Raw genomic sequence first — 106,892 nt, 5'->3', positions numbered from 1 at the left:
CCTCTCCCGCCGCCCCCTGCAGCTCCTCTGCCGCCTGCTGCTGGCGCTGTGGGTGTTTGCCTGCGCGGCGGGCGCTCTCGAGGGCTGCCTGGCCGAGCAACCGTTGGCGGCGGGCCCGGCCGTCCTGAGCGCCGACCCGTCGGACGCGCCCGCTTCGGCGCCGGCCTCGCACCACGCCGCCTGCCAGTCCTGGTGCGCCAACCTGGGCAGCGCGACCAGCGCCTCCCAGCCGGCGCCGGCCGCTCCCTTGGCGACCCCCGTGCTGCTGCTGTGGCTGCTGCTGCCCATGATCCTCCCGCCCCTCTGCCGCCACGGCCGGGCCTCCCGGCCGCGCCAGGCGGCGTGGCCGGCCACCTCACCCCCTTCCTTCCTGCTCCGGTTGTTCCAGCGTTTCAACCAGTAGCGTCCGCGCCCTCCGGATGACCGGAGCGCGCGCCGTGTCGCCGTCGGCGGCAAGCTCATGCCGCGACGAGGCGTGGCGCCGCCCGGCCTGTTGCCACCCTCACCAGCCAAGGAGTCTGCCATGGCCCTGTTCCCCCCTTGGAAAACCGGCCTCGCCCTGGCCCTCACCATGGCGTTCAGCTACATCGTGTGCGCCCTCCTCTACCGGCAGTGGCCCGCGCAGGGCATCGACTTCCTCAACGCCCTGTTCCACGGCCTCGATTTTCACAAGCTGGCCAGCCCGGCCCCGTTCACGCTCGCCGTCTTCCTCTACCCGCTGGTCGTGCTGACGGTATGGGGCTTCGTGGTCGGCACGGTGTTCGCGTGGCTGCACACGCGGCTGCACGGCTGCCGCTAGCGGCGCAATGAAAGGAGAATGACGATGGCACGCGTCAGCGACCCGGTCTGCGGCATGCAGATCGACCCGGCCACGGCCCAGTCCAGCCAGGAGTACCGCGGGCAACGCTACTGGTTCTGCTCGGCGCACTGCCAGCAGCAGTTCGCCGCCGCGCCGGAGCGCTACGCCCCCGTTAGCGCCACCGGTGGCGCCAGCACGCCCCCGCCCGCGGCCGCGGCGATGCCGCCGGCCGCAGCAAGCGGTGCCAGCGGCCGTGCCAAGGACCCGATCTGCGGCATGCTGGTGGACAAGGCCAGCGCGCTCAGCACCCAGCGCGGCGGCCGTACCTATTACTTCTGCAGCGACAGCTGCCTGCGCACCTTCGAGTCGCCCGAGCACGAACTGAAGGCGATGAAGACGCGGGTCACCATCGCGCTGACCGGCGTGCTGGCGCTCGCGATGCTGCGCGCCGGCGCCTTCCTGGCGCTCGCCGCCGGCGCCACGCTGCTGTCATGGGCGCCGATTCCGGCCCTGCCCTGGCTGACCTGGGGCATGTGGCTGTTCCTGCTGGTCACGCCGGTGCAGTTCATCGGCGGCTGGAGCTTCTACAAGGGCGCCTGGAACGCCATCCGCACCCGCAACATCAACATGGATTTCCTGATCGCGCTGGGCACCTCGGTGGCCTACTTCTACAGCGTGGCGGTGCTGTTCTTCCCGGCCATCCTGCCGGTCAAGGTGGCCGAGCGCGACGTCTATTTCGAAGTGTCGGCGGTGATCATCGCCTTCGTGCTGCTCGGGCGCTACATGGAGGAGATCATCAAGAAGAAGTCGTCGGCGGCGGTGCGCCATCTGCTCGACCTCAAACCGGCCACGGCGCACGTGCGGCGCGACGGCGTGGAAACCGACATCCCGGCCGAGAGCATCATGGTGGGCGAAACGGTGCTGGTGAAGCCCGGCGAGAAGGTGCCGACCGACGGCGAGGTGATCGAAGGGCAGTCCAATCTGGACGAGTCGATGCTCACCGGCGAATCGATGCCGGTGGCGAAGCGCCCCGGCGCACCGGTGATCGGCGGCACCCTGAACGGCGCCGGCGTGTTCGCCTTCCGCGCCACCCGCATCGGCGCCGACACCGCGCTGGCGCAGATCATCCGCATGGTGGAAGAGGCCCAGGCCAGCACCGCGCAGATCCAGCGCCTGGCCGACACCGTCACCGGCTATTTCGTGCCGGCGGTGGTCGGCGTCGCCGTGCTCGCCTTCCTGGGCTGGTGGCTGGCCGGCCACTTCCCGCAAGGGCTGCTGGCCTTCATCGCGGTGCTGATCATTTCCTGCCCGTGCGCGCTGGGCATCGCCACGCCGGCGGCGCTGATGGTTGGCGTCGGCAAGGGGGCGGACGGCGGCATCCTGATCCGCGGCGGCGAGGTGCTGGAGCGGGCGGAAAAGCTCACCACCATCGTGTTCGACAAGACCGGCACCCTGACGCGCGGCGAGCCGAACGTCACCGATATCGTGCCGTTCGACACTCACGACGCGGCGCAGGTGCTGGCTCTGGCCGCCGCGGTGGAAACCGGCTCGGAGCACCCGCTGGGGCAGGCCATGGTGAGGGCGGCACGGCAGCGCGGCCTGTCGCTGGCGCCGGCCGGCGCCATCACCGGCATCGCCGGCCACGGCATCCAGGGCGTGGTGGAGGGGCGCACGGTGCTGCTCGGCAACCGCCGCCTGTTCGCCCGGGAAAACATCGCGATCGACGCGGCGGCAGAGACCCTGGCGCGCCTGGAGGCGGACGGCAAGACCGCCATGCTGGTGGGGGACAACGGCCGCCTGATCGGCGTGATCGCCGTAGCGGACACGCTGAAGCCGGAGGCCGCCCAGGCCGTGGCCGCCCTCGCGGCGCGGCGGATCAAGGTCGTGCTGCTGACCGGCGATAACCGGCGCACCGCCGAGGCGATCGCCCGGCAGATCGGCATCGCGCAGGTGATCGCCGAGGTGCTGCCGGAGGACAAGGCCAAGGTGATCCGCCAGCTGCGCGACGCGGGCGAGGTGGTGGCGATGGTGGGCGACGGCGTCAACGATGCGCCGGCCCTGGCGACCGCCGACATCGGCATCGCCATCGGCTCCGGTTCCGACGTGGCCAAGGAGACCGGCGGCATCATCCTGATCCGGAACGACGTGCGCGACGTGGTGGCGTCCATCCAGCTGTCGCGCGCCACCATGGGCAAGATCAAGCAGAACCTGTTCTGGGCCTTCATCTACAACAGCATCGGGATTCCCATCGCGGCGCTGGGCCTGCTCAACCCCATCCTGGCCGCGGCGGCGATGGCGCTCAGTTCGCTGTCGGTGATCGTCAACTCGGCGCTGCTCAAGCGGGCGCGTATCGGGCTCTGAGCGCAGCAGCGCCATGGCGGTGCAACGGCGGGCGTAGCTGGGCTGCGCCGCGCTCTCGGTCGCGGTGGCGGGCGGCGTGCTCTACGTCCATGGCGTCGCGCCGGCGACGCTGGCCATAGCGCTGGCGCTGTTGCTTTGCCCCGTGCGGGTGGTGTGGCTCATCGTTTGCCGGGTACGGCGCACGACGTTTACCGAGGCGCTGTCCCCCACTGACCCGCCGCCCGGCAGCCGGGCCGGCGACGCCCCAAGCTGGCAAGCCTCGCCTGCCCGACTATCTTTATAGAAACCGGGCCGCCGCCCGGCAGCCCAGCGGACAGCACAGCATGGAACAACGGCCGATCCAGTTCTACTACCAGGGCGACATCGTGCGGGTGCAGCAGCAGCCCCCCACCCGCACCGTCCTGCAATTCCTGCGCGACGAGCGGCACGCCACCGGCAGCAAGGAAGGCTGCGCCGAGGGCGACTGCGGTGCCTGCACCGTGGCGGTGGGCGAGCTGCGCCACGGCAAGCTGGTCTGGCGCAGCGTCAACGCCTGCCTGATGCTGCTGCCGGCGCTCGACGGCAAGGCGCTGCTGACGGTGGAGGACGTGGCCGCGCTGGCGCCGGACGGGCTGCACCCGGTGCAGCGGGCGCTGGTCGAGCAGCACGGCTCGCAATGCGGTTTCTGTACCCCGGGCTTCGTGATGTCGCTGTTCGCACTCGCCAGCCAGCACCCCGGTGCCGGACGCGCCGAGGTGATCGACGCGCTGTCCGGCAACCTGTGCCGCTGCACCGGCTACCGCCCCATCATCGACGCCGGCGTCGCCGCCTGCGCGGCCCCTGCCTGCCTGCCGGACCCGGAGCCGATCGTCGCCGCCTTGCAGGCGCTGGCCACGGCCCCGGCGCTCGATTACCGCGCCGGCGGCGCCCGTTTGCGCAGCCCCCGCACCCTGGCCGAGCTGGCGGAACTGTACGCCGCCGTCCCCGAGGCGCGGCTGCTGGCGGGCGGCACCGATCTCGGGCTGTGGGTCACCAAACAGCTGCACGAGCTGCCCGAGCTGATTGCGCTGGCGCACGTGGACGAGCTGAAAACCATCGAGCACGATCCCGAGTGGCTGCGCATCGGCGCCGCGGTGACGCTGACCGACGCCTTCGCCGCGCTGGTGGCCGAGTACCCGGAGCTGGCCGAGCTGGCGCGGCGCTTCGCCTCGCCGCCGATCCGCAACGCCGCCACCCTGGCCGGCAACGTCGCCAACGGCTCGCCGATCGGCGATTCGATGCCGGCGCTGATCGCGCTGGGGGCACGGCTGCGGCTGCACCGGCTCGGCGCCGAACGCGAGCTGGCGCTGGAAGACTTCTACCTCGGCTACCAGCACAACGCCCTGGCGCCGGGCGAGTTCGTGCGTGCCGTACTGGTACCGCGCCGTAGGCCATCCAACGCCGCCCCGTTCATCCGCGCCTACAAGGCGTCCAAACGCTACGAACAGGACATCGCCACGGTGTTCCTGGCGCTGGCCATCACGCGCGACGACAGCGACGTGGTGCAGGACGCCCGACTGGCCCTGGGCGGCATGGCGGCGGTGCCGGCACGCGCGTCCCAGGCCGAGGCGGCGCTGATCGGGCGGCCGTGGAATGCGGTGGCGGTGGAGACGGCGATGAACGAACTGCAGCACGACTTTTCGCCGCTGTCGGACCTGCGCGGCCGCGCCGACCACCGCCAGCGCCTGGCACGCCGGCTGCTGTGGCGGGCCTGGCTCGACAGCCAGGGGATGACGCCGCTGCAGCTCGACGAGCTGGAGCCGATCGCGCTGCCCGCGCCGGAGGAAACCCTATGAGCACGCCACCACCGCCAGCGCACGACCACGTCGGCCTGCCCTATGCGCACGACAGCGCCCGGCTCCACGTCACCGGCCGTGCCCGCTACACCGACGACCTGCCGGAACTGCCCGGCACGCTGCACGCCGCGCTCGGCTGCGCCGAGGTCGCCCACGGCCGGCTCAGCGCGCTCGATCTCGACACGGTGCGGCAGCTGCCGGGGGTACGCGCCGTGCTCACCGCCGCCGACCTGTGCCACGGCACCAGCTGCGGCCCGATCGAGCCGGACGACCCGATCCTGTGCGCGGGCGAGGTGAGCTTCTTCGGCCAACCTTTGTTCGCCGTCGCCGCCGACAGCGTCGAGATCGCGCGGCGCGCGGTACGGCTGGCGTGGGCCGAATACGAGACGCAGCCGGCGCACCTCGACATCGCCAGCGCGCGCGCCGCCGCCGACTACGTGCTGCCGCCGGTGGAGATGCAACGCGGCGACGCCGCGGCCGCCCTGCAACAGGCGCCGCACCGCCTGCAGGGGCAGCTGAGCGTGGGCGGCCAGGAGCACTTCTACCTCGAAGGGCAAGTCAGCTACGCCGTGCCGCGCGACGACGGCGGCCTGCAGCTCTACTGCTCCACCCAGCACCCGAGCGAGATGCAGCAATTGGTGGCGGAGGCGCTCGGGCTGCCGGCGCACGCGGTGACGGTCGAGTGCCGCCGCATCGGCGGCGGCTTCGGCGGCAAGGAAACGCAGTCGGCGCAGTGGGCCTGCCTAGCGGCGCTGTTGGCGCAGCGCACCGGCCGCCCGGTCAAGCTGCGCCTGGACCGCGACGTCGACATCGCCGTCACCGGCAAGCGCCACGACTTCGCCTACGACTACGACGCCGGCTTCGACGACAGCGGCCGCCTGCACGGCCTCGAGCTGACCCTGGCGGCGCGCTGCGGCCATTCCGCCGACCTGTCCGGCCCGGTCAACGACCGCGCGCTGTTCCACGTCGACAACGCCTACTACCTGGACGCGGTGACGCTGCACAACCTGCGCCTCAGAACACACACGGTGTCGAATACCGCCTTCCGCGGCTTCGGCGGGCCGCAGGGCATGTTCGCCATCGAGAGCGTGCTCGACGACATCGCGCGCACCCTGCAATGCGACCCGCTGGTGGTGCGGCGCGCCAACTTCTACGGCGCGGCGCCGCGCGACACCACGCACTACGGCATGACCGTGGCGGACAACGTGCTGCCGGAGCTGGTGGACCAGCTGGAACGCGACAGCCACTACCCGGAACGCCGCCACGCCATCGCCGCCTTCAATGCCGCCAGCCCCGTGCTCAAGCGCGGCCTGGCGCTGACCCCGGTCAAGTTCGGCATCGCCTTCACCGCCACCCACTACAACCAGGCCGGCGCGCTGGTGCACGTCTACCTCGACGGCAGCGTGCTGGTCAGCCACGGCGGCATCGAGATGGGCCAGGGCCTGCACATCAAGGTGCAGCAGGTGGTGGCCGAGGAACTCGGGCTGCCGCTGGAGCGGGTGCGCATCGGCGCCACCGACACCGCCAAGGTGCCCAACACCTCGGCCAGCGCCGCCTCCTCCAGCGCCGACCTCAACGGCCAGGCCGCGCGCCAGGCCGCCGGGGCGATCCGCACCCGGCTGGCCGCGCTGTTCGCCGTGCTCTACGGCTGCCACGCCGCCACGGTCGAATTCAAAGGGGGACAGGTCTGCTCCGGCGAACACCGGCTCGACTTCACCGAGCTGGTGACGCTGGCCTACCGCCGCCGCCTGCCGTTGTGGGAGGCCGGCTTCTACCGCACGCCCAAGATCCACTACGATGCCGACACGCGCCAGGGCCGGCCGTTCTACTACTTCGCCTACGGCGCGGCGGTGAGCGAGGTGGCGGTGGACACGCTGTCGGGGGCGACGCGGCTGTTAGCGGTGGACATCCTGCACGACGTCGGGCGCTCGCTGAACCCGGCCATCGACCGCGGCCAGATCGAGGGCGGCTTCGTGCAGGGCATGGGCTGGCTCACCAGCGAGGAGCTCTGCTGGCAGCCGGACGGGCGGCTCGCCACGCACGCGCCGTCCACCTACAAGATTCCCACCGCCTACGACGTGCCGGAGCACTTCACGGTCACGCTGTTCGACAACGCCAACATCGAGGAAGGCCTGCACCACTCCAAGGCGGTGGGCGAGCCGCCGCTGATGCTGGCGCTGTCGGTGTTCTTCGCCATCCGCGACGCCCTGGGCTACTGCGCCGCGCCGGGCCAGCGCGTGCCGCTCGCCGCCCCGGCCACGCCGCAGGCGGTGCTTGATGCGCTCGACGCCATCGGCTACCGCCCGGGAGCCTGACATGCCGCCCTGGCTCGCCTCCCTGCCCGCCCTGCTCGCCGACGGCGACGCCGAACTGGTGAGCGTGCTCAAGGTGGCCGGCTCGGCGCCGCGCGAAGCCGGCGCCACGCTGGCGCTGAACCTGACGCAGACAGCCGACACCCTGGGCGGCGGCCATCTGGAGTGGGAAGCCATCGCCCACGCCCGCGCCCGCCTGCTCAGCGCGCCACAAGCGCCGGAGGTCCTGCGCTTTGCCCTCGGTCCGAGCCTGGGTCAGTGCTGCGGCGGCGTGGTGTGGCTGCTGTTCGAACGCGTCGCGGCCGGTGACCGGGCGGCGTGGCAGCGGCGCGCCGAGGCGCTGCGCCAGGGCGCCACGCTGGCACGCGCGCTGGCCGCCGGCGCAGCGGGTTCGGACTGGGTAATGGAAACGGAAGACGACAGCACCACGCGGCTGTCCGGCGGCGCGGACGACGGGCGCTGGCAGCAGCGCTATCGCGCCTGGCGCCGGGAGCTGGCGCTGTTCGGCGCCGGCCATGTCGGCCAGGCGCTGGTGCGGGTGCTGGCGGGCAGCGACCTGCATATCCGCTGGGTCGATCAGCGCGAAGACGCCTTCCTCGCCCCGCTGCCGGACAACGTGGACGGGATCGTCAGCGACGAGCCGACCGACGACGTGGCAAACGCCGCGCCCGGCAGCGCCTACCTGGTGATGACACACCGCCACGACCTCGACCTGGAACTGGCCTGGCACATCCTGCGCCGCGACGACGTGGGCTTCTTCGGCCTGATCGGCTCGCAGAGCAAGCGCGCCCGCTTCGAACACCGCCTCGCCGCGCGCGGCATCGCGCCGGAACGGCTCGCCGCCATGGTCTGCCCGATCGGCCTGCCCGGCATCAGCGCCAAGGACCCGACCTCGATCGCCATCGCGGTGGCGGCGCAGCTGCTGCGCTGGCGCGACAGTACGCAGTCCACCGATTCCGTAGGATGGGTGAAGGCGGCCATGCCGTAACCCATCGTCCCCTTCCGAGGCGGATTGTTGGGCTTCGCTCCGCTCAACCCAACCTCCCCAGAAGGAAACCAGCCGAGCTTGCGCAAGAAATCGTAGCGAGCATCACAGGGCCGGAATCGGGACGAGGGCGATGCAGAGCCGCTATCAAACCCCAGCGTAGCGGTCTTGGCTAGGCGCGCGGCCGCAGACAGTACACCTAGTACGGCAAGGCCGCGCAACAACGCCAAGAGGGGTTTGCTAGCGGCTCTTATTCGCAAGCGCTCAAATCACCGCCGCCAACCTCACCCCCTGATCGATCGCGCGCTTGGCGTCGAGCTCGGCCGCCACGTCGGCGCCGCCGATCAGGTGCACGGTCTTGCCGATGGCCTGGAGCGGCGCCACGAGTTCGCGCAGCGGATCCTGCCCGGCGCACACCACCACGTTGTCGACCGCCAGCAGCTGGGCCTCGCCCTTGATCGTCACGTGCAGCCCGGCGTCGTCGATCCTGTCGTAGCTCACCCCGGACACCATCTGCACCCGCTTCATCTTCAGGCTCTCGCGGTGAATCCAGCCGGTGGTCTTGCCCAGCCCCTCGCCCACCTTGCTGGTCTTGCGTTGCAGCAGGTAGACCTGGCGCGGGCTGGGATGCGGCTGCGGCCCCTGCGGCACGAGGCCGCCGGCCGTCTCGCCTGACATGTCGACGCCCCACTCGCGCATGAACGCCACGGCATCCAGCGAGCTCGACGTGCCCTCGTGGGTGAGGAACTCGGCGGTATCGAAGCCGATGCCGCCGGCGCCGATGATCGCCACGCTTCGGCCAACCGGCTTGCCGTGTTTCAGCACGTCGAGGTAGCTCAGCACCTTCGGGTGCTCGATGCCGGGGATGGCGGGCAGGCGCGGCGCGATGCCGGTGGCGAGGATCACCTCGTCGAAATTCTTGAGGTCGTCCGCCTGCACGCGGGTGTTGAGGCGCAAAGTCACCTCGGTCGTCTCGAGGCGGCGCGCGAAGTAGCGCAGCGTCTCGTGGAACTCCTCCTTGCCCGGAATCTTCTTGGCGACGTTGAACTGGCCGCCGATCTCGCCGGCGGCGTCGAACAGCGTCACGACGTGGCCACGCTCGGCCGCCGTGGTGGCGCAGGCGAGCCCGGCCGGCCCGGCGCCGACCACCGCCAGCCGCTTCGGCGTCGCCGCCGGCGCCAGGTTCAGCTCGGTCTCGCGGCAGGCGCGCGGGTTGACCAGGCAGCTGGTGAGCTTGCCCTGGAAGATGTGGTCGAGACAGGCCTGGTTGCAGCCGATACAGGTGTTGATCTCGTCGCCGCGCCCCGCCGCCGCCTTGTTGACGAACTCCGGGTCGGCCAGGAACGGCCGCGCCATCGACACCATGTCGGCGCAGCCGCTGGCGAGGATGTCTTCCGCCACCTCCGGGGTGTTGATGCGGTTGGTGGTGATCAGCGGAATACCCACCTCGCCCATCAGCTTTTTGGTCACCCAGGCGAAGCCGCCGCGCGGCACCATGGTGGCGATGGTCGGCACGCGCGCCTCGTGCCAGCCGATGCCGGTGTTGATGAGCGTGGCCCCCGCTTTTTCGATCTCCCTGGCGAGCTGCACCACCTCGTCCCAGGTGCTGCCATCCTTGACCAGGTCCAGCATCGACAGGCGGTAAATGATGATGAAGTTGGGGCCGGTGGCGGCGCGCACCGCCTTGACGGTCTCGATGGCGAAGCGGATGCGGTTCTCGAAGCTGCCGCCCCAGCCATCGCGGCGCTGGTTGGTGGCGCGGGCGATGAACTGGTTGATCAGGTAGCCCTCCGAGCCCATCACCTCGACGCCGTCGTAGCCGGCCTGCTGCCCCAGACGGGCGCAGCGTGCGAAGTCGGCGATGGTGCGCCAGATGTCTTCTTCGGAGAGCTCGCGCGGCTTGTAGAAATTGATCGGCGCGATCAGCGGTGAGGCCGACACGCACTGCTCCTGGAAGCTGTAGCGGCCGGAATGCAGGATCTGCAGGCAGATCTTGCCGCCCTCGGCGTGCACCGCCTCGGTCACCAGGCGGTGCTGCGGCACCTCGGTTTCGTGCGCCAGCATCGCCGCCCCTTCGGCCACGCAGCCTTCCGGGTTGGGGCCGACGCCGCCGGTGACGATCAGCCCGACCCCGCCGCGTGCCCGTTCGGCGTAGAACGCGGCCATCTTCTCGAAGCCTTGCGGCGCCTCTTCCAGTCCGGTGTGCATCGAGCCCATCAGCACGCGGTTCTTCAACGTGGTGAAGCCGAGATCGAGCGGGGCCAAGAGCCGCGGGTAAGCCGTCATGGGAAATTCCTCGTGTTGGTGTGGCGGTTTTTTATCGTGTTAGCCTGTGCCACGACAATACTTACTAGTAAGTAAGTTGTCAAACCAGCCCCCGACCGGGCGCGCTGCGCCAAGGGGAAGTGACCGAGAGGGATAGCGCGACGGCGGGGGGCGTCTCAGCGGGCGGGCGGCGACGGGGGCATGGCGCCGGGCCGCGAAGGCGGCAGGTCGCGCAGGTCTTGCAACACCAGCACGGCGCCGATGACGCTGCCGTTGCCGGCACGCACCGGGGCGGCCGAATCGAGCACCGGCACCGCCCGGCCATCGCGGCCGATCAGGACCGCGCCGGGCTGGAGAAACACCGGCTGGCCCTGGCGCAGGCAGGCTTCCACCGGGTCGGCCAGCGGCTGGCCGCTGGCCTGATCGCGCAGCACCAGCACCGTGCTCAGCGGCCACCCCCGCGCCTCGGCCTGGCGCCAGCCGGTCAGCCGCTCCGCCACCGGGTTCATGTAATTGATCACGAGCGTGGTATCGGTGGCGATCACGGCGTCGCCGATGGAGTGCAGCGTGACGCGCCACAGCTCCTTCTCTTCGGCCAGGGCATCGGCCAGCCGGCGCTGCTCGGTGATGTCCCAGTTGGTGCCGGTCATCGCCACCGGCACGCCGTACTCGTCGCAGCGCACCGTCGCCAGGGCGCGGATGTGGCGCACCTGCCCGTCCGGCCACAGCGCGCGAAACTCGGTATCGAGCGGCTTCTTGCCTTGTTGCGCCAGCACCACTTCCTGCAGCGCCCGCTCGCTGTCGTCCGGGTGCAGGCTGTTGTACCAGTACTCCAGCGGCGGATCGCCGTCGCCGGGCTGGCGTCCGTACAGCTCGTACATGCGCTCGTCCCAGATCAGGGTGTTGCTGCCGATGTGCCACTCCCAGATGCCCACCCGCGCCGCCGCCACCGCCAACGCCATGCGCTCGCTCTGGCGCCGGCGCTCGGCCTCGTCGCGCTTCCTGGCGCTGATGTCGGTGTGGGTGCCGATCAGCCGCCGCGGCTGGCCGGCGGCGTCGCGCTCGATCACCACGCCGCGGTCGTGGATCCACAGGGCGTTGTGGCGCTTGTCGAGCAGGCGGTACTCGATGGCGTAACGGCTATCGCGCCCCTGCGCGATGCGCTGCAGCACCACGCGTACCCATTCCTCGTCCTGCGGGTGGATGCGCGACCACCACTCCTCGATATCCTGGCCGATCTCTCCCGGGGCATAGCCCAGCATGCTCTTCCAGGTATCGGAAAAGAACACCGTGCCGCTCACCAGATCCCAGTCCCACACCCCCTGGCCGCTGCCGGACAGCGCGAAGTTCCAGCGCGCCTCGCTCTCGCGCAGCGCTTCCTGGGCCCGCTTCAGCTGGTCGATGTCCTCCACCTGGGCCACGAAGTAAAGCGGCCGCCCATCGCGGTCGCGCACGATAGACACCGCCAGCTGCGCCCACAATTCCCGGCCGTCCTGGCGCAGGTAGCGCTTTTCCATGCGATAGGTGTCGGCGCGCCCCTCCAGCAGCGCGTGGACGTTGGCCAGGTCCAGCTCCAGGTCGTCGGGATGGGTGACGTCCTGGAACGTCAGCGGCAGCAATTCCTCCTCGCGGTAGCCCAACAGCTGGCACAACGCCGGGTTGACCTTGATCCAGTGGCCGCTGGTCGACACCAGCGCCATGCCGATCGCCGCCGCCTGCATGGTGTCGCTGAGTTCCTTGCGGCTGAGCTCGAGCGCCGTCTGCTGACGCTCCAGCGCATCCATCAGCGCCCCCACCATCACCGGCAGCGACACCGTCACCGCCAGCGGCAGGTTGAACCCGGCCGGGCCCCAGCGTTGCAAGCCGGCCAGCACCATCTCCGGGGCATCCAGCGTGGCGGCCACGATCAGCGCCGCCGCGAGCAGGGTCAGGAGGGTCGCGGGGAACAGGCCCAGCAGCATGGCGCTGGCGATCAGCGGAATCTCGGCGAAGATGAACGGGTACGGCAGGTAGCGCACGCCCACGTAGCAGGTCAGCGCCACCAGCAGCGCCAGCGGCAGCACGCGCAGCCATTTCGTCGGAGCCAGCAGTTGGCGCCAGCGCGAGCGGTCGCTCAGCAGCAGCAAGGGCACCAGCACCAGTGCGCCCATGCCGTCGGCGAACCACCAGCTCGGCCAGATGGTGCCAAACGGCACGCCCAGCTCCAGCGCCACCACCAGCGCGCCGGCACTGGCCCCCACCACGGCGGCGCACGGACCAACCGCCAGCAGGCTCAGCGCCGTCAGGCGCAGCGACGACAGGAAGGGTTCGCCACGATGGATGAGCCGCAGCAACAGCGCCCCCAGCGCCACCTCGGCCAGGTTGGCGAGGCCCAGCCCAAACGCCAGCAGCGGCGTGTTGTCGGCCAGCACATTGGCCAGCCCCACCCCGATCAGAAAGGCCAGCGCCAGGGGCAGACGCGCGGCCGCCGGAGCCCGCACCAGCACCGCCATGGCAAAACCGTTGACCAGCCAGATCGCGGCCACGTCGCCCGGCCCGCGCAGCAGCCAGATGCCGAGCCAGGCCAGGCCCAGGCTGGCCAGCCCCATCGCCAGCGCACACAGCCCCATGCCCCGGCGCGGCAGCGGCACAAAGGTGGAAACGGAGGGTGGCGACAGCGTAGACAAGTCGACTCTCCCGGCGCACGCGAACCCGCACGGCCGGGAGCAGGCGGTGCCAGGGTGGGCGTGATGATGAATACCGGCATACCCGGTAGCTATTATGAAGAATAGATGAGGCGAAACGAGAACACCAAGCCGCCCCGCGGGCGCGCTAGCCGGTCCGTCCGGCCACGCCGACACGCTCCATCCAGGCCAGGATGTCGGTGGTCACCGCCTCGCGGTTGGTCTCGTTGAGCATCTCGTGACGCCCGCCGGGGTAGACCCGCAGCGTGATGTCGTCGAGCCCGGCGCGCCGGTAGCGGCGCGCCAGCTGCCGCAGCGCCCAGTGCCCCAGGCTGACCGGGTCGCGGCTGCCGGTCATCAGCAGCACCGGACAACGCGGCAGGTTGCGGCCGCGCTGCTCCCCGGCCTCCAGCGCGATGATGCCGCCGAACAGGTCCTGCCATAGCGCCGGGGTAAAGTGAAAGCCGCACAAGGGATCGGCCAGGTAGCGATCGACCTCGGCCGCATCGCGGCTCAACCAGTCCACTGCGGTACGCGCCGGCAGAAACGACAGGTTGAAACTGCCGAACACCAGCCGGCTCATGAAGGCGCTCGGCTGCAGCCGTCCCCCCAGCCGGCCCGCCAGGCCGGCGATGCGGCGCATCAGCCGCGCCAGCCAGGCCTGGCGGTAGCCAGTAGCCGACAGCACCAGCCCGGCCAAGCCCTGGCCGTGACGCAGCAGGTAGGCGCGCGACACGAAACTGCCCATGCTGTGGCCGAACAGCAGCAGCGGCACCCCGGGGTGCCGCGCCGCGGCGTGGGCGCGCACCGTATCGACGTCGTCCACCACCTTGTTCCAGCCCTGTTCGGCGGCGAACCAGCCACGCCGCCGCGGCCGCTCGCCATGGCCGCGCTGATCGTGCGCGTACACCGCGTAACCGGCTTCGGCCAAGCTGTCGGCAAAGCGCCGGTAACGGGCCGCGTGCTCTCCCATGCCGTGCACGATCAGCACCACCGCACGCGGCGCCGTGGCGGGCAGCCAGCACCAGCCACGGATCGTTTCGCCGTCGGCGGCGTCGAGGGTAAAGGCTTGCATCGTCCGGGCTCCAGAACGGCAAAGGCGCGCCGCCGGCTCAGGCCAGCATGCGCGCCGGGTCGAAATCGGGGTTGGTCAGCGCCGTCAGCACGTGATCGCGCCAGGCGCCGTCGAGAAACAGGTAGTCCTTGGCATGGCCCTCGACGACGAAGCCGAGGCGGCGCAGCACCGCCGCGCTGCGCACATTGTCCGGCTGGTAATTGGCCTGGATGCGGTGCAGCTGCAGCGTCTCGAAAGCACAGGCGATGACCGCCCGCAGCGCCTCGTGCATCAGCCCGCGCCCCTGCTCAGCCTGGTCCAGGTTGTACCCGAGGTGACAGGCCTGGAAGCTGCCGCGCACGATATTGGACAGGGTTACGGTGCCGGCCACCCGCCCCGGCGTGCCTTCGCGCACCAGCAGGAACGCCGCGCCGCGCCCGTCCTGCCAGTCACGGCAGCGCTGGCGCAGGCGCATGGTCCAGTACAGTTCGCTGTAGAACATGTCTCCGCCACGCGGCTCCCAGCGCGCCAGATGCTCGCGGTTGCGGTGCTGGTAGTCGAGCAGCGCCAACGCCCACGAGGGGTCGGCCGGGATCAACAAGAGGCGGGCGGTGGACAGGGTGGGTTGCAGCACGGTCATCGGGTTTCCGTCAGAAAGCGGCACGCCGTCCAGTATGACAGAGGCCCGGCGCCGGCGGCAGCCGCTACCCCATCATGAAAAACCCGCCTGACGGCGGGTTGGTGTGCATGGGGCGTTTGGCGGCGAGAGGGAGACCCGCGGCAGCAGGCCGGCGCGCCCAAGCAGCTTGCGTGCCGCCGGAACACGGGGACCGGAATGGACACGTCGTCCATGAGGATTCCGCATCGCCGGCAGTCCGCCGGCGCTCAGGAGGCGCAGGCGTAGCCGCCTAATGCAGTAGATTCAGCGCGTCAGACGTTCCAGCGCCTCGCGGTACTTGTCCGCGGTCTTCTCGCGCACCTCCAGCGGCACCGCCGGGGCCGGCGCCTGCTTGTTCCAGCCCGAGGCTTCCAGCCAGTCGCGCACGAACTGCTTGTCGAACGACGGCGGGTTGCTGCCGGCGACATAGCTGTCGGCCGGCCAGAAGCGGCTGGAATCCGGCGTCAGCGCCTCGTCCATCAGCGTCAGCGTGCCGTCCTCGTCCAGGCCGAACTCGAACTTGGTGTCGCAGATGATGATGCCGCGGGTGGCGGCGTAGAACGCGGCCGCCTTGTACAGCGTAATCGCGGTGTCGCGCACCTTCTCGGCCAGCTCGGCGCCGATGATTTCGACGCAGCGCTCGTAGCTGATGTTCTCGTCGTGGTCGCCGACGGCGGCCTTGGTCGACGGGGTGAAGATCGGCTCCGGCAGCTGGCTGGCTTCCTTGAGGCCTTCCGGCAGCTTGATGCCGCACACGGTGCCGGACTGCTGGTATTCCTTCCAGCCGGAACCGGCCAGGTAACCGCGCACCACCGCCTCGATCGGCACCGCCTTCAGGCGCTTGGCCACCACGGCGCGGCCTTCCACCTGCGGCAGGTCTTCCGCGCTCACCACGTCCTCCGGCTTGTCGCCGGTGAGGTGGTTGGGCACCAGGTCCTTGAGGCGTTCGAACCAGAAGTTGGAGATGGCGGTGAGGATCTGGCCCTTGCCCGGGATCGGGTCGTCGAGAATCACGTCGAACGCCGACAGGCGATCGGTGGCGATCATCAGCATGCGCTTGTCGTCGATCTGGTACAGGTCGCGCACCTTGCCCGAGTAGATCTTCTTCAGGCTGGTGAGGTTGGTGGTGGTGATGCCGGTCATGTTGCTTCCTTGAAAACAAGCCGGGCGCCCGTGGCGGGGCGCCCGAAATCCGATGATTACAGCGTATCCTTGAGCGCCTCGGCCTGCTCCAGCGCAGCGTCGGCGCTGGCCGACAGCACGGTGTAGTGGCCCATCTTGCGGCCGGCGCGCGCCTGCTGCTTGCCATAGAGGTGCAGGTGGACGTTGGGCGCCTCGGCCAGCACCGCCCAGTTGGGCTCGCCGCCGTCCTCGCGCCAGCTGTCGCCCAGCAGGTTGACCATCACCGCCGGACTCAGCAGGTCGGTGCGGCCCGGCAGCAGATCGCACATGGCGCGCACCTGCTGCTGGAACTGGTCGGTGAGGCAGGCATCCAGCGTGTAGTGGCCGGAGTTGTGCGGGCGCGGCGCGATCTCGTTGACCACCAGCGTGTCGTCGGCGAGCACGAAGAACTCCACCGCCAGCACACCGACGTAGTCGAGCGCTTCGGCCAACTTCTTGGCCATGCCCTGCGCCTGCGCCGCCAGTTCCGGCGCGATGCGCGCCGGAACAATGGAGACATCGAGGATGCCGCCGGCGTGACGGTTTTCCGCCACCGGGAACACCGCCACCTGCGCCGGCGAGGTGCGGGTGACGATGGCCGAGACCTCGAGCTGGAGGTCGAGCATCTTTTCCAGCACGCAGGCCTGGCCGCCCAAGTCGGCGTAGGCGGCACGCGCCTCGTCGGAGGTCTTCACCCGCACCTGGCCCTTGCCGTCGTAGCCCAGCCGCGCGGTCTTGAGGATGCCCGGCAGGTACGGCGTCAGGTCGGTCTGAATGTCCTCGACCGACTCGATCGCCAGGTAGGGTGCGGTCGGCAGGCCGGCCTTGTTGATCCAGCCCTTCTCGACGATGCGGTCCTGCGCGATCGCCACGCAGTCGCCGGACGGCGACACCCGGGTCTTCTGCGCCAGCGTGCGCATGGCGTCGGCGTTGACGTTCTCGAACTCGGTGGTGACGGCGGCGCAGGTCTCAGCCAGCGTCTTCAGCGCATCCGGATCGTTGTACGGCGAGCACAAATGCACGTCGGCGAAGCGCGCCGCCGGGGCGCTGGCGTCCGGGTCGAGCACGGTCACGCGGTAGCCCATGGTCTTGGCCGCCACGGTGAACATGCTGCCCAGCTGGCCGCCGCCGAGAATGCCCAGCATCGCCGGGGGGAGAATCGCCGCCATTATTCGACCTCCGGCAGCGTCATCGCCAGCACGGTGTCTTCCTGCTTCTTGCGGAAGGCCTTCAGCTTCGCGGCCAGTTCCGGCACGGCATTGGCCAGCATCGCCACCGCGAACAGCGCGGCGTTGGCGGCCCCCGCTTCGCCGATGGCGAAGGTGGCCACCGGGATGCCCTTGGGCATCTGCACGATGGACAGCAGCGAATCCTCGCCGCGCAGGTACTTGGACGGAACCGGCACGCCCAGCACCGGGACGTGGGTCTTGGCGGCCAGCATGCCCGGCAGGTGGGCGGCGCCGCCGGCGCCGGCGATGATCGCCTTGAGCCCGCGCGCTTCGGCGCTGGCGGCGTAGTCGAACAGCAGGTCAGGAGTGCGGTGGGCGGAGACGACGCGGGTTTCGAACGCGACGCCAAAGTCCTTGAGAACGCGGGCGGCGTTCTGCATGACGTCCCAGTCGCTGTTGCTACCCATCACGATACCGACTTCGATCATGGCGGAAGAGCCTGTAAGGTATGGAAAAAACGGGATTTTACCCGAATGCCGCGTCAGGCCGGAACCGTTTTCTCGTTTTCGTCAGAAACCCCGGTTTTGAGTGCGGGCGAGAAAAAGGGGCCGCAGCCCCTGAAAATGCGGATTGACTCGCCCTGGCCTCACATCTGCTTGAGTTGCTCCTTGGCCTTCACCGCCGCGGCGCTCTTCGGATAAAGCTTGATCAGGCGGTGCAGGGTCGCCTTGGCCACGTCGACCTGGCCCAGGTCGCGCTGGCAGTTGGCGATGTTGCGCAAGGCGTCGGGGGCCTTGGGATGATTCGGATTGCGCTCGACGAAACGGCGATGGATGTCGATGGCGGCATCGTACTGGCGCTGCGCGGCGTGCGCGACGCCGAGCCAGTACATGGCGTCGACCGCCTCCACTGCGCCTGGGTTCTGGTCGATGAAGCGCTTCAAGGCCTCGGTGGCGCGCGGAAAGTCGCGGTTGCGCAGCAGGGCGATGGCCTTGTCGTAGTCGGAGCTGGCCGGCGTCGCCGCTGGCGCCGATGAGCTCGGCGCGCTGCTGTCGGTAGCGGACGGAGCCGGCGAGGCCGGCGCGCCGCCTTCCAGCTTGGCGAGGCGGGCGTCCAGGTCGGCATAGAGATCGTTCTGGCGCTTCTGCGTGTTCTGCAGGTTGTAGCCCTGCACTTCCAGCTCGCCGCGCAGGCGCGCCTGCTCGGCCTTGAGGCTTTCCAGCTCGCTGATCATCGCCAGCAGCTTGTCGTTGGACAGCTTGGTTTCGACGTCGGTCAGGCGGGTGTTGGCCTGGCGATTGATCTGGTCGAGCTGGCGCCGGGTATCTTCCAGGCGGCTGCGGGTGTCGTCCAGCTCGGTGGTGGTGGCGCAGCCAGCCAGCAGGGTCAGCAACAGCGCACCGAGGGCAAGCCGTTTCATGATCGTGTTCCTTGAAGGCAATCGGGCCGCTCAGGATACGTCATCCGGAACGGCCCGGGGGGAGCAACGTGGCACCCATTCCAGTATGACGGCCAGGCCATCGCCTGTTGCGCGCCGCGGCGACACTCAGGCCGCCAGGGCTCGCCCGCCAGCTGAATATAGGCGGTTACTCGCCGTCGTAGGCGATGTCGGCGCGACGGTTCTGCGCGTAATCGGCCTCGGTGTTGCCGGTCGCCTTCGGTTTTTCCTTGCCGAAGCTGACGGCTTCCAGCTGGTTTTCCTTGACGCCGATAACCTGCATGGCGTTCTTCACGCTCTCGGCGCGACGCTGGCCCAGGCCCAGGTTGTACTCGCGGCTGCCGCGCGCGTCGGTGTTGCCCTGGATCACCACTTTGCGGGCCGGGTGCGACTTCAGGTACTCGGCGTGGTTGGCCACGGTCTGCTGTTCACTCTGCTTGACGGCGGAGGAGTCGAAGTCGAAGTACACGCTGCGCTTGGACAGCGGGCTGTTCGGATCCTTCAGCGGGTCGACAGCCACGGAGCCCTGGCCGGCGGCGCCGGTGTCGGCCGGCAGGGTGGCGCTCTGACCGGCGCCGGCGCTGCCGTTCACGGTCGGGGCGGCAGTTTCCAGAGGCTTGGTGCTGGAGCAGGCGGCCAGCAGGGCGACGGTGGCGGTACCGATCAGCAGGTGTTTCAGGTTCATGCATTGACTCCTAAGGTATTGGTCAAAGTGGGCAAGCGACTGCGCAACAGGCAATCCGCTAACTGATAGCGGACAGGGAAAACCGTTCAGGGTTCCCCCCGTCATCGCGATATCCGGAAAAAATCCTCAGGGACGGTTGAACGGCCCCCACGCCGGGTCCTGCACGTCGCCGTTGATCACGGCGAGGCGCACCTTGCTGCTGCCGTCCGGAGTGGCGGCGTACAGCACGCTCCGGCCCCCCTCGTCGCTGGCGAACAGCACCATGCGGCTGTTCGGGGCGAAGCTCGGCCGCTCGTTGTAGGCGCCGCTCGACAGCACGCGGTTGTCGCCGCTGGCGAGGTCCTGCACCACGACGCGGAACTGGCCGCCCTGGCGGCGGATGTAGCTCAGGGTGCGGCCGTCCGGCGACACCTTGGGCGAAACGTTGTAGCTGCCGTCCCAGCTCAGGCGGCGCGCGCTGCCGCCGGCCACCGGCTGCACGTAGATCTGCGGGCCGCCGGCGCGGTCGGAGACGAAGTAGAGCTGGCTGCCGTCCGGGCTCCATGCCGGCTCGGTATCGATGGCGTTGCTGTGCGTGACGCGGCGCGCGCCGCCGCCGTTGGCGTCGATCACGTAAATCTGCGAGGTGCCGCTGGTGGTGAGCACCACGGCGAGCTGGTGCCCGTCCGGACTCCACGCCGGCGCGGAGTTGCTGCCCTTGAAGTTGGCGACGATGCGGCGCTGGCCGGTGACGAGGTTCTGCACCCACACCACCGGTTTCTTGGCCTCGAACGAGACGTAGGCGATCTTGCCGCCGTCCGGGCTCCACGCCGGCGAGATGATCGGTTCCCTGGAGCGCAGGATGGTCTGGGCGCCGCGGCCGTCCATGTCGGCCACCTGCAGCAGGTAGTCGCGGCCGGACTTGAGCACGTAGCTGATGCGAGTGTTGAAGATGCCCTTCTGCCCGGTGATCGCCTCGTAGATCATGTCGGCGATGGTGTGCGCCACTTCGCGCGAGCGCTCCGGCGTCACGGTGAATTCGCCCGAGGTCAGCTGCTTCTGCTGGGCGGCGTCGAACAGGCGGAAGCTGATCTTCACCTGGCCGCCCGCCGCCTCGACCTTGCCGATGGCGAGCGATTGGGCACCGGCGCCGCGCCACGCCGGGTAGTTGATCTGCGCCGGCTCGAACGCCGGGTTGGCGGCGCTGGCCGGGTCGACCATGCGGAACGCGCCGGTGAGCAAGAGATCGTTGCGGATGATCGGGGTCAGCGCCTCGCGCACCTGCGTGGTTTCGTTCTGGAACGGCAGCACGGCGATGGCGTGGCGGTTGGCGCCGCCGCCGACGATCTCGATGGTCATGTCGGCGCGGGCGGCGCCGGCGGCAGCCAGGCACAGCAGCAACATTGCTCGGATCAGCGTTTTGACGATGGGCATCGGCTTCCTCAGTGGTGCGATGGGGGTCTCAATGGGGGCGGAATTCCAGCTTGAGCTGGCGGAAATCGGTAAAGCTGGCGCCGGCCGGCAGCGACGGGAAGACCTTGGCCTCCCAGATCGCACGCTGCACCGCCTCGTCGTAGGCGGAGTTGCCGCTCGACGCCAGCAGGCGCACCGCGCGTACCTCCAGCGACGGCAGCAGCGTCACCTGCACCACGGCCTTGGGGTTGCCCGACAGCTCGGGCGGAACCTGCACCAGCGGCTTCACCTTGGCCTGGACCTTGCTGGCGTAGCCGTCCAGGTTGAGCGACGTGCCGTTGGCCGAACCGCCGACCACGCCGGTTTTCTGACCGGCCTGGTCGCTGCGCGCGTTGCCCTTCCTGGTGGTGTTGCTGCTGCCAAGATCGGCCAGCAGGTCGTCGGCTTCCGGGTTGTAGCGCGGCGCCGCCTTGCTGCCCTTGCCCGGCGGCAGCGCCGCCGCCTTCTTCTCGGCATGCTTGTCGGGCACGCTGTCGGCCTTGGCGGTTTTCACGGGCGGGGCCTTCTCGACCGGCTTGGCTGCCGGCTGCGGCTTGGCCTGCTTCACCACCTCCGGCTTGGCTTCGCGCTTCGGTTCGGGTTTCGGCTCCGGCTTGGGTGCGGGTTTCGGCTCCGGCTTGGGTTCCGGCTTGGGTTCCGGCTTCTTCACCGGCGGCAGCGGCTTGCGTTTCTCGCCGAGATTGACCTCGGCGCGCGGCGGCTCGACCGGCGCCGGCGCGACCTTGGGGGGAGCCGGCTGCGGGCGGGTCGCAGGTTGCGGCACAGCCACGCTCGGCGCCTGCGGCGGAGGCGGCGGCGCGCTACTCCACAGTTCGACGGCGACCGGGGCGTCTTGCGGCTTGTCGTTCGAACTCAGCCCGCCCAGCACCAGCAGCAACACCACCGTGGCGTGCAGCAGCAGCGACAGGACGACCGGCCACGGTGAATTGCGTTGTTCGGCCACGGCGATCATTTGCCCTGTTTCACCGTCAGCGCCACACGCTTGATGCCGGCCTTGTGCAGGTCGTCGGCGATCTCCACCACCTCGGCGTACTTCAGGTCGCGGTCGGCGGTGATGGCGACCGGGCGCTCGGTGGCGTTGAGTTCGTGCAAGCGCGCGATCAGCTCGTCCTTGCCGGCCAACGGCGTTTCCTTGCCGTCGGCCTTGAGCTGCATCGTTTTGTCGGCCTCGACGATCACCTCCAGCGGCTGCTCGTTGAGCGCGGCGGCGTGCGACACGCTCGGCACGTCGATCACGCCGGGGGTGAACAGCGGCGTGGTGACCATGAAAATCACCAGCAATACCAGCATCACGTCGATGTAAGGCACGACGTTCATCTGGTTCATCTGGCGGCGGGGGCGTCGATTGAGCATGGCAGCGTAGCGAATAACGGCGTCTGGCCGGATGATACCATCGCGGCCGCAGGGGTTTGATGACAGAAACGGTAAAGACCGGCCCGCACGGCGGAAAGTTCAGCCGGGGAGCCGATCGGCATTACAAGCGGGTGGCCAGCGTCAGGCCGTCGCCCACCGGCAGTACCGCGAGCCGGATGCGGGGGTCGTGCTTCAGGCCGGCGTTGAAGGCGTGCATGATGTGCACCCCGGGCGGGTCTTCCGGGCGCGGTGAAACCACGCGGCCGCTGAGGAAGATGTTGTCGATGGCGATCACCCCGCCCGGCCGCACCAGCTTCAGGCACGCCTCGAAGTAGTCCGGGTAGGCCGGCTTGTCGGCGTCGATGAAGGCCAGGTCGAAGCTGCCGGCGCGGCCTTCGGCCAACAGCGCCTCCAGCGTCGCCAGCGCCGGCTGCAGCACCAGCCGGATGCGTTCGGCCACGCCGGCCTTCTGCCAGTACTCGCGGGCGATGGCGGTAAAGGTGTCGCTGACGTCGCAAGCCACCACCTCGCCGTCGTCCGGCATCGCCAGCGCCACCGCCAGCGCGCTGTAGCCGGTGAACACCCCGATCTCCAGGTAGCGCCGCGCGCCGATCAGCTGCGCCAGCCAGGCCATGAACTGGCCCTGCTCCGGGGCGATCTGCATCTTGGCCAGGCGATGGCCGGCGGTGAAGGCGCGCAGCTCGGCCATCACCGGGTGTTCGGTGACGCCGATCTCCATCAGGTAGTCGTGCAGGGGCGTATCGAGTGGTACGGTGCGGCTGGTCATGTCAGGAACGGCATCTAGACGGCAAAACGCCCGTGAACACGGGCGTAGCGGGGAACGACCGGGACAGGCTCACTCCGGCTGGTAGACGTAGGGCTTCTGCGGCACACGCGCCTCTTTCCAGCGGCGCTGGTCGTCGAGATCGACCTTGCGGTCCCACCAGGTCAGGCGCAGCTCACGGCGCTCGCTGTCCACTTGCGGGTTCTTATCGAGAAATTGGGTCATGAAATCGGTGAATTCGGACTGGTACATGCGGGCTTTCCTCGGATCGTTGGCGGGCATTGTACTGCAAAAACCGGCCTGTGGATAAGTGTCTGTTCCATATAGACGGCTACGCCTTCCCATCGTGAGCGCCGACGGCCGGCGGCGGAGAGCGCGGCGCAGCGAAGCGACATCCTCAGGCACCCATGCCGACTCTGTGCGCCGGCGGCACGCAGCCGGCCTGAGCTCGTCAGCCTGCGGGAGCGGGCGCCGGCGCCGCTCGTTGGCAGCGCTAACGCTCCGCCGCCCGTTGCTTGGCGCTGTACATGGTGCGGTCCGCCACCGCGAGCAGCCCCTCGATCGCGTCGCCGTCGTCCGGATAAAACGCGGTGCCGATGCTGACGCCCAGCGTCACCGTGCCGTCATCAATCTCATACGGCTCCTGCAGGGCCAGCTGCAGCCGTTCGAGCACCTGCGCCACGTCGGCATCGGCGTCGACGTCCTCGAGCAGCACCACGAACTCGTCCCCGCCCAGCCGCGCCACGGTGTCCTCGCCGCGTAGCACCTCGTTGAGACGCGCCGCGATCAGCTGCAGCACACGGTCGCCGGCAGCGTGGCCGTAGGTATCGTTGACCGGCTTGAAGCGGTCCATGTCGAGCAGCAGCAGCGCCAGACGCTTGCCGTTGCGCCGTACCCGGCGGATGGCGTGCTGCAACCGGTCCTCGAACAGGTTGCGGTTGGCCAGCCCGGTCAGGGCGTCGTGGTTGGCGAGATGGAACAGCTCCTGCTCCCGCGCGACCCGGTCGACATGGCAGCGCAGCAGGTTGTTGACGCCGAACAACAGCACCGCCAGCAGCACCAGCGCCAATAGCGCCATGACCAGCCACTCGAACAGCCCGATCTGCACCCAGCCCAGCTGCCAGCTGACCTTGAGCATCAGGCTCGGGGTCGAACCTCCGGTGCTGCGGCTCAACTCCAGGCTCGGAAACAGCAGCGTCTCGAATGGCCCCCGCGCCACGCGGCCGGTATCGAGGAAGCGCCCTTGCGGGTCCTGCTGGCCGTAGCGCTGATGCCACAGTTGCACCCGCATCCCGGAGGGGAGATTCAGGGGCCGCGGCAGCAGATCGTCGACGCGCAGCACCAGCGCCACGAACTGGCGATCGGGCAACAGCGCCGGCGCCGGCTGCAGCACGAACTCGTCGGCAGGGCGGATGATCAGGTAGCCCAGCCGGCCGTCGCCCAGCGCGAACGGACGCGACAACGCCGGCAGCTCGCGCCGCTGCGACTGGCGCAGGGCGTCGTAGAGGAAATCGACGCGGCTGACGTCCATGCCCAAGGCCGGCGAAAACGGTGGCGGCAACACGCCAGCCGGCACCATCGATACCACCGGGTAATAGCCGCCGCCCTCCAGCGTGTAGCGCGGCGGCTGGCGTCCCGGGTCGTAGCCGTGGATGGCGACGGGGCGCCCGCGGCGGGCGCTCAACTCGCGCTCGAAGGCGGCACGTTCGTCCTTGTTCACGCGCCGCACGCGCAGCCCCAGCACGATCGCGCGATGGCGCTTGAACTGGCGCAACAGCAGGCTGTGCTCGGTCAACTCCCCGTGATGCTGGCCAAAGGTAGAGAAGCCGGCGTAACTGTCGAGCTGCGCCTCGGTGGCGTTCAGGCGCTGCGCGATGTCCTCGGCGAGCCGTCCGGTGGCGCGCTCCAATTCGCTTTCGGCCTGATGAACGGCACGGCTGGCGAACGCCACCCCGATCAGTGCGCACAGCACCAACCAGAGTAGCAAGGCAGCCGGATACAACCATTTCATCTTCATCGTGTTGCCAACAAGAGAACGGGGCAGAGTCGGAAAACAGGGGAACGGCAGGCGGGAAAACCATAGGGCTCCCCGTGGGAAGCCCTGTTCAGAACGCCGCGGACCGTCCCGCGAGCGCCGACATGCTACCGGACTCCCCGGGCGCCGTCACGGCTTCCAACACGCAAACGGCACCGCTAAAGACAACGACATGACCAGGCAGGCACATTGCCTGCACGTCATGAAAACGCGCCCGGCCGGGTCAGGCGCCGTCGGTACAGCGGCTCACCAGCCCGCGCCACTTTGCCGAGACCACGGTGCCGTTTTCATCCAGATTGGCCTCGGTGTGGCGGCCATCCGGCGTCAACTCGATGCTCAGGCCGCGCTTGCCGGAATACGGATTGACCAGAGTCAGCACGATGCCGCCATCGGCGCGGGTCTGCCGCGTCAGGTAATTGGCGGGGATACCCCATTTCTGCGCCCCGCCCTGGATGCAGTCGGCCGCCGCGGCAAGGCGCGGCGCGGGGGCGGTACTCGGTGCCGGTGGCACGGCGGCGGCCTGGGCGGCGGGCGCCGGGGCCGGACTGGCGGCACGCCTGCCACCCGCCGTCTGGGGCGTGGCGCAGGCGGCAAGCGTCAGCGCCAGCACGACGGCGCAGAGACGGGTCAAGCGGGGTGGATTCATGGCGCACTCCTGTGGAACCGGTTCACGATCTTGCTCCGCGCAAGCGGACAACAGGCAACAGACCGCCACGCGCACCAATCGTTCATCACGGTGCTACCATGCACCCCGTTCTTTCCCACCGCCCCGGACGCTGGAGCACGAGCATGGAAACACGATGGCTGGAGGATTTTCTGGTGCTGGCGGAAACCGCCAGCTTCACCCGTTCGGCACAGGCGCGCCACCTGACCCAGCCGGCGTTCTCGCGCCGCATCCGCGCCCTGGAAGGCTGGATCGGCACCGAGCTGATCGACCGCACCTCGTACCCGACGCGGCTCACGCCGGCCGGCGAGGTGTTCCGCGAACACGCCGCCGCCATGCTCAACCAGATCCACGCCACCCGGGCACTGCTGCAGGGCATGCGCCCGCTGCCGGAAGACACGCTGGAGTTCGCCGTCCCCCACACGCTGTCGTTCTCGTTCTTCCCCAAGTGGCTGAGCCGGGTGGAACAGGGCTTCGGCCAACTGTCGTGCCGGCTGCAGGCGAGCAACGTGCACGACGCGCTGCTGGCCTTCGTCGAAGGCGGCAGCGACCTCCTGATGTGCTACCACCATCCCAAGCAGCCGGTGGAACTGGAAGACGGCCGCTACCTCGGCCTCCGGCTCGGCGTGGAACGGCTGCGCCCCTACGCCCGCGCCGACCGCCAGCGCCAGCCGCGCTTCGCCCTGCCCGGCAGCGCGGCCGCCCCCGTGCCCTTCCTCGGCTACGCCGCCAGCGCCTACTTCCGGCTGATGACCGAGCAGATCCTGGCCGATGCGCCGGAACCCTGCCATCTGCACCTGCGCTATGAGACCGACATGGCCGAGGGGCTGAAGAACATGGTGCTGGAGGGGCACGGCGTGGCGTTCCTGCCACAAAGCGCGGTGGCGCGCGAAGTGCGCTACGGCCAGCTCGCCCCGGCCGCCGACGAGCGCTGGGGGGTGGACATGGAACTGCGCCTCTATCGCAGCAAGAAGCGCAACCGGCCGGTGCTGGAAGCGTTCTGGCAGTACCTCGCCACCGAATACCCGGCGATCTGAGAGCGGGCGCACCAGCCACAACCCAACACCTTGCCCAAACGGCAGCTGTCGGCAGGAATTCGCGTCGCAAGAGTGAAGCGCAGCGCCCCCATCGCCGGCGGGCTCCGACACTGACGGAGCAAGGCAGCACCGCGCTCACAAGGCCATGGTGTCTCCACCCATCCGGCGCACTGCCGCCGCCTCACCGACGAGCCCCGGGCAGGCCACCCCCTGCCCTGCGCCGTTATCCCCCCAGCGCCAGTATCCGGGCCGCCGCCGGCCAGGTTATGCAAAAAAAGCATGACGCGATCGGCATTCGGAATTGGCCAGCCGGCACCGCCCTCGCCTACAGTGCGCCCTGTCCCTTACCACAACACGACAACGACAAAACCCATGACTACTCGTAGCGAACACGACCTGCTCGGCGACCGCGACGTACCCGCCGATGCTTACTGGGGCGTGCATACCCTGCGCGCCATCGAGAACTTCCCGATCACCGGCCAGACCATCGCCGGCTACGCCAACCTGATCGCGGCGCTGGCCGCGATCAAGCAGGCCGCCGCACTGAGCAACCGCGAGCTGGGCCTCTTGGACGCCCCGCGCGCCGACGCCATCGTCGCCGCCTGCGAGGAAATCCGCGCCGGCAAGCTGCACGAGCAGTTCGTGGTGGACGTGATCCAGGGCGGCGCCGGCACCTCGACCAACATGAACGCCAACGAGGTGATCGCCAACCGTGCGCTGGAGCTGATGGGCCACGCCAAGGGCGAGTACCGCCACCTGCACCCCAACGAGCATGTCAACCTGTGCCAGAGCACCAACGACGTCTACCCGACCTCGCTGCGTCTGGCCACCTACTGGGGCGTGCAGCAGCTGCTGGCCGCGATGGCCGAGCTGCGTGAATCGTTCGCCGCCAAGGCCGAGGAGTTCGGCGACGTGCTGAAGATGGGCCGCACCCAGCTGCAGGACGCGGTACCGATGACGCTGGGCCAGGAATTCCAGACCTACGCGGTGATGCTGGGCGAGGACGAGCTGCGCCTGCAGGAAGCCTCGCGCCTGATGCTGGAGATCAACCTCGGCGCCACCGCCATCGGCACCGGCATCTGCGCCCACCCGGAATACGTCCCCCTGGTGTGCCGCCAGCTGTCGGCGCTGACCGGCCTGGAGCTGATCACCTCGCCCAACCTGATCGAAGCCACCCAGGATTGCGGCGCCTTCGTGCAGCTCTCGGGCGTGCTCAAGCGCGTCGCGGTCAAGCTCTCCAAGACCTGCAACGACTTGCGCCTGCTGTCGTCCGGCCCGCGCGCCGGCTTGGGCGAAATCAACCTGCCGGCACGCCAGGCCGGCTCGTCGATCATGCCGGGCAAGGTCAACCCGGTGATCCCGGAAGTGGTGACCCAGGTCGCCTACGAAGTGATCGGCAACGACCTCACCGTGACCATGGCGGCCGAAGCCGGCCAGCTGCAATTGAACGCCTTCGAGCCGGTGATCGCCTATAGCCTGTTCCGCAGCGTGAACCACCTGACCCAGGCCTGCCGCACGCTGTCCGACAACTGCGTCAAGGGCATCACCGCCAACCGCGACTTCCTGCGCAGCCAGGTGGAAAACTCAATCGGCCTGGTCACCGCGCTCAACCCCTACATCGGCTACGCCGCGGCCACCGAAGTGGCGGCCGAAGCGCACGCCAGCGGCGGCGGCGTCTACGACATCGTGCTGAAACGCGGCCTGATGAGCCGCGACCAGCTCGACGCCGTGCTCAATCCGGCCGCGCTGACCCAACCGCGCTGGGTCACGCTGTAACCGACATCTCCTTGGATGGAGTGTGAAGCGACCTGCCTCCATGGCAGAACTTGCAGGGTTGCCCTCCGGGGCAACCCTTTTTTTGTCTGGAGGATGCGAACCACACGGCGACCCGATGAGGCGTGCCGCAAGACCGCGCAGGGGTAGTTACAGCAGCACGCCGCTGGCGTCCGGCTGCGGCGCGGTGGTCAAGGGCTCGTCCAGCAGCATCAGCAGGTTGCTTTCGATGGTGTGGCACAGCGCGTTGAGCGGCAGGTCGTTGGGCAGGGTATCGAACGGGTCCTCGATCTGGTCGCCCAGGGTATCGAGGCCGAAGAAGGTGTAGGACACGATGCCCACCACCAGCGGCGTCATCACCCCGACGCTGTCCACCAGGCCGAACGGCAACAGGTAGCAGTAGAGGTGCACGGTGCGGTGCAGCAGCAGGATGTAGGCGTAGGGAATCGGGGTGTGGCGGATGCGCTCGCAGCCGCCGTAGGCGTGCGACAGCAGCGAGATCTGCTCGTCGATGTTGGCCAGCAGCTGCGGCGACACCCGTCCCGCGCGGCCCAGCGCGGCGTAGGCGGCGCCGATGCGCTCGAGCAGCATGTTGGGGCGGTTGGGCTGCGCCAGCACCGCGGCGCACTCGCCGGCCGGCAGCAGCCGGGCCAGGTCGGCGGACGGATCGCTGCCGCGCAGCTGGTGGCGCAGGACATGGGAGAACGCCGCCAGCCGGTACAGCAGGACTTTCTTCTCTTCCGCCTCGAGATGGTCGACCAGCGTCAGGGTCTGCCGGCCGAGGTTGCGCGTCACCACCAGCACTTCGCCCCACAGCTTGCGCGCTTCCCAGAAGCGGTCGTAGCTGACGCTGTTGCGAAAGCCGAGGAAGATCGCCAGGGTCAGGCCGATCAGCGAAAACGGCGTCGGCGTCAGGGTGATCTTGAGCGGCCCCAGCGTGCCGTGCACCACCGTCACCAGCACCGCGACACCGACGGTGAACAGCACGCGGCGCCACACCACCGGCACCACCGAGCCGCGCATCGAAAATAACAGGGAGAAAGTGGAGGGCGAGGCAGGACGGACGATCATGGCGGGTTCAGCGGGCAAAGCGCCATTCTAGCCCCGGATCGCCTTTTCGTGCACTGCAACATTGGTCGCATTGACCATCCACCGCCGCTCCACAGCTTACCCTCAGGCCATCCACAGAGTTGTCCACAGCCTTGCGGCCGGGGCAGTCAGGTTGGCCGAAGACGCAGGGCAACGCGCTTCGGCCAACGTGGCGCGATGGCCGCTACTGCGCGCTCCAGCCGCCGTCGATCGGCAGCGCCACCCCGGTCAGGTTGTGCGCCCAGTCGCCGCAGAGCATCGCCACCGCCTCGCCGATGTCGCACGGCTGGCTCATGCGTCCGGACGGCTGCTTGTCCAGCACCAGCGCCTTCAGCCCGGCGTCACGGTCGCCGCCGAAGGCGGCCGCGCGCGCCTGGATCTGCGGCTCGATCAGCGCGGTCTCCACCCAGCCCGGGCAGATCGCGTTCACCGTCACCCCGCTCTGCGCGTATTCCAGCGCCGCCACCTTGGTCAGCCCGACCAGCCCGAACTTGCTCGCCACGTACGGCGCCTTGTTGACCGACGCCACCAGCCCGTGCACCGAGGCGATGTTGACCACGCGCCCCCAGCCGCGCCCCGCCATGCCGGGCAGCAGCGCCTGCATCAGCAAGAACGCGGCCGACAGGTTGACGGCGAGGATGGCCTGCCACAGCTCGGCCGGCATCGCCGCCACGCTCGCGGTGTGCTGCATGCCGGCGTTGTTGACCAGCACGTCGACGGGACGCCAGCGCTGCACCGCTTCGGCCAACCCCTGCACCGCGGCGGGGTCGCGCAGGTCGCCGTCGAAGAACGCGGCGGCGGCGGCACCGGCCTGGCGCACCATGCCCAGCGCCTCGTCGCGCTGCTCGGGAGTGGCCAGGCCATGCAGGCCGATGGCCCAGCCGTTGGCGGCGAGACGGCAGGCGACGGCCAGGCCGATGCCGGAAGTGGAACCGGTGATGAAGGCGGTGCGGGTCATGGGACAGTCTCCTCTCGTGGCGATGGCTCAAGCTTAGCCGCTATCGCGCCAGTGGCTAAGCGAAGGCGGCGCCGGCCAAGGCAAGAAAAAACGCGCCCGATGCAGCATCGGGCGCGTTGTTGTTGCGCTCAGGTCGAGCCCGCTGACTCAGCGGTGATCGGCCTTTCAGGCCAGGCGGCCATGGCACTGCTTGTACTTCTGGCCGCTGCCGCACGGGCACGGGTCGTTGCGGCCGATGCGCAGGCCCTGCGCCGCCAGTGCCGCCGGCGCGTACGGGTTGTTCTCGTCGTCCGCCGCGGTCAGTGCCGAACCCGGCTCGGCGTGCTGCAGTTCGACCTCCGGCAGCTCGTGCGGCTCGACTGCGTCCATGTCTTCCTGGCTGCGGATCTGCACCGTCATCAGCACGCTGACCACGCTCTTCTTGATGCGCTCGAGCATGTCGGCAAACAGTTCGAAGGCCTCGCGCTTGTACTCCTGCTTGGGGTTCTTCTGGGCGTAGCCGCGCAGATGGATGCCCTGGCGCAGGTGGTCCATCGACGACAGGTGCTCGCGCCAGTGGTTGTCCAGCATCTGCAGCACCAGCGAGCGCTCGAACTGGCGCATCGCCGGCTCGCCGGCCAGCTCGACCTTGGCCTGGTAGATCGCCTCGGCCTGCTTGATGATGCGTTCGCGGATTTCCGGGATGTCGAGGTTGGGCGCGGCCTTGAGCCAGTCCGCCACCGGGGCCTCGAGCTGGTACTCGCTCTCCAGGGTCTTCTCCAGCCCCGGCAGGTCCCACTGCTCTTCCATCGATTCCGGCGGCAGGTGCAGGTCGACCAGGTCGGACAGCACGCCCTCGCGCATATTGGTGACGATGGCGCTGACGTCTTCCTCGTCGAGGATTTCGTTGCGCTGCTGGTAGATCACCTTGCGCTGGTCGTTGGCGACGTCGTCGTACTCCAGCAACTGCTTGCGGATGTCGAAGTTGCGGCCTTCCACCTTGCGCTGGGCGTTCTCGATGGAACGGCTCACCCAGGGGTGCTCGATGGCTTCGCCCACCGGCATCTTCAGGCGCTCCATGATCGCCGACACGCGGTCGGAGGCGAAGATGCGCAGCAACGGGTCTTCCAGGCTGAGGTAGAAGCGCGAGGAGCCCGGGTCGCCCTGGCGGCCGGAACGGCCGCGCAGCTGGTTGTCGATGCGGCGCGACTCGTGGCGTTCGGTGCCGACGATGTGCAGGCCGCCGGCGCCCAGCACCTGCTCGTGGCGCAGCGACCACTCGCTGCGGATGGCGGCGATGCGCGCGGTCCTGTCCTGTTCGGACAGGCTCTCGTCGTTCTCGACCGCGCGGATTTCCGGCTCCGGATTGCCGCCCAGCACGATGTCGGTACCGCGACCGGCCATGTTGGTGGCGACGGTGATCACGCCGGGACGCCCGGCCTGCACCACGATGTCGGCTTCGCGCGCGTGTTCCTTGGCGTTCAGCACGTTGTGCGGCAGCTTGGCCTGGCTCAGCAGGGCGGCGATCAGCTCCGAGTTCTCGATCGAGGTGGTGCCGACCAGCACCGGCTGGCCGCGCTCGTGGCAGTCCTTGATGTCGGCCAGGATGGCGTCGTACTTCTCCTGCGCGGTGCGGTAGACCTTGTCGTGCGCGTCCTTGCGGATCATCGGCTTGTTGGTCGGAATCACCACGGTTTCCAGGTTGTAGATGCTCTGGAACTCGAACGCCTCGGTATCGGCGGTACCGGTCATGCCGGACAGCTTGCCGTACAGGCGGAAGTAATTCTGGAAGGTGATCGAAGCCAGCGTCTGGTTCTCGCGGTTCACCGTCACGCCTTCCTTGGCTTCGACGGCCTGGTGCAGGCCCTCGGACCAGCGGCGGCCCGGCATCAGGCGGCCGGTGAATTCGTCGACGATGATGATCTCGCCATCCTGCACCACGTAGTGCTGGTCGCGGTGGTACAGGGCGTGGGCGCGCAGCGCGGCCATCAGGTGGTGCATCAGCGTGATGTTGGTGGCCGAGTACAGGCTGTCGCCTTCCTTCAGCAGGCCCATCTGGGTCAGGATCTCTTCGGCACGCTCGTGACCGCGCTCGGACAGCAGCACCGAGTGCGCCTTCTCGTCCACCCAGTAGTCGCCCTCGCCCTCTTCTTCCTGCTGGCGCTCCAGGAGCGGCGGCACCACGTTCATGCGCTGGTACATCTCGACGTTGTCTTCGGCCGGGCCGGAGATGATCAGCGGCGTGCGGGCCTCGTCGATCAGGATCGAGTCGACCTCGTCGACCACGGCGAAGGCCAGCTTCTTCTGCACCTTCTCCTCGGTGCTGAACACCATGTTGTCGCGCAGGTAGTCGAAGCCGAATTCGTTGTTGGTGCCGTAGGTGATGTCGGCGGCGTAGGCTTCCTGCTTCAGGTGGTGCGGCATCTGCGACAGGTTCACGCCCACGGTCAGGCCGAGGAAGTTGTACAGCTTGGCCATGATGCCGGCGTCGCGGCTGGCCAGGTAGTCGTTGACCGTCACCACGTGCACGCCGTTGCCGGTGAGCGCGTTGAGGTAGGACGGCAGCGTGGCGACCAGGGTCTTGCCCTCGCCGGTGCGCATCTCGGCGATCTTGCCGTCGTTGAGCACCATGCCGCCGATCAGCTGCACGTCGAAGTGGCGCATGCCGAGCGCCCGGCGCGAGGCCTCGCGGCACACCGCGAAGGCTTCCGGCAGCAGCGCGTCGAGGCTTTCCCCGCTGGCGAGGCGCTGGCGGAAGTGCGGGGTCTTGCCGGCGAGGTCTTCGTCCGACAGCGCGCGCAGGCCGTCTTCCAGCGCGTTGATACGGGCCACTACCTGGCGGTATTGCTTCAGCAGCCGGTCGTTACGGCTACCGAACACTTTCTTGAGAAGCGTGGAAATCATCGGTTTTCGAATCCAGAGGCCAAGCGGGCCGGAAAAATGGGGAAAAGTGTAGCACAAGCACTGACCACGTAATGGGGGCAAAGTTGTGGCGCGTCAAGGGAACCCCGGAAAAACCGGTCGCACGCGCCGCGAATCGCCCATCATGGCGGCAATCGGCTAGAATTCGCGCCATGAGCAGTCTTTCTTTCCGCGACATCGCCCGCCAGGACAGCCGCCTGTCGCGCCTGGCCAGCGAGGCCAAGGCGCTGATGGCGCTGGACACGGCCTTTCGCCGCCTGTTGCCGGCGCCCCTCTCCGACTACTGCCGCGCGGTGCGCATCCGCGACGGCGAGCTGGTGGTGTACGCCGACAACGGCGTGGTGGCGGCGCGGCTGAAGATGATCGGCCCGGGCCTGCTGCCGGCGCTGACCGACCGCGGCTACCCGGCAAGCAAGATCCGCGTCAAGGTCGACATCCGCTTCAAGCCGCCGGTCAAGCCGCCCAAGGCGCTGGCGATCAGCCCGGCGGCGCTGGAGCGCATCGAGGAAGCCGCCGCCAGCGTCAGCAACCCTCTGGTGAGCGCGGCGCTGTCGCGACTGCTGGCGCACCACCGCCGCGGCTGAGTCCTTCCGCCGCACTCCCGCCGACCAGACCGCCCCCTTGACCTGCGTCAACCGGCGCAGCGCCCGCACATGCCAGAATCATTTTCTTTGTTTGCTTCAGGCTCTCTTCAAGAAAATGAACCATCTCCGTATCGGCCAGCGGCTGGCACTCGGCTTCGGCGGCATGACGCTGCTGGTGGCGCTGCTGCTGGCGGTCCAGCTCACCGGCCTTAGTCGACTGCGCGATCATCTCGACACAGTGGCGCTCGACCACAACCGCACCGTCGAGCTGACCACCCGCCTTACCTACAACCTGCAAAGCCAGCGCACCGTCTACCGCGACGCCGTGATGTTTCCGGATGAGCCCAGCAAGCGTCAGGCCGTCGCCAAGATGGCCACGGCGCGCCGCGACTACGATGCCACGCTGCACGAACTGGAGCAGCACTGGCAGCGCTACACCCCCGGCGCCGCGGAGCGGGCGCTGCTGGAGCAGGTGGCCCGCCAGCGCCGCCAGGCCGAACCGGTGATCGACCGCATGATGCAGCTCGGGCTCGCCAACGACGTGCCCGGCGCCATCGCGGTGATGAACGCGCAGTTGATCCCCGCCGTGCGCCCCTGGCGCGAGGCGCTGGAAGCGCTGATCGCCGCGGAACAGGCCAGGACGCGCGCCGCGCTGGACGACGCCGCGCAGGCCTACGCCCAGGCCAAATGGATCGGCCTTGGCGCCGGCGGCGGCATCATCCTGCTGAGCCTGCTGGCCGGCTGGCTGATCACCCGCGGCATCACGGTGCCGATGCGGCGCATGGTCGGCGCAGTACGCGCCATCGCCGGCGGCGACCTCAGTGTCACGCTGCCGCCCGCAGGACGCGACGAGACCGGCCAGGTGCTGGGCGCCATGCAGCAGATGAGCGGCAACCTCGCCAGCAGCGTGGCGACGGTGCAACACAGCGCTGGCGAACTGGAGCGGCTGGCCGAGACGCTGGCGCAGATGTCGGCGCAGCTCCTGGGCGCGGCACGCGAGCAGTCGCGGGCCTCGTCCGAATCGGCCGGTTCCATCGAGGAGCTGTCGGTCAGCGTGGCTTCGGTGGCCGACGTCAGCGACGCCATGCACCAGGCGGCGGACCATGCGCTGGCGAGCAGCCGCCAGGGCACGGCGCAGCTCGCCACCCTGGTGGACGAGGTGGGGCGGGTGGAAGCGGTGGTGGGCCGCACCGCCGAGCTGGTCGGCGCCTTCCTCGCCAAGAGCCGCGACATCGCCGGCATGACCAGCGAGGTGCGCGACATCGCCGACCAGACCAACCTCTTGGCGCTCAACGCCGCGATCGAGGCGGCGCGCGCCGGCGAGCAGGGGCGCGGCTTCGCCGTGGTGGCCGACGAGGTGCGCAAGCTGGCGGAAAAGTCGGCGGCTTCGGCCAACGAGATCGACCGCGTCACGCTGCTGCTCGACAGCCAGTCGCACACCCTGGAAGCGTCCATCGCCGAAGGCCTGGCGGCGCTGGCGAGCAGCCGCCGCTACGTCGAGAGCGTGGGCGACGGCCTCAAGCGCAACGAGACCGCGGCGCAAGCCTCGCGCGACCAGGCGCAGGGCATCGCCAGCGCGATGCAGCAACAGCACGTCGCCAGCCGCGACATCGCCGGCAGCATGGAGTGCGTGGCCGGTGCCGCCGAGCAGAGCGCGGCGGTGGCGGAAAACCTCGCCGGCGGAGTCACGCAGCTGGTCGAACTGGCGCACCAGCTCGGCCACAGCGTACGGCGCTTCCGCGTCTGATCCCCCCGGCCCCGCCGGGGCGTCAAGGTGGAGGTCCACTGAATCCAACAGCCCCGCAGGCAATGCTTGCGGGGCTGTTTCCTTTACGACGCGGAGGATTATCAGGCCCCTCTCGCATGCCTCGGCCCGGACAGGCGCAGTTCGGACTGGCCATCAGATCGGCAGGGCGGCGCTTTCGCGCCCCTGCGGCACGCGCCACCCCGACACTCGGCCGCGACGGCAGAGTAATACGGAAGTGGTGGACAGCCGGGCGCGCGCTTGAGGTATGCTGTACGGCAAGCGGTTTTAAACATGCGCCACGCATCTTTAAAACCGTTTGCCTATTGGACCCACCATGCTCACCCTCACCCCGCACCCGCTGCGCCGCGTGCTCAACGACGAGGCGCACGCCCGCCCGTACGCCTCGATTCCGTCGCCGGCACGGCTGACCTCGCTGACCCTGTACTACGACTACGACGACGCCAGCCAGCGCGAGGCACTGGCCGAGCTGGCCCAGCTGCTGGCCCTGCCGGCCCCGCTCGGCCACGCCGCGCACTACACCGCGAATGCCGGCGACCTGACGGTACGCTGGTCGCTACACGCCGAGTTCGCGCGCTACACCTTCATCCTCTCCGGCGATTTTTCCGAGCCCTTCGACCGCACCGCGCTCGACCGCCTGCCCTCGAGCTGGCTCGACCGCCTGCCCGGCACGGTGCTGGTGGCACTGCACGCGGTGCTGCTCAAGGGCGGCTCGGCCAGCACTCCGGACGAGATCGCGGCGCGCTGGTTCGGCGGCGGCGAGTTGATCGGCTCGCGCATCGGCGACGGCAACGGCATCGCCTACACCGACCTGCAGCTGCACCCCGACCCGCGCCTGCCGGAGGGTTTCTCGCGCTACGTGGTGCTGGACGAGGAGATGGGACCGAACCAGTCCGGGCGTATGCTGCAGCGCCTGTTCGAGATCGAGACCTACCGCATGCTGGCGCTGTTGGCGCTGCCCATCGCCAAGGAGCAGATGCGCGAACTCGACCGGCTCGACGTCGTGCTGCGCTCGCTGACCGAGCGCATGGGCAAGCCGGACAGCGGCGACGCCCAGCTGCTCACCGAGCTGGAAGACCTCTCCACACGCGCCGAACAGCTGATCTCGGAGAGCCAGTACCGCATTTCCGCCACGCGCGCCTACTACTCGCTGGTGGAGCGCCGCATCGGCGAGCTGCGCGAGAGCCGCCTGCCCGGCATGCAACCGTTCCACGAATTCATGGAACGGCGCATGGCACCGGCGATGAGCACCTGCGACACCGTGGTGAAGCGCCAGGACCGCCTCACCGATCGCCTGCAGCGCAGCACCGCGCTGCTGCGCACCCGCGTCGAGGTGCTGCACGAGGAACAGAACCGCGCCTTGCTGGCCAGCATGGACCGCCGCGCCGCGATGCAGCTGCGCCTGCAGGAGACGGTGGAAGGGCTGTCGGTGGGGGTGCTTACCTATTACATCGTGAGCCTGCTGTCCTACCTGCTCAAGGCCATCAAGGCCGCCGGCGTGCACCTCAACACCGAATTGGCCACCGGCATCGCCATCCCGATCGTGGCGGCGGCGGTGTGGTACGGCGTGCGCAAGGTGCGCGACGGGCTGGGGCACTGAGACGCCGTTGGCGCCACGAAGCCTGTCCTGATGTCAGCGGCGGAGCGGCCCTCGCTACGTCGCCCGCCGTCCACCGAGGTTGGCCGAAGCCTTCGGCCAACCTCTCCCGGCTCCGGCCGCCGTCATCGTGCTGCAACAGCGGCGCTCTACACTCGCCGGCTTCACCACCCTGCCGCGAGACCGTCCGATGCTGTCACCCGCCCTGCCCGTCGCCCGTCCCGACTTCTACCTGGCCCCCGGCGCCGCCACGCCGGAGGTGGATTTCCGCTTCCACAGCGGCCGCCTGCTGCTGCGCGGGGTGAGCTGCCCGGAGGACGCCGCCGCCTTCTACGACCGGCTGTTCCGGCCGCTGACCCCGTACCTGGCCGGCCTCGACCACGGCGAGGTGGCCCTGACGCTGGCGCTGACCCGGCTCGACGCCGACAGCGCCAACCAGCTCCTGACCCTGGCCGACCTGCTCAACAACGCCCAGGCCAAGGGCAGCCGCGTGCACTGCCACGTGTTTCACGACGAGGACGACGCCCGGCTGCAGGCGTTCCACCGCGTGCTGGCACACGAGTTTCCCGGCCTGCTGGCTGCGCCGCTGGCGCAGGTAGCGTAGGCATAAAAAACGGCCGTCGGCCCGGAGGCAGACGGCCCAGTGGTGACGCACACGCCACCCTCGAAAGGGCTCAGGCTCTGGTAATGGCCTGACGCACTTGTTCCAGACTCGCCGGATCGTCCAGCGTGGTGAGATCGCCCGGATCGCGCCCTTCGGCAATGGCCTGGATCGAACGGCGCAGCACCTTGCCGGAGCGGGTCTTGGGCAACTGGTTGACGAAGAACACCCGCGCCGGGTTGGCGATCGCGCCCAGCTCGTGCGCGACGCGGGCGATCACTTCCTTCTCCAGCGCGGCGCGGCGCACCGGGTCGGCCAGCATGCTCGGGTCGCGCACCACGGCGAAGGCCTGCGGCACCTGCCCCTTGAGCGCGTCGGCCACCCCCACCACCGCCACCTCGGCGATGGCGCCGTGGCCGGAAACCGCCTCCTCGATCTCGCGCGTGCCGAGGCGATGGCCGGCGACGTTGATCACGTCGTCGGTGCGGCCGAGGATGGTGATGTAGCCGTCGGCGTCGCGCACCCCCCAGTCGAACGAGGAATACAGCAGCCGATCGGCGAAGCCGCCGAAATAGGTGTTGAGGAAGCGCTCGTCCTGCCCCCACACCGTGCTCAGGCAGCCCGGCGGCAGCGGCGGCACGATGGCGATCACGCCCTTCTCGCCGACCCCGACCTCCTCGCCGCTGGCCTCGTCCACCAGCTTGAGGTTGTAGCCGTACACCGGCAGGCCGGGGCTGCCGACCTTGACCGGCTGCGGCGCCACGCCGTTGCACACGGTGAGCATCGGCCAGCCGGTCTCGGTCTGCCAGTAGTTGTCGATCACCGGTACCTTCAGTTCGCCGGCGATCCAGTTGGCGGTCGGCTCGTCCAGCGGCTCGCCGGCGAGGAACAGCGCCTTGAGGCTGGAGAGGTCGTGGCGGTGCAGGTAGGCCGGGTCCTGCTTCTTCAGCACGCGGATCGCGGTCGGCGCCGAGAACATCACCGAGACGCGGTACTTTTCCACGAGCTGCCACCACACCGCCGGGTCCGGGTTGGTCGGCAGGCCCTCGTACACCAGCGTCGCCATGCCGGCGATGAGCGGGCCGTAGACGATGTAGGAATGCCCCACCACCCAGCCGATGTCCGAGGTGGAGAAGAAAGCCTCGCCGGCCGCGCCGCCGTAGATGTAGTCCATGCTCGCCGCCAGCGCCACGGCGTAGCCGCCGGTGTCGCGCTCGACCCCCTTGGGCTTGCCGGTGGTGCCGGAGGTATAGAGGATGTAGCTGGGATGGCTCGATTCCACCCAGGTCACCTCGGCGCGGTCGTCCAGGTGCCGGGCGCGCAGCGTGGCGTAGTCGAGGTCGCGCCCCGGCTTCATCATCGGCGCTTCGGCCAGGCCGCGGTTGACCAGGATCACCTTGCCCGGCGCCGCCGCCCCGGCCAGCTCCAGCGCCTCGTCCACCAGCGGCTTGTAGGCGATCACCTTGCCGCCGCGCAGCCCGGCATCGGCGGTCACCATCACCTTGGGCTGGGCGTCCTCGATGCGCGCCGCCAGGCTGGCCGAGGCGAAGCCGCCGAACACCACCGAATGCACCGCCCCCAGCCGCACCGTGGCCAGCATGGCGAACACCGCCTCGGCGATCATCGGCATGTAGATCAGCACGCGATCGCCCTTGCCCACCCCCTGCGCCTGCAGGATGGCGGCAAAGCGCGCCACTTCCTGTTGCAGTTCGGCAAAGCTGTAAACCCGTTCCTCTCCGGTCTCGCTCGAGACGTAGATCAAGGCCGCCTGATCGCCCCGCCCGGCCACGTGCCGGTCCACCGCGTTGTGACAGAGGTTGGTCTCGCCGCCGACGAACCAGCGCCGAAACGGCGGCTTGTCGTAGGCCAGCACCTTGTCGTAGGGGCGGTGCCAGTCGATGCGAGCCGCCTCGCGCCCCCAGAAAACCTCGGGCTGATCAATGGACTGGCGATGAAAATCGCGGTATGCGGTCATGCGGTCTCTCCTCCGTGCCGGCGTCTGGCGCGCCGTTGTGCGTAATGACGACAATTCAACCAAGCGGTTGCTCGAATCCCACCTTACCCCACACTCGCAGCAGGGTCAAACGATTCCGCAAGGCGCTGTTTTTCCGCCGCAACAGCCGCCCTCGCCCCTGCCGCACTGGCACGGCCTTGCCGCTTTGCGGTAATCTCGACGCATTCCCATCAAGATTTCGCAGGACCCCGAACATGGACGTCAAGGACTACATGCAGCGCGTCGGTCGCGCCGCCCGCGCCGCCAGCCGCGCCATCGCCCGCGCCGACACCCTCCAGAAAAACCAGGCCTTGCTGGCCATGGCCGACGCCGTCGAGCGCGACAGTGAGCAGCTCATCGCCGCCAACATGCTCGATCTGGAAGCCGCGCGCCAGAACGGCCTGGAAGAAGCCTTCATCGACCGCCTGACGCTGTCGGACAAGACCATCCACGGCATGGCCGAGGGCCTGCGCCAGATCGCCGCGCTGCCCGACCCGGTGGGCGAGATGGACGACTTCACCTACCGTCCGTCCGGCATCCAGCTGGGCAAGATGCGCGTGCCGCTGGGCGTCATCGGCATCATCTACGAGGCCCGTCCCAACGTCACCGCCGACGCCGCCGGGCTATGCCTGAAATCGGGCAACGCCACCATCCTGCGCGGCGGCTCGGAAGCCTTCCACAGCAACCAGGCCATCGCCCGCTGCGTGCACGAAGGGCTGCGCCTGGCCGGCCTGCCGGCCGAGGCGGTGCAGGTGATCGAAACCACCGACCGCGCCGCGGTGGGCGAGCTCATCACCATGCCCGAGTACGTCGACGTGATCGTGCCGCGTGGCGGCAAGGGGCTGATCGCGCGCATCAGCCAGGACGCGCGCGTGCCGGTGATCAAGCACCTGGACGGCAACTGCCACGTCTACGTCGACGACACCGCCAACCCGGACAAGGCCGTGGCCATCGTGGTCAACGCCAAGACCCAGCGCTACGCGCCGTGCAACACCATGGAAACGCTGCTGGTGCACGAGGCGTCCGCCGAATTCATGCTGCCGAAGCTGGCCGCCCCGCTGTGGGAAAAAGGCGTGGAGCTGCGCGGCTGCGAACGCACCCGCATCATCCTCGGCGACCAGGTGGTGCCGGCGACCGAGGACGACTGGTACGCCGAATACTCGGCGCCGATCCTGGCGGTGAAGGTGGTGAAAGACCTCGACGAGGCGATCCAGCACATTAACGACTACGGCAGCCACCACACCGACGCCATCGTCAGCGAGGACTACAGCCGCACCCGCCGCTTCCTGCGCGAAGTGGACTCGGCCAGCGTCATGGTCAACGCCAGCACGCGCTTCGCCGACGGCTTCGAGTACGGCCTGGGCGCCGAGATCGGCATCTCCACCGACAAGATCCACGCGCGCGGCCCGGTCGGCCTGCACGGCCTGACCAGCCAGAAGTGGGTGGTGCTGGGCGACGGCCAGGTGCGCAGCTGAGGCTTGGCTGATACGGCAATGAAAAAAGCGGGCTGCGGCCCGCTTTTTTGTTGGCGACGACAGCGCCATGGTCAGGTCAGGCCGTGCCGTCGGCCGACCACACCACCGGAAACCAGTCCTCGCGCAGGCGCTCGCCGTCTTGCTGGCCGATGCCGGGGAAGGGCGGCGAGGTGCGGCCGGGGCGCGCGGCGTAGCGCACGTCGTCGCCGAGGAAGCGTGCCGAGAAGGCGCGGCGGCGGTTGCCGCCCGGGTTGCCGGCGGCGCCGTGCACGGTGTGGAAGTCGAACAGCACCGCGTCGCCCGGTTCCAGCTCCGGCGCCAGCAGGGTGTAGCTGCCGTCCTCGACGTCGGGCATTTCCATGAAGTCGTCGGCGCCGGCAAAGAAGTTCTCGTTGGTGGCCCAGCGCTTGGGGCGCACCAGTTTGGGCCAGCGGTGCGAGCCCAGCACCACGCGCAGCGTGTTGTCGCGCGTCACCGGGTCGAGCGGAATCCAGTAGCTGGCGGTCTGCAGGCCGCTGACGCAGTAATAGGGGATGTCCTGATGCCAGGGCGTGGGCTTGGCGGTGCCGGGCTCCTTGACCAGGATATGCTCGTGGAAGATCTGCACGCGCTGCGCGCCCATCAGCCGCCCCGCCAGCGCGGCCGCCGGCGAATGGCGGATGAAGCGCGCAAACGGTTCGATGCGCTGCCAGTTGCAGTAATCCTCGAAGAAACGCCCGGTTTCGCCCGGCCGAACGTTCTCGATGGCGTACGGGCCGGGCGCGGCCAGCACCTGCTCGAAACCGTCGCGCAACGGCTCGACCCAGTCGCGGAACGCCCCGCGCAGCACGATCGCGCCGTCGCGCTGGAACGCCTCGATCTGATCCTGTCCTACTGTCGTCGCCGGCATCGGTCTCTCCTCGGGTGGTGGTGGGTAAGACGGCTTCTGGCGACAGTATCGCGGGGCGCTTTTGATAATAAAAATATATATTTCCTATTTTTCATTATTGGATAACATGATCGACTTCTCGTTGCGCCAGCTCAAATACTTCGTCGCCACCGCCGAGCACGGCGGCGTCAGTGCCGCGGCGCGCGCGCGCCACGTGTCGCAGCCCTCGGTATCGCTCGCCATCGCCCAGCTCGAGGCCGCGCTCGGCACCGCGCTGTTCCGCCGCCAGGCCAGCCGCGGCGTCGAGCTGACACCGGCCGGGCTGCGCGTGCTGGGCCAGGCGCGCGACATCCTGGCGCTGGCGGCAGGCCTCGGCAGCGGCGAGGAACCGGGCGAACTGCGCGGCCAGCTGTCGCTGATCTGTTTCCAGGATCTGGGGCCCTATTTCGCCCCGCGCCTGCTGGCGGGGTTTCGCGCACACTACCCGCAGGTCGCGGTGACGCTGCTGGAGGGCGACCTGGCGACGGTGCAGCGCGCGCTGCGCGCCGGCAAGGCCGAGCTGGCGCTGACCTACGAACTCGCCACCGACGCGCAGATGGAATGCCGCACGCTGGCGGAACTGGCGCCCTACGCGCTGCTGCCGGGCGACCATCCGCTGGCGGCGCAGCCCGCCGTGTCGCTGGCCGAGCTGGCCGCGCAGCCGCTGGTGCTGGAGGATATTCCGCACACCCGCGACTACCTGCTGTCGCTGTTCTGGAACCTGGGGCTGACGCCGCGCATCGCGCAGACGGTGCAGAGCTTCGAAATGCAGCGCGGCCTGGTGGCGCACGGCGCCGGCGTGGCGCTGTCGTGCACGCGCCCGGCCGGCGACCTGAGCTACGACGGCACACCCATCGCCTGCCGCCCGCTGCGCGACGATCCGCCGCCGCAGCGCGTGGTGCTGGCGCGCCCGGCGACAGCACACCCCTCCCCGGTGGTCGACGCCTTCCTGCACTGGGCCGTCACCCGGGAATGACGGTCCGCCCGCACGGCCGGCCCGCCGCGCTGACACCGCATGGCCTCCGCTTGATGCTAAAGTGATAGTTCATTGTCATTACGGAGCCTGTCATGCCCACGACGTCGCCTCGCCTCGCCCGCCGCCTGCTGTCCTGCCTCGCGCTCGCCGGCACCAGCCTGCTGCCGCTGGCGCCGGGCCTTGCCCACGCCGCGCCGCCGCCCCAACTGAAGACCCAGGTGCCGGGCTACTACCGCATGGCGCTGGGCGAGTTCCAGGTGACCGCGCTCTACGACGGCTACGTCGACCTCGACCAGAAGCTGCTGAAGAATGCCCGCGCCAGGGACGTGCAGAGCCTGCTGGCGCGCATGTTCATCGACACCACGCGCGGCGTGCAGACCGCGGTCAACGGCTACCTGGTGCACACCGGCACGCGCCTGGTGCTGGTCGATACCGGTTCGGCGCGCTGCTTCGGCCCGACCCTGGGCAACCTGATCAACAACCTGCGCGCCGCCGGCTACGAACCGGCCGACGTCGACGCCGTGCTGCTGACCCACCTGCACCCGGACCATGCCTGCGGCCTGGTCACGGCCGAGGGCAAGACGGCGTTCCCCAACGCCGACGTCTACGTGGCACGGGCCGAGGCGCGCTACTGGCTCGACGAGGCCAGCGCGGCCAAGGCGCCGCCGGACAGCCAGCCCTTGTTCAAGATGGCGCGCGAGTCGGTCGCCCCCTACCTGGCCGCCAACCGGCTCAAGATCTACGGCAAAGGCGAGACGCTGCTGCCGGGCGTCACCACCGTGCCGGCGCCGGGCCACACGCCGGGACACAGCGGCTACCTGTTCAGCTCCAAGGGGCAGAGCCTGCTGCTGTGGGGCGACATCGTGCACAGCTACGCCACGCAGTTCGCCCGCCCCGACATCGCGATCGAGTTCGATGTCGACCGCCAGCAGGCGGTGGCCACGCGCAAGAAGCTGCTCGCCGACGCCGCACGCGACAAGTTGTGGGTGGGTGGCGCCCACCTGCCGTTCCCGGGGCTGGGGCACGTGCGCGCCGAGCGCAGCCGCTACGCCTGGGTGCCGGTCGAGTACGGCCCGCTGCGCAGCGACCGCTGATCACCATGTTGCACCTCCCCGAACCCGGCCCTCATGGACCGGGTTTTTTCATTGCAGCGCGGGTCGTCGCGCGAACAGGGGGCCGTGCCGGGTCCCGCTCCCTCAGGGTTGGCCGAAGTCCCCCATGCTGCCGATAGTACGGAGAGAGGGCCTCTGGTACCCTTGCAGGCAGTCCAAGAATAAAACCCTGACGGCAACCCCATGAGCACCAACGACACCCTGATCTACCTGGCCTCGGCCAGTCCGCGCCGGCGCGAGCTGCTGCAGCAGCTCGGCGTGCGCACCGAACGCATCCACGCCGAAATCGACGAGGCGGTCCTGCCCGGCGAAAACGCCGTGGCCTATACCGAGCGCCTGGCGCGCGACAAGGCCGCCGCCGGCTGGCACCTGGTGGAAAGCTGCGGCCTGCCGTCGCGCCCGCTCTTGGCCGCCGACACCACGGTGGTGCTGGACGGCGATATCTTCGGCAAGCCGGCCGACGCCGCCGACGCGCGCCGCATGCTCGAGGCCTTCTCCGGCCGCAGCCACCAGGTGGTGACCTCGGTGGCGGTGCGCGAGGGCGAGCGCACCCTGCTCAAGACCTCGGTCACCGACGTCGCCTTCCGCCCGCTCACCGCACTCGACATCGCGCGCTACATCGACACCGGCGAGCCGTTCGACAAGGCCGGCGCCTACGGCATCCAGGGCCGCGCCGCGGTGTTCATCGAGCGCATCGAAGGCAGCTACACCGGCGTGGTCGGGCTGCCGGTGTTCGAGACCGCCGCGCTGTTGTCCGAATTCGGCCTGGTCTTCCCCTAAGGAGCGTCGCATGCTGCATCAATCCATTCCGCTGCCACGCGACCTGCCGCGCCCCAACGAGCAGATTCTGGTCAACATCACGCCGCAGGAAACCCGCGTCGCGGTGCTGGAAGACGCCATCGTGCAGGAATTGCACGTGGAGCGCGCCGCCAGCCGCGGCATCGTCGGCAACATCTATCTGGGCCAGGTCAAGCGCGTGCTGCCCGGCATGCAGAGCGCCTTCATCGAGATCGGCCTGGAGCGCGCCGCCTTCCTGCACATCGCCGACGTGCTGGAACAGCGCCAGCATCCTTCCGAGCCGCAGCGCATCGAGAAGATGCTGTTCGAGGGCCAGACCGTGCTGGTCCAGGTGATCAAGGACCCGATCGGCACCAAGGGCGCGCGCCTGTCGACGCAGATCTCGCTGGCCGGGCGCTTCCTGGTGCACCTGCCGCAGGAAGAGCACATCGGCATCTCGCAGAAGATCGAGAACGAGGAGGACCGCCTGAGCCTCAAGGCGCGGCTGGAGAAGCTGCTGCCCGACGGCACGCCCAAGGGCTACATCATCCGCACCAGCGCCGAGACCGCCAGCGACCAGGAACTCGCCGCCGACATCGGCTACCTCGGCAAGCTGTGGACCGACATCCGCCAGCGCTCGCTCACCGAACCGCCGCAGAGCCTGCTCTACGAAGACCTGCCGCTGGCGGTGCGCGTGCTGCGCGACATGGTGAGCGAATCGACCGAGCACGTCATCGTCGACTCCACCGAGAACTACAGCCGCATGGTGGAGTTCGCCGAGCAGTACGTTACCAACGCGGTGGACAAGATCGCACGCTACAGCGGCGAGCGCCCGCTGTTCGAGCTGCACGGCATCGAGGCCGAGATCGACCGCGCCCTGGCGCGCCGCGTCAACCTGAAGTTCGGCGGCTACCTGATCATCGACCAGACCGAGGCGATGACCACCATCGACGTCAACACCGGCGGCTTCGTCGGCAACCGCAATTTCGACGAGACCATCTTCAAGACCAACCTCGAGGCCACCCACGCCATCGCGCGCCAATTGCGCCTGCGCAACCTGGGCGGCATCATCATCGTCGACTTCATCGACATGGATAACGAGGAGCACCGCAGCCAGGTGCTGAACGAGCTGGCCAAGGCGATGGCGCGCGACCGCACCCGGGTGACGCTGAACGGCTTCACCAGCCTGGGGCTGGTCGAGATCACCCGCAAGCGCACGCGCGAGAGCCTGGCGCACGTGCTGTGCGAGCCGTGCCCGACCTGCCAGGGGCGCGGCGAGATCAAGACGGCGCAGACGGTGTGCTACGAAATCCAGCGCGAGATCGTGCGCGAGGCGCGCCAGTTCGACGCCAAGGGCTTCCGCATCCTGGCCGCGCAGCCGGTGATCGACATGTTCCTCGACGAGGAATCGCAGAGCCTGGCGATGCTGGTGGACTTCATCGGCAAGCCGATCTCGCTGTCGGTGGAAACCACCTATCCACAGGAGCAGTTCGACGTGGTGCTGCTGTGATTCCAAATGCGCCTTAGAAACGATAACGTTGTCGGCCGCGTGGCCGCGGACCGCGTGCGAATCTTAAGATTCGCTCAGCGAGCCCTTGCCGTACTAGCTGTACTGTCTGCGGCCCCGCTCACTTGCCTTCGCGTTCTCGTTCCTAATGCTTTTTGGAATGCCGCCGCAAACACTGTAACGAGACAAGCATGAGCGAAAACTACGACGACCCGATCTGGCTTGCCGTCTTCAAGGAGGCCGAAGCCGCCGCGCAGGCCGAGCCTCTGCTGGCGAGCTTCCTGCACATGACGGTGCTGCGCCACGACACGCTGGAAGACGTGCTGGCGTTCCACCTGTCGAGCAAGCTCTCGAGCCCGGTGATGGACGCGCGCGCCTTGATGGAGCTGTTCCGCGAGGCGCTCGCGGCCGACCCCGTCATCGGCCAGAAGATGCGCGCCGACATCGTGGCCTGCTACGACCGCGACCCGGCCTGCGAGGGCTACTCCATCCCGTTGCTGTACTTCAAGGGCTTTCACGCCATCCAGAGCCAGCGCGTGACGCACTGGCTGTGGCAGCAGGGGCGGCAGACGCTGGCGCTGTTCCTGCAGAACCGCATCTCCGAGGTGACCGGCGCCGACATCCATCCGGCGGCGCGCATCGGCCAGGGCGTGATGCTGGACCACGGCACCGGCGTGGTGGTGGGCGAAACCGCGGTGATCGGCGACAACGTCTCGATCCTGCACGGCGTGACGCTGGGCGGCTCCGGCAAGGAGCGCGGCGACCGCCATCCCAAGATCGGCGACGGTGTGCTGATCGGCACCGGCGCGGCGATCCTCGGCAACATCCACGTCGGCGAATGCGCCAAGGTCGGCGCCGGCAGCGTGGTGCTGGACGACGTGCCGCCGCACAGCACCGTGGCCGGGGTGCCGGCCAAGGTGGTGGGCTCGCCCGGACCGGGCACGCCGGGGCTGGACATGGACCAGCGGGTGTAAGCTGCCATGCCACGCGCGGTGCCAGCACCGCCCGAGATTGTTGACAAACCCCTTTTGCGAAGCGGAAGGGGTTTGTCGTGTAAATAAGGAAGGCTGCGGATTCAATAGCTTGTCAGGAGCGGCCCGGTTTTGCCGGGTCCGGTAGAATCTGGACAGGGTACTTTGTCAGCAGCCTGGGGCGGTGCCAGCGCCGCCCGTGCTCCCTTGCTGCAACCTGACTTGATGCCCCATAGGAGCATGAGATGAACGTCCAGCAAGTCGACTACCGCGCCGCCGACGCCGCCGAACGCTTCGCCCGCTCGCTGCACGAGACCGGCTTCGCCGTGCTCAGCCATCACCCGATCTCGGAGACGCTGGTGACGGACCTGTACCGGCGCTGGCTGGCCTTTTTCGACAGCTACGCCAAGCACGCCTACGCCTTCTCGCCCGAAACGCAGGACGGCTGGTTCTCCACCGCGGTGTCCGAGACCGCCAAGGGCCACACCCAGAAGGACCTCAAGGAGTACTACCACGTCTACCCCTGGGGGCGCATTCCGCCCGAGCTGCACGACGACACCCTGCGCTACTACGCCGTGGCCAGCGCGCTCGCGGCCGAACTGCTCGGCTGGGTGGAGCGCCACACCCCGCCCGACATCGCCGCGCATTACAGCCAGCCGCTGTCGACCATGATCGCCAACAGCCGCGGCACGCTGCTGCGCGTGCTGCGCTACCCGCCGCTGAGCGGCGACGAACCGGCCAGCGCCGTGCGCGCCGCCGCGCACGGCGACATCAACCTGTTGACCATCCTGCCCGCCGCCAGCGAGCCGGGGCTGCAGGTGCAGGGGCGCGACGGCCAGTGGCAGGACGTGCCGTGCGACTTCGGCACGCTGGTGATCAACACCGGCGACATGTTGGCCGAAGCCGCGCGCGGCTACTACCCGTCCACGCTGCACCGCGTGGTCAACCCGGTGGGCGAAGCCGCCGCCAGGAGCCGCGTCGCGCTGCCCCTGTTCCTGCACCCGCGCGACGAGGTGGTGCTGTCGGAGCGCTACAGCGCCGGCCGCTATCTGGCCGAACGGCTGCGCGAGCTGGGGGTGAAGGGCTAGGGCGTCACACTGCCCCAAGGCTGGCCGAAGCCCCGCTTCGGCCAACCTTTTGTCTATGCAACGGCCGCCGTGACGAGGCGCTTCGATCCGTCCGTACGGGCGGCGGCGCGCTGGGGTAAAATCGGCGTTTTGACGATTGCTGCCCCGCCATGTCCGATCTGCTCTCCGGCCTCAACCCCGAACAACTCTCCGCCGTCACCTGGCCCGCCAAGAGCGCGCTGGTGCTGGCCGGCGCCGGCAGCGGCAAGACGCGGGTGCTGACCACGCGCATCGCCTGGCTGATCCAGACCGGCCAGGTCAGCCCGGCCGGCATCCTCGCCGTGACCTTCACCAACAAGGCGGCGCGCGAGATGCAGACGCGGCTGGGGGCGATGATCCCGGTCAACGTCAAGACCATGTGGATCGGCACCTTCCACGGCCTGTGCAACCGCTTCCTGCGCGCCCACTACCGCGACGCCGGGCTGCCCAGCACCTTCCAGATCCTCGACTCGGCCGACCAGCAGGCGGCGATCAAGCGCCTGCTGAAGAGCCTCGACGTCTCGGACGAAAAATTCCCGCCGCGCGCGGTGCAGAACTTCATCAACGGCAACAAGGAATCCGGCGCCCGCGCCGACGTGCTGTCGGCGCACGACGCCTACACCAAGAAGCTGATCGAGCTCTACGCCGCCTACGACGCGCAGTGCCAGCGCGAGGGCGTGGTGGACTTCGCCGAGCTGCTGCTGCGCAGCTACGAGGTGCTGTCGCGCAACGCCGCGCTGGCCGAGCACTACAAGAGCCGCTTCCGCTTCATCCTTGTGGACGAGTTCCAGGACACCAACCGCCTGCAGTACGCCTGGCTCAAGCTCTTGGCCGGGCGCGACAACGCGCTGTTCGCGGTGGGCGACGACGACCAGAGCATCTACGCCTTCCGCGGCGCCGAGGTCGGCAACATGCGCTCGCTGCTGGTCGACTTCGGCATCGACGGCCCGGTGCGGCTGGAGCAGAACTACCGCTCGGCCGGCAACATCCTCGCCGCCGCCAACGCGCTGATCGAGAAGAACGACGGCCGGCTCGGCAAGAACCTGTGGACCGAGGCCGGCGAGGGCGAACCGATCCGCCTCTACGACGCCTATTCCGATGGCGACGAGGCCGAGTTCATCTGCGACGAGGTCAAGGCGCTCCAGCGCGACGGCTGGCGCCTCTCCGACATCGCCGTGCTGTACCGTTCCAACGCCCAGAGCCGCGCGCTCGAGCACGCCCTGGTCAACGCCAAGCTGCCGTACCGCGTGTACGGCGGGCTGCGCTTCTTCGAGCGCCAGGAAATCAAGCACGCGCTGGCCTACCTGCGCTTGATCGCCAACCCGGACGACGACAACGCGCTGCTGCGCGTCATCAACATCCCGGCGCGCGGCATCGGCGCGCGCACCGTGGAAGGCCTGCAGGCCGCCAGCCGCGAGCAGGGCATCAGCCTGTGGCAGGCCGCCTGCGCCTCCGGCAGCGGCCGCGCCGCCGCCAGCCTGGGCAAGTTCGTGCTCTTGATCGACCAGCTGCGCGCGCGCACCTCCACGCTGAACCTGGCCGAGACCGTCAGCCTGCTGCTCGACGATTCCGGCCTCAAGGCGATGTACGAGGCCGACAAGAAGGAGAGCGAGGAGCGCCTCGCCAACCTCGACGAACTGATCAACGCCGCCGCCGGCTTCTTCCCGCAGGACCCGGAGCAGGCGGTGGTGGAATTTCTCAGCGCCGCCAGCCTGGAAGCCGGCGAGCACCAGGCTGAGGCCGGCCAGGACGCGCTGCAGCTGATGACGGTACACGCCGCCAAGGGGCTGGAATTCGACGCGGTGTTCGTGTCCGGGCTGGAGGAAGGGCTGTTCCCGCACGAGAACAGCTTCAACGATCCCAAGGGGCTGGAGGAGGAGCGGCGCCTGATGTACGTGGCGGTGACGCGCGCGCGCAAACGGCTCTACCTCAGCTCGGCGCAGAGCCGCATGCTGCACGGCCTGAGCCGCTACCCGATCCGCTCGCGCTTCGTCGACGAGGTGCCGGGCCAGCTGCTGCACGTGCTGTCTGCTACAGTGAAACCGTTACCGGTCTCGCATAACACGCGTGCGCCCTGGCTGGACCAGCCGCCGCCGAGCCGCCCTTCGGCCAACCTCAAGGGCTTCGCCATCGGCCAGTCGGTGACGCACGCCAAGTTCGGGCTGGGGGTGGTGATCGACGCCGAAGGCGGCGGCGACGACGTGCGCCTGCACATCAACTTCGCCGAACACGGCCTGAAATGGCTGGACCTGCGTTACGCCAAGCTCAGCGCGGCCTGACGGCCGCCGTGCACCGTTGCCGGAAGATACCCCGATGAGCGATCTCAAGCCGCAGTCCACCTCGTTTCACAGCATCGCCTCGGCGTACAAGGGCGCGCGTCCGGCCGAGCAGCCCATGGCCGACCCCTACGCCAAGCGGCTGTTCCTGATCATCGACAGCGTGCCGGAAATGCAGCGCGCGCTGGCGATGACGCTGTCGTCGTTCGGCGCCGAGAAGGTCGAGTACGCCAGCAAGGCGGGGGACGCGCTGGCCAAGCTCGCCAAGTACGAGTTCGACGTGGTGCTGTGCGACTACGACCTCGGCAACGGCTATGACGGGCTGTACCTGTTCGAGGAGGTCAAGGAACGCAACCTGATCAAGCAGTCGTGCGTGTTCATGATCGTCACCGGCGAGCGCCGCGCCCAGCGCGTGATCTCGGCCGCCGAACAGGCGCCCGACGACTACCTGCTCAAGCCCTTCACCGGCGAGGTGCTGGCGCAGCGGCTGGAGCGCGCCATGCGCCGGCGCGAGGCGTTCCGCATCGTCGACGAGGCGGTGATGCGCCACGAATACCTCTCCGCCATCGACGCCTGCAGCCGCAAGATCGGCGAGCGGAGCGAATTCGCGCTCGACTTCATGAAGCTGAAGGGCTCGCTGTCGCTCAAGATCGGCGACTACGACACCGCGCGCGCGCTCTACATGGACGTGCTGCGCATCAAGACCGTGCCGTGGGCCAAGCTCGGCCTGGCCAAGGCGCTGACCGGGCAGAAGGCCTACGACGAAGCGCGCCTGCTGTTCGAAGAGGTGCTGCGCGAGAACGACCGGGTGATGGAAGCCTACGACTGGCTCGCCCGGCTGCACCAGACCAACCACGAGCTGGACAAGGCGCAGCAGATGCTGACCAGCGCCACCCGGCTGTCGCCGGTGGTGATCCGGCGCCAGAAACAGCTGGCCGAAGTGGCGCTGAAGAACCACGACCTCGCCACCGCCGAGGCCGCCAGCCGCGAGACGCTGGAAATCGCCAAGTACACCTGGCACCGCCACCCCACCCACTACGCCATGCTGGCGCGCGTCCAGATGGCGCAGGGCGAGCACGGCGCCGCCGCGCGCACCGTCGCCAGCCTGCGCCGCGACTACCGCTACAACGAAGTGGGCGAATGGATGGCGGACGTCTGCGACAGCCAGCTGCAACTGAAGAGCGGCAACCGCCAGCGCGCCGCCCAACTGCTGAGCGAGGCGCAGGAGCGCTTCGCCACACTCGGCGCCGGACTGCCGCCCGAGGCGCAGATGGAGTTCGCCCGCGCCTGCTACGCCCAGGGGCGGCAGGACGCCGGCGACGCCGCGATGCAGGCGCTGGTGCGCAACCACCACGACGACGAGGCGCTGCTGGGACAGATCGGCGACCTGTTCGAGGACGTCGGCCGCCGCGACGCCGGCCACCAGCTCATCGCCAGCAACGTGCAGTCGGTGATCGAACTCAACAACGAGGCGGTGCGCGCCGCCCAGGCCGGCCAGTTCGAGCAGGCCATCGAGCGCTTCGCCAAGGCGCACGAGGACATGCCGGGCAACCTGCAGGTGATGCTCAACCTGGTCAACGCCACGCTGGCCTATGTACACCGCAACGGCTGGCACGAGAGCCACATGCGCCGCGCCCACGAGCTGTTGAAGAAGGCGCGCGAGCTGGCCCCAGCCAACAACAAGTTCCAGAAACTGCTGCAGGCCTGGCGCATCCTGGTGGAGAAGCTCGGCAAGCCGCAGTGGGTGCTGTGACCCCGGTGCGCGCCGCCCGCTAGCGGCGCGACGCGGTGGCGACGGAAACCCGGCCACCGCCCCACAAGGGACGAATCATGTCCGCTACCGCCCTGCCGGCCGCCCAGGCCGAATGGCTGCGCGCCGAAGGCGTGTGCGAGGTCGAACTGGTGTTCGCCGACCTCACCGGCTTCCCGCGCGGCAAGACCCTCCCCGCCCTCGTCTTCGCCCACGGCCAGGAAGTCCGCATTCCCCGCGCCGTGGCGGTGCAGGCCTGCACCGGCGCCTATCCCGACTACCGCTTCTACGGCGAGCAGGACCCGGACGTCGTGCTGCGCCCGGATCTGGCCACGCTGCGCCGCGCCCCCTGGAGCGACACCCCGCGCGCCGTGGTGATCTGCGACAACGTCGACCACGGCGGCAGCTTGTCGCCACTGGCGCCACGCAGCGCGCTGCAGCGCGTGCTGGCCGACTACGCCGCGCGCGGCCTCAGCCCGGTAGTGGCGCCGGAGCTGGAGTTCTACCTGTTCGCCGCGCACGACGGCGACGCCGCCCCGTTCCAGTCGCCGGCGCTGCGCGGCGGGCGGCGCGAGGCCGGCGGCGATGCCTTCAGCCTGTCGGCGCGCAACGACCTCGCGCCGTTCTTCGACGAGGTCTACCGCGGCTGCGAGCGGCTCGGCATCGCCAGCGACACCTTCCTGCACGAGATGGGACCGAGCCAGTTCGAGATCAACCTGCGCCACGGCGACGCGCTGCGCCTGGCCGACCAGATGTTCTTGTTCAAGTACCTGCTGAAGGAAACCGCGCACCGCCACGGCCTGTCGGCGGTGTGCATGGCCAAGCCGCTGGCGGGTGAGCCGGGCAGCTCGATGCATCTGCACCAGAGCCTGGTCGACAGGCACGGCCATAACCTGTTCGGTCGCGCCGACGGCGGCAACAGCGCGTTGTTGCTGCACTTCATCGCCGGCCTGCAGCGTTACCTGCCGCTGCTGCTGCCGCTGTTCTGCCCCAACCCCAACTCCTACCGCCGTTTCGTCAAGGGCCTGGCGGCGCCGGTCAACCTGGCCTGGGGCGAGGACAACCGCTCGGTCGGGCTGCGCGTGCCGCGCTGCGGCGCGGAGGCGCGCCGGGTCGAGAACCGTCTGCCCGGTGCCGACGCCAACCCCTACCTGGCGCTGGCGGCGAGCCTGGGCGCCGGGCTGGCGGGCATCGCCGAGCACCTGACGCCGGATCCGCCGGTGAGCGGCAACGTGTTCCGGCAGGGCGACACCAGCCTGCCCGCCACGCTGGATGCCGCACTCGCCGCCATGCGCGCCTCGCCCTGCGCGGAGCGGCTGTTCGGCAGCGAGTTCGTGCAGGCCTACCTGGCGGTGAAGGAGCTGGAATTGCTCGACTTCCAGCACCAGATCACGCCGTGGGAGCGGCGCCACCTCGGGCTCTTGGCCTGAAGCGGCGCCCCCCAGCAAAACAGCCCCGGCACGCCGGGGCTGTTTGGTTTTCGCGTAACGGGCTCAACTGCGCGACAGGCGCAGCCTTTCGGCCAGGCGCTCCATCGCCTCGTCGCGGCTGAGCGGCGGCGTGGCGCGCTGCTGCTCGGCCAACACCCAGGTTTCCAGGCGGCTGCGGTCGCCGTGCGCGGCGCGCAGCAGGATGCCGTAGTCGCGCCCGGTCATCTGCGACGGCACGTCGATGGCGCGGGTCTGGGTGTGGCGCGCGTAAGACGGCTCATCGGCCGGCACGCGCCGCGCCGGCGGACGGCGGGAACGGACCACCCAGGCGACCAGGGCCAGCATCACGACCGCCATAATCGACAGAAATTCGGCCATCAGTCGGCGTCTCCTTTCGAACAATCGTTTGCTATTATGCCATAAGCTTAAATCGGGCGCGAATCAGCGCCGCCACGAGGCTCAGCGCACGGGGTGGAGCGGCCGGCGCGCGAAGATGAAGAACTCGCGGTTGCCGTCGCCGCCCTTGATCGGGCTGTCGAACCACTTCAGCACTTCGAAGCCGAGCTGCTCGACCAGCGTGGTGATGGTCTGGCGAACCCCGTCGTACAACCCTTCGTCCTTGACGATGCCGCCGCGGCCGATACCGGAGCGCCCCACTTCGAACTGCGGCTTGACCAGCGACAGCAGGTAGCCGCCGGGGGCTATCAGGGGCAGCGCCGAGGGCAGCACCAGGGTCAGCGAGATGAACGACACGTCGCACACCATCAGCTCGAACGGCACCCCCTGGTTGGCCGCCAACAGCGCGGCGTGGTCCAGCGCGCGGGCGTTGACGCCCTCGAAGAAGGTGACGCGCGGGTCTTCGGCCAACCTGGCGGCGAGCTGGCCGTGCCCCACGTCCACCCCCACCACACGGCTCGCCCCGGACTGCAACAGGCAGTCGGTGAAGCCGCCGGTGGACTGGCCGACGTCGAGCGCGCTCATGCCGCTCACGTCGAGCCCGGCCGTCGCCAGCGCACCCTGCATCTTGAGCCCGCCGCGCGAGACGAAACGGTCGGCCTCGTCCGGCGTCACCAGCAGGCGCGCCGTGGGCGCGAGCTTCAGGCTCGGCTTGGCAACGACGACGCAGCGTCCGTCGTCGTCGACGCTCACCCGCCCGGCCGCGATCAGGTTCTGGGCAGCGGTGCGCGAGGCGGCAAGGCCCTGTTCCACCAAGAGAAGGTCGGCTCGAATCATGATGTGCTTATGAACGCTGAAAAAAAGAGCACAGGGTGGCGTCGCTGCCGCCTGCTGTCAAGCCGCCGGATTCCGACCGATGTTGCTCCCTGCGACGTTGCGCTTCCTTGCGCCCGCTCAAACAAATCGCCTTCCGTTCGCCCGAGCCGAGGGTTGGCTGAGAGACAGCTTGGTGCGATCATCCTTGGCATAAACGACAACAAAGGAGCACCGCCATGGACACTCACCAACTCGAGCCGGCAGAAGTGCGCGTGCTGGGCGCGCTGATCGAAAAGCAGGCGCTCACCCCGGACGCCTACCCGATGACGCTCAACGGACTGTTGACCGCCTGCAACCAGCTGACCAGCCGCGAACCGGTGATGCAGTTGTCCGAGGCCGAATTGAGCCAGGCGCTGGCGAGCCTGATGGAGCAGAAGCTGGTCGGGGAGCGGCTGCCGGCCGGCAGCCGCGTCGCCAAGTACGAGCACCGCCTGCCCTACGCCTGGAACATCGACGGCGCCCGCGTGGCGGCGCTGTGCGTGCTGCTGCTGCGCGGCCCGCAGACCGCGGCCGAGATCCGCAGCAAGGCCGGCCGCATCTACGCCTTCTCCGGCGTCGACGAAGTCGACACCGCGCTGGCGACGCTGGCCGACAAGTACCCGCCGCTGGTGGTCAAGCTGGAGCGCCAGCCAGGCGAGCGCGAGGCGCGCTGGGCGCACCTGTTGAGCGGCGAGCCGGAACTCGTCCCGCCCGGGGCCGCAGCACCGATCGAGGTCGGCTTGACCGGCCGTGTCGCGGCACTGGAAGCCGAAGTGGCGGCGCTGAAAACGCGGCTGTCCGAACTGCTGGATTTGCTCGGCGGTTGAACCCGGGGGAGCGAGCGTGGTCTACTCCCTTCCCCGCAGCAACTTCCCTTTCGGAGAGCACATGAAAAAGACCACCCTCCTCCTTGGCCTCGTGGCCATCAGCGGGCTGGCACAGGCCGGCAACCTGTCGCTCGGCGCCGGCGACGACTTCGTGACGCTGTCGCGCACCCCGAACGGCCTCGGCCTCGGCTTCACCGCCGACTACCTGAACAACAAGCACGGCGACGACAGCGCCAGCGTCGGCCTGGAATTCGCCGTTCCGGCCGGTCCGCTGACCGTCGCCGCCGGCGCCAAGGCGATCTACGTCGACGCCGACGGCTACGGCTCCGCCGCGGCGCTCGGCGGCCGCGCCGCGCTCGACCTCGGTTCCAACTTCAGCCTGTTCGGCCAGGGCTATTTCGCCCCGTCCGGCGCCTCCAGCGGCAGCATCCGCGAGGTCAACGACGTCAACGCCGGCCTGCGCTGGAACCCGGTGCCGCTGTTCACCGTGGAAACCGGCTACCGCTACTTCGACGTCAAGCGCGAAGACTCGCAGCGCAACCGCAAGCTGGCGGATGGTCCTTACGTCGGCGTCGGCCTGCAGTTCTGAGCGCAGACCACCCCGCCAGCATGAAAAACGCCCCGGCAAGCCGGGGCGTTTTGTTGTCCGTCCGTGGTCTCAGAAGCCCAGCGACAGGTTCAGGCCGAATTCCTTGGTGGTGTTGTTGGGCTCGTAGTTCTCGTAGATCAGACCCCCATTCAGGGTATAGATGCTCTCGCTCTTCTTGATGTCCCAGTAACGGAAGAACGGCGTCACCGACAGGGTGCTGCGCGCGCCGAGATTGATCGGGCGGCTGAAGCTCATCGCCAGCTCGAAACCGTGCCCCTTGTTCTGATCGTTCTGCAGCTCTCCGCTCGACAGGTAGCTATGCTGCTTGCCCTGTAGCAGGTAGTTGTAGGCTACGCGCGGCGTCGCCTGCCAGTAGGAGGTGCCGAGGAAGAACGACGACTCGAACGCCAGGGTGGCGTACCAGTACTCCGATACGCGCTTGTAGCCGCCAGGCCCGCCCTGGTCCAGGCGGTCGGTCAGGTTGCGGTAGCCGAGGCCGAGCGACGAGATCACCGGGTGGTCTTCCCACGGCGAGGTGTATTCGTAGGCGCCGTGCAGTTCGTAGACGGAACGATCGAGCCCGTCGATACGCAGCGAACCGTAGCCCGGACCGCCGTTATAGCCGCCGGTATAGTCGGATTCACCCTGGGCGTAGCGGCCCTTGAACTTGACGGCGTGATTGTCGGCGAGAAAGAAGCGGGCCGAGCCGTTGAGGCCGGCCATCCAGGCTTCTTCCTGCATGAATTTGGCGCCGCCGACCTCCTCCTCGTACTTCTCGTGGTAGAGCTCGGTGCCGAGGGTGAATTCCGGTTGCGTGGCGGCGAAGGCACTGCAGGCCGGGGCCAGGGCGAGGACGGCCAACAGGGGGCGAAGCGATGTGGACATGGCGTGATGATGAGGTTGTGTCAAAACCAACGATTATGCCTTTTGGATAACGTTAAATCCATTATGCATACATATTTCCCCGTGATGCACCGCAAAAAACAACACCCCGGCCGCCGCCGGGGTGTTCGGTCTCCTCCGCTGCCGCGCGGTCCGGTGCCGCCCGGGACCTTTCCTCAATCCATCAGCTGGCGGTAGAGGTACACCAGCACGCGCGCCAGTTCGGCCGCGGTCTGCTGCTGGCCGGTGTTGCCGCTGTGGCCGCCGGCGTCGGTCTCGATGAACAGCGCGTCGTGGCCGTGTTCGGCCAACCTGGCCACCATCTTGCGCGCGTGCGCCGGGTGCACGCGGTCGTCCTTGGCGCTGGTGGTGAACAGCGCCAGCGGGTAGCGCGCCTCGGGGCTCACCTGATGGTAGGGCGAGTAGGCGGCGAGCTGCGCGCGCGTTTCCGGATCTTCCGGGTCGCCGTATTCGTCGATCCAGCTGGCGCCGGCCAACAACTCGGTATAGCGCAGCATGTCGAGCAGCGGCACTTCGCACACCACGGCGTGGAACAGCTCGGGACGGCGCACCATGCAGGCGCCGACCAGCAGACCGCCGTTGCTGCCGCCCTCGATGCCGAGCCGGCGCGGGCAGGTGACGCCGCGCGCGATCAGGTCTTCCGCCACCGCGGCGAAGTCGTCGAAGCTAACCGCGCGCTTGACGCCCTGCGCCGCCTGGTGCCAGGCCGGGCCGAACTCGCCGCCGCCGCGGATGTTGGCCACCGCGAACACGCCGCCCTTCTCCAGCCACTGCGGGCCGAAGTTGTCCATGTAGTACGGCATCATCGGCACTTCGAAGCCGCCGTAGCCGTACAGCAGCGTCGGCGCCTGGCCGTCGAACGGCAGGTCGCGCGGGCGCACCACGAAGTAGGGAATGGCGGTGCCGTCGGGCGCGACGGCGTGCCACTGCTCGGCGACGAAGGCGCTGGCGTCGAACGCCGCCGGCTGCTGGCGCAGCACCTCGGGCAGCGCATCGCCGCCGAGGTCGATGCGGTACAGCCCGGCCGGGGTGAGGAAGTCGCTGTAGCTGTAGTAGAGCACGTCGCTCTGCCACGGCTGGTCGGCGAACTCGATCACGCCGTCCTGCGGCAGCGGGTTGGCGCATTGCTGCCACTCGCCGCCGGCGCGGCGCAGCGTGACGAGCCGGCTCTTGACGTTGTCGAGCACGATCACCGCGAGCAGGTTCAGCGTGGCCTCGACCATTTCCACCGACTGGCGCTCGCCCGGCTCGAACAGCGCGGCGATGCGCCCCACTTGCCCGGTCGCCGCGTCGCAGGCCACCGCCAGCAGGCTGCCGGCGACGTACTGCTGACCGTGCACGTTCCAGTCGTCGGCCAGCTTGACGATCAGGTCGCCGTGGCTGTAGGCCTCGATCTCGCTCTTCGGCGGCAAGGGCAAGGCGGTCAGCGCGCGGTCGGCGGCGACATGGTAGTAGGTCTTGCTGTAGAACGAGTCGGAAGCCTCGACGATGTCGAACGGCGTCGCATCCGCGTCGAGGAAGCGCCAGGCGGCCGCCATCATGGCGTCTTCGGGCAGCTTGAGCAGCGGCACGGCGGCGTCCCAGCCCTGGCCGCGCTCGAGCAGCCACACCTCGCGCGGGTAGCCGGCACGGCTCAGCTGCTCGTCTTCCCAGGCCGGACAGACGAACACGCTGTCGAGGTCGCGCCAGGCGATGTGGTTCTTGCCGTAGGGGAAGGCGAAGCCGCCGGCGACGAAGGCCTGCGCCTCGAGATCGTACTCGCGCGTCACGGTGGCGTCGGAACCGCCCGGTGTCAGGCTCAGCAGCACGCGCGCCGGTTGCAGCGTGTAGTGCGACACGCCGTCGAGATACCAGTCGACTTCCTCCGCCGCGGCCAGCGCGTCAAGGTCGAGCACGGTGTGCCAGTCCTGCGCGTTGGCACGGTAGGCGGCCAGCGTGGTGCGGCGGTAGACGCCGCGCGGGTGGGCTTCGTCCTGGTGGAAGTTGTAGAGCCAGCCGGCGTGTTCGGCGAAGAACGGAATCTGGCGCGTGTCGCGCAGGGTGGCGAGGATGTCGGCGGCGAGCGGGACAAAGCGCGGGTCGGCGTCGAGCTGGGCACGGGTGCGTTCGTTCTGCGCCTCCACCCAGCGGGTGACGTCGGGGCTGTCGAGGCTTTCCAGCCAGCGGTGGGGGTCGTGGTCAGGCATGTCGGGTTGGCCGAAGGTTGCAATGGGGCCGAGGGTAGCACCCCGCGCCCTTGCCGCCAAATGCCGCTACCGGGCCAGATGCCCCTTGATCCAGGCGCTGGCCCGCGACACCACCTGGTCCTCGATGCCGTTGTAACCGTGCCAGGCCCAGGGCTGGCATGGGTCGCCACGGTTATTGCCGCCGTCCACCACGATCAGTTCCTTGGCTTGGGCCGCCGTCAGCTTGTCCACCACCGGCTGCAGGTTGTCCAGCCGGCTTTCCTGGCATTCGTCGCGCTGGTGCTGGACCAGCAAGACCGGCTGGGTCACCCGCTGCAAATTGAAATCCGCCAGATTGCCGCGGCCATGGTCGATGCTGGAGGTCAGTACCAAGCCGTCCACCTTGTCCCGTTGCTTGATCGCGACCGAGGCGGCCGAGGTGGTGCCGCGACTGGTGCCGACCAGCCAGACCGGCACGTCGGCCTGCCGGCGCAGGAAGTCGATCACGGCCGCCATATCCTGGGCGTGCGCCGGCGTGCCGCGGAAATCCCCCGCCAGGCCCTCTGCGGCATGATCGGACGGGGCATCCACCACCGCCACCGTGAAGCCCTGCGCCACCCAGCGGGCACGGGTGCGCACCAGGAAGTTGCCGGCGCCGCTGCCGAGCCGGCCATCGTCGGACAGTTTGAGATTGCCATCGCCCCCGCTGAACAGAATCAGGCTGGCCAGCGGCGGCCCTTCCGGCTTGAGCAGCAGGAAACGCTGGGCGACCCCGTCACGGGGCGAAACGCTTTCCAAGGTCTCGGCCGCAGCGGCCAGCGAGACGCTCGCCATCAGGACAAGACCGACAACAACAGGGCGCATGGCACACTCCGGAAAAGGTTCGGGCAGGCGGCAAAGCGGCCTTGCCGGGGATGTATAGCGGCGCTGGCTCCTCGCCAGCGCCTCCCGGCCGGCGAGGAGCGGCGGACCACTCAGCCCACCAGGGCCTGCTGCAGCGCCGCCAGCACGCGCTCGACCTCGGCGCGGCCGACCTGCCAGTGCGTCACGATGCGCATCATGCCCGCCTCGGGCGGATTGGCCTTGATGCCGGCCTCCGTGAGCGCCGCCATCAGGCGCGCCACGTCGACCGAGTCGGCGAGGCGGAACCACACCATGTTGATCTCGACGCTGGCGAGGTCGACCGTCACCCCCGGCAGCGTTGCCAGCCGCTCGGCCAGGTAGCGCGCGTTGGCGTGGTCTTCGGCCAACCTCTGGCTCATCTCGGTCAGTGCGATCAGCCCCGGCGCCGCCAGCACGCCGGCCTGGCGCCAGCCGCCGCCCATCAGCTTGCGGTTCTTGCGCGCACGGGCGATGAACCCGGCGGGACCGGCCAGGATCGAGCCCACCGGCGCCGCCAGCCCCTTGGACAGGCACACCATCACGGTGTCGGCGTGACGCGTGATGTCGCGCACGTCGCATTGGAGATAGGTCGCCGCGTTGAACACGCGCGCGCCGTCCAGGTGCACCGGCACGCCGTGCGCAGCGGCCACTTCGGCCACCGCCTGCATCGCCGCGAGCGGAATCACCCGGCCGTTGCTGTGGGCGTTCTCCAGGCAGATCAGCCCGGTGTGCGGATGGTGGATGTCGTCGCCGATACGGATGCGCTTCGCCACCTCGGCGGCGCTGAGCACCCCGTCCGGGCTGGCGATGGTACGCAACTGCACCCCGGCGATCACCGCCGCGCCGCCGGTCTCGTGCCAGACGATGTGGCAGTCGTCGCCCAGGATCACCTCGTCGCCGCGCCGACAGTGCGTCAACAGCGCCAGCTGGTTGCCGAAGTTGCCGCTGGGCACGAATAGCGCCGCCTCCTTGCCGAGACGCTCGGCGGCCGCGCGTTCCAGTTCCTGCACCGTCGGGTCGTCGCCGTAGACGTCGTCGCCCACCACGGCGTCGAACATCGCCTGGCGCATCGCCGGTGTCGGCTGGGTCACGGTGTCGCTGCGTACATCAATCCACTGCATGGTATCCCCTCTGAGCCGATGCCATGAGACGGCCGCCCCTCGCATCGTGAGGGCGCACAGGAGGGGTGAAGGCACCCTTGCTCCATCGGTGCCGGCACCCATCGCCATCGAGCGACGGGTTGCGCGTTGCGCCCCCATCCTAACAGCGTCGACGGCGCGCCTCCTGCAGGGGCTCGCTCGCTACTGGAATCGGCTCGTGAAATGACCGACGGCGACTCGTGGCCGCCGTCGAAACGAATTCTCAGTCAGGCTCTTGCCTGATTGTGCCAGCATCGCATGCCGGCTGTCAGAACCGGAAGGTTCTCGCTGCTTACAGGGTTGGCTGGTCCTTCTAATGGATACGGTAGGATTGCTTGATGTCGGCCGCCAGACGGTGCGCCTTGTCCAGCGCGGTGCTGTCCAGCGAAATGTCGGCGCCGCAGTCGCAACGCAAGGCGGCGGCCTGGTCCGGAGCCAGGGTATCGAGATGCTGGCGCGTTTCATGGCCACACTGGGTGCAGGCGATGACCACGGTGGGGTTGTAGTGTTTGTCGAGGTCGATGTCGAAACTCGGCTGCTGCTTCATGGGTCTGTCTCCACGTTGGGAACGGAGGGACGAGCCGCCAGCGGAACGTCGGTGCCGTTCTTGACAGGCTCACCTAGAAGGATAGCAGCCGAGCCGGCGAGCGCCAGCCGCAATCCCTACTGCCCGGCTGCGCGCCGCTGCGTCACCGTCTCGCCGCCGATGCCCCAGTTGTCGGTCTCGACCTCGTCGATCACCACCACCGTGGTGGCCGGGTTCTTGCCCAGCACGTCGACCAGCAGCTGGGTGGCGCCGCGGATCAGTTCGGCCTTCTGCTCGGCCGTGGCTCCCTCGCGGGTAATCTTGATGTTGACGTAAGGCATGCAAAGCTCCTTGTGGATAAAAACGACGGGGGACGGACCGCCAGCCAGGCGCCGGCGCTGCTCAGCACCAGTCCGGCCAGCAGCCAGCCCGACAACGGTTCCGCCAGCAGCCACAGCGCCAGCACGCCGGACAAGGCCGGCACCAGCGCCATCATCGCCCCCATGCGCGCCGCGCCGATGTGCTCGACAGCGTACAGGTAGAGCAGCATGGTTACCACCACCGCCAGCGCGCCCTGGTAGAACGCCTGCAGCAGGATGGCCCCGAACGGGGCGATGGCGAGGCCGGACGGCAGCGCCAGCCAGTAGACCGGCATGAAGCACAGCGCCGCCCACAGCGCGCTGCCGATGGTGGCGTCGATCGGGTGGATGGCGTAGCGCCGCACCGTCACGCTGTACCAGGCCCAGCACAGCGCCGAACCGACCAGGAGCAGATCGCCCCAGCCGCTCGCCGCGCCGGCGAAGTTCTCCACCGCCACGCAGCCAACGCCGGCGGCAATCAGGCCGAGCCCGACCAGCTTGGCCCGCTCCGGCAGTTCGCCCTGCAGCCGCCACAGCCACAGCGGCACCAGGAACGGCAGCAGGCCCGGCAACAACACCGCCGCGTGCAGCGCCGACGACAGCCGGAAGCCCCAGTACGCCAGCAGCGCGTAGCCCAGCGCGCCGATCAGCCCGAGACGCAGCAGCCGCCCGTCCAGCAGCCGGGTACGGCGCCACGCCCACAGCGGCAGCAGCAGCACGGCGCCGACGCCGAAGCGAAGCGCCACCATGTCGTACGGCGTCAGCGCGCTCCGCCCGCCCAGCCGCGATACCACGATGAAACCGCTCCAGATCAGCACGGCCAACATGGCAAACAGCATTCCGCGACGCATCTCCCCCTCCTGCACCCTGTTCATGCACGACAAGGTAGCGCGACGGCGGCCATGCGGTAAAATGAATAATTACTTCTTAACCGTTCTCGTATCGAGATGGATCTTTCCGACCTCACCGTGTTCTGCACCGTGGTGGAAGCCGGCGGCGTCACCCGCGCCGCCGAGCGGCTGCACCGCGTGCAGTCCAACATCACCACCCGCATCCGCAAGCTGGAACAGGACCTGGGTGTCGACCTGTTCGAGCGCGAGGGGCGCCAGCTGGTGCTCACCGCCGACGGCGAACGCCTGCTGGGCTACGCCCGCCAGCTGCTCGGCCTGGCCGCCGCCGCGCGCGACGACCTCGCCGGGCAGCGCCTGGCCGGCCGCTTCCGTCTGGGCTCGATGGAAAACACCGCCGCCACCCGGCTGCCGCTGCCGCTGAGCCGCTTCCACCGCGACTACCCCGAGGTCGAGCTGGAACTCTCCACCGGCCCCTCGCTGCCGATGTGCCAGCGCGTGCTGCGCGGCGAGGTGGACGCGGCGCTGGTGGCCGAACCGGCGGGCGGCGAGCTGGACCCCCGGCTCGACAGCCGCCTCATCGGCGTGGAGGAGCTGGTGCTGGTGACGGCGCTCGACCACCCGCCGGTGCGCGACGCCCGCGACGTCGCCCACGACACCCTGCTGGCATTCCAGCCCGGCTGCGGCTACCGTCAGCGCCTGGAAGACTGGTTCGCCAGCGCCGGCCGCCTACCGCAGCGCCAGGTCGAGCTGTCCTCCTACCACGCCATGCTCGGCTGCGCCGCCGCCGGCATGGGCGTGGCGCTGGTGCCGGAAAAACTGCTCGACCAGTACGCCGGCCAGGCCGCGCTGGCACGCCACCGCCTCCCTCCCGGAACAGCACGCGCACCCACGCTGTTGGTGTGGAAACGCAGCCAGCCGCGTGCGGTGATCATGCGCTTCGCCGATTACCTGCTCGAAGACGCCGATGCACCGTCCTGAACTGTCGGAGCAGCGCCAAGAGCCTGATGAGTTCGAGTGCCGTCTGAAGCGTAGGATGGGTGAAGCGCAGTGGAACCCATCGACATCCACCGCTGGGTTTCGGTAGCGGCGACCTTCACCCATCCTACAAACTGTCGGCGCCGCACCACGTCGACCCGGACCATATATGGCCCACCAACTCCACATGCAGTATCCTTCGCCGCTTTGACGCCTTGCCGGAGATGTTGATGAACCCGTCCGATGCCGATCTCGACCGCCGCTTTGGCGGCATCGCCCGCCTCTATGGCGCGGCGGCGCTGGAACGCTTCCGCCACGCCCACGTCTGCGTGATCGGCGTCGGCGGCGTCGGCTCGTGGGCGGTCGAGGCGCTGGCCAGAAGCGCCGTCGGCAAGCTGACCCTGATCGATCTCGACAACGTCGCCGAATCCAACACCAACCGCCAGCTCCCTGCGCTCGACCCGCACTACGGCCGCGCCAAGGTCAGCGTGCTGGCGGAACGGGTGCGCGCCATCAACCCGGCCTGCGAGGTCGTCGAGATCGAGGAGTTCGTCGAGGAAGGCAATCTGGAAGACATGCTGGGACGGGGCTACGACTTCGTCATCGACGCCATCGACAACCTGCGCGTGAAGACCGCCATGGCGGCCTGGTGCGTCAAACGGCGCCAGCCCTTCATCGTCTCCGGCGGCGCCGGCGGCCAGATGGACCCGACGCAGATCCGCGTCGCCGACCTGGGCGAGGTCACCTACGACCCGCTGCTCGCCAAGCTGCGCTACAACCTGCGCCGCCACCACGGCTTCGCGCGCGAGCCGGGCAAGAAGCTGCACGTGCCCTGCGTGTTCTCCACCGAACAGCTGGTCTACCCCGACGCGCCCAGTTGCGACCTCGGCGAGCGCGGCCCGCAGGGGCTGTCGTGCGCCGGCTTCGGCGCCAGCATGGCGGTCACCGCCAGCTTCGGCCTGGCCGCCGCCGCCCACGCCCTGAAGGCGCTGGCGAAGCCGGCGCGGCGCTGACCCCAAAACCGTTTAATCGAAACCGTAGGCGGCGCGGTAGCGCGCCACGATGCGCGCCACCTCGCCACTGCGCTGCAGCGCCTTCAGTGCACGATCGAAGGCGTCGCGCTGCTCCTCGCGCAGGAAGCCGACCGAGCGCGGCGACGGCGGGAAGAGATCGAACTCGGCCAGCTCCGCCGAGGTGTCGAGACGCGTCCCCAGCGCGCGATTATTCTGATGAAACACCAGGCTGTCGCCCACCACCACCTCGACCCGGTGCAGGTAGAGCAGGCGATTCTGGATCTGCTGATCGGCAAGCTCGACGTAGCGCGGATGGCGGGCCATCACCGCGGTGAACTCCGGCCCCAGCAGCAGCCGGGCGTTCTGAAACCCCGCCACGCTGTAGCGCGCCAGGTCGGCGAGGTGCTCCAGCCGGATGCCGGATGACTTGAGCACGATGGCACGGTTACGGTAATACAACACCGGCGCCGAGCGAAAGGCCTCGACCGGGGTATCCGGCGCCAGCGTCAGCATGGCGTCGATGCGGCCGCTTTGCAGCAGCATCAGCCCGCGCGCCTGCGGGTAGACCTCGAACACCGGCTGGAAACCGGCCTGTTGCAAGGCCGCGCGCACGATCTCCACTTCCATCCCGCTCTGCCCGCCCTCTTCCACATACGGCGGCTTGGCCAGACCGACCGCGACGTGCAGCTCGGCCGCGGTCGCGGCCGGCCCGGCAAACAGCCCGCACAGCAGTACCCAAACGTACCAACTCGCTTTCATGCCGACGTTTCCCCGCCACCCCCTGGACACCGCCATCATGCCAGTGTTTGGGAACGCTTCACATTTCAAGCTGCAATACGTGGCGTCCGGCATACAAAAGCCGGGGCGCCCCCTCCGGCATGCCTCAGCGCCGCAGCCCGTGCCGCTCCAGCAACAGGTAGCCGCAGGGAATGATCAACAGCGTCAGGACCGTGGAGAAGAGCAGCCCGCCGATCACCGCCACCGCCAGCGGCCCGTTGGTTTCCGCCCCCGCGGAGAGGCCGAGCGCGGCGGGCAGCATCGCCAGGATCACGGTGAGCGTGGTCATCAGCACCGGGCGCAACCGGATCGGGCAGCTCACGCGCAGGGCCTCGTCCACGGTCAGTCCCTGCACGTGGTACTGGTTGGTGATGTCCACCAGCAGGATGCCGTTCTTGGCCACCAGCCCGATCAGCAGCACCAGCCCGATCACCGAGTAGACGTTGAGGGTCTGCCCTGTCAGCCACAGCGCCAAGAGGCCGCCCACCAGCGCCAGCGGTTCGGCCAACATGATCAGGGCCGGCTGGCGGAAGCTGTTGAACTGGGCGGCGAGGATCAGGTAGAGCATCAGCGACGCCAGCACAAACACCGACACCAGCTCGCCGCCGGTGCGGTCGAGCTCGCGCGCCTCGTCGAGGAACTCGATGCGGTAGCCCGGCGGCAGGAACGTTGCCGCCTCGCGGCGCACCAGTTGCATGGCGTCGGCCAGCGGCAGATCGGGCGAGCTGGCCAGCCCCACCGAGTACATCTGTCCCATGCGGCTGATCTGAGTCGGGCCGAGACGGTGCTGCACCTGCGCCACGCTGGAGAGCGGCACCAGCGTGCCGCTGGCGTTGCGCAGATACACCGCCTCCAGATCCTGCGGCCGGCTCAAGGCGTAGTCCGCGGCCTGCAGCCGCACCTCGTAGCGCTCGCCGTCCCCGTCGGAGAAATTGCCGATCTTGGCGCTGCTGGTGAGCAGGTTGAGCGCATCCAGCAGGTCGGCCGTGGACAGTCCGGCGCGCGCCGCCGCTTCGTGCCGTATCGCCAGCGTCAGCTTCGGCAGGCGGTTTTCGGCGCGGCGGTCGAAGCTGCCGAGCGCCGGGTAGCGCGCCAGGTGGTTGGCGAAATCGTCCGCCAGCCGCCCGACCTCGTCCAGGTTCGGCCCCACCACGTTGAACTTGAACTGGCCGCCGCTGCTCTCCCCGGCACGCGGGTAGGGATAGGCGGTGACCTTGACCCCCGGCACGCTGCGCGCCTTCTTGCGCGCCTCCTTCATCACCGCGTCCTGGCTGTGCCGCCGTTCGGCGCGCGGCTTGAGCCTGACCACCAGGCGCGTATCGTAGGCGTTGCGCCCGCTGAAGCCGCCGACCACCGCCAGCACCGCGTCCACTTCGGGGATCTGGGCCAGTTTTTTCTCGATCAGACGGGTGCGGTCGTCGTTGTACGCCAGGCTCGCGCCGACCGGGACCTTCACCGACATCTGGAAGCGCCCCTCGTCCTCCTTGGGATAGAACTCGACCTTGAGCTGGCTCAGCGAGGTCAGCCCGGCCACCACCAGCAGCATGGCCGCGACGAGCACGCTCCAGGAGTGATGCAGCGCCCACGACAGCATCACCTTGTAGACCCGCTCCAGGCCCTCGAACACCTGCTCGAAACCGCGGAACACCCGGCCGTGGCGCGGCTGGGCCTTGAGAAAGCGCGAACACAGCATCGGCGTCAGCGTCACCGCCACCAGCAGCGACACCAGCACCCCGCACGACACCACCACGGCGAAGGTGTTGAACAGGCGGCCGACGGTGCTCGACAGGAACACCACCGGCAGGAAGATCGCCACCAGCGCCAGGGTGGCGGCCACCACCGCGAACACCACCTCGCGCGCGCCATGGATCGCCGCCGGCACCGGGTCCTCGCCGTTTTCCTCGCGGCGGTGGATCGCCTCCAGCACCACGATGGCGTCGTCCACCACCACCCCGATCAGCAGCAGCAGCGCCAGCAGCGAAATGGCGTTGAAGGTATAGCCGAGGAAATACATCACCGCGACGGCGCCCAGCAGCGACACCGGAATCGCCAGCGCCACGATCAGCGTGGCGCGCCAGTTGCGCAGGAACACCCACACCACCAGCGCCGCCAGCAGCGTGCCTTCCAGCAGGTGCTCCTGCAGCGCGCGCACCATCTCGCGGATGAAATCGGCCGAGTTGCCGGCGATGTCGAGCCGCAGCCCGGGCGGCAGCGTCGGCCGGATCTGGGTGTCGAGCCGCTTCAGCACCGCATCGACGATGGCCACGGTATTGGTGTTGGGGATGCGCACGATGCCGATGGTGACGCAGGGCTGATGGTTGAAACGGCTCAGGGCGCGCACGTCGGCCTCGCCGTCGATCACCCGCGCCACGTCGCCCAGCTTGACCGGCGCCTGGCCGTACCAGCCGATCACCAGTCCCTTGAGCGCCGACACGCTGTGAAATTCCTGGTCGAGGTCGACCAGGTATTCGCGCGGGCCGTCGGTGAGGTAGCCGCCGGCTTCCTGGCGGTGCTCGCGCGCGAAGGCGGTCTGCACCTCCTTGGCGGTGAGCTTGTAGGCGGCCAGTTGCACCGGGTCCAGCTCGACCCGGATCACCCGCTCGCCCCGGCCGCGGATGCCGACCTCGCCGACGCCGTCGATGGTTTCCAGCTGCTTCTTCAGCACGTTGTTGGCGAACAGGTAGAGCTCGCGCTCGGTGCGGTCGCCGGTCAGCGCCAGGAACAGGATCGGCGAGGCGTTGTCGTCGGTCTTGCTGATCACCGGCGATTCCGCCTGTTCAGGCAGGCTGCGCCGCACCTGCTCGATCTTGCTCTGCACCTCGGCGAAGGCGACGTTGATGTCCTTGTCGAGATCAAACAGGATGGTCACCGAGGAACGCCCGGTGTAGGAGGTGGAATCCAGGATGTCGACACCCGGTATGCCGTTGACCGCGGCCTCGATGACTTGGGTCACGCTCTGATCGATCACCTCGGGCGAGGCGCCGGGCAGGCGGGTGCTCACGGTCAGCACCGGCTGCTCGATCGCCGGGTAGCGGTCCACCCCGATGCGCTGGTAGGCCACCACGCCGAACAGCACCACCACCGCCGACAGCACGAAGGCCAGCACATGGCGCCGCACGAACAGTTCGATCAGGCGCACCTGGCTTACCCTCCGCCCGAGGCTGGCGCCTGAGCGTCAGCCGTGCCCGTCGGCTTGACGCGGGCCTTGTCGCTCAGGAATCCGGCGCCGTCCACCGCCACCGTCTCCCCCGCTTTGAGGCCGGAGACGATCTCGACCCAGTCGCCGGCTTGCAGCCCGGTGGCGACCGCCCGTTCGCGCGCCTTCCCCTTCTGCACCACGTACACCACCACCCCCTTGGGCCGCTCGACCAGCGCCGGCAGCGGCACCGCCAGCGCGGTCTTTTCGGCCAACGTCAGCTCGCCGTCGAGGGCATCGCCGACGCGCCACGCGGTGTCGCCCGGCAACGGCGCGTAGGCGACGCGGGCGCGGCTGGCGACGTCGAAGCCGGCGCGCACCTCGCTCAACCTGACCTCGCGCTGGCGCGTGCCATCGCTCAGGCGCAGCGCCTGCCCGGGCTGCAAGCGCTGGCCGGCCTCGCCGCCGACCGCCAGCCGGACGCGGCGCGCGCCGCTGGCGTTGATGCGAAACAAGACCTTGCCGACGCCGACGAAATCGCCGACGTTGACCAGGCGCGCCTCCAGTTGCCCGGAGAGCGGCGCCACGATCACCGCCTTGCCGGCGTCGCGCGCCTTGATCGCGGCGGCCGCCTCGGCCGCGGCCAGCTGCTGCTGCAGCGCGGCCAGCGCCGACGACGACGACTCCATCGCCGAGGGCGAGATGAAGCCGCGCTCGACCAGCATGCTGTCGCGCTTGACCTGCGACATCTGCTGCATCACCAGCGCCTGCAGGCGTTCGACCTCGGCGTTGGCCATGCGCCGGGCATCGACGAGATTGGCGGCATCGAGCCGCGCCAGCGGCTGGCCGGCCGTCACCGCCTGCCCTTCCTCCACCAGCACCGCGGTGACCTGCCCGCTGACCTCGGCCGCCACCTCCGGCGCCACCGCGGCCTCGACTTCGGCATACACGCGCAGCGTCTCGTCCAGCTCGCGCGGCACCACCGTCAGCGTGCTGATGTTGAGCGCCGGTTTGTCGCCGTCGCCCGCCGCCTTGCCCGCCGGCTCGCGGCCGCATGCAGCGGCCAGCAGCAAGGCCAGCGCCATATAAACCCGAACGCGCATCGTGAATGCTCACCCCGCGTGAGTTGCCGGTATTGATAAGCACAGTATGGTTCATTTCGGCTGCACTCGTGACAGGCATAAAAAAACCCGGACACGTCCGGGTTTCAGGCTGCTGGCAAAGTGCTTTGATGCGTTCTTACAGGACCCGGCAAAGCCGGGCCTCTCCACTAAGGTTGTTGATTCCGCAGCCTCCCGATCCATTCCCAATCCCCCCGCCCTTGCCCTGCAAGGGAGCCTCGCTACGCTCGAGAAGGGTTATCAAGAGGGAAAAGAACTTAGATCAGCTTCCAGCCGATGCTCTCGCCGGCACGCAGCGGCACCAGCTCCTGGTCGCCGTAAGGCAGGCTGTCAGGCACGGTCCAGCTCTCCTTCACCAGCGTGATGGTGTCGGCGTTGCGCGGCAGGCCGTAGAACGCCGGGCCGTGGAAGCTGGCGAAACCCTCCAGCTGGTCCAGCGCATCGGCGGCCTCGAACGCCTCGGCGTAGAGCTCGATGGCGGCGTTGGCGGTGTACATGCCGGCGCAGCCGCAGCTGTTCTCCTTGGTGTGGCGGGCGTGCGGCGCGCTGTCGGTGCCGAGGAAGAACTTGGCGCTGCCCGAGGTGGCGGCCTTCACCAGCGCCTGGCGATGCAGTTCGCGCTTCAGTACCGGCAGGCAGTAGTGATGCGGACGGATGCCGCCAACGAAGAGGGCGTTGCGGTTCATCAGCAGGTGATGCGCGGTGATGGTGGCGGCGACGTTGGCCGGCGCGGCGGCGACGTACTCGGCGGCATCCTTGGTGGTGATGTGCTCGAACACCACCTTCAGCTGCGGCAGGCGCGCCAGCAGCGGCTGGAACACGCGCTCGATGAACACCGCCTCGCGGTCGAACACATCCACCGCCGGGTCGGTGACTTCGCCGTGCACCAAGAGCGGCAGGCCGATCTCGGCCATCGCCTCGAGCGCCGGCATGGCCTTGTCGATGCTGGTGACGCCGGCGTCGGAGTTGGTGGTGGCGCCGGCCGGGTACAGCTTGACGCCGTGCACGAAGCCGCTGGCCTTGGCCTTACGCACTTCCTCGGCCGAGGTGTTGTCGGTCAGGTACAGCGTCATCAGCGGCTCGAAGGCGCTGCCGGCGGGACGCGCGGCGAGCACGCGCTCGCGGTAGGCGGCGGCGGCCTCCACCGTGGTCACCGGCGGCTTGAGGTTGGGCATGATGATGGCGCGGCCCATCTGGCGACAGGTATCGGGCAGCACCGCCGCCAGCGCGACGTCGTCGCGTACGTGCAAGTGCCAGTCATCGGGGCGGGTCAGGGTCAGCTTCACGGGCAGATCTTTCTCGGTCGGGTCCGGCCTTCTCTGGCGCCGGACGCGGGGGGGTCAGGGTAGCGACGGGGCGTCAGCGCTCACTTGCGGCGGATCACCATGCGGAACTTGCCTTCCGCCGTGGTTTCCGAAGCCAGCAGCGCGTTGCCGGTCTGGCGACAGAACGCCTCGAAGTCCTTGGGCGCCCCGGGATCGGTGGCGATCACTTCCAGCACCGCGCCGCTGTCCATCTCGGCCAGGGCTTTCTTCGAGCGCAGGATGGGGAGCGGACAATTCAGTCCGGAAAGGTCGATCAGTCTGTCTGGCTGCATAGCGGCTTCTCCGCGCCATTCACGTTACAATAATCCGCTTATTTTACGCCGTGTTGGGCACGGCCCCAAGTCTGGTTCCGCCGGACCCAGCGCTTCGGCACCGCGCCCGCCGCTACGGATTCCCGCCATGTGCCTGATCGCCTTCGCCTACAAGACCCCCGCCCTCGGCCCGCTGGTGCTGCTCGCCAACCGTGACGAATACTACGCGCGCCCGTCGGCGCCGCTCGACTGGTGGGCGCCGGAACATCCGGACACGCTGGGCGGACGCGATCTGCAGGCGGGCGGCAGCTGGCTGGCGCTCGACAAGCGCGGCCGCTTCGCCGCCATCACCAATATCCGCGAGGGCCTGGCGCGCCGCGGCGAGCGCACGCGCGGCGAACTGGTGGCACGCTTCGTCACCGGCGAGGACAGCGCGCTGGCGTTCGTCGCCTGGCTCAAGGCCGAGCACGGCCGCTACGCCCCGTTCAACCTGCTGTTCGGCCAACTCGACGACCTCTACCACTTCCACAGCCGCGGTGCGCGTCTCACCCGTCTCACCCCCGGCATCCACACCCTGTCCAACGCCACGCTGGACACGCCCTGGCCCAAGGCGCAAAGGTTGGCCGAAGCCCTACGCGGCCTGCCCCGCCCGCCCTCCGAGGCCGAGGCCTTCCGCTGGCTGGCCGACGCCCACATGCCGCCGGTGGAGCAGCTGCCCAACAGCGGGGTCGGGCTGGCCATGGAAAAGCGGCTCGCCCCGATCTTCATTAATGACCGCGACTACGGCACGCGCAGCTCCATGCTGTTGACCGTGGCCGGGCGCGGCGATGTACACTTTTCGGAATTGACCTGGAGCATGGCCGGCCGCGAGGCCGGACGCCGGCACTACAGCCTGCGCCCGCTCCAGTCCCCCAGGAGACCCCTTTGAAACGACTGATCACGTTGCTGGCGCTGGGCGCCGGCACGCTTGCCGCCGGCGCTCATGCCGGCGACTACGAGCACAAGTATTCGACCTACGCCTTCGACGACGAGAAACCGTGGGAAGAAGGCAGCTACACCCTGCCCGCCTACCCGGCCGACGCCGACTGGGTCGGTTTCTTCGTGCACCACACGCTGCAGAACCAGTACTTTGTCGACGCCAAGAGCGTGAGCGTGGCGGATACGCAACTGGTGCGCTACGTGGTCAAGGTGGTGAGCCCGTCCGGCGCGGTCAACCTCAGCGCGGAAGGCCTGCAGTGCCGGCAGAAGCAATTCCGCAGCTACGCCTTCGGCGACACCATCAACAAGCGCTGGATCGAATCGATGAAACCGGTATGGCGCAACATCGAATACGGCGACCTGCTGCACCGCCGCCTGCACGAAAACCTGTGCCAGGACAACTGGGCGCCCAAAACGGGCGAGGACGCGGTGGCGCTGATGCGCAAGGCGCCGTGGCGCTGAGCCAGCCGGCCACATGACAGCACGCTGAAAAACCGGCAGCATAGCGGGATCGTTGTTTCCCCCATGCTGCCCCGATGCCTCCCTCGCTGATCGGCCTGACCCAGGTCCTGCTTTCCGCCGTCGCCTTCGGCACCATGGCCATCCTGGCCCGTTTCGCCTACGCCGACGGCACCTCCACCACCACCCTGCTGCTGCTGCGCTTCGTCATCGCCGGCCTGGTGCTGCTGCCCTGGGTGGCGCTGCAACGCCTGCCTTGGCCGACCGGCCGTGCGCTGCTGGCGCTGATCGTGATGGGCGCGGTGGGCTACGCCGGCATGTCGGCGTGCTACTTCAACGCGCTCAACCATGCTTCGGCCGGCACCGTGGCGCTGCTGCTCTACCTCTACCCGGTGCTGGTGCTGCTGCTGTCGATGCTGCTGGGCGAGCGCCTCACCCGCCTGCGCCTGATCGCCCTGCTGCTGGCGCTGTCCGGCCTCGCGGTAACCATCGGCCTGGAATTCTCGGCACGCCCGCTCGGGCTGGTGCTGGGGTTGGGGGCGGCGCTGATCTATTCGTGCTACATCCTGATCGGCAGCCGCTTCACCGCCGGCACCCACCCGCTCGCCGCGACCTGCGTGGTGATCCTGTCCGCCGCCGCCAGCTATGCGCTGCAGAGCACCTGGCAGGGCTGGGGGCCGCCGCACTCGGCGCGCGGCTGGCTGGCGATCGGGATGATGGCGCTGATCTGCACCGTGGCGGCGTTGGCCTTGTTTCTCAACGGACTGGAAAAAATCGGCGCGACGCGCGCCTCGCTGGTCTCCACAGTGGAGCCGGTCGTCACCCTGCTGCTGGCCTGGGCGCTGCTGGGCGAGCCGATCGGGCTGTCGCAGGCGCTGGGGGGGCTGCTGATCCTGGGCGCGGTGCTGCTGGTCAGCCGCGAGGCCGACCCCAAGCGCACCGAACTGACCGAACTGCACGACTGAGGCGGCCCCCGCCCGCCTGCCACGGCAGCCGGGCGGCAGGCCTCCCGCTCATGGCTGGGAACAGGCCCGCCCGGGGTAGCCCGGCAGGCCAGCGGCGTCCGGCTGGCACGCCAGCCGGCTGGCTTCGCGCAGGCGCTGCGCCAGCGTGGCGCGCGTCACCGGCGCCCAGTGCAGCCGCTCGCCGAGGTAACGCGCCCAGGCGAACTCGACGAAATAGACCTCGTCGCGCTTGTCGAACAGCCCGGCACGCTGGGCAAACCCCGCCAGCGAACGGTAGGGATAATCGGGCAGGTCCTGGATGCGGCGCGGCAGCGTCTCGGGGCGCACCGGCCTCCCCTGCTGGTCGGCCAGCCAGGCCCAGTGATGCGCCTGCATCTCGGGCCAGAACGTCGCCGGGTTCTCCAACCGCCCCTCGATCACCACCGGCACCTCACGCTGGCCCAGCGTCCACAGCTCGCGCGTCAGGTGATGGCCGTCCACCAGGTAATAGCCGGCATCCGGCCCGATCACCACCGGAATGCGCTTCTTGAGCATGTACTTGTGCAGCTTGGCGAGCGGCTTCTTGCCGAGATGGGCCAGGTCCTGCTCCACCTGCAGCAGGCCGATGCCGGGCTGGGTCGGGTGCAGCGCGGCGATCGCCAGCTGGCACACCGTGCCCACCGGCGTGTCGGGGGTACAGGCGTCTTCCGCCGCGGCCAGCGGTGCGGCGACCAGCAGCGCCAGCCACAGCAACAGAATCTTCAGCCGCATCTCACGCCTTCCAGTGACCCGACTTGCCGCCCTCTTTTTCCAGCAGGCGCACGCCGGTGATTTCCATGCCGCGGTCCACCGCCTTGCACATGTCGTAAATGGTCAGGAGGCCGACGTTGACCGCGGTCAGCGCCTCCATCTCGACGCCGGTGCGGCCGACGGTTTCGGCGGTCACCTCGAGGCGCACCGCCGACTCCGCGTCGAGCAGGGTGAATTCGGTGCCGACCCGGGTCAGCGCGATGGGATGGCACAGCGGAATCAGGTCGGCGGTGCGCTTGGACGCCATGATGGCGGCGATGCGAGCGATGCCCAGCACGTCGCCCTTCTGGTGGCCGCCGTCGCGGATCAGCGCGAAGGTGGCGGGCAGCATGCGAATCACGCCCTCGGCCACGGCACGACGGCGGCTCTCGCTCTTGGCGCCGACGTCCACCATATGGGCCTGGCCCTGGGAGTCGAAATGGGTCAGTTCGGACACGGGGGTCTCCTGGGAATGGGAAGGGGCCGACCAGCGCGCGGCCAGGTTGGCCGAAGGCTTGGCGCAGCCGGTTAGAACCTGTTTACGCTCTGCTGTGCGTCGGCGATACGGCGTTAAAAACGTCTTCGGAAGGCTCATTTACCACGTGGAAAGGCCGCTTCCTCAGCCGTTTTTGCCTTGTCTCGCTCCAGCTCGCGAGATCGTAAACAGGCTCTTAGAGCCGAGAGTGTGGCGCTAGCGCAAGAAACGCGCAATCAGCCAGAAGAAGGTAATCGCCCCCGCCAACAGGCCGGACCAGCGGATCAGCCGGCCGGCGCGGTGCAGGTAGTCGCGGTTGCGCGTCAGCGCGTAGCTGATCAATGCCCAGCCCAGCACCAGGATGGCGCCGTACAGCCACAAGCGCAGCACCCACAGCATCAGCCGCGCCCGCTCCGCCGCAAGGCCGGGGCCGCCATCACACCACCTCGGGCAGGCGGTGGAAGCTCGACGGCACCTCGGCGGGGTCGCTGAAGCTGACGTACTCCCAGGCGCCGGGGGTGGCGAGCAGGACACGCAGCAACTGGTTGTTGAGGGCGTGGCCGGACTTGCGCCCGGAGAACGCCGCGATCAGCGGATGACCGACGATGTAGAGGTCGCCGATGGCGTCGAGTATCTTGTGGCGCACGAACTCGTCCGGGAAGCGCAGGCCCTCCGGATTGAGCACGTACTCGTCGTCGATGACGATGGCGTTGTCGAGGCTGCCGCCCAGGCCCAGGCCGTGCTGGCGCATGTACTCGACCTCGTGCATGAAGCCGAAGGTGCGGGCACGGCTGATTTCGTCGATGTAGGAGCGCCGGGAAAAATCGATCTCCACCGTCTGCGGCGCGCGGTTGAACGCCGGATGGTTGAACTCGATGGCGAGCTCGACCTTGAAGCCGTCGTATGGCTCGAGGCGCACCCACTTGTCGCCGTCGCGCACTTCGACCGGCTTCAGCACCCGGATGAAGCGCTTGGGCACCGCCTGCTCGACGATGCCGGCGGACTGCAAGAGGTAGATGAAGGGGGCCGCGGAGCCGTCCATGATGGGCATTTCCGCGGCGGTCACCTCCACCACCAGGTTGTCGATGCCGAGCCCGGCAAAGGCCGACATCAGGTGTTCGATGGTGCCGACACGCACGCCGGTCGGGGTGACCAGCGTGGAGGAGAGGCGCGTGTCGTTCACCAGCGAGGGATCCACCTTCACGTCTTCCGACCCGGGCAAGTCGGTGCGACGGAATACGATCCCGCTGTCGGGCGCGGCAGGCAGCAGGCTGAGCTTCACCCGCTCGCCGGAATGCAAACCGACGCCCGTGGCGCTAATCGCTTGTCGTAGCGTGCGCTGCAATATCATCAGTGACTTCCTACCTGCTATCCGGACGCAAGCATTCTAGCACAGCGAAAAGCTGCGCTTTATTGATTACCCGGACCACATCGATAGCTTATGACAATCAGTCGGCCTGCTTGCGCAGGAAGGCCGGGATGTCATACGACTCGCTCACTTCCGGGTTGGAGAAGTCGGTCGAGGTCGGCGTGCGACGGCCGCGCTGGCGCATGATGGCCGGGGTATCGAAGTCGTCGTAGTTCAGCGAGTCGCCGACGCGGTCGTCGGTGCCGGTCTTGACGATCTTGATGTACTCCGGACGCTCCTCGCGCGGGGCGGCCTTCTTGGCGCTGCCCAGGCCGGTCGCGATCAGGGTCACGCGGATGGTGTCTTCCGGCATGTCTTCCACTTCGGCGGTGCCGAACTTGATCTGCGCCTCGTCGTCGGCGTAATGACGCACGATGCCCATGATCTCGCGGTATTCGCTCATCTTCAGGCAGCCCGGGGCGGTGGAGATGTTCACCAGCACGCCGCGCGCGCCTTCCAGCGTGATGTTGTCCAAGAGCGGGCTGGCCACGGCCTGTTCCGCGGCGACGCGGGCACGGTCGATGCCGGAGGCGTAAGCGGAACCCATCATCGCCAGGCCCATCTCGCCCATCACGGTGCGCACGTCGGCGAAGTCGACGTTGATCAGGCCCGGGCAGGTGATCACTTCGGCGATGCCGGCCACGGCACCCTTGAGCACGTCGTCGGCAGCGCGGAACGCTTCGCGCATGGTGACGTCTTCGCCCAGCACTTCCATCAGCTTCTCGTTGGGGATGACGATCAGCGAGTCGACGTGCTTCTTCAGATCCTCGATGCCGTTCTGCGCCACTTTCTGACGCTTGCCCTCATGGTCGAACGGACGCGTCACCACACCCACGGTGAGGATGCCCAGTTCGCGCGCCACTTCGGCCACCACCGGTGCCGCGCCGGTGCCGGTGCCGCCGCCCATGCCGGCGGTGACGAACACCATGTTGGACCCACGCAGCATCTCGGCGATGCGCTCGCGGTCTTCCAGCGCGGCGCTGCGGCCCACTTCCGGATTGGCGCCAGCGCCCAGGCCCTTGGTCAGGTTGTTGCCCAGCTGCAGCTTCTGCGAAGCGCGGTTGCGCTTGAGCGCCTGCGCGTCGGTGTTGGCGCAGATGAACTCGACGCCGCGCACGTTGTTGTCGATCATGTTGTCGATGGCGTTGCATCCGCCGCCGCCGACCCCGATGACTTTGATGACAGCCTCTTGGGCGGTCTCCTGCATTACTTCGAATACCATCGTGCTCATTTCCCTCTCCTCAATAAAGATGAGCTAACCCAAACGATTTACTGCTTGCCCGTACTGCACCGGCCCGCCCCGCCACGCCCCGACCCGCAGTCGGCACACGTGGCCAGGCCCTTAGAAGTTGCCGGCAAACCATGCCTTCATGCGCGAGATCATCTGCCCCAGCCCGGCGGACTCGGTCTTGTTTCCCACGTAACTGCTGTGAATCTGCTCCTTGCCGTGCAGCAGCAGGCCGACCCCGGTGGAGAAGCGCGGCGTCTTCACCACTTCGGCCAGGCCGCCGACGTACTTCGGCACGCCGATGCGCACCGGCAGGTGGAATACCTCTTCGGCCAACTCGACCATGCCCGGCATCAGGCTGGCGCCGCCGGTCAGCACCATGCCGGACGACAGCATTTCCTCGAAACCGCTGCGGCGCAGTTCCTGCTGCACCAATTGAAAGAGTTCCTCGACGCGCGGCTCGATCACCTCGGCCAACGTCGAGCGCGACATCTGGCGCGGCCCGCGCTCGCCCACCCCCGGCACCTCGATCATCTGGCCCGGATCGGCCAGGCTGACCAGCGCCACGCCGTGCTGGATCTTGATGTCCTCGGCCTCCTTGGTCGGGGTGCGCAGCGCCATGGCGATGTCGTTGGTGATCTGGTCGCCGGCGATCGGGATCACCGCGGTGTGGCGGATCGCGCCGTTGGCGTACACCGCGATGTCGGTGGTGCCGCCGCCGATGTCGATCAGGCACACGCCCAGGTCCTTCTCGTCCTCGGACAGCACCGCCAGCGCCGAGGCCATCGGCTGCAGCACCAGGTCGGAGGTTTCCAGGCCGCAGCGCCGCACGCACTTGGTGACGTTCTGCGCCGCCGACACCGCGCCGGTGACGATGTGCACCTTGGCTTCCAGGCGCACGCCGCTCATGCCCAGGGGCTCGCGCACACCTTCCTGGCCGTCGATGCTGTATTCCTGGGTCAGGATGTGCAGCACCTGATGGTCCGGCGGGATGGTCACCGCGCGTGCGGTTTCGATCACGCGGTCGATGTCCATCTGCATCACCTCGCGGTCCTTGATCGCCACCATGCCGTGCGAGTTGACGCTCTTGATGTGGCTGCCGGCGATGCCGGTAAACACCTCGTGGATCTTGCAGTCGGCCATCAGCTCGGCCTCTTCCAGCGCGCGCTGGATGGCCTGCACGGTGGATTCGATGTTGACCACCATGCCGCGCTTCAGACCGCGCGACGGCGTCTGCCCCATGCCGATGATGTTGAGCTGTCCGTCCTCGAGGACTTCCGCGACGATCGCCACGATCTTCGACGTGCCGATGTCGAGGCCAACCAGCATGTTCTTGCTTTCTTTCGGTTTGCTCACCTGTCGCTCCAACTGCTATTGCTTCTGTCCGTGAGCCGGCGGTGCCTTGTAATCGGGCATCCGCACGGCGAATCCATTGGGATAACGCATGTCTACGCTCTCGATGTGGTACGGCAGCGCGGCCAGCGTTCCCTTCCAGTGGGTGGCGAACAGGCCGGCGCGCTTTTCCACGTCGCCACGTCCCAGTTCCACCTGCACCCCGTTATCCAACTCCACCCGCCATGCCCGGCGCGGCGACAGCCACAGCCGCTGCGGCTTGAGGCCGGCCGGCTGCAACACCGGCTTGAGCGCCGCCAGCATGGCGACCATGTCCTTCTGCGCCCCGGCGGGGCCGTACAGCACCGGCAACGGCTGGTCGCTGGCGGCGTCGAACCACTCGCCGCGGCTGTTCACCAGGCCGTTCTCGCCCCAGCGCGCAATCGCCACATGTTCCTCGACCTCGATCTGCAGCGTGTCCGGCCACTGCCGCCGCACCTGCGCCTCGCGCACCCACGGCAGCTTGCCGAAGGCGGCACGGGTCTTGTCGATGTTCAGTGTGAAGAACGTGCCCAGCAACTCGTGCTCGGCGATATAACGCAACTGCTCCGGCGTCACCCTCTTCATCTGGCCCTGGATCTGGATCTTCTTCACCGGAAACACCGGTGAATGGGTGAGCCAAAATCCGGCGGCGTACAGCACCATCATCACCGAGCTCCCCAGCAGCAGATTCGCCAGGGTCCTGAGTGCCCGGTGGTTATCCCACATGGGCCATGTCCAGAATCGCCAGACACAGCTCCTCGTAACTCAAGCCTTCCACCCGCGCCGCCATCGGCACCAGGCTGTGGCTGGTCATGCCGGGCGAGGTGTTCACCTCCAGCAGGTAGATGCCGCCCGCCTCGTCCATCAGGAAATCCACCCGGCCCCAGCCGCGCCCGCCCAGCACCTCGAACGCGGTCAGCGCCAGTTCGCGCGCGCGCTGCTCCACCTCCGCGCTCAGGCCGGACGGGCAGCGGTACACCGTGTCGTCGCGGAAATACTTGGCCTGGTAGTCGTAGAACTCGGTGGCCGGTTCGATCTTGATGGTCGGCAGCGCCTTGTCGCCGATGATGGCGCAGGTGTACTCGCCGCCGCCGACGAAGGCCTCGGCGATCACCAGCTTGTCGTAGCGGCGCGCCTCTTCGTAGGCGGCACGCAATTCGCCCGGATGCTTCACCTTGGTGACGCCGATGCTGGAACCCTCGGTGGCCGGCTTGACGAACAGCGGCAGGCCGAGCTGGGTTTCCACCGCGGCGAAATCGCTGTCGTCGGCGAGCAGCACGAAGGCCGGAATCGGCAGCCCGGCACCCTGCCACAGCAGCTTGGTGCGCCACTTGTCCATGCCGATGGCCGACGCCATCACGCCACAGCCGGTGTACGGCATGCCCATGGTCTCGAGCGCGCCCTGCAGCGTGCCGTCCTCGCCGAACGGGCCATGCAGCGCGATGAACACGCGCTCGAAACCCTCGTCCTTGAGCGCGGCGAGCGGCTTCTCGGCCGGGTCGAAGGCGTGCGCGTCCACACCCTGGCTCTGCAGCGCCTTGAGCACCCCGCCGCCGCTCATCAGCGACACCTCGCGCTCGGCCGAGGTGCCACCCATCATCACTGCCACTTTTCCGTACTGCTTCATCGTCTATCCTTCTGCGCCCGCTGCTCGGCGGGCATCTTTATACCTTGGTCCGATCAAGCCTGAGCCGCGAGCTTGCCCGGTACCGCGCCGATCGAGCCGGCCCCCATGGTGATCACCACGTCGCCGTCCTGCACCGTGTCGAGGATGACCTGCGGCAGGTCGGCAATGGCCTCGATGAACAAGGGCTCGACCTTGCCGGTGACGCGCACCGCACGGGCCAGCGCGCGGCCGTCGGCGGCGACGATCGGCGCCTCGCCGGCGGCGTAGACCTCCGACAGCAGCAGCACGTCCACCGTCGACAGCACCTTGACGAAATCCTCGAACAGGTCGCGGGTGCGGGTGTAACGGTGCGGCTGGAACGCCAGCACCAGGCGTTGGGTCGGGAAGGCGCCGCGCACCGCTGCCAGCGTGGCGGCCATTTCCACCGGGTGGTGGCCGTAGTCGTCGACCAGGGTGAAGTGGCCGCCGGACGGACAGTCCACCTCGCCGTAGCGCTGGAAGCGCCGGCCGACGCCGGCGAATTCGGCCAGCCCCTGCTGGATCGATGCCACGTCGGCGCCGCACTCCAGGCCGATGGCGATGGCCGACAGCGCGTTCAGCACGTTGTGCCGCCCCGGCAGGTTGAGCACCACCGGGAAATGCAGCTGATTGCCGTTCCTGGCCACCACGTCGAAGTGCATCTGGCCGCCCACGGCGCGCACGTTGGCGGCCTGCACGTCGGCATCGTCGGAGAACCCGTAGGTGGTCACCGGCTTGGTGACGCGCGGCAGGATCTCGCGCACGTTGGCGTCGTCGAGGCACAGCACGGCGCGGCCGTAGAACGGCAGGCGGTGCAGGAAGTCGACGAAGGCCTGCTTCAGCTTGTCGAAGCTGTGCTCGTAGGTGTCCATGTGGTCGGCGTCGATATTGGTCACCACCGCCATCACCGGCGCCAGGTGCAGGAACGAGGCGTCCGACTCGTCGGCCTCGGCCACCAGGAATTCGCCCGAGCCCAGCTTGGCGTTGGTGCCCGCGGCGGTCAGCTTGCCGCCGATGACGAAGGTCGGGTCGAGCCCGGCCGCCGCCAGCACCGAGGCGGTGAGGCTGGTGGTGGTGGTCTTGCCGTGGGTGCCGGCGATGGCGATGCCCTGCTTGAAGCGCATCAGCTCGGCCAGCATCATGGCGCGCGGAATCACCGGGATATGGCGTGCCTTGGCTTCGACCACTTCCGGGTTGTCGGCCTTGACCGCGGTCGAGGTCACCACCACGTCGGCGCCCTGCATGTAGGCGGCGTCATGGCCGAAATGCACCTCGGCCCCCTGCGCCACCAGGCGCTTGGTGGCGGCGCTCTCCGCCATGTCGGAGCCGGACACGGTGTAGCCGAGGTTCAGCAGCACCTCGGCGATGCCGCACATGCCGACACCACCGATGCCGACGAAATGAATGTGTTTGACTCTGTGTTTCATTGCTGCTCGCTTGTCAGGGCCGCTTTCACCAGAAAACGGCCGGTCATTCTTGTACCAGGGCTTCGCACACGTCGGCGACGCGCTGCGCCGCATCGACGATGGCCAGTTGACGCGCCTTCCTGGCCATCGCCAGACAGTCCTCGCGCGTCAGTTGCGTCAACAGTTCCGCCAGGCCGGCGACGCTGAGTTCGCTTTGCGGCAGCAGCCGCGCCGCGCCCGCGTCGGCCAGGTAACGCGCATTGCCGGTCTGGTGGTCGTCCACCGCGTGCGGATACGGCACCAGCACGCTGCCCACCCCCACCGCGGCCAGTTCGGCCACGGTCAGCGCGCCGGCACGACAGATCACCAGGTCGGCGGCGGCGTACTCGGCCGCCATGTCGTCGATGAAGGCGCGGCAATCGGCGCTCACCCCGACCTTGGCATAGTTGTCCTTCAGCGCCTCGATCTGCTTGGCGCCGGCTTGGTGCACCACCTGCGGCCGCCGTTCGGCCGGGATCAGCGCCAGCGCCTGCGGCAGGGTGTCGTTGAACACCTTGGCGCCGAGGCTGCCGCCGACCACCAGCACGCGCAGCGGGCCGCTGCGGCCGGCAAAGCGCGACTCCGGCGCCGGCACCTTGGCGATCTCGGCACGCACCGGGTTGCCGACCAGCCCGTCCGGCCCGGGAAACGCGCCGGGGAAGGCGAACAAGGTGCGGTTGGCGATGCGCGCCAGCAGTTTGTTGGTCAGGCCGGCCACCGAGTTCTGCTCGTGGATCACCAGCGGCTTCCACAGGAAGCGGCTCATCAGCCCGCCGGGGAAGCCGGTGTAGCCGCCGAAGCCCACCGCGATGTCCGGCCGGCGGCGGAAGATCACCGCCAGCGTCTTGGCCAGCGCCGCCGTCAACGTGAACGGCAGCAGCAGCCAGCGCTTCAGGCCGTTGCCGCGCACGCCGCCGATCTTCACCGTCTCGATGGCGAAGCCGTGCTGCGGCACCAGGCGGGTTTCCATGCCGCCGCTGGCGCCGAGCCAGAACACCGTCCAGCCGCGCGCCTGCAGTTCGTGCGCCACGGCCAGGCCCGGGAAGATATGCCCCCCGGTGCCGCCGGCCATCACCATTACCGTTCGCTTCGTCATCGTCTTTCTTGTTTCCGGTCGGCCTTCGGCCAACCTGGTCGTCATTTCGTCATGCAGACAGGAATAACCTTCTAGCCCCGCCTAATCCGGCGGTTTGAGCTGCGCCCCTTACGGGGCTCCGCAGAAACAGGCGAGCACGGTACTTCGTACCTGGCCACGCCTCTGGCGTGGCTTCATGAGGGGCTAAACCTTATAGCCCCTCATGATTCGCCTGTTTTCCCAATCCACTCTCAGCAGGATCGCCAGCGCCGCCATGTTGAGCAGCATGGCCGAGCCGCCGAATGACATCAGCGGCAGGGTCAGGCCCTTGGTCGGCAACAGCCCCATGTTCACGCCGATGTTGAAAAAGGTCTGGATGCCGAGCCAGATGCCGATGCCCTGCGCCACCAGCGCCTGGTAATAACGCTCCAGCTTCTTCGACTCCACGCCGATGTGGAAGGCCCGCCGCACGATCCAGGCGTAGAGCCCGAGCACCACCAACAGGCCAGCAAAACCGAATTCCTCGGCGATCACCGCCATGATGAAGTCGGTATGCGCCTCGGGCAGGTAGAACAGCTTCTCCACGCTGCCGCCCAGCCCCACCCCGAACCATTCGCCGCGGCCGAAGGCGATCAGCGAGTGCGACAACTGGTAGCCCTTGCCGTAGGGATCGTCCCACGGGTCGAGAAAACCCAGCACGCGCTTGAGCCGGTACGGCGAGGTGATGATCAGCGTCGCCACCGCCACCACCGCCATGGCGGCCAGGCCGGTGAAGATGCGCATATTGATGCCGCCCAGGAACAACAGCCCCATGGCGATGCTCATCACCACCATCAGCGCGCCGAAGTCCGGCTCGCGCAACAGCAGGAAGGCCACCACCACCATGGCGCCGAACACTGGGGCGAAGCCTTCCTTCAGGCTGTGCAGCTTGTGCGACTTGCGCACCGTGTAGTCGGCCACGTACAGCACGGTGGCGAGCTTCATCACCTCGGACGGCTGCAGGTTGATGACGAACAGCCCGATCCAGCGCCGCGCCCCGTTCACCACGCGGCCGATGCCGGGAATCAGCACCAGCACCAGCAGCACCACGCCGATGATGAACACCTTGCCGGCGTACTTCTGCCAGAACGCGGTCGGGAACTGGAACACCGCGTAGGCGCCAGTCAGCCCGATGCCCATGAAGATCATGTGGCGGATCAGGTAGAAATAGCGGTTCTGCGTCGCCGCATCCGCCTCGGCGTAGGCGATCGACGCCGAGTACACCATCACCAGGCTGATCGACAGCAGCAGCGCGATCGCCCACCCCAACGCCTCGTCGAACGGCGTGATCGGGGCGTAACGGCGGGCGCTGTTGGCGATCATGCGGCGCTCCCCGCTTGCAGCGCGCGCACGCCGTCGATGAACACCTGGGCGCGGTGGGCGTAGTTCTTGAACATGTCGAGGCTGGCGCAGGCCGGCGACAGCAGCACCACGTCGCCGACTTCGGCCAACCTGGCGGCTTCGCGCGTGGCCTCTTCCAGCGTGGCGCAGTCGACTATCGGCAGCGACAGCCCTTCCAGCGCGGCGCGGATCTTGCCGGCGTCGCGGCCGATCAGCAGCACGGCGCGGGCGATGCGCGCGCACGCCGGCTTCAGTGGCGAGAAATCCTGGCCCTTGCCGTCGCCGCCGGCGATCAGCACCACCGGCCGGGTCATGCCATTGAGCGCGGCCTCGGTGGCGCCGACGTTGGTGCCCTTGGAGTCGTCGATGTAGCGCACGCCGTTCACCTCGGCGACGAACTCGACGCGGTGCGCCAGGCCGGTGAACGTCTTGAGTCCCTCCAGCAGCGCCGCGCGCGGCACGCCGATGGCCTCGGTGAGCGCCAGCGCGGCGAGCGCGTTGGCAGCGTTGTGCAGGCCCTGCAGGCTCATCTCGGCGCAGTCGAACACCGCCTCGCCGGCGACGGTCAGCCAGTAGCGCCCGGAGTCCTGGCGCAGCGCGTAGTCGGCCGTCTCTTTCAGCGAGAACCAGCGCTGGGCATGGCCGGGACGCACCATGGCACGCACCAGCGCGTCGTCGCGGTTGAGCACCTGTACACCACGGCCGTTGAACACCGCGGTCTTGCTGTGGGCGTAATCGAGCAGGTCGGCGTAGCGGTCGAGGTGGTCCTCGGAGATGTTGAGCACGGTGGCGGCGTCGGCGTTCAGGCTAGTGGTGGTTTCCAGCTGGAAACTCGACAGTTCCAGCACCCACGCGTCCGGGCGCTTGCCGCTGGCTTCGCGCTCGCCCAGCGCATCCAGCACCGGCAGGCCGATGTTGCCGGCCAGCACGGTGTCAAGCCCGGCCTGACGGCACAGGTGACCGACCAGGCTGGTGACGGTGCTCTTGCCGTTGGAACCGGTGATGGCGATGACCTTGCTGCCCGAGCCGGCGATGGCGCGCGCGAACAGTTCCACGTCCCCCACCACCTCGCCACCGGCACGGCGGAACGCGGCGATCGCCGGGGTGGCCACCGCCACGCCCGGGCTCACCACCAGCATCTCGGCGCCGGCAAACGTCGTCGCGTCGAAGGCCCCGGTCTTCAGCGCCACGCCGGGCAGGCTTTCGGCCAGGGTCGCGGCGTTGGGCGGGTTGTCACGGCTGTCGGCCACAGTGACCGTCGCGCCGTGCGCGGCAAGCCAGCGCGCGGCGGACAGCCCGGTGTCTCCGAGCCCGACGACGACGATGTGACGGTTGGCGAAGCGCATCTTTGGTCCTCAGCGCAGTTTCAGGGTGGTCAGGCCGGCCAGCACCAGCATCATGGTGATGATCCAGAAGCGCACCACCACCTGCGTTTCCTTCCAGCCCTTGAGCTCGTAGTGGTGATGCAGCGGCGCCATGCGAAACACGCGCTTGCCGGTGAGCTTGAACGAGGCCACCTGGATCATCACCGACAGCGCCTCCATCACGAACAGGCCGCCCATGATGAACAGCACGATTTCCTGGCGCACGATCACCGCCACGGTGCCGAGCGCCGCGCCCAGCGCCAGGGCGCCGACGTCGCCCATGAACACCTGCGCCGGGTAGGCGTTGAACCACAGGAAACCCAGGCAGGCGCCGCAGATGGCGGCGCAGAACACCACCACCTCGTGCGCGCCGGGGATGTGCGGCAGGCCGAGGTAGCGCGCGAACACGATGTTACCGGCCACGTAGGCGAAAATCGCCAAGGCGCCGGAGACCAGCACCGTCGGCAGCGCCGCCAGGCCGTCCAGGCCATCGGTGAGGTTGACCGCGTTGGAGGTGCCGACGATGACGAAATAGGTCAGGATGCAAAAACCGATCGCCCCCAGCGGATAGACCACGTTCTTGAAGAACGGCACGATGAATTCGGTCGACGCCGGCAGCTTGGCGGTGGTGATCAGGAACACCCCGGCACCGATGGCGATGGCCGACTGCCAGAACATCTTGGCGCGCGCCGAAATGCCTTTCGGATCGCGGTACACCACCTTGCGCCAGTCGTCGTAGAAGCCGATGGCGCCGGTGCCGAACAGCACCGCCAGCAACAGCCAGATGTACTTGTTGCTCCAGTCTGCCCACAGCAGCGTGGTGACGCCGATCGCCAGCAGGATCAGCGTGCCGCCCATGGTCGGAGTACCGGTCTTCACCAGATGGGTCTGCGGGCCGTCGGAACGCACCGCCTGCCCCACTTTCAATTCGGTCAGACGCCGGATCACCCACGGCCCCATCAGCAGCGAGATGCCGAGCGAGGTCAACGCCGCCATCACCGCACGCAGGGTGACGTAGTTGAGGACGGAAAACGCCCGGATGTAATCTTTCAGCCAATCGGCCAGCCAAAGCAGCACGGCTACACTCCCTTAATGTTCTTGTCGTTGTCCGGTCAGATGCTCGACCACCCGCTCCATGCGCATGAAGCGCGACCCCTTTACGAGCACGGTGGCATCTGCCGGCAGATGGCTGTCGAGATAGGAGAGCAGCGCATCCAGCGTATCAAAATGGTTTGCCGCGGTGCCGAAGGCGGCGGTGGCGTGACGGCTCAAGTCGCCCAGCGTGAGCAGGACGTCGAGCCCGCGTTCCCGGGCGTAGGCGCCGACCTCGGCGTGCAGTGCGGCGGCGTTCTCGCCCAGTTCGCCGATGTCGCCCATCACGAACCAGCGCGGCGCCAGCGCCTGCAGCAGCACGTCGATGCCGGCCTTCATCGAGTCCGGATTGGCGTTGTAGGTGTCGTCGATCAGCGTCGCGCCGTTGCCGGCGCGTTTGCGCTGCAGCCGGCCCTTGACCCCGGCGAAGCCGGCCAGACCGGCGGCGATGGCCGCCAGCGGCACCTCCAGCGCCAGTGCGGCGGCGGCGGCGGCGAGCGCGTTGCGCACGTTGTGTTCCCCCGGCGCCGGCAGCGCGACGGCCACGTCCCCCTGCGGCGAGCACAGGACGAAATGGGCAGCGGTATCGGACAGCGTCACGTCGCGAGCGTTCACATCGGCCTCGCCCAAACCGAAACTGAGCAGGCGATGGCCGGCAGCGGCGGCGCGGAAGATGGTGGCGTGGGGATCGTCGGCATTGATCACCGCCACGCCGTCTTCGGCCAACCCTTCGAAGATCTCGCTCTTGGCACGGGCGATGTCGGCCGTACCGGAAAAGCCCCCGCCCAGGTGGGCACGCAGCGCGTTGTTGACCAGCGCCACGCGCGGCCGGGCCAGCCCGGTCAGATAGCGGATTTCGCCGAAATGGTTCATGCCCATCTCGATCACCGCGTAGCGATGGCCGGCATTCAGGCCGAGCAGCGTCAGCGGCAGGCCGATGTCGTTGTTGAAGTTGCCGGCGGTGGCGAGCACCGTATCGCGCCCGGCATGGGCAGCGAGGATCGCCGTCAGCATCTCCTTGACCGTGGTCTTGCCGTTGGAACCGGTGATGCCGACCAGCGGCAGCTCGAAACGGGCGCGCCAGCCGGCGGCGAGCCGGCCCAGCGCCAGCCGGGTGTCGTCCACCTGGACCAGCGCCGCACCGGGCAGCGCGAAATCCTGGCGCACCAAGGCCCCTGCCGCGCCCTGCGCCAGCACGTCGGCGACGAAATCGTGCGCATCGAAATGCTCGCCCTTGAGCGCCACGAACAGATCGCCCGGCCCGGCGGCACGGCTGTCCGTGACCACTCGGGTCACCTCGGCATCGGCACCGGCCAGGCGGCCGCCGGCCAGTTGCACCACGTCAGACAGCATCAGCATCGTGCACCTCGCTCCAGGCCGTGAGCGCCTCTTCGGCGATGCGGAAATCGGAGAACGGCTGCTTCACGCCGCGGATGTCCTGGTATTCCTCGTGCCCCTTGCCGGCCACCAGCACGATGTCGCCGGCGCGCGCGGCAGCGATCGCCCAGCGGATGGCGGCGGCACGGTCGGCCTCGACGTGGCCGGTCTCACCCATGCCGGCGCGGATGTCGGCGATGATGGCTTGCGGCTCTTCGCTGCGCGGGTTGTCGCTGGTCACCACCGCGACGTCGGCGATGCGGGTGGCGATGGCTCCCATCATCGGGCGCTTGCCCTTGTCGCGGTCGCCACCGCAGCCGAACACGCAGTAGAGCCGGTTGCCGACGGGGCGGATCTCGGCCAACGTGGCCAGCGCCTTCTCCAGCGCGTCCGGGGTGTGGGCATAGTCGATCACCACCAGCGGCTCGTGACCGCCGCCCAGGCGCTGCATGCGCCCGCGCGCCGGCTGGATGCGCGACAGCACCGCCGCCGCGTCCTTCAGCGACACGCCGTTGACGCACAGCGTGGCGAGGCAGGCGAGCAGGTTGGCGGCGTTGAAACGGCCCAGGAGCGGACTGCGCAGCTCGACCTCGCCCCACGGCGTGGTCACCGTCATCTGCAGGCCGTCGAGGGTGGCGGACAGGTTCTGCGCGCGCACGTCGCCCTGCTCCAGCCCGTAGGTCACCGTCAGGGTGCGCTGGCGATCGATACCGGCGGCCAGCTCGCGGCCGAAGGCGTCATCGGCGTTGATGATGGCGTGGCGCAGCCCCTCCCAATGGAACAGCCGCGCCTTGGAGGCGCCGTACTCTTCCATCGAGCCGTGATAGTCGAGGTGGTCGCGCGTCAGGTTGGTGAACACCGCGGTGGCGAAGCTGACGCCGTTGACGCGGAACTGGTCGAGACCGTGCGAGGACACTTCCATGGTCACCACGTCGGCGCCTTGGCGCTTGTACTCGGCCAGCTTCTGCTGCACCGTCACCGGGTCCGGCGTGGTATGGGTGGTCTCGGTCAGGGCGCCGTAAAAGCCGTTGCCGACGGTGCCGATCAGCGCCGCCTTGTGCGCCAGCAGCGAGAACGCCTGCGCCAGCCAGTGCGAGATCGAGGTCTTGCCGTTGGTGCCGGTGATGCCGATCACCGTCATGGCGCGGCTCGGCTCGCCGTAGGCGTGGCTGGCGACGATGCCGGCGCGCGCGCGCAGCTGCGGCACCGCCAGGTTGGGTACGTTCCAGGCCGGGTTCCAGTTAAAGCCGTCGGCCGGGTCCCACAGCACGCAGGCGGCACCGTTGGCGAGCGCCATCGGAATGAACTGGCGGCCGTCGGCGTACTCGCCGCGGCACGCCAGGAACACGTCGCCCGGCAGCACGCGGCGGCTGTCCGTCTCGACGCGCTTGAGCGGCAGCCCCAGGGTATCGAGCTCGGCCGGATCCCAGTCCGGCAGCGGGGTCAACAGACTCTTCATGTATCTTCTCGTATCTCCGGTACCTGATTGACCGGAAGCAATGAATTGTTGGAGGGAGCGTCGGGCTCGACCCCCATGATGCGCAACGCCCCGGCCATGGTGTTGGAGAAGGCCGGACCGGCCACCGAGCCGCCGTAGTAACTGCCGGCGCCGGGTTCGTCGATCATCACCGCCACGATCAGGCGCGGATTGGTCGCCGGCGCGAAGCCGATGAACAGGCCGCGGTGCTTGTCGGCCTGGTAGCCGCCGTTGACCAGCTTGCGCGCGGTACCGCTCTTGCCGCCGACGTTGTAGCCCAGCACCTGGGCCCGCGTCCCGGTGCCCCCGGCCTGGGTCACCGTCATCAGCATTTCGCGCATCTTGCGCGCCGCGTCCGGGGAAATGATCGGCTTGGCCGGCAACGGCGAGCTCAGCCGGGTCAGCGACACCGGCAGCAAGGAGCCGTTGTTGGTGAAGATGGTGTAGGCACGCGCCAGCTGCAGCAGGCTCACCGACACACCGTAGCCGAACGACATGGTGGCCTGCTCGATCGGGCGCCAGCTCTGCCAGTGGCGCAGGCGGCCGGCGATTTCACCCGGGAAACCGGCGTGCACGCTGCGGCCGAAACCGACCTCGTCGTAGAACGTCCACATCTGCTCCGGCGAGAACAGCAGCGCCACCTTGGAGGCACCGACGTTGGACGACTTCTGGATCACCTCGGTCAGCGTCATCGACGGCTTCGGGTGCGAGTCGCGTACCCGCGCCGGGCCGATCGAGTACGGGTTGGTGTCGAACACCATGTTCGGATTGACCTTGCCGGCGTTGAGCGCCATCGCGATCGGGAACGGCTTCATGGTCGAACCCGGTTCGAACATGTCGATCACGGCGCGGTTGCGGCGGCGTTCCGGGTCCAGCTCCTTGCGGCTGTTGGGGTTGAACGACGGTACGTTGGCCAGCGCCAGCAGCTCGCCGCTCTTGCCATCCAATACCACGATGCTGCCAGCCTTGGCCTTATTGACCTCCACGGCCGCCGCCAGTTCGCGGTAGGCCAGATACTGAATGCGCTGGTCGATCGCGAGATTCAGCGTCTGGCCGTCTTTCGGGTATTCGATGGCCGCCACGTCTTCGATGATGTGGCCGCGCCGGTCCTTCAGCACCACGCGCCGGCCATTCTTGCCGGCCAGCATCTTCTCGCGCGCCAGTTCCAGGCCTTCCTGGCCGCGGCCATCGACGCCGGTGAAGCCGATCAGCTGCGCCATGCTTTCGCCGGCCGGGTAGAAACGGCGGAATTCCTGCTGTTTGGCGATGCCGGGAATGCCCAGCGCCATCACCTTGTCGGCCAGCTCCGGACTGATCTGGCGCTTGAGGTAGACGAATTCGCGCTTGCGATCGGACAGCTTGGCATCCAGTTCGGCCGGGCCGAGCTCCAGCAGCCGCGCCAGCTCGCGCAGCTTGGCCGGCGGCACCGGCTCCATGCTGGCGGGACTGGCCCAGATGGTCTGCACCGGCGAGCTGATCGCCAGCGGCTCGCCGTTGCGATCGGTGATCACGCCACGGTTGGCCTCCAGCACCAGGGCGCGGCGGAACCGGGCCTCGCCCTGGTTCTGCAGGAAATCCTGCTGCGCCACCTGCAGGTAGAGGGCGCGCCCGATCAGGGCCAGGAACAGCAGCGCCAGAGCCAGCAGCACCAAACGCACACGCCCTGGCGTCATACGCAGGGCGGGGCTGGCTTTGGGGGAACGCGTATTCATTGAGTAGACGCGCATCAGGTCCCTCCCGAGGGGGCGACTACCTGGACCTGGCGTTGCTCGGGCGTCTTCATGCCGAGCCGCAAGGCGGCGGTCTTTTCAATCAGCGCATGCGCGCCCCAGGTGCTCTGCTCCAACAGCAGCTGGCCGTACTCGACCTGCAGCTGCTGGGCCGACTTCTGCTCGCGTTCCAGATTGCTGTAGAGCTGGCGCGACACGTGCTGCGAGGTCACCACGGACCACGCGCACAGCACCAAGATGGCCAGCAAAATGGCATTGAGCTTGTTCACACCGCCTCCTCGCGCCAGGCACCGGCGGTGCGCTCGGCGATGCGCATGATGGCACTGCGCGAACGCGGGTTGCCCTTCACCTCGTCGTCACTGGCGCGCACCGGCTTGCCGACGGTGCGTAGCGGCGGCTCGGGCAGGTCGGCGCTGCGCACCATGACCCAGGAGGGCAGCTTGGCGTCGCTGCTGGCATCGCGCATGAAGTTCTTGACGATGCGGTCTTCCAGCGAATGGAAGCTGATCACGGCCAGGCGGCCGCCTTCGGCCAACCTTTGCGCCGCTTGCGGCAGCACGGCTTTCAGCTCTTCCAGTTCACGGTTGATGTAGATGCGGATGGCCTGGAACGTGCGCGTCGCGGGGTCTTGACCCGGTTCGCGAGTACGGACGTTCTGCCCAACGAGCTGGGCGAGCTGACGCGTGGTTTCGAGGGGAGCGAGCTCCCGTTGCGCAACAATGGCTGCTGCGATCTTGCGAGCAAACCGCTCTTCACCATAAGTCTTGATGACCTCCCTGATGTCTTCTTCGGCGGCCGTGGCCAGCCATTCCGCCGCGGTCAGGCCGCGGCTGGTATCCATGCGCATGTCGAGCGGCGCGTCGAAACGGAAGCTGAAGCCGCGCCGGGCGTCGTCGATCTGCGGCGACGACACGCCCAGATCCATCAGCACGCCGTCGACACGGGCGATGCCGAGCCGGTCGAGCTCGCGCGCGAGTGTTTCGAAACCTTCGTGCACCAGCGTGAAACGCGGGTCTTCCGCGGCCAGACGCTCACCGGCGGCAATCGCCTCGGGATCCTTGTCGAAGGCGACCAGCCTGCCGGCCGGGCCCAGTTGCGACAGGATGAGGCGGCTGTGCCCACCGCGGCCGAAGGTGCAGTCGACGTACACGCCGTCCGGACGAACGGCGAGCGCGGCTACAGCTTCGCTAAGCAGCACCGTAAGGTGCGAAAAAACGGGGGCACTCACAACGTGAAATCTCCGAGATGCTGAGACAGTTCGGCGGGGTCGATGTCCAGGGCGTCGCTGGTCTGGGCATCCCAGTCGGCGGCATCCCACAGTTCGAAACGGTTGCCCATGCCCACCAGCGCGACGTCCTTGTCGAGGTTGACCAGACCACGCAGGCGCGGCGACAGCAGAATGCGGCCGGCACTGTCCATGTCGAGCAGTTCGGCATGGCCCAGCACCAGCTTCTGGTAGCGTTTGAGCATGGGATTGCCGGAGGGCAGCGCCAGGAGCCGGGCCTCGACCGGGCGCCAATTGGGCTCGGGGTAGAGCAGCAGGTGATCGCGCGCCTCCAGCGTCACCACCAGCTTGGAGCCGAACGTGGACAGCAGCGTCTCGCGGTGCCGGGCCGGAATGGCCAGACGCCCCTTGCTATCGAGAGACACGACGTTGACGCCACCAATCATGATTCGGACATTAAGCCTCTGGTTTGGAGATCACACCCCACTTTTACCCACTTCACCCCACTTTTCGCCACTATAAGAAAGAAGCGTCATAGGGTCAACCTGAGCCGGAACACAACCTCCTTTTAAGACAAGGGCTTAGAAAGACCATGCCGAGATTAATCCTATTAAATCAGCAGCTTAAAAAAAGCGTTGAAAGTAGGCTGTGAAAAGGGGGAATACAACAGCGCAGAACGGCCAAAAAAATACAGGCGACATGCCGTGGCATGCCGCCTGTCGCCGGGTCGGGGCCCGGCCTCTGCCGCACCGGCCGTCAGGCCAGCTTATGCTTGAGGATTTCCTGTACCTGGGCCGGGTTGGCCTTGCCCTTGGAGGCCTTCATCACCTGGCCGGCCAGCGCGTTGAGCGCCTTTTCCTTGCCGGCGCGGAACTCTTCCACCGCCTTGGGGTTGGCGGCGATAGCCTCGTCGACCATCTTCTCGATGGCGCCGACGTCGGACACCTGCTTCAGGCCATCGCGCTCGATGATGGCATCGGCGGACAGTTCGCTGTCCCACATCGCCTCGAACACCTGCTTGGCGAGCTTGGACGACAGCGTGCCGTCAGCGATGCGCGCAATCAGCCCGGACAACCGTTCGGCGGCGATCGGGCAGTCGCCGATCTCCTTGCCGTCGCGGTTCAAGCGCGCGGCGATCTCGCCGTTGACCCAGTTGGCGGCGAGTTTGCCCTGGCCGGAAACCTTGGCCACGGTCTCGAAATATGTCGCCAAGGCGCGCGAGCCGGTCAGAAGCCCGGCGTCGTAGCCGGATACGCCGAACTCGGCGACGAAACGGGCCTGCATCGCGTCAGGCAGCTCCGGCATCTCGGCGCGGATGGCCTCGATCTGGGCGCTGTCGATACGCACCGGCAGCAGGTCCGGATCGGGGAAGTAGCGGTAGTCGTGCGCGTCTTCCTTGCTGCGCATCATGCGCGTCTCGCCGCTATCCGGGTCGAACAGCACGGTGGCCTGCTGGATCTTGCCGCCGTCTTCCAGCGTGTCGATCTGCCACTGGATCTCGTACTTGGCGGCCTGCTCGAGGAAGCGGAACGAGTTGAGGTTCTTGATCTCGCGACGGGTGCCGAATTCCTTCTGGCCCTCCGGGCGTACCGACACGTTGACGTCCATGCGGAAGCTGCCTTCCTGCATGTTGCCGTCACAGATGCCCAACCAGGTCACCAGCGTGTACAGCGCCTTTACGTAGGCCAGCGCCTCATCCACCGAGCGCATGTCGGGCTCGGACACCACTTCCAAGAGCGGCGTGCCGGCGCGGTTGAGGTCGATGCCCGACAGGCCCTGGAAGTCTTCGTGCAGGCTCTTGCCAGCATCCTCTTCCATGTGGGCGCGCGTGACGCCGATCACCTTCTCCTCTTCGCCGACCAGGATCTTGAGCTTGCCGTGCTCGACGATTGGCAGCTCCATCTGGCTGATCTGGTAGCCCTTGGGGAGGTCGGGATAGAAGTAGTTCTTGCGCGCGAACACGCTCTTCTGGTTGATCGTGGCGTCGAGCGCCAGACCGAGGCGGATGGCCTTATCCACTACCGCGCGGTTCAACACCGGCAGCACGCCAGGGAAGGCCAGCTCGACCGCCGAGGCCTGAGTGTTGGGTGCGGCGCCGAAGGCGGTGGAGGCGCCGGAGAAAATTTTCGATGCGGTATTGAGCTGCACGTGCACCTCAATGCCGATGACGACTTCCCATTTCATGGTCGGAAAATCCTTCTACATGAAAGAACGGAGCAAAGCACCGCCCTTCGAAAACGTAAACTTCCAGCCTGCGTGCGAACGGCCCGAAGACAAGGCGGGCGCGCGCAGACAGTACGTACTGGTACGGCCGGCGCGCCCAACGCCGTATTCGGGTTGTGCAGCCGCAGGCTTACAGGGCCGGCGCCTTCTGGTGCCAGTCGGTGGCCTGCTGGAACTGGTGCGCCACGTTCAGCATCTTGGCTTCGCCGAAGTAGTTGCCGATGATCTGCAGCCCCACCGGGCGGCCGTTGGCGGCGAAACCGGCCGGCACGCTCATGCCGGGCAGGCCGGCCAGGTTGACCGACAGCGTGTAGATGTCCGACAGGTACATCTGCACCGGGTCGTCCGACTTCTCGCCGATATTGAACGCCGCGGTCGGCGCCACCGGTCCAAGGATCACGTCGCATTGCTCGAACGCGGCCTTGAAATCGTTGGCGATCAGGCGGCGGATCTTCTGCGCCTTGAGGTAGTAGGCGTCGTAGTAGCCGTGCGACAGCACATAGGTGCCGACCATGATACGGCGCTTGACCTCGGCGCCGAAGCCCTCCGCACGGGTCTTCTCGTACATGTCGACCAGGTCCTTGTACTCGGCGGCACGGTGGCCGTAGCGCACGCCGTCGTAGCGGCTGAGGTTGGTCGAGGCCTCGGCCGGGGCGATCACGTAGTAGGCCGGAATGGAGAGCCGGGTGTTGGGCAGGCTGATCTCGACCACCTCGGCGCCCAGTTTCTTCAGTTCGGCGATGGCGCCATCGACCACGCTGGCGACGTCGGCGGACAGGCCCTCGGCGAAGTATTCGCGCGGCAGGCCGATCTTCAGGCCGTTCAGCGGCGCATTCAGGTCACGGCTGTAGTCTTCCTTGGCGCGCTCGAGGCTGGTCGAATCGCGCTGGTCGAAACCGGCCATGACGTTGAGCAGCAGCGCGCAGTCCTCGGCGGTCTGCGCCAGCGGGCCGCCCTGGTCGAGCGAGGAGGCGTAGGCCACCATGCCGTAGCGCGACACCACGCCGTAGGTCGGCTTGATGCCAGTCACGCCGCAATGCGAGGCCGGCTGGCGGATCGAACCGCCGGTATCGGTGCCGGTGGCGATCGGGGCGAGGCGCGCCGCCACTGCCGCGGCGGAGCCGCCGGACGAGCCGCCGGGAATCGCCGCCAGGTCCCACGGATTCTTCACCGGGCCGTAGAAGCTGTTCTCGTTGGACGAGCCCATGGCGAACTCGTCCATATTGGTGCGGCCGAGCGTCACCAGGCCGGCGGCGCGGCACTGCTCGATGACGTGGGCGTCGTAGGGCGAGACGAAGTTGTCGAGCATCTTCGAGCCGCAGCTGGTCTTCCAGCCCTGCTGGCAGAAAATGTCCTTGTGCGCGATCGGCACACCGGCGAGCGGGCCGGCCTGGCCGGCGGCGCGCAGGGCGTCGGCGGCGCGCGCTTCGGCCAGGGTCTTGTCGCGGTCGACGCTGATGAAGGCGTTGAGCGTCGGGTTGAGCGCCGCGATGCGGTCGAGGTAGAGCCCGGCGAGTTCCTCGCTGGACACGGCTTTTGCCGCCAGTTGCTGCGACAGCGCCTTGAGGGTGGCGTTAATCATGGTGTCGTAAAATCTCGATAAGCTCGGCAGGTTGGCCGAAACGCGCGCGCGCCGGGAACCAACCGTGCCGGAATCAATCTCTGGTTATTCGATGACTTTGGGGACGAGGAACAGGCCGTTCTCGACCTGCGGGGCGATGGCCTGGAAGGCGGCGCGGCGGTCCGATTCGGTCACCACGTCATCGCGCAGGCGCAGGCTCACGTCCTGCGGATGGGCCATCGGTTCGATGCCATCGGTATCGACGGCCTGCATCTGCTCGATCAGGCCGAAAATATTGTTGAGTTGAGCGCCCACCGCCACGATTTCTTCGTCGGTTACGGCGATGCGGGCCAGCTTGGCGATCCGCGCGACATCCTGATGCGTCAGCGACATGGTGTCCTCGTTAAAACCTTTAATAATTCAAGGCTGATAGGGTATCATAGACTGTTTGATTCACCCAAGATTCGACGCTTCGCCACACTGTTCCGCCGGGGGTCATTTGACGGTTCATGCCGTCCTTCCGGCGACCAGGGGAAGCCGCTAGACCACGACCATTAGCGCCATTGCGGGCTCGTCCCGACAACACGAACACTGAACCAGGACCACCCCATGTTTCGTTCCCTCACCGGATACTTCTCGAACGACCTCGCCATCGACCTCGGCACCGCCAACACCCTGATCTACATGCGCAGCAAGGGCATCGTGCTGGATGAACCGTCGGTGGTGGCGATTCACAGCGACTTCCCGACCAACAAGAAGTCGATCCTGGCCGTCGGTCTGGAAGCCAAGCGCATGTTGGGCCGCACCCCGGGCTCGATCCAGGCGATCCGCCCGATGAAGGATGGCGTAATCGCCGACTTCACCGTGACCGAGCAGATGCTCAAGCAGTTCATCAAGAAGGTGACGCCGAGCCGCTTCTTCTCCGCCAGCCCGCGCATCGTGATCTGCGTGCCGTGCGGTTCGACCCAGGTCGAGCGCCGCGCCATCAAGGACTCGGCGCTGGCCGCCGGCGCGCGCCGCGTCGAGCTGATCGAGGAGCCGATGGCCGCCGCGATCGGTGCCGGCCTGCCGGTGGAAGAGCCGACCGGCTCGATGGTGGTGGACATCGGCGGCGGCACCACCGAAGTGGGCGTGATCTCGCTGGGTGGCGTGGTGTACTCCAACTCGGTGCGTGTCGGCGGCGACAAGTTCGACGAGGCCATCATCAATTACATCCGCCGCAACTACGGCATGCTGATCGGCGAGACCACCGCCGAAGAAATCAAGAAGACCATCGGCTCGGCCTTCCCGGGCGCCGAAGTGAAGGAAATGGAAGTCAAGGGCCGCAACCTGGCCGAGGGCATCCCGCGCGCCTTCACCGTGTCGTCCAACGAGATCCTCGAGGCGCTCACCGAGCCGTTGAACCAGATCGTCTCCGCGGTGAAGATCGCGCTGGAGCAGACACCGCCGGAACTGGGCGCCGACATCGCCGACAAGGGCATGGTGCTGACCGGCGGCGGCGCGCTGCTGAAGGACATCGACCGCCTGCTGGCCGAGGAAACCGGTCTGCCAGTGATCGTCGCCGAAGAGCCGCTGACCTGCGTGGTGCGCGGCTCGGGCAAGGCGCTGGAAAAGATGGACAAGATCGGCACCATCTTCACCAACGTACCCTGAACCGGATTCGCGTCCGGCCTGAACCGGCCGGACGTCCTGCCAGATGGACTTTGCCAACAATCCCAGCTTCATCCGCCAGGGCCCGCACCCGGCGGTGCGTCTCGCGTTGTGCGTGCTGCTGTCGATCGCGCTGTTGATCGGCGACAGCCGCTACGGCCTGATGGAGCACGTGCGCGAAGCGCTCTCGGTGGCGCTGTACCCGGTACAGCGCGCGGTCAACGTGCCGTTTGCCGGCGCGCGCCACGTCATCGACTTCTTCACCGCGCAGGCGGAGCTGAAGGCCGAGAACGACGCGCTGAAGAGCCAGCGCCTGCAGATGTCGGCGCAGCTCGCACGGCTCGCCACCGTGGAACGCGAATACCGCGAACTGCGCCAGCTCAACGAACTCAAGTCGTCGCGCGCCGAGGGCGGCCAGCTGGCCGAGGTGCTCTATACCGGGCGCGATCCGTTTTCCTACAAGCTGATCATCGACAAGGGCGCGGACGCCCAAATCAGTCCGGGCCAGCCGGTGATCGACAGCCAAGGGCTGATCGGCCAGGTGACGCGGGTGCAGCCGCTGACCGCCGAGGTGACGCTGATCATCGACAAGAACCACATGGTGCCGGTGATGATCGAGCGCACCGGCGCGCGCGCCATCCTGTACGGCTACGGCGGTGGCGTCGAAGTGCGTTACCTGCCGAACCACGCCGACGTACAGGAGAAGGACTTGCTGGTGACCTCGGGCATCGACGACCTGTACCCGGCCGGGCTGCCGGTGGCGCGCGTCGGCAAGATCGAGCGCAACACCGGCGCCGCCTTCGCCCGGCTGTCCACCAGCGTGGTGGCCGGGGTGCAGGAGAGTCGTTTCGTGCTGGTGCTGAACCCGAAGCAGCACGTGCCGGCCGCGCCACCCCCGCCACCTGACGCTGCCCCGCCCCGCCGCACGGAGTAACCATGCCGTTTGAGCGCCCCAAAGAACTGCTGAAGCCGGTCAAGCGCCGCTTCATCTTCCTGACCTTCGTCATCGCCGTGCTGGTCGAACTGATCCCGCTGCCGGCGGGCTCCACGCGCTGGCTACCCGACCTGATCGGGCTGCTGCTGCTGTACTGGGTGATCAACCAGCCGCGCCGCGTCAATATCGGCAGCGCCTTCCTGCTGGGGCTGGTGGCGGATGCCGCCACCGCCGGGTTGTTCGGCCAACATGCGCTGGCCTATTCGATCACCAGCTACCTGGCCTTGCGCCAGCAGCGGCAGCTGGTGATGTTCAACCTCGGCCAGCAGGCGCTGGCCGTGCTCGCGCTGATGCTGGCCAACCAGGCCATCATGGTGGTGGCGCGCATGATCACCGGTGCCGCCTTCGTCGGCTGGAGCTATTTCCTGCCGCCGCTGGTCGGCGCGCTGCTGTGGCCGCTGCTGACCAAGCTGCTGTTGCTGCCGTACCGGCAGCATTCGGTCTAGTGGTAGCGCCCGGCATGTCCCGTCCCACCCGTTTCAAGAACACCCAGGCGGAAGAAGGCCAGTTCCAGCTGCGCCTGGTGGTGGCCTACGCCATCATGGTGCTGCTGTTCCTGCTCCTGGTCAGCCGCTTCGTCTGGCTGCAGGTGATGCAGCACGAACATTTCTCGACGCTGGCCCAGAACAACCGCATCTCGCTGGTGCCGATCCTGCCCAACCGCGGCCTCATCGTCGACCGCAATGGCGTGATCCTGGCGCAGAACTACTCGGCCTATACGCTGGAACTCACCCCGAGCAAGATGGCCGACCTCGATGCCACCGTGGCCGAGCTCTCCAAGCTGGTCAACGTTACCCCGCGCGACCTCAAGCTGTTCAAGAAGCTGCGCGCGGAATCGCGCAACTTCGAGGCGATCCCGCTCAAGGCCAAGTTGAGCGAGGAGGAGGCCGCCCGCATGGCGGCGCACGCCTGGCGCTTCCCCGGGGTGGAGGTCAAGGCGCGGCTGTTCCGCGACTATCCGTTCAAGGAGCTGACCAGCCACGTGCTGGGCTATATCGGCCGCATCAACACCAAGGACGTGGAGCGGCTGGAAGAGGATGACCAGACCACCAACTACCGCGGCACCACCTATATCGGCAAGACCGGGTTGGAATACACCTACGAGACCCAGCTGCACGGCACCGTCGGCTTCGAGGAAATGGAAACCGACGCCGGCGGGCGCGCCATCCGCACCCTGCGCCGCACCCCGCCGATCAACGGCCAGAGCCTGCACCTGGCGCTCGACATCCGCCTGCAGGAGCTCGCCGACAAGCTGTTCGGCAAGCGCCGCGGCGCGCTGGTGGCGATCGACCCGCGCGACGGCGGCGTGCTGGCCTTCCTGTCCAAGCCCGGCTTCGACCCTTCGCTGTTCATCGACGGCATCGACAGCCAGACCTGGAAGGAGCTGAACGAAGACTGGGAGAAGCCGCTGGTCAACCGCGCGCTGCGCGGCCTGTACCCGCCCGGCTCCACCTTCAAGCCGTTCATGGCGATGGCGGCGCTGGAGACCGGCGCCATCGGCCCCAACGACATCCGCCCGGCGCCGGGCTACTTCACCCTGCCCGGCAGCAGCCACCAGTTCCGCGACTCCAAACCCTCCGGCAACGGCATGGTCAACCTGGCCAAGGCGATCCAGGTATCGAGCGACACCTTCTTCTACAAGCTGGCGTGGGATATGGGAATCGACCGCATCCATCCGGTGGTGGCGCAGTTCGGACTGGGTAGCAAGACCGGCATCGACCTCGACGGCGAGGCCGCCGGGGTGCTGCCCTCCAAGGAATGGAAGGCCAAGCGCTTCGCCAAGTACCGCCCGGAGGTGGGGCGCTGGTATCCCGCCGACGTGGTCAGCATCGGCATCGGCCAGGGCTTCAACGCCTACACCCCGCTGCAGATGGCCAACGGCGTCGCCACCCTGGCCAACGACGGCGCGATGTTCAAGCCGCACCTGGTGCAGCAGGTGGTGGACGATCGGCACGCCAAGGCCACCCCGATCAATACCAACCCGGTGCGGCGCCTGGCGTTCAAGCCGGCCCATTTCGAGTACGTGAAGCGCGGCATGCAGGCCGTGCTGCAGCCCGGCGGCACCGCGGCGCGCATCGGCGTCAACCTGCCCTACACCATGGCCGGCAAGACCGGCACGGCGCAGGTGGTGCAGATCAAGCAGGGCGCCAAGTACAACGCCGGCGCGCTGGCCGAACGCTACCGCGACCACTCCTGGTTCGTCGCCTTTGCCCCGGTCGAGGCGCCCAAGATCGCGTTGGCGGTGATCGTCGAGAACGCCGGTTTCGGTGCTGCCGCGGCGGCCCCGATCGCGCGCGCCCTGACCGATTTTTACCTCACCGGCAAGGTGCCGGCCGACCTGTCCGGCCAGCTGCAGACGGTGAAGACGGAAACCCGCAGCGCGGCGGAGATTGCCCGGGCCCAAGCCGAGCGCGCCGCCGAAGAGCAGGAGGGCCACGATGCAAACCCCGCTCCTTAAACGAATCTGGCAGTTCGTGCGCGAACCGCTGGACGGCTGGCTGATGCTGTTCCTCGGCCTGGTGTTCGTGCTCAGCATGCTGGTGCTGTACTCGGCCTCGAACCAGAGCTTCGACAAGATCGACAACAAGCTGGTCTACACCGTGCTGGGCCTGGTGGTGATGTGGGGCGCGGCGCGCATGCGTCCGCAGTCGATCATGAACTTCGCACCACCGCTGTACGCGCTCGGGGTGCTGCTGCTGCTGGCGGTGCATTTCAAGGGGGTGACGGTGAACGGCTCGACGCGCTGGCTGGAACTCGGCATCACCCGCATCCAGCCATCGGAGATCATGAAGATCGCGCTGCCGATGATGGTGGCGTGGTTCTTCCAGCGTTTCGAGCTGAGCCTGCGCTGGTGGCATTACCTAGCCGCCATGGTGCTGATCGTGATTCCCGGCGGACTGGTGCTCAAGCAGCCCGACCTCGGCACTGCCACGCTGATCATGGCGGCCGGCTTCTTCGTGCTGTACTTCGCCGGATTGTCGTGGAAGGTGCTGATCGGCGGCGCGGTGGCGTTTGCCGCCAGCCTGCCGGTGGTGTGGAACCTGATGCACGACTACCAGAAGAAGCGCGTGCTGACCCTGATCGACCCGATGGAAGACCCACTCGGCGCCGGCTACCACATCATCCAGTCGATGATCGCCATCGGCTCGGGCGGGCCGTTCGGCAAGGGCTGGCTCAACGGCACCCAGACCCACCTCGACTACATCCCGGAGCGCACCACCGACTTCATCTTCGCGGTGTACTCGGAGGAGTTCGGTCTGATCGGCAACGTCATCCTGGTGGTGCTCTACCTGCTGATCGTCAGCCGCGGCCTGATGATCACGGCGCGCGCCCAGACCCTGTACGGCCGCCTGATGGGCGGCACCATCACCATGTCGTTCTTCGTCTACGCCTTCGTCAACATGGGCATGGTGGCCGGCATCCTGCCGGTGGTCGGCGTCCCGCTGCCGCTGGTTTCCTACGGCGGCACCGCCACCCTGACGCTGATGCTGGGGCTCGGCATGCTGATGAGCATCGGCAACACGCGGCGCTAGGCTGCCGGCAACGTGTGCTGGGAGGTTTTTACAGGACCCGGCTAAGCCGGGCCTCTCCACCCAGGTATTTGATTCCGCAGCCTAACCATTCATTCCCCATCCTCCGCTGAGCGCATCCCTGCGTGCCAATCCATCGCTGAGCAAATCGAAGATTTGCACGCAGAGATTGGCCCAGCGATGGATTCGCACGCGACCCGCCCTTGCCCTGCCAGGGAGCCTTGCTACGTAAGAGAGGATTTGTCAGCAATCTGGTGCCGCCTCAGCCCTCCAGCGGCAGTAGTTGACCATCCACGCCGGCCAGCGCCGTGGCGAAGCCGTGACGACGGTAGTTGCCGCCAATGGCCGCCAGTCGCTCCGGCTGCTGGCGCAACGCCTCCGGCAGCAGGATGCCGAAACGCTGTTCCAGCCCAAGACGGTTGAGGATGTCGCGGAACACCTTGCCGTGCTCGGCTTCCACCCCGGCCACCAGGGTCAGCGACACCGGCAGGTACAGCGTGTGCCATGGACAATCCAGCCGCAGGTAATTGAGCAGGTGGATAACGCGCACGAAACGGTCCAGTACCAGCGACGACTGGCTGGCCTGGCACAGGCCCAGCAAGCGCTCGATCTCGATGGTGTGCCCGGCCGGGCTCAGGCACTGCGTCATGGCCACGGCGCTGCCATCCTCCTGCGGCTGGAAGCGGCTTGCCAGGCGGTGCTTGATGAAGGTGCCGAAAAACTCGCCCTGTTCGGAGAGATGAATCGGGAAGCCGCTGAAATACAGGCTGTGCACCCGCTCGGTGAAAAAAGTCAGTAGTTTGCTCATGCCCGTCTTCCTCGTTGCCCCGTAGAGAGCTTGGACCAGTCCATCCCGCGCGCCCCGACCAACTCGGCATCCCGGTCACGGCCGACCCCGCCTTGCTCGCCTCCTCGCCATGCCCCCGCCGGTTCAAGGCGGGACGATCGAACAGGGTAGCCGCGCCCGTGATATTCCATCAAGTTAGAATTTTTCCATTGCTCATCACGGAATCGAATGAGGCGACCCTCCCGGCGCGGGAGGCAAAGCAAAGCGGCCTCCCCAGCGGGGAGGCCGCGTACGGCGGCGAGCGTCGAGCCCTCAGCCCAGCCAGCGCAGCGCGCCGTACAGCGCGAAGCTGACCACGATGGCGAGCAGCGTGCGCCGCGTCAGTAAGGCCACCGCGCCGGCCACCAGCGTGCCGACCAGGTAGGGATTGGCCGGCGACAGGTCGAGCGTGCCCTGCGGCGCCAGCGCCATCGGCACCACCAGTGCGGTCAACACCGCCGCCGGCACATAGTGCAGCGCGCGGTTGAGCCAGGCCGGAAAGCTCAAACGTTGGCCGAACACCAGGAAACTGGCGCGGATCAGCACCGTCAGCAGCGCCATGCCGGCAATCGTCAGCCAGATCGTCATGCTGCCGCCCTCCTTTCGGCCAACCTTTCACACGCCACCCCGGCCAGCACGCCGACCAGCGCCGCCAGCATCAGGTCGAGCTTGTAGGGCAGGCCGCGCGCCAGCAGCGCCACCGCGCCAGCCGCCGCTGCCGCCGCCAGCGCCGGGCGCTTTTTCAGCTGCGGCGCGACGATGGCGGTAAAGGTCGCCACCATGGCGAAGTCCAGCCCCCAGCCGGCCAGACCCGGCACCGCCTTGCCGAGCCACACCCCCACCACGCTCCACAGGAACCAGTTGAGGTACATCGCCAGCGAGGAGCCGAGCTGGTACCACTGCCCGCCCGCCGCCCCCTGCGAACGGAAGCGGTGTTCCACCACGGCAAAGGTCTCGTCGGTGAGCCAGAACGCCAGCGGCCAGCGCCAGCGGGCGCTCCAGTCGCGCGCGTAGGGCAGCAGCGTGGCGCTGTACAGCGCGTGGCGCAGGTTGACGACGAAGGTGGTGAGCCAGATCACCGGCAGCGCCGCGCCGGCGCCGATCAGGCTGACCGCGACGAACTGCGAGGAGCCGGCGAAGACGAAGGCCGACATCGCCAGCGTGGCGCCGGCCGACAGCCCGGCACCGACCGCCAGCGTGCCGAAGATGACGCCGAACGGCGCGGCGCCGACCAGCATCGGCAGGCTGTCGCGGGCGCCGGCCAGGAGCAGAGCGAAAGGTTTCATCGGAGGGGGCCGCGAGAAAAGTGGGTGACGTGCCCAGTCTGGCTCAGGCGTCGTTGCCGGTCTTGAACGATCTTGCGCCGACGGCACGCTGGTAAGCCGCCGGGGTCACGCCCAGCGCATGGCGGAAAGCCCGCGTCAGATGCGCCTGGTCGGCGAAGCCCAACTCGGCGGCGGCATCGGACGGTCGCCAGCCGCGCCCCAGCAACGTGCGCGCCCGCGCCACCCTGAGCTGGTTGCGCCACGCCACCGGCGGCAGGCCGAGGTGCTGCCGGAACAGACGATTCAGATGATAGGGCGACAGCTCGACGGCGTCCGCCAGCTGCTGCAGCGACAGGTTGTCCGCCAGGCGGTCGGCCAGCAGCGCCCGTACCCGCTCCACCGCGACCGGGTGCGATGCCAAGGGCGGGCTGGCGACGCTCATGTGCCGCCGCAGCACCGTCGAGAACACCGCGTACAGCGCCGACTCGCGCTGCAGCCGGTCCTGGCTCGAACTCAGCAGCAGATGCAGCTGATTGAGCCGCTCGGCCAGATCGGCGTCGTGCAGCACGGTGGCCCGGAAATACGGCACCGCATCGGCGCGGCCGCTGATTTCCTGCGCCAGCCGGCGCATGAAGGCCGCCGACGGATAGAAACCACGATAGGCCCAACCATTCTCCTCGCCCGCCTCGCCGGTGTGCACCTCGCCCGGATTGATCACGATCAGCTGACCGCGCCCGGCCTGATGCGCGCTGCCGTGGTAGTGATAGCGCTGGGAGCCCTGGATCAGGGTGTTGACCACGTATTCCTCGTGGAAATGCGGTGCAAACACATGCTCGACGTAGCGCGCGTCCAGGCACTCCAGCGGCGCGATGTCGTCGGCGCGGAAAAAACGGGCGTACTCGGCGGCGGAATGACTCATGGCGGGGGCGTCGGGAACGATACGTCGATTATGACGGCAAGCGCGCCAACGCGACAGGCCGAAACCGCGACGGGCGGCGACAAAAAACCCCGCCGGCGGACGGGGTGGTCGTGATGCCCGGCGCGGGGGGGG

At 68.2% G+C, this 106,892-nt stretch carries 95 protein-coding genes; 34 read left to right on the top strand and 61 right to left on the bottom strand.

Translation table 11 applies throughout. The features are described from left to right. From AC3WG5_RS08915 to xdhC, 6 genes are all read left to right on the top strand, one after another. On the top strand, positions 1 to 403 hold a 403-nt coding region (locus AC3WG5_RS08915; protein WP_492568445.1), incomplete at its 5' end, for a hypothetical protein. A 120-nt stretch (positions 404 to 523) separates the two neighbouring features. Continuing rightward, positions 524 to 799 carry a DUF5676 family membrane protein gene (locus tag AC3WG5_RS08910; RefSeq protein WP_008954780.1) on the top strand — a complete coding sequence of 92 codons (276 nt, stop codon included), beginning with the start codon at positions 524 to 526 and terminating at the stop codon, positions 797 to 799. A gap of 24 nt (positions 800 to 823) precedes the next feature. Continuing rightward, the gene (locus tag AC3WG5_RS08905; RefSeq protein WP_492568444.1) at positions 824 to 3,160 is read left to right on the top strand and encodes a heavy metal translocating P-type ATPase; all 2,337 of its coding nucleotides are present in this window, start codon (positions 824 to 826) and stop codon (positions 3,158 to 3,160) included. A 323-nt stretch (positions 3,161 to 3,483) separates the two neighbouring features. Further along, positions 3,484 to 4,974 carry a xanthine dehydrogenase small subunit gene (gene xdhA / locus AC3WG5_RS08900; protein WP_492568443.1) on the top strand — a complete coding sequence of 497 codons (1,491 nt, stop codon included), beginning with the start codon at positions 3,484 to 3,486 and terminating at the stop codon, positions 4,972 to 4,974. Next, entirely contained in the window at positions 4,971 to 7,289 is a 2,319-nt protein-coding gene (xdhB, locus tag AC3WG5_RS08895) for a xanthine dehydrogenase molybdopterin binding subunit (protein WP_294866070.1), read from the top strand. The genes xdhA and xdhB overlap by 4 nt, the downstream gene beginning before the upstream one ends. A 1-nt stretch (position 7,290) precedes the next feature. Beyond that, a complete protein-coding gene (gene xdhC, locus AC3WG5_RS08890) occupies positions 7,291 to 8,274 on the top strand; it encodes a xanthine dehydrogenase accessory protein XdhC (RefSeq protein ID WP_492568442.1) in 984 nt (327 codons plus the stop codon). 261 nt (positions 8,275 to 8,535) lie between these two features. Here xdhC and AC3WG5_RS08885 read toward each other — a convergent pair whose 3' ends face one another. From AC3WG5_RS08885 to AC3WG5_RS08810, 16 genes are all read right to left on the bottom strand, one after another. Further along, positions 8,536 to 10,557: an oxidoreductase gene (locus AC3WG5_RS08885; protein ID WP_492568441.1), complete on the bottom strand. Its 2,022-nt coding sequence runs from the start codon at positions 10,555 to 10,557 to the stop codon at positions 8,536 to 8,538. A 155-nt stretch (positions 10,558 to 10,712) separates the two neighbouring features. Then, a complete protein-coding gene (locus AC3WG5_RS08880) occupies positions 10,713 to 13,202 on the bottom strand; it encodes a PAS domain-containing protein (protein WP_492568440.1) in 2,490 nt (829 codons plus the stop codon). 145 nt (positions 13,203 to 13,347) lie between these two features. After that, positions 13,348 to 14,274 carry an alpha/beta hydrolase gene (locus AC3WG5_RS08875; RefSeq protein WP_492568439.1) on the bottom strand — a complete coding sequence of 309 codons (927 nt, stop codon included), beginning with the start codon at positions 14,272 to 14,274 and terminating at the stop codon, positions 13,348 to 13,350. 37 nt (positions 14,275 to 14,311) lie between these two features. After that, positions 14,312 to 14,893, bottom strand: a complete 582-nt coding sequence (locus AC3WG5_RS08870; RefSeq protein WP_014085673.1) for a GNAT family N-acetyltransferase — start codon at positions 14,891 to 14,893, stop codon at positions 14,312 to 14,314. A gap of 282 nt (positions 14,894 to 15,175) precedes the next feature. After that, positions 15,176 to 16,054, bottom strand: coding sequence for a phosphoribosylaminoimidazolesuccinocarboxamide synthase (locus tag AC3WG5_RS08865; RefSeq protein WP_492568438.1), 879 nt, complete (start codon positions 16,052 to 16,054; stop codon positions 15,176 to 15,178). 56 nt (positions 16,055 to 16,110) lie between these two features. Then, a complete protein-coding gene (locus AC3WG5_RS08860; RefSeq protein WP_492568437.1) occupies positions 16,111 to 17,241 on the bottom strand; it encodes a 5-(carboxyamino)imidazole ribonucleotide synthase in 1,131 nt (376 codons plus the stop codon). Then, positions 17,241 to 17,729, bottom strand: coding sequence for a 5-(carboxyamino)imidazole ribonucleotide mutase (purE, locus tag AC3WG5_RS08855; RefSeq protein ID WP_008954768.1), 489 nt, complete (start codon positions 17,727 to 17,729; stop codon positions 17,241 to 17,243). Before purE ends, AC3WG5_RS08860 begins: the two co-directional genes overlap by 1 nt. Positions 17,730 to 17,887: 158 nt before the next feature. Next, positions 17,888 to 18,661, bottom strand: a complete 774-nt coding sequence (gene ybgF, locus AC3WG5_RS08850; RefSeq protein WP_492568436.1) for a tol-pal system protein YbgF — start codon at positions 18,659 to 18,661, stop codon at positions 17,888 to 17,890. 166 nt (positions 18,662 to 18,827) lie between these two features. Then, positions 18,828 to 19,364 carry a peptidoglycan-associated lipoprotein Pal gene (gene pal / locus AC3WG5_RS08845; protein WP_492568435.1) on the bottom strand — a complete coding sequence of 179 codons (537 nt, stop codon included), beginning with the start codon at positions 19,362 to 19,364 and terminating at the stop codon, positions 18,828 to 18,830. A gap of 126 nt (positions 19,365 to 19,490) precedes the next feature. Further along, positions 19,491 to 20,777 (bottom strand): Tol-Pal system beta propeller repeat protein TolB, encoded by a 1,287-nt coding sequence (gene tolB / locus AC3WG5_RS08840; protein ID WP_492568434.1) that lies wholly within the window; start codon positions 20,775 to 20,777, stop codon positions 19,491 to 19,493. A 28-nt stretch (positions 20,778 to 20,805) separates the two neighbouring features. Further along, the gene (gene tolA, locus AC3WG5_RS08835) at positions 20,806 to 21,768 is read right to left on the bottom strand and encodes a cell envelope integrity protein TolA (protein ID WP_492568433.1); all 963 of its coding nucleotides are present in this window, start codon (positions 21,766 to 21,768) and stop codon (positions 20,806 to 20,808) included. Next, positions 21,765 to 22,133 carry a biopolymer transporter ExbD gene (locus tag AC3WG5_RS08830; RefSeq protein ID WP_232503510.1) on the bottom strand — a complete coding sequence of 123 codons (369 nt, stop codon included), beginning with the start codon at positions 22,131 to 22,133 and terminating at the stop codon, positions 21,765 to 21,767. The genes tolA and AC3WG5_RS08830 overlap by 4 nt, the downstream gene beginning before the upstream one ends. A gap of 157 nt (positions 22,134 to 22,290) precedes the next feature. After that, positions 22,291 to 22,956: a class I SAM-dependent methyltransferase gene (locus tag AC3WG5_RS08825; protein ID WP_492568432.1), complete on the bottom strand. Its 666-nt coding sequence runs from the start codon at positions 22,954 to 22,956 to the stop codon at positions 22,291 to 22,293. 69 nt (positions 22,957 to 23,025) lie between these two features. Further along, positions 23,026 to 23,205: a DUF3460 family protein gene (locus AC3WG5_RS08820; protein ID WP_008954761.1), complete on the bottom strand. Its 180-nt coding sequence runs from the start codon at positions 23,203 to 23,205 to the stop codon at positions 23,026 to 23,028. A gap of 241 nt (positions 23,206 to 23,446) precedes the next feature. Next, a complete protein-coding gene (locus AC3WG5_RS08815; RefSeq protein WP_492568431.1) occupies positions 23,447 to 24,970 on the bottom strand; it encodes a diguanylate cyclase domain-containing protein in 1,524 nt (507 codons plus the stop codon). 241 nt (positions 24,971 to 25,211) lie between these two features. Beyond that, positions 25,212 to 25,634, bottom strand: a complete 423-nt coding sequence (locus AC3WG5_RS08810; protein WP_492568430.1) for a hypothetical protein — start codon at positions 25,632 to 25,634, stop codon at positions 25,212 to 25,214. Between the two features lie 143 nt (positions 25,635 to 25,777). Between AC3WG5_RS08810 and AC3WG5_RS08805 the strand changes: the two genes are divergently transcribed. Beyond that, positions 25,778 to 26,689 carry a LysR substrate-binding domain-containing protein gene (locus tag AC3WG5_RS08805; RefSeq protein WP_008954758.1) on the top strand — a complete coding sequence of 304 codons (912 nt, stop codon included), beginning with the start codon at positions 25,778 to 25,780 and terminating at the stop codon, positions 26,687 to 26,689. 372 nt (positions 26,690 to 27,061) lie between these two features. Continuing rightward, on the top strand, positions 27,062 to 28,465 hold the full coding sequence (gene aspA, locus AC3WG5_RS08800; RefSeq protein WP_294866097.1) for an aspartate ammonia-lyase: 1,404 nt from the start codon (positions 27,062 to 27,064) through the stop codon (positions 28,463 to 28,465). Between the two features lie 147 nt (positions 28,466 to 28,612). On the opposite strand, the gene AC3WG5_RS08795 is transcribed toward aspA, so the two are convergent. From AC3WG5_RS08795 to secA, 3 genes are all read right to left on the bottom strand, one after another. Then, a complete protein-coding gene (locus AC3WG5_RS08795) occupies positions 28,613 to 29,533 on the bottom strand; it encodes a bestrophin family protein (protein ID WP_492568429.1) in 921 nt (306 codons plus the stop codon). 202 nt (positions 29,534 to 29,735) lie between these two features. After that, complete coding sequence (locus AC3WG5_RS08790) at positions 29,736 to 30,509, bottom strand: 3-hydroxybutyrate dehydrogenase (RefSeq protein ID WP_492568428.1); 774 nt, start codon at positions 30,507 to 30,509, stop codon at positions 29,736 to 29,738. A 165-nt stretch (positions 30,510 to 30,674) separates the two neighbouring features. Further along, on the bottom strand, positions 30,675 to 33,392 hold the full coding sequence (gene secA, locus AC3WG5_RS08785; protein ID WP_492568427.1) for a preprotein translocase subunit SecA: 2,718 nt from the start codon (positions 33,390 to 33,392) through the stop codon (positions 30,675 to 30,677). A gap of 170 nt (positions 33,393 to 33,562) precedes the next feature. Between secA and AC3WG5_RS08780 the strand changes: the two genes are divergently transcribed. The 4 genes from AC3WG5_RS08780 to AC3WG5_RS08765 all read left to right on the top strand — a co-directional run bounded on the left by AC3WG5_RS08780 (position 33,563) and on the right by AC3WG5_RS08765 (position 37,960). Then, positions 33,563 to 33,994, top strand: a complete 432-nt coding sequence (locus AC3WG5_RS08780; protein WP_008954753.1) for a DUF721 domain-containing protein — start codon at positions 33,563 to 33,565, stop codon at positions 33,992 to 33,994. Between the two features lie 115 nt (positions 33,995 to 34,109). Then, positions 34,110 to 35,741 (top strand): methyl-accepting chemotaxis protein, encoded by a 1,632-nt coding sequence (locus tag AC3WG5_RS08775; protein WP_492568426.1) that lies wholly within the window; start codon positions 34,110 to 34,112, stop codon positions 35,739 to 35,741. Between the two features lie 334 nt (positions 35,742 to 36,075). Beyond that, a complete protein-coding gene (locus AC3WG5_RS08770) occupies positions 36,076 to 37,359 on the top strand; it encodes a DUF3422 family protein (RefSeq protein WP_492568425.1) in 1,284 nt (427 codons plus the stop codon). A gap of 187 nt (positions 37,360 to 37,546) precedes the next feature. Continuing rightward, complete coding sequence (locus AC3WG5_RS08765) at positions 37,547 to 37,960, top strand: SiaC family regulatory phosphoprotein (RefSeq protein WP_148282923.1); 414 nt, start codon at positions 37,547 to 37,549, stop codon at positions 37,958 to 37,960. Between the two features lie 70 nt (positions 37,961 to 38,030). Here AC3WG5_RS08765 and AC3WG5_RS08760 read toward each other — a convergent pair whose 3' ends face one another. After that, positions 38,031 to 39,986: a propionate--CoA ligase gene (locus AC3WG5_RS08760; protein ID WP_492568446.1), complete on the bottom strand. Its 1,956-nt coding sequence runs from the start codon at positions 39,984 to 39,986 to the stop codon at positions 38,031 to 38,033. 179 nt (positions 39,987 to 40,165) lie between these two features. Between AC3WG5_RS08760 and AC3WG5_RS08755 the strand changes: the two genes are divergently transcribed. Further along, the gene (locus tag AC3WG5_RS08755) at positions 40,166 to 41,425 is read left to right on the top strand and encodes a glutamate-5-semialdehyde dehydrogenase (protein WP_482583466.1); all 1,260 of its coding nucleotides are present in this window, start codon (positions 40,166 to 40,168) and stop codon (positions 41,423 to 41,425) included. Positions 41,426 to 41,501: 76 nt separating this feature from the next. Here the strand turns inward: AC3WG5_RS08755 and AC3WG5_RS08750 are convergent, their stop codons facing one another. Then, a complete protein-coding gene (locus tag AC3WG5_RS08750) occupies positions 41,502 to 42,314 on the bottom strand; it encodes a phytanoyl-CoA dioxygenase family protein (protein WP_492568424.1) in 813 nt (270 codons plus the stop codon). Between the two features lie 106 nt (positions 42,315 to 42,420). Between AC3WG5_RS08750 and AC3WG5_RS08745 the strand changes: the two genes are divergently transcribed. The 9 genes from AC3WG5_RS08745 to AC3WG5_RS08705 all read left to right on the top strand — a co-directional run bounded on the left by AC3WG5_RS08745 (position 42,421) and on the right by AC3WG5_RS08705 (position 54,237). Next, positions 42,421 to 43,308 carry a LysR family transcriptional regulator gene (locus AC3WG5_RS08745; protein WP_492568423.1) on the top strand — a complete coding sequence of 296 codons (888 nt, stop codon included), beginning with the start codon at positions 42,421 to 42,423 and terminating at the stop codon, positions 43,306 to 43,308. Between the two features lie 92 nt (positions 43,309 to 43,400). Continuing rightward, complete coding sequence (locus AC3WG5_RS08740; protein ID WP_492568422.1) at positions 43,401 to 44,402, top strand: MBL fold metallo-hydrolase; 1,002 nt, start codon at positions 43,401 to 43,403, stop codon at positions 44,400 to 44,402. Positions 44,403 to 44,603: 201 nt separating this feature from the next. Then, complete coding sequence (locus AC3WG5_RS08735; protein WP_492568421.1) at positions 44,604 to 45,200, top strand: Maf family protein; 597 nt, start codon at positions 44,604 to 44,606, stop codon at positions 45,198 to 45,200. 10 nt (positions 45,201 to 45,210) lie between these two features. After that, the gene (gene rng, locus AC3WG5_RS08730; protein WP_008954739.1) at positions 45,211 to 46,707 is read left to right on the top strand and encodes a ribonuclease G; all 1,497 of its coding nucleotides are present in this window, start codon (positions 45,211 to 45,213) and stop codon (positions 46,705 to 46,707) included. A gap of 188 nt (positions 46,708 to 46,895) precedes the next feature. Next, positions 46,896 to 47,678, top strand: a complete 783-nt coding sequence (gene cysE, locus AC3WG5_RS08725) for a serine O-acetyltransferase (RefSeq protein ID WP_008954738.1) — start codon at positions 46,896 to 46,898, stop codon at positions 47,676 to 47,678. A gap of 242 nt (positions 47,679 to 47,920) precedes the next feature. Then, complete coding sequence (locus AC3WG5_RS08720) at positions 47,921 to 48,763, top strand: 2OG-Fe(II) oxygenase family protein (protein ID WP_492568420.1); 843 nt, start codon at positions 47,921 to 47,923, stop codon at positions 48,761 to 48,763. A gap of 149 nt (positions 48,764 to 48,912) precedes the next feature. Then, the gene (locus AC3WG5_RS08715; protein WP_492568419.1) at positions 48,913 to 51,060 is read left to right on the top strand and encodes a UvrD-helicase domain-containing protein; all 2,148 of its coding nucleotides are present in this window, start codon (positions 48,913 to 48,915) and stop codon (positions 51,058 to 51,060) included. A 34-nt stretch (positions 51,061 to 51,094) separates the two neighbouring features. After that, positions 51,095 to 52,810, top strand: coding sequence for a response regulator (locus AC3WG5_RS08710; protein ID WP_492568418.1), 1,716 nt, complete (start codon positions 51,095 to 51,097; stop codon positions 52,808 to 52,810). Between the two features lie 77 nt (positions 52,811 to 52,887). Continuing rightward, positions 52,888 to 54,237, top strand: a complete 1,350-nt coding sequence (locus tag AC3WG5_RS08705) for a glutamine synthetase family protein (RefSeq protein ID WP_492568417.1) — start codon at positions 52,888 to 52,890, stop codon at positions 54,235 to 54,237. 63 nt (positions 54,238 to 54,300) lie between these two features. On the opposite strand, the gene AC3WG5_RS08700 is transcribed toward AC3WG5_RS08705, so the two are convergent. Together AC3WG5_RS08700 and AC3WG5_RS08695 are read right to left on the bottom strand one after the other, a co-directional pair. Continuing rightward, positions 54,301 to 54,615, bottom strand: a complete 315-nt coding sequence (locus tag AC3WG5_RS08700) for a hypothetical protein (RefSeq protein ID WP_008954733.1) — start codon at positions 54,613 to 54,615, stop codon at positions 54,301 to 54,303. 81 nt (positions 54,616 to 54,696) lie between these two features. Further along, positions 54,697 to 55,470 carry a TlyA family RNA methyltransferase gene (locus tag AC3WG5_RS08695; RefSeq protein ID WP_492568416.1) on the bottom strand — a complete coding sequence of 258 codons (774 nt, stop codon included), beginning with the start codon at positions 55,468 to 55,470 and terminating at the stop codon, positions 54,697 to 54,699. 215 nt (positions 55,471 to 55,685) lie between these two features. Between AC3WG5_RS08695 and AC3WG5_RS08690 the strand changes: the two genes are divergently transcribed. Both AC3WG5_RS08690 and AC3WG5_RS08685 read left to right on the top strand, forming a co-directional pair. Beyond that, positions 55,686 to 56,315 carry a YceH family protein gene (locus AC3WG5_RS08690; protein ID WP_492568415.1) on the top strand — a complete coding sequence of 210 codons (630 nt, stop codon included), beginning with the start codon at positions 55,686 to 55,688 and terminating at the stop codon, positions 56,313 to 56,315. A 61-nt stretch (positions 56,316 to 56,376) separates the two neighbouring features. Next, entirely contained in the window at positions 56,377 to 56,904 is a 528-nt protein-coding gene (locus tag AC3WG5_RS08685; RefSeq protein WP_492568414.1) for a YfaZ family outer membrane protein, read from the top strand. A 69-nt stretch (positions 56,905 to 56,973) separates the two neighbouring features. Here the strand turns inward: AC3WG5_RS08685 and AC3WG5_RS08680 are convergent, their stop codons facing one another. The 7 genes from AC3WG5_RS08680 to AC3WG5_RS08650 form a co-directional block, all read right to left on the bottom strand. Further along, positions 56,974 to 57,789 carry a hypothetical protein gene (locus AC3WG5_RS08680; protein ID WP_492568413.1) on the bottom strand — a complete coding sequence of 272 codons (816 nt, stop codon included), beginning with the start codon at positions 57,787 to 57,789 and terminating at the stop codon, positions 56,974 to 56,976. Between the two features lie 173 nt (positions 57,790 to 57,962). Further along, a complete protein-coding gene (locus AC3WG5_RS08675; protein ID WP_492568412.1) occupies positions 57,963 to 59,993 on the bottom strand; it encodes a prolyl oligopeptidase family serine peptidase in 2,031 nt (676 codons plus the stop codon). A gap of 66 nt (positions 59,994 to 60,059) precedes the next feature. Further along, entirely contained in the window at positions 60,060 to 60,836 is a 777-nt protein-coding gene (locus tag AC3WG5_RS08670; protein ID WP_492568411.1) for an alpha/beta hydrolase, read from the bottom strand. A 110-nt stretch (positions 60,837 to 60,946) separates the two neighbouring features. Then, a complete protein-coding gene (gene ltaE, locus AC3WG5_RS08665; RefSeq protein ID WP_492568410.1) occupies positions 60,947 to 61,975 on the bottom strand; it encodes a low-specificity L-threonine aldolase in 1,029 nt (342 codons plus the stop codon). A gap of 331 nt (positions 61,976 to 62,306) precedes the next feature. Then, positions 62,307 to 62,540: a hypothetical protein gene (locus AC3WG5_RS08660; RefSeq protein ID WP_008954724.1), complete on the bottom strand. Its 234-nt coding sequence runs from the start codon at positions 62,538 to 62,540 to the stop codon at positions 62,307 to 62,309. Positions 62,541 to 62,656: 116 nt separating this feature from the next. Beyond that, positions 62,657 to 62,860: a 2-hydroxymuconate tautomerase family protein gene (locus AC3WG5_RS08655; RefSeq protein WP_492568409.1), complete on the bottom strand. Its 204-nt coding sequence runs from the start codon at positions 62,858 to 62,860 to the stop codon at positions 62,657 to 62,659. Beyond that, positions 62,797 to 63,729, bottom strand: coding sequence for a DMT family transporter (locus tag AC3WG5_RS08650; protein ID WP_482583486.1), 933 nt, complete (start codon positions 63,727 to 63,729; stop codon positions 62,797 to 62,799). The genes AC3WG5_RS08655 and AC3WG5_RS08650 overlap by 64 nt, the downstream gene beginning before the upstream one ends. 96 nt (positions 63,730 to 63,825) lie before the next feature. Between AC3WG5_RS08650 and AC3WG5_RS08645 the strand changes: the two genes are divergently transcribed. Together AC3WG5_RS08645 and AC3WG5_RS08640 are read left to right on the top strand one after the other, a co-directional pair. Next, positions 63,826 to 64,707, top strand: a complete 882-nt coding sequence (locus AC3WG5_RS08645) for a LysR family transcriptional regulator (protein WP_492568408.1) — start codon at positions 63,826 to 63,828, stop codon at positions 64,705 to 64,707. 227 nt (positions 64,708 to 64,934) lie between these two features. After that, on the top strand, positions 64,935 to 65,717 hold the full coding sequence (locus AC3WG5_RS08640; RefSeq protein ID WP_492568407.1) for a tRNA threonylcarbamoyladenosine dehydratase: 783 nt from the start codon (positions 64,935 to 64,937) through the stop codon (positions 65,715 to 65,717). Between the two features lie 12 nt (positions 65,718 to 65,729). Here AC3WG5_RS08640 and AC3WG5_RS08635 read toward each other — a convergent pair whose 3' ends face one another. The 5 genes from AC3WG5_RS08635 to AC3WG5_RS08615 all read right to left on the bottom strand — a co-directional run bounded on the left by AC3WG5_RS08635 (position 65,730) and on the right by AC3WG5_RS08615 (position 72,348). Then, on the bottom strand, positions 65,730 to 66,476 hold the full coding sequence (locus AC3WG5_RS08635; RefSeq protein WP_492568406.1) for a substrate-binding periplasmic protein: 747 nt from the start codon (positions 66,474 to 66,476) through the stop codon (positions 65,730 to 65,732). 124 nt (positions 66,477 to 66,600) lie between these two features. After that, positions 66,601 to 69,633, bottom strand: a complete 3,033-nt coding sequence (locus tag AC3WG5_RS08630) for an efflux RND transporter permease subunit (RefSeq protein ID WP_492568405.1) — start codon at positions 69,631 to 69,633, stop codon at positions 66,601 to 66,603. 5 nt (positions 69,634 to 69,638) lie between these two features. Beyond that, a complete protein-coding gene (locus tag AC3WG5_RS08625; protein WP_041702778.1) occupies positions 69,639 to 70,733 on the bottom strand; it encodes an efflux RND transporter periplasmic adaptor subunit in 1,095 nt (364 codons plus the stop codon). A 275-nt stretch (positions 70,734 to 71,008) separates the two neighbouring features. Continuing rightward, the gene (gene pyrC / locus AC3WG5_RS08620) at positions 71,009 to 72,037 is read right to left on the bottom strand and encodes a dihydroorotase (RefSeq protein ID WP_492568404.1); all 1,029 of its coding nucleotides are present in this window, start codon (positions 72,035 to 72,037) and stop codon (positions 71,009 to 71,011) included. A gap of 80 nt (positions 72,038 to 72,117) precedes the next feature. Continuing rightward, positions 72,118 to 72,348: a sulfurtransferase TusA family protein gene (locus AC3WG5_RS08615; RefSeq protein WP_482583494.1), complete on the bottom strand. Its 231-nt coding sequence runs from the start codon at positions 72,346 to 72,348 to the stop codon at positions 72,118 to 72,120. A gap of 127 nt (positions 72,349 to 72,475) precedes the next feature. Between AC3WG5_RS08615 and AC3WG5_RS08610 the strand changes: the two genes are divergently transcribed. From AC3WG5_RS08610 to AC3WG5_RS08600, 3 genes are all read left to right on the top strand, one after another. Then, positions 72,476 to 73,255 (top strand): NRDE family protein, encoded by a 780-nt coding sequence (locus tag AC3WG5_RS08610; protein WP_492568403.1) that lies wholly within the window; start codon positions 72,476 to 72,478, stop codon positions 73,253 to 73,255. After that, positions 73,252 to 73,767: a CNP1-like family protein gene (locus AC3WG5_RS08605; RefSeq protein ID WP_492568402.1), complete on the top strand. Its 516-nt coding sequence runs from the start codon at positions 73,252 to 73,254 to the stop codon at positions 73,765 to 73,767. Before AC3WG5_RS08610 ends, AC3WG5_RS08605 begins: the two co-directional genes overlap by 4 nt. 74 nt (positions 73,768 to 73,841) lie before the next feature. Next, positions 73,842 to 74,729: a DMT family transporter gene (locus tag AC3WG5_RS08600; RefSeq protein ID WP_492568401.1), complete on the top strand. Its 888-nt coding sequence runs from the start codon at positions 73,842 to 73,844 to the stop codon at positions 74,727 to 74,729. Positions 74,730 to 74,777: 48 nt separating this feature from the next. Here the strand turns inward: AC3WG5_RS08600 and AC3WG5_RS08595 are convergent, their stop codons facing one another. From AC3WG5_RS08595 to gatC, 22 genes are all read right to left on the bottom strand, one after another. Continuing rightward, positions 74,778 to 75,479: a ParB-like protein gene (locus tag AC3WG5_RS08595; protein WP_482583498.1), complete on the bottom strand. Its 702-nt coding sequence runs from the start codon at positions 75,477 to 75,479 to the stop codon at positions 74,778 to 74,780. Between the two features lies 1 nt (position 75,480). Next, entirely contained in the window at positions 75,481 to 75,954 is a 474-nt protein-coding gene (gene moaC / locus AC3WG5_RS08590; protein ID WP_008954711.1) for a cyclic pyranopterin monophosphate synthase MoaC, read from the bottom strand. 234 nt (positions 75,955 to 76,188) lie between these two features. Further along, on the bottom strand, positions 76,189 to 76,371 hold the full coding sequence (locus AC3WG5_RS08585; protein WP_008954710.1) for a hypothetical protein: 183 nt from the start codon (positions 76,369 to 76,371) through the stop codon (positions 76,189 to 76,191). 37 nt (positions 76,372 to 76,408) lie between these two features. Next, positions 76,409 to 77,320, bottom strand: coding sequence for a UDP-3-O-acyl-N-acetylglucosamine deacetylase (lpxC, locus tag AC3WG5_RS08580; protein WP_041703213.1), 912 nt, complete (start codon positions 77,318 to 77,320; stop codon positions 76,409 to 76,411). A 100-nt stretch (positions 77,321 to 77,420) separates the two neighbouring features. Further along, positions 77,421 to 78,611, bottom strand: a complete 1,191-nt coding sequence (gene ftsZ, locus AC3WG5_RS08575; RefSeq protein WP_008954708.1) for a cell division protein FtsZ — start codon at positions 78,609 to 78,611, stop codon at positions 77,421 to 77,423. Positions 78,612 to 78,722: 111 nt separating this feature from the next. Then, the gene (gene ftsA / locus AC3WG5_RS08570; RefSeq protein WP_232503556.1) at positions 78,723 to 79,937 is read right to left on the bottom strand and encodes a cell division protein FtsA; all 1,215 of its coding nucleotides are present in this window, start codon (positions 79,935 to 79,937) and stop codon (positions 78,723 to 78,725) included. Between the two features lie 42 nt (positions 79,938 to 79,979). Continuing rightward, on the bottom strand, positions 79,980 to 80,708 hold the full coding sequence (locus AC3WG5_RS08565; RefSeq protein ID WP_008954706.1) for a cell division protein FtsQ/DivIB: 729 nt from the start codon (positions 80,706 to 80,708) through the stop codon (positions 79,980 to 79,982). Next, the gene (locus tag AC3WG5_RS08560) at positions 80,698 to 81,609 is read right to left on the bottom strand and encodes a D-alanine--D-alanine ligase (RefSeq protein ID WP_492568400.1); all 912 of its coding nucleotides are present in this window, start codon (positions 81,607 to 81,609) and stop codon (positions 80,698 to 80,700) included. The genes AC3WG5_RS08565 and AC3WG5_RS08560 overlap by 11 nt, the downstream gene beginning before the upstream one ends. A 53-nt stretch (positions 81,610 to 81,662) precedes the next feature. Further along, the gene (gene murC, locus AC3WG5_RS08555; protein ID WP_492568399.1) at positions 81,663 to 83,054 is read right to left on the bottom strand and encodes a UDP-N-acetylmuramate--L-alanine ligase; all 1,392 of its coding nucleotides are present in this window, start codon (positions 83,052 to 83,054) and stop codon (positions 81,663 to 81,665) included. Between the two features lie 43 nt (positions 83,055 to 83,097). After that, positions 83,098 to 84,168 (bottom strand): undecaprenyldiphospho-muramoylpentapeptide beta-N-acetylglucosaminyltransferase, encoded by a 1,071-nt coding sequence (gene murG / locus AC3WG5_RS08550; protein ID WP_492568398.1) that lies wholly within the window; start codon positions 84,166 to 84,168, stop codon positions 83,098 to 83,100. Between the two features lie 183 nt (positions 84,169 to 84,351). Next, positions 84,352 to 85,509: a putative lipid II flippase FtsW gene (ftsW, locus tag AC3WG5_RS08545; protein ID WP_014085620.1), complete on the bottom strand. Its 1,158-nt coding sequence runs from the start codon at positions 85,507 to 85,509 to the stop codon at positions 84,352 to 84,354. Beyond that, positions 85,506 to 86,873, bottom strand: a complete 1,368-nt coding sequence (gene murD / locus AC3WG5_RS08540; RefSeq protein WP_492568397.1) for a UDP-N-acetylmuramoyl-L-alanine--D-glutamate ligase — start codon at positions 86,871 to 86,873, stop codon at positions 85,506 to 85,508. Before murD ends, ftsW begins: the two co-directional genes overlap by 4 nt. A gap of 9 nt (positions 86,874 to 86,882) precedes the next feature. After that, positions 86,883 to 87,968 (bottom strand): phospho-N-acetylmuramoyl-pentapeptide-transferase, encoded by a 1,086-nt coding sequence (gene mraY / locus AC3WG5_RS08535; protein WP_482583506.1) that lies wholly within the window; start codon positions 87,966 to 87,968, stop codon positions 86,883 to 86,885. A 12-nt stretch (positions 87,969 to 87,980) separates the two neighbouring features. Continuing rightward, complete coding sequence (locus tag AC3WG5_RS08530) at positions 87,981 to 89,342, bottom strand: UDP-N-acetylmuramoyl-tripeptide--D-alanyl-D-alanine ligase (protein ID WP_492568396.1); 1,362 nt, start codon at positions 89,340 to 89,342, stop codon at positions 87,981 to 87,983. Then, a complete protein-coding gene (locus AC3WG5_RS08525; protein ID WP_492568395.1) occupies positions 89,326 to 90,819 on the bottom strand; it encodes a UDP-N-acetylmuramoyl-L-alanyl-D-glutamate--2,6-diaminopimelate ligase in 1,494 nt (497 codons plus the stop codon). Before AC3WG5_RS08525 ends, AC3WG5_RS08530 begins: the two co-directional genes overlap by 17 nt. Continuing rightward, positions 90,816 to 92,564, bottom strand: coding sequence for a peptidoglycan D,D-transpeptidase FtsI family protein (locus AC3WG5_RS08520; protein ID WP_014085615.1), 1,749 nt, complete (start codon positions 92,562 to 92,564; stop codon positions 90,816 to 90,818). Before AC3WG5_RS08520 ends, AC3WG5_RS08525 begins: the two co-directional genes overlap by 4 nt. Beyond that, positions 92,564 to 92,836 carry a cell division protein FtsL gene (gene ftsL / locus AC3WG5_RS08515; RefSeq protein ID WP_085274555.1) on the bottom strand — a complete coding sequence of 91 codons (273 nt, stop codon included), beginning with the start codon at positions 92,834 to 92,836 and terminating at the stop codon, positions 92,564 to 92,566. Before ftsL ends, AC3WG5_RS08520 begins: the two co-directional genes overlap by 1 nt. Beyond that, complete coding sequence (rsmH, locus tag AC3WG5_RS08510) at positions 92,833 to 93,795, bottom strand: 16S rRNA (cytosine(1402)-N(4))-methyltransferase RsmH (protein ID WP_014085613.1); 963 nt, start codon at positions 93,793 to 93,795, stop codon at positions 92,833 to 92,835. The genes ftsL and rsmH overlap by 4 nt, the downstream gene beginning before the upstream one ends. Beyond that, complete coding sequence (gene mraZ, locus AC3WG5_RS08505) at positions 93,792 to 94,238, bottom strand: division/cell wall cluster transcriptional repressor MraZ (RefSeq protein WP_482583508.1); 447 nt, start codon at positions 94,236 to 94,238, stop codon at positions 93,792 to 93,794. The genes rsmH and mraZ overlap by 4 nt, the downstream gene beginning before the upstream one ends. Positions 94,239 to 94,548: 310 nt before the next feature. Further along, the gene (gatB, locus tag AC3WG5_RS08500; RefSeq protein ID WP_492568394.1) at positions 94,549 to 95,976 is read right to left on the bottom strand and encodes an Asp-tRNA(Asn)/Glu-tRNA(Gln) amidotransferase subunit GatB; all 1,428 of its coding nucleotides are present in this window, start codon (positions 95,974 to 95,976) and stop codon (positions 94,549 to 94,551) included. A gap of 169 nt (positions 95,977 to 96,145) precedes the next feature. Then, entirely contained in the window at positions 96,146 to 97,597 is a 1,452-nt protein-coding gene (gatA, locus tag AC3WG5_RS08495; protein ID WP_492568393.1) for an Asp-tRNA(Asn)/Glu-tRNA(Gln) amidotransferase subunit GatA, read from the bottom strand. 84 nt (positions 97,598 to 97,681) lie between these two features. Further along, positions 97,682 to 97,969 carry an Asp-tRNA(Asn)/Glu-tRNA(Gln) amidotransferase subunit GatC gene (gatC, locus tag AC3WG5_RS08490; RefSeq protein ID WP_008954691.1) on the bottom strand — a complete coding sequence of 96 codons (288 nt, stop codon included), beginning with the start codon at positions 97,967 to 97,969 and terminating at the stop codon, positions 97,682 to 97,684. Between the two features lie 216 nt (positions 97,970 to 98,185). Between gatC and AC3WG5_RS08485 the strand changes: the two genes are divergently transcribed. Genes AC3WG5_RS08485 through rodA form a run of 5 tightly spaced genes read left to right on the top strand, consistent with a single transcriptional unit; the run spans position 98,186 to position 103,753 of the window. Next, positions 98,186 to 99,229, top strand: a complete 1,044-nt coding sequence (locus AC3WG5_RS08485; protein ID WP_008954690.1) for a rod shape-determining protein — start codon at positions 98,186 to 98,188, stop codon at positions 99,227 to 99,229. A 43-nt stretch (positions 99,230 to 99,272) separates the two neighbouring features. Next, positions 99,273 to 100,160 carry a rod shape-determining protein MreC gene (gene mreC / locus AC3WG5_RS08480; RefSeq protein ID WP_008954689.1) on the top strand — a complete coding sequence of 296 codons (888 nt, stop codon included), beginning with the start codon at positions 99,273 to 99,275 and terminating at the stop codon, positions 100,158 to 100,160. Between the two features lie 2 nt (positions 100,161 to 100,162). Next, positions 100,163 to 100,666 carry a rod shape-determining protein MreD gene (mreD, locus tag AC3WG5_RS08475; protein WP_008954688.1) on the top strand — a complete coding sequence of 168 codons (504 nt, stop codon included), beginning with the start codon at positions 100,163 to 100,165 and terminating at the stop codon, positions 100,664 to 100,666. Positions 100,667 to 100,680: 14 nt separating this feature from the next. Next, positions 100,681 to 102,678: a penicillin-binding protein 2 gene (gene mrdA / locus AC3WG5_RS08470; protein ID WP_008954687.1), complete on the top strand. Its 1,998-nt coding sequence runs from the start codon at positions 100,681 to 100,683 to the stop codon at positions 102,676 to 102,678. Then, the gene (gene rodA, locus AC3WG5_RS08465; RefSeq protein WP_014085606.1) at positions 102,659 to 103,753 is read left to right on the top strand and encodes a rod shape-determining protein RodA; all 1,095 of its coding nucleotides are present in this window, start codon (positions 102,659 to 102,661) and stop codon (positions 103,751 to 103,753) included. Before mrdA ends, rodA begins: the two co-directional genes overlap by 20 nt. 259 nt (positions 103,754 to 104,012) lie before the next feature. On the opposite strand, the gene AC3WG5_RS08460 is transcribed toward rodA, so the two are convergent. The 4 genes from AC3WG5_RS08460 to AC3WG5_RS08445 form a co-directional block, all read right to left on the bottom strand. Then, the gene (locus AC3WG5_RS08460; protein ID WP_492568392.1) at positions 104,013 to 104,558 is read right to left on the bottom strand and encodes a hypothetical protein; all 546 of its coding nucleotides are present in this window, start codon (positions 104,556 to 104,558) and stop codon (positions 104,013 to 104,015) included. 291 nt (positions 104,559 to 104,849) lie between these two features. After that, positions 104,850 to 105,164, bottom strand: a complete 315-nt coding sequence (locus AC3WG5_RS08455; RefSeq protein ID WP_008954684.1) for an AzlD domain-containing protein — start codon at positions 105,162 to 105,164, stop codon at positions 104,850 to 104,852. Continuing rightward, on the bottom strand, positions 105,161 to 105,862 hold the full coding sequence (locus AC3WG5_RS08450; RefSeq protein ID WP_008954683.1) for an AzlC family ABC transporter permease: 702 nt from the start codon (positions 105,860 to 105,862) through the stop codon (positions 105,161 to 105,163). Before AC3WG5_RS08450 ends, AC3WG5_RS08455 begins: the two co-directional genes overlap by 4 nt. 43 nt (positions 105,863 to 105,905) lie before the next feature. Beyond that, complete coding sequence (locus AC3WG5_RS08445; protein WP_294865743.1) at positions 105,906 to 106,760, bottom strand: AraC family transcriptional regulator; 855 nt, start codon at positions 106,758 to 106,760, stop codon at positions 105,906 to 105,908. Between the last annotated feature and the right edge of the window lie 132 nt (positions 106,761 to 106,892).

The sequence above is a fragment of the Pseudogulbenkiania sp. FW507-F1 genome, from assembly GCF_058781125.1.
This window is presented reverse-complemented; position numbering and strand designations above follow the sequence as displayed.

What these genes read in the sequence shown, in the direction of transcription:
- AC3WG5_RS08910 (WP_008954780.1), top strand. Translation starts at nt 524, where the DNA reads ATGGCCCTGTTCCCCCCTTGGAAAACCGGCCTCGCCCTGGCCCTCACC.
- AC3WG5_RS08905 (WP_492568444.1), top strand. Translation starts at nt 824, where the DNA reads ATGGCACGCGTCAGCGACCCGGTCTGCGGCATGCAGATCGACCCGGCC.
- xdhA (WP_492568443.1), top strand. Translation starts at nt 3,484, where the DNA reads ATGGAACAACGGCCGATCCAGTTCTACTACCAGGGCGACATCGTGCGG.
- xdhB (WP_294866070.1), top strand. Translation starts at nt 4,971, where the DNA reads ATGAGCACGCCACCACCGCCAGCGCACGACCACGTCGGCCTGCCCTAT.
- xdhC (WP_492568442.1), top strand. Translation starts at nt 7,291, where the DNA reads ATGCCGCCCTGGCTCGCCTCCCTGCCCGCCCTGCTCGCCGACGGCGAC.
- AC3WG5_RS08885 (WP_492568441.1), bottom strand. Translation starts at nt 10,557, where the DNA reads ATGACGGCTTACCCGCGGCTCTTGGCCCCGCTCGATCTCGGCTTCACC.
- AC3WG5_RS08875 (WP_492568439.1), bottom strand. Translation starts at nt 14,274, where the DNA reads ATGCAAGCCTTTACCCTCGACGCCGCCGACGGCGAAACGATCCGTGGC.
- AC3WG5_RS08870 (WP_014085673.1), bottom strand. Translation starts at nt 14,893, where the DNA reads ATGACCGTGCTGCAACCCACCCTGTCCACCGCCCGCCTCTTGTTGATC.
- AC3WG5_RS08865 (WP_492568438.1), bottom strand. Translation starts at nt 16,054, where the DNA reads ATGACCGGCATCACCACCACCAACCTCACCAGCCTGAAGAAGATCTAC.
- AC3WG5_RS08860 (WP_492568437.1), bottom strand. Translation starts at nt 17,241, where the DNA reads ATGGCGGCGATTCTCCCCCCGGCGATGCTGGGCATTCTCGGCGGCGGC.
- purE (WP_008954768.1), bottom strand. Translation starts at nt 17,729, where the DNA reads ATGATCGAAGTCGGTATCGTGATGGGTAGCAACAGCGACTGGGACGTC.
- ybgF (WP_492568436.1), bottom strand. Translation starts at nt 18,661, where the DNA reads ATGAAACGGCTTGCCCTCGGTGCGCTGTTGCTGACCCTGCTGGCTGGC.
- pal (WP_492568435.1), bottom strand. Translation starts at nt 19,364, where the DNA reads ATGAACCTGAAACACCTGCTGATCGGTACCGCCACCGTCGCCCTGCTG.
- tolB (WP_492568434.1), bottom strand. Translation starts at nt 20,777, where the DNA reads ATGCCCATCGTCAAAACGCTGATCCGAGCAATGTTGCTGCTGTGCCTG.
- tolA (WP_492568433.1), bottom strand. Translation starts at nt 21,768, where the DNA reads ATGATCGCCGTGGCCGAACAACGCAATTCACCGTGGCCGGTCGTCCTG.
- AC3WG5_RS08830 (WP_232503510.1), bottom strand. Translation starts at nt 22,133, where the DNA reads ATGAACGTCGTGCCTTACATCGACGTGATGCTGGTATTGCTGGTGATT.
- AC3WG5_RS08825 (WP_492568432.1), bottom strand. Translation starts at nt 22,956, where the DNA reads ATGACCAGCCGCACCGTACCACTCGATACGCCCCTGCACGACTACCTG.
- AC3WG5_RS08820 (WP_008954761.1), bottom strand. Translation starts at nt 23,205, where the DNA reads ATGTACCAGTCCGAATTCACCGATTTCATGACCCAATTTCTCGATAAG.
- AC3WG5_RS08815 (WP_492568431.1), bottom strand. Translation starts at nt 24,970, where the DNA reads ATGAAGATGAAATGGTTGTATCCGGCTGCCTTGCTACTCTGGTTGGTG.
- AC3WG5_RS08810 (WP_492568430.1), bottom strand. Translation starts at nt 25,634, where the DNA reads ATGAATCCACCCCGCTTGACCCGTCTCTGCGCCGTCGTGCTGGCGCTG.
- AC3WG5_RS08805 (WP_008954758.1), top strand. Translation starts at nt 25,778, where the DNA reads ATGGAAACACGATGGCTGGAGGATTTTCTGGTGCTGGCGGAAACCGCC.
- aspA (WP_294866097.1), top strand. Translation starts at nt 27,062, where the DNA reads ATGACTACTCGTAGCGAACACGACCTGCTCGGCGACCGCGACGTACCC.
- AC3WG5_RS08795 (WP_492568429.1), bottom strand. Translation starts at nt 29,533, where the DNA reads ATGATCGTCCGTCCTGCCTCGCCCTCCACTTTCTCCCTGTTATTTTCG.
- AC3WG5_RS08790 (WP_492568428.1), bottom strand. Translation starts at nt 30,509, where the DNA reads ATGACCCGCACCGCCTTCATCACCGGTTCCACTTCCGGCATCGGCCTG.
- secA (WP_492568427.1), bottom strand. Translation starts at nt 33,392, where the DNA reads ATGATTTCCACGCTTCTCAAGAAAGTGTTCGGTAGCCGTAACGACCGG.
- AC3WG5_RS08780 (WP_008954753.1), top strand. Translation starts at nt 33,563, where the DNA reads ATGAGCAGTCTTTCTTTCCGCGACATCGCCCGCCAGGACAGCCGCCTG.
- AC3WG5_RS08775 (WP_492568426.1), top strand. Translation starts at nt 34,110, where the DNA reads ATGAACCATCTCCGTATCGGCCAGCGGCTGGCACTCGGCTTCGGCGGC.
- AC3WG5_RS08770 (WP_492568425.1), top strand. Translation starts at nt 36,076, where the DNA reads ATGCTCACCCTCACCCCGCACCCGCTGCGCCGCGTGCTCAACGACGAG.
- AC3WG5_RS08765 (WP_148282923.1), top strand. Translation starts at nt 37,547, where the DNA reads ATGCTGTCACCCGCCCTGCCCGTCGCCCGTCCCGACTTCTACCTGGCC.
- AC3WG5_RS08755 (WP_482583466.1), top strand. Translation starts at nt 40,166, where the DNA reads ATGGACGTCAAGGACTACATGCAGCGCGTCGGTCGCGCCGCCCGCGCC.
- AC3WG5_RS08750 (WP_492568424.1), bottom strand. Translation starts at nt 42,314, where the DNA reads ATGCCGGCGACGACAGTAGGACAGGATCAGATCGAGGCGTTCCAGCGC.
- AC3WG5_RS08745 (WP_492568423.1), top strand. Translation starts at nt 42,421, where the DNA reads ATGATCGACTTCTCGTTGCGCCAGCTCAAATACTTCGTCGCCACCGCC.
- AC3WG5_RS08740 (WP_492568422.1), top strand. Translation starts at nt 43,401, where the DNA reads ATGCCCACGACGTCGCCTCGCCTCGCCCGCCGCCTGCTGTCCTGCCTC.
- AC3WG5_RS08735 (WP_492568421.1), top strand. Translation starts at nt 44,604, where the DNA reads ATGAGCACCAACGACACCCTGATCTACCTGGCCTCGGCCAGTCCGCGC.
- rng (WP_008954739.1), top strand. Translation starts at nt 45,211, where the DNA reads ATGCTGCATCAATCCATTCCGCTGCCACGCGACCTGCCGCGCCCCAAC.
- cysE (WP_008954738.1), top strand. Translation starts at nt 46,896, where the DNA reads ATGAGCGAAAACTACGACGACCCGATCTGGCTTGCCGTCTTCAAGGAG.
- AC3WG5_RS08720 (WP_492568420.1), top strand. Translation starts at nt 47,921, where the DNA reads ATGAACGTCCAGCAAGTCGACTACCGCGCCGCCGACGCCGCCGAACGC.
- AC3WG5_RS08715 (WP_492568419.1), top strand. Translation starts at nt 48,913, where the DNA reads ATGTCCGATCTGCTCTCCGGCCTCAACCCCGAACAACTCTCCGCCGTC.
- AC3WG5_RS08710 (WP_492568418.1), top strand. Translation starts at nt 51,095, where the DNA reads ATGAGCGATCTCAAGCCGCAGTCCACCTCGTTTCACAGCATCGCCTCG.
- AC3WG5_RS08705 (WP_492568417.1), top strand. Translation starts at nt 52,888, where the DNA reads ATGTCCGCTACCGCCCTGCCGGCCGCCCAGGCCGAATGGCTGCGCGCC.
- AC3WG5_RS08700 (WP_008954733.1), bottom strand. Translation starts at nt 54,615, where the DNA reads ATGGCCGAATTTCTGTCGATTATGGCGGTCGTGATGCTGGCCCTGGTC.
- AC3WG5_RS08695 (WP_492568416.1), bottom strand. Translation starts at nt 55,470, where the DNA reads ATGATTCGAGCCGACCTTCTCTTGGTGGAACAGGGCCTTGCCGCCTCG.
- AC3WG5_RS08690 (WP_492568415.1), top strand. Translation starts at nt 55,686, where the DNA reads ATGGACACTCACCAACTCGAGCCGGCAGAAGTGCGCGTGCTGGGCGCG.
- AC3WG5_RS08685 (WP_492568414.1), top strand. Translation starts at nt 56,377, where the DNA reads ATGAAAAAGACCACCCTCCTCCTTGGCCTCGTGGCCATCAGCGGGCTG.
- AC3WG5_RS08680 (WP_492568413.1), bottom strand. Translation starts at nt 57,789, where the DNA reads ATGTCCACATCGCTTCGCCCCCTGTTGGCCGTCCTCGCCCTGGCCCCG.
- AC3WG5_RS08675 (WP_492568412.1), bottom strand. Translation starts at nt 59,993, where the DNA reads ATGCCTGACCACGACCCCCACCGCTGGCTGGAAAGCCTCGACAGCCCC.
- AC3WG5_RS08670 (WP_492568411.1), bottom strand. Translation starts at nt 60,836, where the DNA reads ATGCGCCCTGTTGTTGTCGGTCTTGTCCTGATGGCGAGCGTCTCGCTG.
- ltaE (WP_492568410.1), bottom strand. Translation starts at nt 61,975, where the DNA reads ATGCAGTGGATTGATGTACGCAGCGACACCGTGACCCAGCCGACACCG.
- AC3WG5_RS08660 (WP_008954724.1), bottom strand. Translation starts at nt 62,540, where the DNA reads ATGAAGCAGCAGCCGAGTTTCGACATCGACCTCGACAAACACTACAAC.
- AC3WG5_RS08655 (WP_492568409.1), bottom strand. Translation starts at nt 62,860, where the DNA reads ATGCCTTACGTCAACATCAAGATTACCCGCGAGGGAGCCACGGCCGAG.
- AC3WG5_RS08650 (WP_482583486.1), bottom strand. Translation starts at nt 63,729, where the DNA reads ATGCGTCGCGGAATGCTGTTTGCCATGTTGGCCGTGCTGATCTGGAGC.
- AC3WG5_RS08645 (WP_492568408.1), top strand. Translation starts at nt 63,826, where the DNA reads ATGGATCTTTCCGACCTCACCGTGTTCTGCACCGTGGTGGAAGCCGGC.
- AC3WG5_RS08640 (WP_492568407.1), top strand. Translation starts at nt 64,935, where the DNA reads ATGAACCCGTCCGATGCCGATCTCGACCGCCGCTTTGGCGGCATCGCC.
- AC3WG5_RS08635 (WP_492568406.1), bottom strand. Translation starts at nt 66,476, where the DNA reads ATGAAAGCGAGTTGGTACGTTTGGGTACTGCTGTGCGGGCTGTTTGCC.
- AC3WG5_RS08625 (WP_041702778.1), bottom strand. Translation starts at nt 70,733, where the DNA reads ATGCGCGTTCGGGTTTATATGGCGCTGGCCTTGCTGCTGGCCGCTGCA.
- AC3WG5_RS08615 (WP_482583494.1), bottom strand. Translation starts at nt 72,348, where the DNA reads ATGCAGCCAGACAGACTGATCGACCTTTCCGGACTGAATTGTCCGCTC.
- AC3WG5_RS08610 (WP_492568403.1), top strand. Translation starts at nt 72,476, where the DNA reads ATGTGCCTGATCGCCTTCGCCTACAAGACCCCCGCCCTCGGCCCGCTG.
- AC3WG5_RS08600 (WP_492568401.1), top strand. Translation starts at nt 73,842, where the DNA reads ATGCCTCCCTCGCTGATCGGCCTGACCCAGGTCCTGCTTTCCGCCGTC.
- AC3WG5_RS08595 (WP_482583498.1), bottom strand. Translation starts at nt 75,479, where the DNA reads ATGCGGCTGAAGATTCTGTTGCTGTGGCTGGCGCTGCTGGTCGCCGCA.
- AC3WG5_RS08585 (WP_008954710.1), bottom strand. Translation starts at nt 76,371, where the DNA reads ATGCTGTGGGTGCTGCGCTTGTGGCTGTACGGCGCCATCCTGGTGCTG.
- ftsZ (WP_008954708.1), bottom strand. Translation starts at nt 78,611, where the DNA reads ATGAGCACGATGGTATTCGAAGTAATGCAGGAGACCGCCCAAGAGGCT.
- ftsA (WP_232503556.1), bottom strand. Translation starts at nt 79,937, where the DNA reads ATGCTGGTTGGCCTCGACATCGGCACGTCGAAGATCGTGGCGATCGTC.
- AC3WG5_RS08565 (WP_008954706.1), bottom strand. Translation starts at nt 80,708, where the DNA reads ATGTGGGATAACCACCGGGCACTCAGGACCCTGGCGAATCTGCTGCTG.
- AC3WG5_RS08560 (WP_492568400.1), bottom strand. Translation starts at nt 81,609, where the DNA reads ATGAAGCAGTACGGAAAAGTGGCAGTGATGATGGGTGGCACCTCGGCC.
- murC (WP_492568399.1), bottom strand. Translation starts at nt 83,054, where the DNA reads ATGAAACACAGAGTCAAACACATTCATTTCGTCGGCATCGGTGGTGTC.
- murG (WP_492568398.1), bottom strand. Translation starts at nt 84,168, where the DNA reads ATGACGAAGCGAACGGTAATGGTGATGGCCGGCGGCACCGGGGGGCAT.
- ftsW (WP_014085620.1), bottom strand. Translation starts at nt 85,509, where the DNA reads ATGATCGCCAACAGCGCCCGCCGTTACGCCCCGATCACGCCGTTCGAC.
- murD (WP_492568397.1), bottom strand. Translation starts at nt 86,873, where the DNA reads ATGCGCTTCGCCAACCGTCACATCGTCGTCGTCGGGCTCGGAGACACC.
- AC3WG5_RS08530 (WP_492568396.1), bottom strand. Translation starts at nt 89,342, where the DNA reads ATGCTGATGCTGTCTGACGTGGTGCAACTGGCCGGCGGCCGCCTGGCC.
- AC3WG5_RS08525 (WP_492568395.1), bottom strand. Translation starts at nt 90,819, where the DNA reads ATGAAGAGTCTGTTGACCCCGCTGCCGGACTGGGATCCGGCCGAGCTC.
- AC3WG5_RS08520 (WP_014085615.1), bottom strand. Translation starts at nt 92,564, where the DNA reads ATGCGCGTCTACTCAATGAATACGCGTTCCCCCAAAGCCAGCCCCGCC.
- mraZ (WP_482583508.1), bottom strand. Translation starts at nt 94,238, where the DNA reads ATGATTGGTGGCGTCAACGTCGTGTCTCTCGATAGCAAGGGGCGTCTG.
- gatB (WP_492568394.1), bottom strand. Translation starts at nt 95,976, where the DNA reads ATGAAATGGGAAGTCGTCATCGGCATTGAGGTGCACGTGCAGCTCAAT.
- gatA (WP_492568393.1), bottom strand. Translation starts at nt 97,597, where the DNA reads ATGATTAACGCCACCCTCAAGGCGCTGTCGCAGCAACTGGCGGCAAAA.
- gatC (WP_008954691.1), bottom strand. Translation starts at nt 97,969, where the DNA reads ATGTCGCTGACGCATCAGGATGTCGCGCGGATCGCCAAGCTGGCCCGC.
- AC3WG5_RS08485 (WP_008954690.1), top strand. Translation starts at nt 98,186, where the DNA reads ATGTTTCGTTCCCTCACCGGATACTTCTCGAACGACCTCGCCATCGAC.
- mreC (WP_008954689.1), top strand. Translation starts at nt 99,273, where the DNA reads ATGGACTTTGCCAACAATCCCAGCTTCATCCGCCAGGGCCCGCACCCG.
- mreD (WP_008954688.1), top strand. Translation starts at nt 100,163, where the DNA reads ATGCCGTTTGAGCGCCCCAAAGAACTGCTGAAGCCGGTCAAGCGCCGC.
- mrdA (WP_008954687.1), top strand. Translation starts at nt 100,681, where the DNA reads ATGTCCCGTCCCACCCGTTTCAAGAACACCCAGGCGGAAGAAGGCCAG.
- rodA (WP_014085606.1), top strand. Translation starts at nt 102,659, where the DNA reads ATGCAAACCCCGCTCCTTAAACGAATCTGGCAGTTCGTGCGCGAACCG.
- AC3WG5_RS08460 (WP_492568392.1), bottom strand. Translation starts at nt 104,558, where the DNA reads ATGAGCAAACTACTGACTTTTTTCACCGAGCGGGTGCACAGCCTGTAT.
- AC3WG5_RS08455 (WP_008954684.1), bottom strand. Translation starts at nt 105,164, where the DNA reads ATGACGATCTGGCTGACGATTGCCGGCATGGCGCTGCTGACGGTGCTG.
- AC3WG5_RS08450 (WP_008954683.1), bottom strand. Translation starts at nt 105,862, where the DNA reads ATGAAACCTTTCGCTCTGCTCCTGGCCGGCGCCCGCGACAGCCTGCCG.
- AC3WG5_RS08445 (WP_294865743.1), bottom strand. Translation starts at nt 106,760, where the DNA reads ATGAGTCATTCCGCCGCCGAGTACGCCCGTTTTTTCCGCGCCGACGAC.